Here is a 113111-nt window from a genome sequence, read left to right as displayed (position 1 = left end):
GCCGCTCGGCCCGGCCCCGGACCCGAAGCTGTACGTCACCTACGACGGCTCGATGGGCAAGGGCAAGCCGGGCACCGGCGCCGGCGCGCACGCCCAGGGGCTGGCCAACGTGGTCAACAAGGTCAAGGGAGCGCTCGACTGAGCACCACCGGGAAATCCAAGGAGCCGGGTCGCCACGGAGGCGACCCGGCTCCTTTGTCTCCGGAAGAACCGCGACTACCGGCGTACGGACTTGGGGGACAGAGCCAGGCCCAGCCCGATCATGCCGAGGCCGAGAACGAGGTGCAGCCAGTCGTCGGCGGTGTTGACCGGCACGAAGTTGGCCGAGCTGTCGTCGCCCACGACCAGGCCGTACAGAAACAGCACGAGGTAGATCGCGCCGCCGGCGATGAGGTACATCCGGGCGCCGGAGACCGTCTTGGCCAGCGCGAAGGCCGCCAGCCCGAAGAGCAGGTGGACGATGTTGTGCAGGATCGACACCTGGAAGATGCCGAGCAGCCTGGCCTCCGAGTGGTGCCCGGCGAAGGCCATGGTGTCGTAGTCGCTGGTGATGCCCGGGATGAAGCCCAGGATGCCGACGAGCACGAAGACCGCGCCGACGGCGAGCGCGGCGGTCTGGATGCGGGTCCGCGTCCGGGCCGCGGCCGCGGGAGAAGTACTGGACATGGTTTTTACTCCTTGTCTCAAAGGGAACGCCCGGATGCCCGTGACCGAGCGCGCACAAACGCTGTTTAGACGACGCTCTGGCCGGTATTCCCCTTCGATGCGAATCAGCGGAAAAGCTCTCCTCACGGCCGGCGCGGCTGCCGCCGGTGCCGTGACGGCAACCAGGATCGCGGCGGCCCGCCGCAGCAGTACGCAGGCGGCCGGACGCCGCCACGTCATCACCGTCAACCGGGCGTTCGACGAGGCCGGCACCGGTCGCCTGCCCGCGCCGCTCGCCGAGCTCGGCGAGGCCGTGGAGATCCGGCGGCAACCGGCGCCGGGCGGCCGGGGCACCGAGATCTCGGCCCGGGCCCGGTCCGGCAAGGTGTCCGACGGCGACATCCGGCGGGCGCTGCGCGAGGCCCGCTCGGAACTCGAGGTCGGCTACGTGCTGCTGCCCGGCGGCCCCACCACCGAGCCCACCCCGCTCAACAAGCCGCTGCGGGAAGCCACCGCCCACGGCCGTGAAGGAGGTCTGCTGTGAAGGCACTGCAGTGGCAGGGGGTCAACAAGCTCGCGGTCGGTGACGTGCCCGACCCGCAGCTGCGCAATCCCGGCGACATCATCGTCAAGGTCCGGCGCACCGTCACCTGCGGCTCGGACCTGCACTTGCTCGGCGGCTACATCCCGTTCATGGAGAAGGGTGACGTGCTGGGCCACGAGTTCCTCGGCGAGGTGGTCGAGGTGGGCCCGGAGGTCCGCCGCCACCGGGTCGGTGACCGGGTCGTCGTGTCGTCGTTCATCTCCTGCGGCAAGTGCTGGTTCTGCGAGCAGGAGCTCTACTCGCTGTGCGACAACGGCAACACCAACCCGGCGATCACCGAGACGCTGTGGGGTCAGGCGCCGGGCGGCTGCTTCGGCTACTCGCACGCGATGGGCGGCAACCCCGGCAGTCACGCCGAGTACATCCGGGTGCCGTTCGCCGACGTCGGCGCGTTCCCGGTGCCCGGCGAGGTGAGCGACGAACGGGCCCTGTTCGCCTCGGACGCCGCCGCCACCGGCTGGATGGGCGCCGACCTGGGCGGCGTCAAGCCCGGTGACGTCGTGGCGGTATGGGGGGCCGGCGGCGTCGGGCAGATGGCGGCGCGCGCCGCGATGCTGCTCGGGGCGGAACGGGTCATCGTCATCGACCGCCTCGACAACCGGCTGCAGCAGGTCGAGAAGTACATCGGCGCGGAGACGCTCAACTTCGAGCGGACCGATGTGGCCCTGGAACTGCGCGAGCGCAGCGGTGGCCGGGGACCCGACGTCTGCATCGAGGCGGTCGGGATGGAGGCCGCCGGCAAGGGCCCGCAGTACGCGTACGACCAGCTCAAGCAGCAGTTGCGGCTGCAGAGCGACCGGCCGGTGGCGGTCCGCGAGGCGGTGCACGCCTGCCGCAAGGGCGGCTCGGTCTTCGTGCTCGGGGTCTACGCCGGATTCGTCGACAAGTTCCCGCTGGGCGCGCTGATGAACAAGGGCGTGACGATGCGCGGGGCGCAGATGCACGGTCAGCGCTACATCCCGATGCTGCTGGACCGGATGGCCCGCGGTGAGCTGGTCACCGAGCACCTGGCCACGCATGTCATGCCGCTGGCCGAGGCGCCGGAGGGCTACCGCATCTTCAAGGAGAAGGAGGACAACTGCGTACGGGCCGTCTTCGTGCCCTAGGTGTATCAATCGGGACCTCCCGATGCTCTGTCTCACTGCAACCACCGGTGCGACACCACGGGAGGAACCGGTATGCAGCACAATCCGAGCCGGCTGTCCGCGCGCGGGCCCGTCGACCCGCGCCACGGCTTTCCGCGCTGGTACAAGGACGCGGCCGGGGTGCGCCTGGAGCCGGCGTTCGATCCGCTCGATCCGCGTACCCCGGCCTTGGGCGACCTGCCCGATCCGGCCGCGCCGGTCAGCTTCCCGCGCAACTTCCCGGACGAGGCGTTCTACTTCCTGGCCGGGGCGGAGCTGCCGATCGGCGGCTCCGCCCGGCCCGGCCGGGCCCGGGTCGTGCTGGCCCTGGAGGCCGCCTTCGCCGGCACCGGCGCCGTCGCCGACGACCAGCAGCAGGTCTTCGCCCGGGTCCGGGTGCGCCTCGACGGCGGCATCCCCGGCGCGGCCTACACCTTCACCCACCCGTACGGGCAGACGGACCCGCTGGTGGCCGACGAGAACGGCCGGGTGTCCGTCACCGACGACGTCGGCGCCGCACCGCTGCTGTTCGACACCGCCGTGACCGACGGCGAGGTGGCACCGTTCCTGCGCTGGAGCGCGGACGCGCCCGGCGGCTACCTCGGCGACGGCGGGGTGGAGCACACCATCACCGGCAGCCCGCTGGGCTTCGACTTCTTCCGCGTCGAGGGCCCCGGCGCCGGTGACGTGGCCGGAGCCACCCCCGACCCGGCCGACCCCGGCAACCTCGACAAGGTCTTCACGGACCTGTTCACCCTGCAGGGCCGGATCTCCACCGTGGCCGGCGCCGAGGCCACCCGCGCGGTGTATTCGCGCAGCTCCGGCCGCCTGGTGCTGGACGTCTTCGCGACCAGCGAGCCGGGCCAGACCCTGCACGCGGCCGGCGCGACCATGACCGGCTCGGGCACCGGCTACCACGTCCGCGCCGCCGCCACCGCGGTGCCGGCCACCGTGGACGTCGTCAACACCAGCGACGTCCCGCCGACCGTCACCACCATCGCGGTGACCGACGCCGTGACCGTGACCGTCGCCGACTACGACCTCGCCCGGCAGCGGCTCAGCGTCGAGGCGGCCTCGTCCGACCTGGACGACCCGCCGGTGCTGACCGTGGCCGGGTTCGGCCCGCTCACCGCCGGCAAGCAGGAGTTCGCCGCGGTCGACGTGCCGCCCACCACCATCACCGTGGCCTCCTCGCACGGCGGCAGCGACACCCGGCACGTGCTGGTCGCCGGGCCCGCCGCGGACCCCGACCCGCTCACCGCCGCGGCGGGACCCGACCGGCTGGCGACGGCGGCCGAGGCGGTGACGCTCGACGCGGGGGCCAGTACCGGCGCCGAGCTCGCGTACCGCTGGGAGCAGATCGCCGGGACGCCCGTCACGCTGACCGGGGCCGACCAGGTCCGGGCGACCTTCGTGGCGCCCGCCGCCGGGGCGCTGGAGTTCCGGCTGACCGTGCAGTCGGCGGCCGGCAGCGCCACCGACACCGTGTCGGTGCAGGTCAGCCCGGCCGTGCCGGGCACCGACACGGTCACCGTCGACCGCGCGGAGTTCCGCACCGACTCGGGACGCTGGCGCATCGAGGGCACCGCCACCGGCCCGCTGCCGGACCGCGTCACGGTGGCCCTGGACGGCCTGGAGATCGGGAGCGCGCCGGTCGACACCACCTTCGCCTGGGACGTACGCCGCACGGTGATCCCCGGAGAGACCGGTCTGACCCCGGGGCCGGGGGCACGCGTGGACGTCACGACCAGCCGGGGCGGCGCCGGGTCGAGCCCCGTCACGATCCGGGACTGAGGGGACAGCGACCATGGGCTACTCGATCACCGGCGTCTTCACCGAGGCCTGCGACTGCACCCTGATCTGTCCCTGTTGGCTCGACGACGCGCCCGACGAGGACCACTGCACCGGCCTGTTCGCCTGGCAGCTCGACGGCACCGCCACCATCGGCGGCACCGCGGTCGGCGGCCTGCGCGTGGTCAGCGTGTCGACGCACTCCGGCGGCCGGCGCGCCGGGGCCACCACCACCGCGGTCTTCGTCGACGAGGCCGCCGACGACGAGCAGTTCGCCCTGCTCGCCGCCGCCTTCAGCGGCGAGCTGGACGGGCCGCTGGCCGAGCTGGCCTCGGTCAGCGGGGCGGTGCTGCAGCGCAGCCGGGCCCGCATCGAGGTCAGCGCCGACCGCACCGGCTGGCACATCTTCGTCGGCCGGCCGGCCCAGGCGCCCGTGGCCGGCGCCGGGCTGGTGGAGGTGACCGGCAACCCGGCCGTGTTCGGCGGCGAGGACGAGCCGCTGACCCTGACCCACACCGCGCTGGACACCGAGCTCAGCGTGGCCGGCCCCGGCCAGGTGGTCGCGCACCGCACGGACCAGCTCGCCGTCCGCGTGCCGGCGCTGCCCGGCGCCTACCTGGACGTACGCGGCCGCTCGGCCATGCGCGGCCGGTTCCGCTACGTCAACGCCGCCGCGACCGCGGTGGTGCCCCGGTGACTTTTCCGCAGCAGCAGGCCCTTCGGGGGAGGGTCCTGCTCTGGGGCGGCGTCACCGTCATCGCCGTGGCCGCCTGGCTGGCGATGACGGTGACGCACCGCTCCGGGCATCAGCACACCACCACCGCCGCCGGCCCGGCGCTGACCGGCTGGCTCGTCATGGTGGTCGCGATGATGCTGCCGACCACGCTGCCGCTGCTGGAGCTCATGCGCCGGCTGCTGGCCGCGCGCGGTGCCGCGCCGGCGGTCGTGGCGCTGGTCGCCGCCGCGTACGTGGCCGTCTGGACCGGCACGGGAGCGGTCCTGGTCACGGCCCAGGTGGCGGCCGGCGCCTGGCTGGAACGCCGGTCCTGGGTCCTGGACCACCCGCGGGCCCTGCTCGGCGCGGCGCTGGTGCTCGCCGGCGCTTACCAGTTCAGCGCGGTCAAGGACCGGTGCCTGACGGCCTGCCGGAGCCCCCGCGGCGTCGCCATGCTGCGCTGGCGCGGCGTCCACCCGGCCTGGGCCGAGGCCGCCGACATCGCGGTGCGCTACGCGGTGTCGTGCGTGGGCTGCTGCTGGGCGCTGATGGCGGTCGGCCTGGTCGCCGGGGCCGGCTCGCTGATCGCGATGGCGCTGCTCACCGCGCTGACGGCGGCCGAGCGCCTGACCCGCCACGGTGCCGTGCTGGTCCGCCCGGCCGGTGCCGCGGCGCTCATCGCCGGCTGCTCCCTGCTGCTCGGCGTGGACACGATCTTCACCGCCTGACCCCTCCGGAGATCCCGATGCCAGACCTGACCTACGACGTCGTCGCCCTGCAGTTCCCGATCGTGTACACCGACGACGGCGACCACGATCCCGACGGACTGCTCTACACGCTGCGGGCGTACGTGCCGCTGCTCGACTGGGCCCGGGCCCGCTGGGACGACGACGACCGGTTCCTGCCCCGTACCCACGAACGCATCCAGCATCTGCAGCTCATCGTGGACGGCCTGGACCGCTACGAGCGTATGCGCGAGCGGCTCGGCCCGGGCGACCCGCTGATGGCCTACGGGACGGACCCCGCCGACCTGATCGGCGAGCGTGACGACAGCGGGCTGGACCCGCGGCGGCACACGATCACCCAGAACCTGCGGGCGACCGTCGACGAGCTGGTCCGGGCGCTCACTCTGGTCACCGACGGCACTGTCAGGGCGCTCGCCGCGGACGCGGCCACCCGGGCCCAGTGGGCGGCGGGCTTCGCGGCCGGGCTCGCGGCGGCCCGGACCGCGTTCGAGGAGCGGCTGGCCAAGCTCGAGGCGGACGACCACGTCGCCCTGCGGCACCTCGCCCGGGAGAGCGGCCTCGGCCTGGACCGGGTACGCCGGCTGCTGCTGAACGACCACCGCACCGACGTGCGCGGCCTCGGCGAGCACACCCCGGCCTACAACCGGTTCAACCCGCTGCGCCCGGTGCCGGTGGTGCGTCCCCTGGTGCTGCGGGCCGCCCTCGGCGCGCGCGTCGACGTGCGTTTCGAGAACCAGATCCGCGGCCGCCGGGTCGGCCTGCACCTGCAGGGCGACGGTGCCGGCTCGGTGCGCACGGACGACGGCGCGGCGGTGGGCCGCAACGAGCCCACCACGGTACGGCCGGGACAGCGCCGCACCTACCACTGGCACGCCGCCCGCGAGGGGGTCTGGGTCGTCAACGACCTCGGCGACGTCCGCGGGACCCAGCGCGGCACCAACGCCCACGGGCTGTTCGGCGCCTTCGTCGTCGAGCCGGCCGGCGCCACCTGGCACGACCCCGAGACCGGTGAGCTGCTGACCGGCACGGCGTTCGCCGACGGCCCGTACGCGGACGTGATCGTGCCCGGCGACCAGCCGGCGGCGAACTTCGTCGACTTCCACCTCGACGGGGTGCCGCACAGCCACCGCGAGTTCACCGTCTTCATGCACGACGAGCCCGAGGTGCACAGCGGCCAGCTGCTGATCGGCGAGCACAGCGTCATGCCGCTGTCCTACCGGGCCGAGCCGATGCCCCAGCGCCTGCCGCACCGGATGCGCCGCTACGCGGAGGCGACCGCCGCCCGGCCCCTGCCGCCGCCCGGCCAGATCGACTTCGCCGCCGTCGCGATCGAGGTCGACGACGAGCTCAGCGAGATCTTCCACATCGGCCGCGACCACGAGGGCCGCTTCCTCGAACGCGTGGCCGGCGAGGAACAGCACCACAGCTCCTGGCTGTTCGGGGATCCGGTGACGCCGATCTTCCGCGCCTACCGGGGCGACCCGGCCCGGGTCCGCCTGGTGCACGCCGGCGTCAAGGAGACCCACGTCTTCCACCTGCACGTGCATCAGTGGCGCGCGGTCCCGCAGGACACCGCGCACCCCTCGGTGTTCCGCGCGGGGGAGCCGCGCGGCTCGCAGCTGATCGACTCGATCACGATCGGCCCGCAGACCGCCGTCACCATCGACCCGCTGTACGGCTCCGGCAGCCGGCAGCGCGCGCCCGGCGACATCATCTGGCACTGCCACCTGTACCCGCACTTCCACCACGGGATGTGGGGCCTGTGGCGCAGCTTCGACCGGCTGGTCGACGGGTCGGTCAGCGCGTACCCGGACGGCACGCCCGTGCATCCGCTGCGGCCGTTGCCGGGACGCGACCCGGAGCCGCGTACCGACCAGCAGCCCGGTTTCCCGTGGTTCGTCGACGCCACGTTCCCGCAGAAGGCGCCGCCGCCGCCCGCGGTGACGCGGGAGTTCCTCGGTGGCCGCCGCCGGCTGCTGGGCCTGCCGCCGCACTCGGCGAAGGAGCTGGCCGCGTTCGCGCCCGGTGTCGTCGCCGACCCACGGCCCGGCGCGCTCTTCGTGGATCTGGACGGCGACGCCCGCGCCTGGAACGACGCCGCCGGACTGCCCGCGCCCCGGACCGTCAGCTACGAGATCCGCGTCCGCACCGGCGAGGTGCCCTACAACTCCCGTGGCTGGCGCGACCCGCGGGGACATCACTACCGGATCACCAAGGTCACGGTGACCGACCCGGCGGTCGGCGACGGCGCACCGGTGGAGTTCGCGCCGCCGGCGGAGCGGATCGAGCCGTTCTTCCCCCGGGCCAACCACGGTGACATCGTCGAGCTGCGCATGGTCAACCAGCTCGGCACGATCGGTCCGGACGGCTTCGACCTGCCGATGCTGCCGGTCGAGTGCGGCCTGCACGTGCACCTGGTCAAGTTCGACGTGCTGGCGGCCGACGGCTCGTCCACCGGCTTCAACTATCTGTCCGGGGCCAGCTGCCCCGAGGTGGTCGCCGGTGCGCCGGCCGAGCCCGGGGACCCGCCGGCCAACGTCAGCTTCCACCGCTGGGTGGTCGACGAGGAGTTCGGGCCGTGCTTCTTCCACGACCACCTGCTGGCCAACTACCGGCAGAAGCACGGGCTGTTCGCCGCGCTCATCGCCGAGCCGCCCGGGTCTCGGTGGCTGCTGCCCGACCAGGAGACGGTGGCGTGGTCCGGGCCGCAGGCGGTGGTGCTGCCGCCGGTGGACAGCGGGCTGCCGCCGTACCGGGAGGCCTGCCTGGCGATCGGGGACTTCGTGCCGCTGGTCGACGCGGACGGCCGGCCCTTGAACCCGCCGCACGAGCTGAGCGGCGACGACGACCCCGGCGCGATGGCGGTCAACTACCGCTGCGCGCCGTTGACCTTCCGCGGCGACGACCCCTCGCAGTGGTTCAGCAGCAGCGGTGAGCCGGGCGACCCGGACACCGAGATCATCCTGACGTACCCGGGGGAGCGGCTGCGGATCCGGCTCATCCAGGGCTCGCACGAGGAGCAGCACAGCTTCGTCACGCACGGGCTGCGCTGGCGCCGGGAGTGGCACAACGACCGGTCGGTGCTGGTCGACCAGCAGACCATCGGCATCTCCGAGACCTTCACCCTGGACATCGACCCGGCCGACGCCGGCGGCTACTCCTACGGCGACCACCTGTGGCACTTCGCCGCCATGGACGACCTGTGGCTGGGCTGCTGGGGCCTGGTCCGGGCGCTGACCCCGAGCGCCGGCAACCTCGAAACCCTGCCGCCACTGCCCGGCACCATCGCGGACAACACTCTGCCACCCCGGCCCGCGGTGGCCTGGGGAGCCGGTGGGGACCGGGTCCGCGAGTTCGTCGTCACCGCCCGCCGCCACGAGCACGAGTACGACGGCCGTCGGCTGACCGACCCGTGGGGCCTGATCTTCGCCACCGCCGCGGGCTGGCGCGACGAACCGGTCGAGGAGGGCTCCGAGCGGATGCGCCGCCGTGCCGTCGGAGTGGACCGGACCGGTGAGCCGCTGGTGCTGCGCGCCCGCTCCGGCGAATGGGTGCGCGTCATGCTGATCAACGAGCTGCTGCCGGACCCGGACGACCCGGTGCTGCCGCCGTTCGGAGTGGAGCCGGCCCCGCCGCGGTTGCCGCTGGAACGCCTGGACGACCTGGGCCACCCCAGCGAACGCACGGTCTCGCCCCGGGTGTCGCTGCACCCCGGCCTCGTGCGCTACGACGTGGTCAGCGACGACGGCGCCAACGTGGGCACCAACCACGACGGCACGGTCGGCCCGCTGCCCGCCCACGACCCCGGCCACGGCGGACACACCGGGACCGGTCAGGTGATCTTCCGGGATCCGGCGTCGCACGGGCACGAGGAGACGAACTGGCGCGAATACTGGTGGTACGTCGACGAGCACCTCGCACCGCCGTCGTACACCGACGGGCCGGGGCAGGTCTGCGGCCTGCAGGACATGGCCGACGTGCGCAACCACCGCCACCACGGCCTGATCGGCGCGCTGGTGGTCGAGCCGGACGACGTCACCCCGGCCGACCCGGTCACCGGCCGGGAACGCTGGACCGGGCCGCAGGTGGTGCTGCGCGACGAGCACGGCCGGGTGGTCGCCAACGAGCAGGTGCTGCTGGTCCAGGACGGGCTGCGGCACTTCGTCGCGGGCAACCCGGACCTGCCGGTGCGCGACGTGGTCCCGGGCGACGATCCCGAGGACGCGGGTCAGAAGGGCATCAACTACGGCTCGGCCCTGGCCCATCCCCGCGACGTGCTGACCCGCGACGACCCGCCGACGCCGCTCTGGGAGGCCGAAGTGGGCCAGGAGCTGTGGCTGCACGTGCTCGGCGCCGCCGACAAGCCGCGCAACCACAGCTTCACCGTGCACGGGATGGCCTGGCCGGTGGCACCGTGGCAGGACGACGGCCCGTGGGAGGGCTCGTTCTCCGGCCTGACCGCGGGGACGGCCCGCACGCTGCGGATGACCGCCCGGCATCGCGGCGATCACGCGTACCGGTCGGGGGCGTTCCGCTGGTCGGTGGAGAACGGCCTGTGGGGCATCATCCGGATCGGGTGAGTCCCAGCGCGGCTGCCCGGACCGGACCGGTCAGGGCAGCTGCCACCGCTGCCGGTCGGCGCCGGCGCAGCTCTCGATCCGCACGCCGGCTCCCGACCGGGAGCCCGAACCCGGATCGGTGAGACAGCCGCCGCCGGCCAGGTTGACCAGCGTCCGGTCCTGACCGGCCTGCCACTGCCCGGACCGGCGGCCGTCACACCCGGCCAGGCGCACGGTGCCGTCGCCGGCCGCCACCGCACATCGGCCGACGACCCGCAGGGTGCCGTCGGTGGCCACCGTCCACACCTGGGCGGCGGTCTCGTTGCAGGTGAAGACCTGGATGTGGTTGCCGTCGACGGCGATGGCGCCGTTGAGGTCGAGGCAGAGCCCGCCGAGGCCGTGGATCCGGCCGACCCGGTCCGCCGGGGGCGGCGCGAGCCGGTCGGTGGGCGGGCTGGTCGTCGTGGCGGCCCGGGACGGCGTCGTCCGGGTGGTGGCGGCGGAAGCCGGCGCCGAGGAGGCCGTGGGACTGCTCGAGCTGCGGCTGCGGGTCGGCGCGGTGGTCCGGGAGGTCACAGCCGGCGGCGGATCCGCGGTGGCCGGCGTCGGCTCCGGGACCGCGATGCTGGGCAGCGGGACGTCGACCGGCAGGGCGGTCCTGGGGCCCGGCTCGGGCAGCAACGCCCACACCAGACCGGCCACCCCGGCCACCACCAGCACCACGACCAGGGAGAGCACCAGCAACGGGCGGTGGCGCCACGCTCTCCGTGCCGGGGGAGCGGGCGCCAGCTCCGGCGGGGAAGCTTCGGGCGCCGGTGGCGGGACGGGGTCGGCCGCAGTCTCCGCCGCAGTCTCCGCCGCGGCCTCCGGCCAGGTCTGACCGGAGGCGTGCGGCGGCGTGCCGCCCGGCTCGTCCCGCAGGTACGGACGCACCAGCAGCGGATCGGCCTCGTCGTCCCGGTCGGTCATCGTGTCCCGTCGTCTCCGCCACCAAAGATCGACCTGCACCGTACCTCGATCGGTCACGACCGGCTCCCCGGCCGTCCGGCTGCCCGGTCTGGCCACCCGCCTGGCTGCCCGGCCGCGCCCGCGCGCCCGGCCTGCGCTGCGGTCAGCGCTTCCAGAAGGCCTTGCGCTCCGGTGGCGGTGCGAAGCCGTCCAGCGTCTCGCGGGCCAGCGCCCACTTCTCCGGCAGCCCGCCGCCGGCCTTGAGCCGGTCCACGAGGTCCCGCAGCGCCTTGAGCTCCGCGTCGTCGCGGCCCTCCAGCAGAGCGCCCAGCCGGCTGGCCAGGTCGGCCAGCAGATCGCGGCGTTCCAGCGCCGACCGTCCCTCGGCCTCGCGCAGCCGGGTCGCCTCGATCGCCACGATCGCCTTCAGGTCGGCCACGGTCAGCGGGGAGCTGCCCGGAGCCGCCATTTTGCCGCTGCGGCCCGCCGTCTGGAGCACGGCCGGCAGCTGGGCGAACGGCTTGGGCCCCGACCGCATCGACGAGGCCCGCGCCGGCGCGAAACCGCTGGCCCGGGGCGCGGCGGCCGGTGGCGGGACCGGCGCCGACATCGACGTCAGCATGATGCCCCCGGCCGCCGGGGCGTCGAACATGTCCCAGCCCGACGGCGACTCCACCGGCTGGGTCACCCGGCGGACCTCGCCGTTCTCGGTCACCACCCGGCTGTCCACCGCCACGTACGCGGTGAACCGGCAGAGCACCCCGTACCGCAGCGAGGTGGCCACGATGGCCTGTTCCAGCTCGTGTCGTCCGGTGAGGTACCGGTCCTCCAGCTCCCGCAGCCGGGCCCGGGCCCACTGCGCCGTGACCGCCGGCTCGGCGCTGTCGCGGACCGGGATCTGCCGCACGAACTCCTCGTCGTCGCGGGTCCGGCCGCGCACCGTCAGCGCGCCGCCGGCCGTGCCGGTGTAGCGGCCGAAGACCACCAGCGGCACTCCGGGGAACACCGTCTGCGCCGGCGCCGGCTCGATGCTGAACCCCTCCGCGGTGACGGTCACGTCGGTGAGCACGGGCGCGGCGATGCGCCGGTGGATCTGCGCCATCGCCTCGTCCAGGCGGTCCTCGCTCTCCACCAGCTCGCAGCGGCCCGCGCCGAGTGCGGCGAGCCGGCCGAGGAAGCCCACGTTGACGGCCCGGTCGATGCCCACGGTGTGCACCCGGGTGGCGCCGATCAGGCCGGTGAGCTCGGCCAGGATCTGGTCCTCGTTGCCCACCTGGCCGTCGGTGACCAGCACGAGCACCCGCTCACGGGAGCCCGAGTCGGCGAGCAGGCTCAGCCCCTCCCGCAGCGGGACGAGCAGCTCGGTGCCGCCGCGGGCGTCGGCGCGCGACAGGTGCTCGACCGCGCGGAACCTGTTGCGGTCGGTCGCCTCGGCCAGGCCCGTGCCCAGCGTGTCCGGGCGGTCCACCTGGTGGTCGAAGGTCAGCACGGCGAACCGGTCCGCGGTGGTGAGGGTGTCGACCACGCGGGCGGCGGCGCGGCGGGCGGCGACCATCTTCCAGCCGCCCATGCTGCCCGAGCGGTCCAGCAGCAGCACCACGTCCTTGGGCCGGGCGGCGGTGGCCGCGTCGTCCGGCGGCACCAGCACCACCTGGTACGTACCCTCGGGGCCGTCCGCCGTCGGGTCGGGGACGCACACCGCCCCGGAGCCGTCACCCGCGTACGGCAGCCGCAGGATGAGATCGCGGTCCGCGCGCTCACCGGGCGCGATCTCCACCCGGCCGCCCTCGCTCGTCACCGTGTGCAGGCTGGAGCGGACCTCGCCCAGTCCCAGCCCGGCCGGATCGATGTCGACGCCGATGCGGAGCCGCAGCGGGTTCGGGAAGCCGGGCAGCAGCACCGGGGGAGTGATCCGGGAGGCGTCCGGCACCGCGTCGGTGTCCTGCGCCTGTCCGGAGCCGACCGCGGGCCCGGGCAGCGGCGCCCCGGGCACGTAGCGCGGCGCCACCACCAGCGGGAACCGGAACGTCGCGGCGCCGTCCTCCCAGGGCAGCGGCCCGGCCAGCGTCAACGCGATGGTGACCCGCTCGCCGGGGAGGATGTTGCCGACCCGCATAGTGAACACGTCGGGGCGTTCCTCCTCGGCGATGGAGGCGCGCTGACCGGCCGCGATCGCCTGGTCGTACTTCTGCCGGGCCTGGGCCCGCTCCTGCAGCTCGGCCTCGACCGTGCGGCCGTCGGCGGTCATCGTCATGCCGGTCACGGCGGCGCGGTCCGGCAGCGGGAAGATGTACGTCGCCTCGAGCGGGGTGTCGTGGGCGTTGACGTACTCGGCGGTCACCGTGGTGCGCGCGACCAGACCGCTGATCGCGGCCTGCACGTCCAGCCGGTCCAGCGGCAGGTTGCCGCGGTCGGTGTGCAGGGCGCCGAGACCGGCGTCGGGCAGGATGCGGACGCGGCCGAGCTCCGCCGGATCCATCGGCGTGACGGACATGGTCATGACGGGCTCCCGTCGTCGAGGGTGTCGCCGGCGAGCAGGCCACGGGCGGCCAGCAGGTCCAGCAGGGGTCGGGCGGCGGTGGCGATGGCGGCGTAGTCGGCGGCGTCCGGGCGTACCGGAAGCACCAGGATCGCGCCCCCGCCCAGCGCGACGCCACCCACCGGGCGTGCCGCCGCGGGCGGTGGGGCCGGAGCGGTCGCCGGGGCCGCCGCCGGCGCGGAGGCCCAGAAGCGGGGCCGGACCGGGCCGTCCGCCACCGCGGGCTCGTCGGCGCCGGCCAGCAGGCTTTCCGGTACGCGGGCCGCAACCGCCAGCTGGGCGTCACTGGCCCCGGCCAGCTCGGCCTGGATCGCCGCGAGTGAGTGCCCCTGGGCCTGACGCCGCTTGACCGCGACGAGCTGCAGCAGGTGCCGCGGCCCGTACAGAGCGGTGCGCCCGCGCATCCCGGCGGGCCGGTCCACCAGCCCGGTGGTCGTGTACCACCGGATGGCCCGCCGGTCGGGCACGTCGCGCACCCGGCCGTTGGGCGCACCGGGGTACTCGGCCGCCAGCGCCTGGCGTACCCGCTCCACCAACTCGTCCATCGTCCACACGCCCACCACCATGACACTGTCATATGACAGTGTCAATGTCACGAGTTCGCGATTTCCTTGATCCGGGGCCGGGCCTGCCGATGCGGGACACATGCCCGACGATGTGAAGATGGATCCGGCATCCCGCGACGAGGTCTTCGCCGGCCTGCTCAGGCACCAACCGGACGCCTTCGTCGGCGCCGTCTCCCCGATGGGCCTGTGCGTGCCGCTGCCCGCCGGCCTGGACGTCGGCGGCCTGCGCCCGATCGTGGGTGCCCAGTCGGCGCTGGCCCTGGTCGTGCCCGAAGACCAGATGATCGCGGTCGACGCCTGGCAGCGCGCGCTCGGCCAGGGGGTCGCGAGCTGCCTGGTCCACCCGGTCGCCGCGCCGGCCGAGGTGGTCCGGCTGCACCTGCTCGACCTGACGCACCGCCACGGCGTCTTCCTCATCTTCCTCACCGGACTGGCCAGTCACCCGGAGGGTCAGTCGCTGGAACACGAGCCGATCCGGCCCCGCCTGGTGACCGTGCACAAGGACCAGGTCGCATTGATCACCTCGGCCGACCCGGAGATCGCGCTGGTCCTCGGCTGGACGGCCGACGAGCTGACCGGCACCCGCGCCCTGGACCTCGTGCACCCCGACGATCATCAGCGCGCCATCGCGAGCTGGATGGACATGCTGGGCAGCCCGCAGGGCGAGGCGCGCCGGGTCCGGCTGCGGCACGTGCACCGCGACGGGCACCCGATCTGGTTCGAGATCACCAACATCAACCTGCTGGCCGACCCCGCCCAGCCGCGGGTGGTCGCGGAGATGCTCGACATCTCCGACGAGATGGCCGCGCAGGAGGCGCTGCGGGCGGGCGAGAAGCTGATGCGCCGGCTCACCGAGACCATCCCGATGGGCGTCGTGCAGATCGACGCCGCCCGGCGCATCGTCTACCAGAACGAGCGGGCCGCCCGGGCCATCGGCGCGGCCCGCGGCGATGTGCTCGGCGACGACCACCTGAACCCGATCCTGCCCGGGGACCGGCCGGACGTCGACGCCGCGATAGCCGCGGTGCTGGACACCGGGGCCGACATCGACGTCGAGTACGGCCACCACGACGGGCGCGGTCTGCGCCGGGTGCGGGCCAACCTGCGGTCGTTGACCGCCGAGAGCGGCGTGGTCACCGGGGCCATCATCTGCCTCACCGACGTGACCGAGGACGTCCAGCTGCGCGACGAGCTCAAGCAGCGGGCGAGCTTCGACGCCCTCACCGGCTGCCATAACCGGGCCGCCACGCTGAGCGCCCTCGGCGCGGCGCTGGCCGGGCCCGGCCGGACCCGCGGCACCGCCGTGATCTTCATTGACCTCAACGACTTCAAGCAGGTCAACGACCGGTACGGGCACGCGGCCGGCGACCAGCTGCTGACCCACGTGGCGAACCGGCTGCGCGGCGCGGTCCGCGACGGTGACGTGGTCGGGCGGTTCGGCGGCGACGAGTTCGTGGTGATCTGCGCCGACGTGGCGAGCGCCGGTCGGGCCTGCCGGATCGGTGAGTCGCTGCTGTCCGCGCTGGCCGGGGGCGGCCTGGAGGTGGCCGGTGAGCACCTGCTGCCCCAGGCCAGCATCGGCGTGGCCTGGGGAGACTCCGCCACCTGCGCACCGGACGCGCTCATCGCCCGGGCCGACACGGCGATGTACGCGGCCAAGAAGACCCGTACCGGCCGCCTGGCTCTCGCCCTGGCCCAGTGATGAGCCTCAGGAGCAGCGGCACAGCCCCAGTTCGGTGACCGGCGCCTCGCAGGACGGGCAGATTCCCGGTCCGGTCGGCCGGGGCGCGGGCAGCGACTGTCCCGGCAGGAAGTGCCGGGGAGCGTTCGCCGCCTTGATCCGCCGCAGCGCCCCGGCCACGTCGTCCTGACTCACCTGCCAGTCGGCCGCCCGGAGCCACCGGACGATCCCCGGCAGGTCGGCGCCACTGTCGCGCAGTTCCGTGACCGCTTCCCGGAATTGCGGCCAGGCGCCGTGCGGAGTGCGTGCCGTTCGCCGCGGTGATGCCCCTTCCGCCCGCGGTGCGGCGAATTTCCGGCGCGCCGTACATTCGATTCCGGCCAGGGCCACCCGCACATCCTCGCGGGTGACCAGGGCCCATCGGCCTCCCCGGCAGCGGAATTGCTGATAAAGCCCGCCCACGTCGATCCGCGGCCGGTCCTCGCGCATTTCCTCGACCGCTGCGATGATCGCCGGCAGCGCCGGGCGGCCGCGTTCGGGGCCGCGCTGGCCTGGTGCTCGATTGATCGACGAGGTGGCTCCCGGCCGCGCGTCCGGCGCCGCACCGGCGCCGGACAGCCACTTTCCCGCGTTACCGGCCCGCCGTTCCTGCCGCGGCACGGACCATTCCGCGCTCCGGTCGTTCCGCTGCTTCGCGCCCGTCGATTCCATGGCAACCCCCGGTCGTTTGACGTTGCCATGATCGTAAGTTTGCGGATATCGCCGACCCCGATAACCGAACAGTTCGCGTCGCCTGACCGAATGGCCGGTCTCAGCAGCAGATGACGAATTCGGCGCTGGGATCGTGCGGCACGGCGGGCCATCCCGCGATGACGAACGCGGCCCGTTCCCAGGTGCGCTCGGCCTCCACGAAGGGGTTCTCCTCCGCCATCCAGGCGGCGAAGTCCTCCGGGGTCATCTCGCCCGCCGCGACCCGCTCGGCGTTGCGCCGGTCGACGTCGTGCTGTTCGGCCTCGACCCAGACCACGGCGTCCAGCAGCGGGGCCAGCTCCCGGCGGCCCGCGCCGACGCCTTCCACGATCAGCAGCGTGCAGCCCGCGGGCACCTCGACCGCCCCGGGCCGGCCGGCCACGTCCCACTGCGGCGGCCGGTACGAGACCGCCTCGCCGGCCCGGACCGGAGCCAGCACGCCCTCGCCGAGCAGTGTGGTCCAGTCCAGCACCGAGTGCCGCCACGCGATGTCGTCGGTGTGCACCACGGCGGCACCGTCCCACATCTCCGCCAGCCGCCGCGCGAAAGTGGACTTCCCGGCGGAGCCCCGCCCGTCCACGGCGAGGACCGGCGGCCTCCCGGCGGGCTCACCCACCGCCCTGCGTACCCGTGTGCGTACCTCGTCCGCCGTCGCGACCCGCCAGCTTCTCATGGCTCTCTGATTGCCCAGCGCACCTGCGTTGACACCGGCCGTGGCGGCGCGATAGCAAGAACCCGCGCGCCTTGTTCGGGCAGGATGACCAGGACGGGGTGCTCATGCGACGACGGGCGATGACGGTTGCGGCGGGAGCCGGATTGGCGGGTGCTCTGATGGGCGGGCCGGCCCGGGCGGACGGTGGGCGCGGGCTCGCGCTCGACCTGATCAGCCTGTCCCACGTCAACGATCCGGCAACCACCAATGTCTATCCCGGCGACCCGGCCTTCGAGCTGGAGACCATCGCCACCATCGAGCAGGACGGCTTCTACCTGCAGTTCGTCCGCGAGGGGGAGCACACCGGCACGCACTGGGGCGCCCCCGGGCACTTCAACGCCGGCGCCGCCCTGGCCGACGACCTCGACATGGCCGACCTCTTCCGGCCCGCCGTCAAGATCGACGTGCGGCGGCAGTGCGCCCGCGACGCCGACTTCGCCCTGTCGGTCAAGGACCTGAGGGCCTGGGAGCGCCGGCACGGCCGGATCCCGCCGGAGTCCATCGTGATCCTCTGGACCGGCTGGGAGACGCGCTGGGGCACCGACGCCTTCTCCAACTTCGACGCCGACGGGGTCATGCACCAGCCCGGCTTCAGCCTCGAGGCGGTGCAGTGGCTGGTCGACACCGGCCGGCTGGGGCACCGGGGCGGTACGGGCACCGACACCTTCAGCCCCGACCCCGGCGCCGACACCACGTACGCCGTCTCCCTGCTGGTCTACCAGCGGCACCGGATCAGCCTGGAGATCCTCGCCAACCTGGCCGCCCTGCCCGCCACCGGCGCGTACGTGCTGTGCGGCGGGCAGATCAACAAGGCCGGCTCGGGCTCGACGGCCCTGATCTACGGGGTGCTGCCACCGCCCGGCTGAAGGACCCCGTTGACCGTCAGGGCGTAGCGCGCGTACTGGGTGACCTGCTCGGTCGGCTCGTCGAAGGCCACGATCGCGACCACCTTGGGGTAGTCGCGCAGCGCGGCGTACCCGGCCACGCTGACCTGCCGGGCCCGCCGGCCCTTCTCGTCCAGCCCGACCAGCTTCACGTGCCAGCCGTGCACGGCGGCCGGCACGATTTGGGTGGGTGAGCGCCAGCCGGTCAGCGTGCTGCCGTCGCTGACCGTGACCGCGCCCACGGTCACGTCGTCGATCAGCCAGCCGCCCTCGTTGACCGAGGCGTCACTGACGTAGCGGAAACCGAGCAGCACGCGTTTGCCGGCGTACGCCTTCAGGTCGTAGATCTGCGGCTCGAAGACGCCGGACTTGCCGCTCAGCGCCGGCCCGGACGGCGCGTCGACCGTGTGGTCCCCGGCGATCGCCGTGTACGTCTTCCCGCCGTCGGTCGACACCGTCACGTAGCCGTAGTCGTAACCCAGTTCGGTCGTGTACTTGGCGCGCAGCCGCAGCGTCGGGTCGGCGGCCGGCACCGTGACCGGGATGACGGCGGCCACGTCCAGGCTGCTGGCGTTGCCGGAGAACAGCGCGCCGTCCTGCACCGTCCACTGCAACGGCTTCGGCGGGAGTGTCCGGGTGCCCTTGAACGTCACCGAGGTCAGGTCCGCCCCGCGCAGGAACTTGCCGGAGGCGGCGCGCAGCCGGACGTAGTCGGCCCCGTTCGGTGCGGCGCCCGGGTAGTCGAAGGACGCCGGGTTGGCCAGGTTGACGGTCGCGCGCACGCTCGGCGAGGTCACCTTGTGTTTCGGCACCCCGGCCATCACCCCGTCGGCGGTGTCGCCGACGATCTTGTCGACCAGGTTCATCGTCTGGAAGTCGTGCAGCACCGCGGAGAGCTTGACGCGGGGCCCCAGCGCCGCGGCCACCCCGGCCAGGCCCTGGTGCTCGCGGTCGCGGTGCAGCCGTTCCAGCACCTCGGGACCGAAGCGGTCGCGCAGGTAGAGCATGAACTGGTACGCGATGCCGTAGTCGGCCAGCACCTCGGCGGGCGCGCCCTCGTTCCAGAGGTTCAGCGAGTTCTGCGCGCCGCCGCAGTCGCGCGGATTGGTGTTGTAGCGGGTGCGGACCAGCCCGAAGCCCTGGAAGCAGGCCAGGTGGCTGTCGTGGCCGGGGTGGTACACGGTGGCGTTGCCGTCGGCGTACCCGACCAGGGTCTGCGCGTAGTCGGACAGGCCCTCGTTGACCCAGACGTCCTCGAACGGATCGGTGTACGACTGCAGCAGGTGCTGCCACTCGTGGGCGAACGTGCCCTCGTACATCCGGGGCCGGGCCGGGCGGCTGGTGCACAGGTCGCCGGTGGCCTCGTCCGGTGGCGCGGCTCCGGAGCGGTGCTGCCAGTCGTACGCGTCGATCGTCATGACGTTGCGGTCGACCAGCTCGTTGATCTGGGAGGAGAAGAACCCGGCGATGTAGGTCGGCACGTCGGGGAACTCGTAGTAGTTGTCGTCGCGCACGTTGTCGACGAGCGTGACGGTCCTGTCCCCGGCGCCGGTGTAGTCCCCGCCGCTGAGCATCGCCTTGGTGCCGTCGCGCTCGCGGGGGACGCTGAACGCCGCCGTCTCCTTCGGGTAGATCGTCTCCTCGAACTCCCGGACCAGGGCGCCCAGCTGCTGGTCCGTCACCACGGTGGAGGAGGCGGGCCGGCAGTCCCCGGCCGGGAAGGCGACGTCCTTGGCCACCCACACCTCGATGTGCGCACCGACCGCCCGCAGCGTGTAGTCCTTGCGGTAGAGGCTGCCCTTGACGTCGTCCAGGGCCAGCCATTCGCGGACCGTGCCCACCGGCGGCGTGGGCCCGGCGGCGACGGCGGCCTTGCGCCCGGTCACGCCGCGCATCGGCAGCCCGGAGACGTCGAGGTGCTTGCGGGTGAGTTCCCGCACGTCGGAGGCCGGTGGTACCACCGGGGCGGATGGTGCCGGCGGCGCCGCCGAGGCGGACGAGGCCATCGGCAGCAGCGGCAGGATCAGCAGGGCGACCGCGGCGAAACGGAGGCGGGCCATGGAACTCCCTTCGGCGCCGCGCCGGTGAGGCGCGCACAGAAGGCGACGCTACCTGGCGTACCGGGCGAAAAGGGGCAAGACGCGGGCTACTCGAAGAGGGAATGCTTGCGGCCGCCGTCGGCCCGGCGCCGCGCCCGCCGCCGCAGCTGCACCACCACCAGGTCGACCAGGGCGACCAGGGCCCAGACGGCCAGCAGCCAGCCCGGCACCGTCCAGCCCCGGCTCCACAGCACGACCGCCAGCACCGTGCACACCACGAATCCGAACGCGGCCAGCACCAGCCGCAGGTTCAACGGGCTGTACGGCTCGCCGACGGTGCCCCGCCGGCCGGGCGGCTGGGGACCGATCGGCATGGACCGACCCTAGCCGCCCGGACCGGCGAGGCATACCTCAGGACACCTCGCGGCGCAGCATCCGGACAGTGCCCGCCACCAGCGGCAACGCCACCCAGACCAGGGCCGAGACCCCGAAGCGGGCCCACTGGTCGCCGGTCATCCCCGGCTCGCTCAGCGGCAGCGAGGTCACGTTGAGGTCGAGCCAGCCGGCCGCCGAGTTGAGCCACTTGACCATCTCACCGAGCACCGACCAGAGCGTCGGGATGGCGAAGTACAGCACGATGGCCAGTGGCGAGTTCATCAGCAGGGCGCCGAACGCCGAGCCCATCAGCACGTACACCACCTGCATGACCACCAGCTGACCGGCCAGGGCGGCCTCGATGTGCCAGCTGCCGTCGCCGCCCGTACCGGCGGCGATCAGGTTGCCCACGGCCGCCAGCGCGGCCGTCGCAGCGGTGACCGCGATCGCGATCAGCACCGCGGCGATCAGCTTCGCCACCAGCACCCGGCCCCGCGCCGGGGTCAGCGTGAAGGTGGTCAGCGCCGTGCGCTGTGACCACTCGCTGGTCATCGACAGGATGCCCAGCACCGGCAGCAGCACGGCCGCCGGGACCAGGCCGAAGGCCAGCATGCCGTCGAAGACCTGCTCGTCGGCCGGGGCGGCGAAGATCACGAGCGCGACCGCGCCGGCCGCGGCCAGCCCGATCACGATCAACAACCACAGGCCCGACCGGGTGTCGGCCAATTTGCGCAGCTCGACCAGCGTGAGCCGGGCCATCGGGATGCCGGTACGGCGTCCGGCGGAACCAGCAGCATCACCGGGCGCCGAGGTCGGCGCTGTCTGCACGGCGGTCATCGGACGGCCTCCTTCACCGAGTCACCGGCGGTCAGGGTCAGGAACATCTGCTCGAGCCCGCCGCTGCCGGCCGGGCGCAACTCCAGCAGGACGAGCCCGGCGTCGGCCGCCGCCCGCCCGATGGTCTCCGCATCGGCCTGCACGACGACGCCCCCGTCGGTCGCCGCCGTGCCGGCATGCCCGATGCGCCGCAGCACCGTCTCCAGTGCTGCCATGTCCAGCGCCCGCACGACCGTGCCGGACGCGGCCAGCAGCTCGGCCTTGTCGCCCTGGGCCACGATCCGCCCGGCGCCGATGACGACCAGCTTGTCTGCGACCGCCTCCACCTCGCGCAGCAGGTGCGAGGAGAGCAGCACGGTGCCGCCCGCGTCGGCGAAGTTCCGCAGCAGCCCGCGCATCCAGTAGATGCCCTCGGGGTCGAGGCCGTTGGCCGGCTCGTCGAGGATCAGGATGCCGGGATCGCCGAGCATCGCGTACGCGAGCCCGAGCCGCTGCCGCATGCCCAGCGAGTACGCCTTCACCCGCCGCTTGGCGGCCGTGCTGTTCAGGCCGACCCGCTCCAGGCTCTCGTCGACCCTCCGCTTGTCGACGCCCATGGTCAGCGCGGCCAGCGTCAGCACCTCCCGCCCGGTGCGCCCGGCGTGCTGGGCGGACGCGTCCAGCAGCACCCCGATCCGCCGCCCGGGATTGCCCAGGCGCCGGTACGGCTGCCCGTCGATGGTGGCGGTGCCCGCGGTGGGCGGCGTCAGCCCGCAGATCATCCGCATCGTGGTGGACTTGCCCGCGCCGTTCGGGCCGAGGAAGCCGGTCACCGTGCCGGGTTCGCAGGTGAACGACACGTCGTCGACGGCCGGGTGGCTCCCGTACCGCTTGCTCAGATGTTCGACCGTGATCATGGCTCTCAGCGTGCCGCCGCGGGCCACCCGGCCGCGTCGGTCTCCGGTCGGTGCCCGCGAACCTTGGTCTAGTCCCGGCTACGACTTTGGTCGGTACATCCCGCAGGAGTAGCCCGGCCATCGATGGGTATGCGCGTTGGACACAGGGCAGGCGGGAGCGCACGATGGCGATCAAGGAACCGTCGGACATCGCCCACACCGCGGTGGCGGCCGGCGTGAAGAAGGCCGATCTGCGGTGGGACAAGACGCTGATCGGGTCGTTCCTGGCCGGCGCGTACATCGCCTTCGGCGGGCTGGTCGCCATCGCCGTGTCGTCCGGGCTGGACCCGGAGATCTGGGGGAGCCTGCCCACCCTGTTCACCGGCGCGGCGTTCACCCTCGGCCTGGTCCTGGTGCTGATCGCCGGCTCCCACCTGCTCACCGGCAACATGCTGCTGATCCCGATCAGCGCCATGCAGGGCCGGCTCACCTGGGGCGACATCGCGCGCAACCTCACCCTGGTGCTGATCGGCAACGTCATCGGCGCCGTGTTCGTCGCGTACTTCCTGGCCGTGCAGACCGGCGTCATCGGCCAGCTCGGCAGTGACGCGGGCACCTCCGGCGCGATGACCTACGAACGGCTCGCCGGGATCGCCGAGGCCAAGGGCCTGCACGAGAGCAACTGGCAGATCTTCCTGCGCGCGGTCGGGTGCAACTGGCTGGTCTGCCTCGCGGTCTGGGTCTCGCTGGCCGCCGACAACGTCTCGGGCAAGATCCTGGCGATCTTCTTCCCGATCATGGCGTTCGTGGCGATGGGTTTCGACCACGTGGTGGCCAACATGTTCTTCCTGCCGGCCGCGATCTTCGCCGGGGTGCCGGGCCTCGGCTGGGACGACACCCTGCGCAACTGGCTGCTGGCGTTCCTGGGCAACCTGGTCGGCGCCGTGGTGTTCGTCGCCACCTCGTACTGGTACATGTACCTGCGCGACGAGCCCTCGGAGGAGAAACCCCGCGAGGCGACCTGAGCCCGGCAGGGTTCGACTTTGGTCGGTATCGGCCGGTGCCCGCCCACCCGTAGCATGACGGCCGTGGGGGAGCTGACGGTGTCACCGGCCGGCCGCAGGACGCCGGAGTACCGGTGGCTGCAGCCGGCCGAATTGTGGGAGACCGCCGAGCGCCCGGGCGCGCGCCGCTCGACCCGCGACTGGGTCGTGGATTCGCTCTGTTTCCTCGTCGCCCTGGCCTGGACCCTGGTGGCGGGCCTCGATCTGCTCCAGCCGGAGCCCGACATCGTGCCGCAGTGGACCGACACCCCGGTCTGGCTGGCCTGGGCGGATCTTCTCGCCGGCGCGGCCCTCACCACTGCGCTGTGGTGGCGCCGCCGGTTCCCGGTGCAGCTCGCCGTGCTCGCGACGGTGAGCGGGACCTTCTCCATCGCGGGCGCCATCGCCGGCATGATCATCATCTTCACGCTGGCGGTGCACCGCCGGTTCGGGGTGACAGCGGTGATCGCCGTCGCTTCGCTGGCGGGAAACGCGGTCTTCGCCCAGCTGCGCCCGGAGGAGGGCGTCAGCTTCGCCGAGTCGCTCGCCTGGAGCACGGTGTTCCTGGCCATCACGCTGCTGTGGGGGATGGTCGTCCGTTCCCGCCGGCAGCTGGTGATGTCGTTGCGGGACCGCGCCGAGCGGGCCGAGTCCGAGCAGCAGCTGCGGGTCAGCCAGGCCCGCGCGATGGAACGCACCCGCATCGCCCGGGAGATGCACGACGTGCTCGCCCACCGGATCTCGCTGCTGAGCCTGCACGCCGGCGCGCTGGAGATCCACCCGAGCGCCGCTCCGGCCGAGGTCGCGGGGGCCGCCGGGGTGATCCGGGCCAGCGCCCACCAGGCTCTGCAGGACCTGCGCGAGGTCATCGGCGTGCTGCGCGAGCCGGCCTCCGACGACACCCCCGAACGCCCCCAGCCCACTCTGGGAGAGCTGCCCGCGCTCGCCGACGAGTCCCGGGCGGCCGGTGTCCGGGTACGCCTCGAACTGCAGGTCGACGACGCGGCCACGGTGCCGGCCGGGACCGGGCGGGCGGCGTACCGGATCGTGCAGGAGGGTCTCACCAACGCCCGCAAGCACGCGCCCGGCACGACCGTACGGGTCTGTGTGGCCGGCACGCCCGGCACCGGCCTGACCATCGACATCCGCAACCCGGCGCCGGTCGGCGCGCGGCCGGCCGTGACGATCCCGGGCACCGGGACCGGCCTGGTCGGGCTGGCCGAGCGGGCCACCCTGGCCGGCGGCCGGCTCACCTCCGGGCGCGGCGCCGACGGCGAGTTCAGCCTGACCGCGTGGCTGCCGTGGGGCCAGCCGGGAGTGGCGCAGTGACCGCACCGCTGCGCGTGCTGATCGTCGACGACGACGCCCTGGTCCGGGCCGGGCTGACGATGATCCTGTCCGGGGCCGACGACATCACCGTCGTGGGCGAGGCCGCCGACGGCAGCGAGGTCCCGGCGGCGGTGGCCACCCACCGCCCCGACGTCGTGCTGATGGACATCCGCATGCCCCGGGTCGACGGCCTGGCCGCGACCGAGTCGCTGCGCCGGCGCCCGAGCGCCCCGGAGGTCATCGTGCTGACCACCTTCGACGCCGACGAGTTCGTGCTGCGGGCCCTGCGGGCCGGCGCCAGCGGCTTCCTGCTCAAGGACACCCCGCCGGTGGAGATCCTGCACGCGGTACGCCGGGTGGCGCACGGCGAGGCGATGCTGTCACCGGCGGTGACCCGCCGGCTGATCGCCCACGTGGCGGCGCCGGAGGTCAACGGCGGACGGCAGCAGGCCCTGACCGCCCTCGAACAGTTGAGCGAGCGCGAACGCGAGGTCGCCCTGCTGCTCGGCCGGGGCCGCGCCAACGCCGAGATCGCCACCGAACTGTTCATGAGCGTCGCGACGGTGAAGGCGCACGTCTCCCGCCTGCTGGTCAAGCTCAACCTGAACAACCGGGTCCAGATCGCCCTGCTCGTGCACGACGCCGGCCTGGTCTGACCGCGGTCCGGCCGGCTGCCGGCCCGGACCGGACCCGGTCCGGACCGATGCCGGCTGGTGCGAGCCGGGCTGACCGCGGCCCGGGTCCGGCCCCGGGGCGACCGGCCGGGATGAGAGCATGCCGGGATGACCAGGGAGACGAGCGACGACGACGTCGTGCTCAGCGCGGGCCACATCACGGCGGCGGTCGGCGACCTGGGCTGGCGGTACGTCCTGGGCACCCTGCGCGCCTCGATCCGGCTCGGCCCGCTGTGGCAGGTCGCCGAGGTCGCCACCGAGCTGATCCGGGCCTGCGGCACCGCCGCTGACGGGTGCCTGCGCCTCGATCTGCGTCCCGGCCGGCTGGAACTGGTCCTGCATCCGCCCGACCCGGCCGGGCTGACCGGGCGGGAACTCACCCACGCCCGCACGATAGCCACCGCCGCGGCGGAGATGGGCCTGCCGCTGGAGCCGGACGCCGACGGCCGGCGGTCGGTGCAGGCCCTGGAGATCGCCATCGACGCGCTGGACATCGCGGAGATCCGGCCGTTCTGGAAAGCCGTGCTCGGTTACGCCGACGAGCCGGGCGGCGGCGGCCCGGGCGACCCGATCGTGGACCCGCTCGCCCAGGGCCCGGCGATCTGGTTCCAGCAGCTGAGCGGCCCGCGAGCCCAGCGCAACCGGCTGCACCTGGACGTCTCGGTGCCGCACGACGAGGCGCCGCAGCGGATCCGGGCCGCCCTCGGCGCGGGCGGCACTCTGCTGTCCGAGACCCGGGCGCCGTCCTTCTGGATCCTGGCCGACTGCGAGGACAACGAAGCCTGCGTCACGACCTGGCAGGGCCGCGACTGACGGCCCGGACGGGATCCGCCGCGATCGGCCGCGGGGCGACGGCCGCCGCCGCGACGAGCTGGGAGACCGTCGCGAAGCGGAAGCCCCGCTCGCGCAGCCCGTCGATCATGGCCCCGAGCCGGCGCAGGGCCACCAGCCGCCGGTCCGCGCCGACGTCGTGGGCCAGCACGATGTCGCCCGGGCGGACCGCGTCGACGATCGCGCGGACCTGGGCGTCCGGGTCGGCGGCGAAGGCCCGTTCGCGCATCTGCTGCGACCACAGCACGATGTCGTAGCCCAGCGAGTCGGCCGCCAGCAGCGTCGAGCCGCCCAGGTGCCCGTACGGCGGCCGCATCAGGCCCGGCGCCCGGCCGGTGACCTCGTGGATCACCTCGTGGGTCCGGGTCAGCTCGTCGGTGACCCCGGCCAGGTCGAGGGTGGCCAGGTCGTCGTGCGACCAGGAGTGGTTGCCGACCTCGTGCGCGCCCAGCCGCCCCCGGACCAGCCCGGCGTGCTCGCGCAGGTGCCGCCCGACCATGAAGAACGTGGCGGGCACCCCGGCCGCCTCCAGCGTGTCCAGCACCATCGGCGTCCACCGCGGCCCCGGGCCGTCGTCGAAGGTGAACGCCACCAGCGGTTCGCTGGTCTCGGCGTAGTACCGCACGGTCACGTCAGCGTGCCGGGCCGCGGCCGGGGTGTCCGCGGCCGCCGCGTAGCCGCCACCGAGCGGGGGCCGGTCCCAGCCGCACCAGCGCGGTAACCCGCTCGCGCCCAGCGCGCCCGCCCCGGCGCCGGCGAGGGCCAGCAGCCCGCCGCGCAGCACGGCGCGGCGGCTGGGCCGCATGATCCGAACACTCGCTGCCATGATCGTTCTCCCCGTGTCCGCGCCGCGGTGCGCGGCACCCAGGGAGCGTCGCGGGCGGCGTCAGCCACGGGTATCCGGCGCCGGCCGGAGATCCACTCCGGCCGGCTCCACCCTTCGGCCGAGGCGCTGCTCTGCTACCGGGCGGGGGAGAGCGGCCACAACGGCTCCTCGGCCGCCGCCTCGGTGTCCCGCAGGACCCGCAGCACGTTGCGCCCGGTCAGCTTCTCCAGGTCCCCCTGGCTCCAGCCCCGCCCGGCCAGCTCGGCCAGCAGCCGCGGGTACCCCGTCACGTCCTCGAGCCCGACCGGCAGCCGGTCGCATCCGTCGTAGTCCCCGCCCAGCCCCACGTGATCCACCCCGGCCACCGCCCGCACGTGCTCCACGTGGTCGGCCACCTGCGCGATCGTCGCCTCCGGCCGGGGATGGGCGGCCAGCCAGGCCCGGAACGGCTTCGGCGGCGGAACGTCACCACCGGGCAGGGCTGTGCCGAACGATCCGCCACCGGCCGTCGGGACCGGCCCGGCCTCGGGGCCCGATCGGGGAGCGCCGGGCCGGGGAGCGCTGGGCCAGGGAGCCTTCCCGGCCGGCAGCCCGAGCCGTTCCCACTCCGCGTCGGCCGCGGCGCTCCAGGCCGCGACCTGCTCCGAGACGAAGACCGGTACGAACGCGACCATGCACACGCCGCCGTTGTCCCGCAGCTTGACCAGGACATCGTCGGCGACGTTGCGCCGGTGGCCGGTGACGGCCCGGGCCGACGAGTGGCTGAAGATCACCGGGGCGGTGGCCACCTCCAGCGCCGCGTGCATGGTGGTGGCGGCGACGTGGGAGAGGTCCACCAGGACGCCGATGCGCTGCATCTCCGCCACGATGGCCCGGCCGTCGTCGTCCAGCCCGCCGACCCCCGGAACGTCTGCGGCCGAGTCCGCCCACGACGTGTTGTGGTTGTGGGTCAGCGTCACGTAGCGCACCCCGAGGCGCGCGAAGGCCCGCAGCACGCCGAGCGAGGTGGCCAGGCTGTGCCCGCCCTCGATGCCGATCAGTGAGGCGATCCGGCCCCCGCGCTGAGCCGCCTCCACGTCGGCGGCCGAGTACGCGATGGCCAGGTCCCGCGGGTACGCGGCAACGAGCCGGTACACCGCGTCGATCTGCTCCATGGTCGCCGCCACCGCCTCGGGTTCACTGAGATCCGAGGGCACGTACACGGACCAGAACTGGCCGCCGACCCCGCCGGCGCGCAGCCGGGCGATGTCGGTGTGGAACTCGGGCCGGCCCGCGGCCAGGCCGTCGACGCGGTAGCCGGCGCGCTCACGCAGCGCCATCGGCAGGTCGTTGTGCCCGTCGATGACGGGGGCGGCTTGCAGGGCGAGATCAACGACGGACACCGGCGCTCCTCAGGCTCGTGGGCCGCGGCCGGCGGGGCTGGCGCCGGCCCGGTCCGAACGGACGATGATCACCTGCCGGAGCATAGGTCGGCCCGGGGCGGATTGCGCGGGGGCCGGTCCGCGGAATCCTCAAGTCCCGCCGTTCGGCTCGTTCGCAACCGGCCGGCACCCGCACGGGCACGGTGCGCGCACCGAACGCCCCGGAATCTTTGCTGCATGCCCGGCCGAGACGCGGTCGGACACATGCGGGGGAGATCCGAATTGCGTCGCAAGAAGCTGCAGAAGTCCGTGACCGCCCTGGCCGCTCTGGTGGCCGGTGCCGGCACCGCGCTGGTCGCCACGGCGCCCGCGGCGGCCGCCGCCGCTCCGGAGCTGAAGCTCACCGCCGGTGACGACACGTACGTGTCCAGCGGCCGCAAGGACGCCACCTTCGGCGCCGAGGACAAGCTGTCGATCGGCCGCCTCGACGGCGACGCCAAGATCGCCTTCCTGAAGTTCCTGGTCCCGGCCGGTACCCAGGTCACCGGGGCCCGGCTGCGGCTGATCACCGTCGGCGACGTCACCGGCAAGGTCTCGGTGAGCCGGGTCGCCGGTAACGCGTGGACCGAGCAGACGCTCACGTCCGGCAACGCCCCCGCGCTCGGTGCGGTCGTCGCGTCCGTCACCCCGGCCGCCGGCGCGGAGGAGCTGTCCTTCGACCTCGGCGCCGCGGTCACCGGCCCGGGCACCTACTCCTTCGCCGTCCGGTCGTCGGCGTCCAACGCGGTCACCCGGCTGCGCTCCGCCGAGGGTAAGTGGGGCGGCCCGGTGCTGACGGTGACCACCGCGGGCGGGCAGTCGGCCCCCGCCGTGCCGCCGGCCACGCCGATCGAGGACGAGGACATGCCGCCGCCGGCCGCCGAGCCCACGACCCCCGCCCCGGCCCAGCCCGCCCCCAGCCAGCCCGTCCCCACCCAGAGCGCCCCCACCCAGCCGGAGCCGACCCAGCCCGCCCCCACCCAGACCACCCCCACGCAGCCCGCCCCGGTCGACCCGCCCAAGGGTGACTGCGTCACCGGTGCCAAGCTCGTGCCGAGCTGCGGCGTGCTGTGGGGTGCCGCCGCCGGTGGCTTCACCGACGCGCCGCGCGACCAGGCGCTCAAGGACTGGGAGAAGCTCAGCGGCCGCACCGCGAGCATCTTCCACGCGTACCACAAGGGTGACGAGCCGTTCCCGACCAAGTCCGAGATGGCCATGGCCCGCGACGCCGCCAAGCCGCGCGTGCTGCTGCTGAACTGGAAGATCGCGTACGGCTCGAGCTGGGCCAAGGTCGCCAAGGGTGAGCAGGACGCCCGTATCGACCGGTTCGCCGCCCGGATCAAGACCAGCTTCCCGGAGAAGTTCTTCCTCGTGCTCAACCACGAGCCGGAGAACGACGTCGTGGCCAAGGCCGGCTCGGGCTGGGAGGCCAAGGACTTCGCCGCCATGTACCGCCACACGATCCTGCGCCTGCGGGCCAAGGGCGTCACCAACGCGATCAACGTCATGGCATACATGGGCAACGAGAAGTGGATGGCCCAGTCGTGGTGGAAGGACCTCTACCCGGGTGACGACGTCGTCGACTGGATGGGCCTGGACTCGTACGTGAGCGCCGAGAAGGGCTACTACCACTTCGGCATGTTCGGTGACCTGCTCGACCGCAAGCCCGCCAACGGTGGCCTCGGCTGGTACGACTGGGCCACCACCAAGCACGCGAGCAAGCCGATCATGGTTGCCGAGTGGGGCGTCTACCACCGCGTCGGCAAGGTCACCGACAAGGCCGCCGGTTTCCGCAGTGTGCTGCCCGAGCTCAAGAAGCGCCCGGGTATCAAGGCGATCGTCTACTTCGACACCAAGCGCGACGACCAGGGCGACCGGGACATCAGCATCGACAGCACCAAGACGGCCCTGAGCGCGTTCCGTACGCTGGCCGCGGACAAGATCTTCGACGTGAAGCTGCGCTGAGCGTCGTCCACTGTGCTCACGAGCCGCCCGGCGGGCCTGCCGGGCGGCTCGTGCCGTGTTCAGCTCCCGGCGACGGCCATCGTGCCCTTGCCGCTGCGCTTCGCCTCGTACATCGCCGCGTCGGCCGCGCGCAGCAGCGTGCGGGCCCGACCGCCGGGGCCGGTGGCGACACCGACGCTGGCCCGCACGACCAGCACGTGCCCCTCGACGGTGACCGGCTCGGTGAGCGTGGCGACGATCCGGCGCGCGGTGGCCGCGGCCTCGGCCGGCGTCGTGCCGGTCAGGATCACGGCGAACTCGTCGCCACCCAGGCGGGCCACCGTGTCGCTGCCGGCGCGCACGCAACCGTGCAGCCGTTCGGCCGTGGTGACCAGCACCCGGTCGCCCACGTGGTGCCCGAGCGTGTCGTTGATGATTTTGAAGTCGTCGAGGTCGACGGCCAGCACCCCGGTGAGCGCCCCGGCGTCGGCGACCCCGGCCGCGTCGGCGATCCGGCGGTGGAACAGGGTGCGGTTGGCCAGGCCGGTCAGCGCGTCGTGGGTGGCCTCGAAGTGCAGCTGCTCCTGGAAGGCACGGGCGTCGGTGATGTCGCGGGCGTTGGAGATGAGCCCGCGCACGCTCGGGTCGTCGTGGCGGTCGGTGGCCACCACGTCGAGCCAGCGCCAGGAGCCGTCCTTGTGCCGTACCCGGCCCTGCCAGGAACCGCCCGCCGCGGCCGCCGGCACGTCCTCGGGATGCAGCAGGTCGCGCAGCCCCGAGCCGAGCAGTTCCTCGGGCGCGTACCCCAGCATCCGCGTCACGGCCGGGCTGGTGAACGTCATCCGGCCCTGCCGGTCGGTGATGACCGTCAGGTCGGAGGAGTGCTCGATCAGCGAACGGAACCGGCTCTCCTGCTCGCCGAGCCGGCGCAGCAGCACCGCGTTGTCGACGAACGAGGTGATCTGCCGGCCCAGCACCACCAGCGTGACCAGCAGCGAGCCCAGGACCAGCCCCCAGCTGCGGACCGACAGCCCGTCCTGGGCCAGGCTGAGCAGTCCGGCGGCATAGGTGGCCAGCGCCGCCGCGTACGGCAGCAGGCTGAACGGCCGCCGCCGCGAGCGCTGCGGGGCGGTGGCGGCGAGCCCCATCTCCACCGCCTGGGCCCGCGGGCAGGCCGCCATGATCACGCAGGGGACGAAGCTCGACAGCATGAACACCGCCGGGTTCGCGCTCGCGGCGAGCCCGTCGACGCCGACGCCGAGCGCGGTCAGCGCCACGCCGACCAGGGCGATGCCGGCCGCGACCGGACGGAACGGGGCCTCGCCGCCGAGGATCAGCTTGGTGATGCCGAAGAACAGGATCAGCATGAGGGCCGCGAGCACGCCGTTGAGCAGCACCAGGCTCAGGGCGGCGCCGACCACCGCGCTGAGCATGAACGACCAGATGAAACCGGCGGCGGCGGTCATCACGGTGGCCGCGTCCAGCCAGAAGACCAGGCGCTGGCGGCCGGTGGCCCGGATCGGGTGGGTCAGCATCGCCCACAGCGGCACCGAGACCCCGGCGACGATGAACACCAGGTGCACGTTGCCGCTGACCAGTCCGGACACCGTCAGGTCGCGCGCCGACTGCACGGCCTGCACGAGGTCGCCGACGGTGAACAGGGCCGCGGCGATCGTCATCGCCCGCCAGAACCGGCGCGTGGTGGCCGACGCGGCGGGGTGCCGCCAGACCCGCCACGAGCCGGCGGCCAGCACGACGTCCAGGGCCACCTGGATCGGCCAGTAACCGGCGATCAGGACGGGCAGCCCGGCCAGGGGCCAGGCGTACCAGGCGACGCCGAGCAGAGCGACGGCCAGCAGCGCCTGCATGCCGCGGTCCCGCAGCAGTGCCATCGGCACCCGCGGGGCCGTCCGTCTGCCCGTACGCGGAACCATCGCCCTGCCTCCAGCCTGTCGCTCCCGGACGGGAGTCGCAGCCTGTCCATCGTTCGGCGGGACCCGGACTTGAGACATCACGGCCGCGCCCGGCTGTGATCACCGACGCCGCCCACCGTCAGGGGCGCGGAGTCCGCGGCACCGAACTTCTCAGGTGGCCGCCCACCCGCCCGATCTCGACGGCGATGTCACCTCGCCAGGGGGTGGCCGCGGGCGGGGGGAGGAGTCTGATGATCGTCAGGCACCGGGCTCCCGCCACCGTCATGACCGGCCTCAGCGTCGCCGTGTTCGCCGCCTGGCTGGCGACCGGACTCGGCGGCGAGGCCGTCACCCGGGCCGTCTCCGACATCGGCACCGTCCTGATGACCCTGGCGGCCGGCGTGGCCTGCCTGGTCCGCGCCTCGCGCCGCCGCGGCCGGATGGGTGTGGCCTGGACCGGGATCGGCCTGGGCACGCTCGCGTACTGCTCCGGCGAGGTCTGCTGGACCTTCACCGAGGTGGTCCAGGGCCGGGCAGTGCCGTTCCCCGGGCTGCCGGACCTCGGTTACCTCGCGATGGTCCCGCTGGTCGCCGCGGGCCTGCTGGCCGTACCGGTGGGCCGGCAGCCGGTGGCGCACCGGATCCGTAGCATCGTCGACGGGCTGATGATCGCCGTCTCGCTGGTGCTGGTGAGCTGGATCGTGGTGCTGGAGCCGCTGCTCGCCGCCGACCCGGGCAGCCGGCTCGGCCGCGCGGTGCTGCTCGGCTATCCCATCGGCGACGTCGTGCTCGTCACCGTGGCTCTCTACGTGCTGGCCCTGCTGCGCCGCGGCGGCCGGGACACCGGAACGCTGCTGCTCATCGTGGCGGCGACGGCGACCCTGGGCGTCACCGACAGCGTGTACCTCTACGTCTTCCTGCACGACGACTACCGCTCCGGCGGCCTGCTCGACACCGGCTGGTTCGCCGGCTTCGCGCTGATCCTGCTGGCTGCCCTGCGTCCCGGCACCGGCCCGGACCAGCATGATCCGGACGCGGAGCCGGCGGACCGGCAGCCGTTCGCGGTGCTGCTGCCGTACGCGGCCGTGCTCAGCGCCCTGGCCTGCAGCGTCGTGTACTACGCCGTCTCCGGGGAGGCGGACCCGTTCTTCGCCGGCTGCCGCACCCTGCTCATCGTGCTGATCATCGCCCGCCAGCTGCTGACGCTGCTGGAGAACCGGCACCTGACCCGGCACCTGGAGGCCCGGGTCGCCCGGCGCTCCGCCGAACTGCAGGCCAGCGAGCTGCGCTTCCGCGCGCTCGTGATGCAGAGCTCCGAATCGGTCGCGGTCATCGACGCCGACTCCACCATCCGGTTCCAGAGCGAGTCGGTCGAGCGGGTCTTCGGCTATCCGGCCCGGGTGCTGCTCGGCCTGCGGCTGCTCGACGTGGCCGGGCGCCGCGCCGCACCCGGCCTCGCCGCCGCCCTGGAGTCGGTCCGCGACCGCCCGCTGGGCGTCGTGGTGGTCGAGGTCCCCTTGCGGCACGCCGACGGCCGGATCCGGCTCGCCGAGATGACGATCACCAACCTGGTGCACGACCCCTCGGTCCGCGGTTACGTGCTCAACACCCGCGACATCCACGACGCCACCGAGCTGCAGGAGCAGCTGGTGCACGAGGCGTACCACGACGCGCTGACCGGGCTGGCCAGCCGGGCGCTGTTCCGCGAGCGGGCTCTGGAGGCCCTGGCCCGGGACCCCGGCGCCGACGGTGTCGCGGTCCTGCTGCTCGACCTGGACGGCTTCAAGGAGATCAACGACAGTCTCGGGCACGCCGCCGGCGACGCCCTGCTCGTCGAGATCGCCGCCCGGCTGCGCACCACCGTCCGCGAGGGCGACACCGTGGCGCGCTTCGGCGGTGACGAGTTCGGCATCGTCATCGCGTCGGGCACCGCGTGCGCCGACGCCGAGGCCGTGGCGGCCCGGATCGCGGCCGTGCTGGAGGTGCCGGTCCGCGCCGGGGAACGGGAGCTGCGGGTGTCCGCCAGCATCGGCCTGGCCTGCGGCGCCGACGCCGGAGACATCGACCAGCTGGTACGCAACGCCGACCTGGCGATGTACCGGGCCAAGAAGGCGGGCGGGGGCGCGCTGGCCGCGTACGACCCGCAGATGCTGGCCGGCCTGGTCCAGCGGCTCGAGCTCGAGGCCGACCTGCGCCTCGCCCTGGAACGCGACGAACTGGCCCTGCACTACCAGCCCACCGTCGACCTGCGGACCGGCGAGATCGTCGGCTTCGAGGCGCTGGTCCGCTGGCACCACCCGACCCGGGGCATGGTGTCCCCGCTGGACTTCATCGGGATCGCCGAGGCGACCGGGCTGATCGTGCCGCTCGGCCGCTGGGTGCTCACCGAAGCGTGCCGGCAGGCGGTGGCCTGGGGCGCGGGCAGCACCCGGCGGCTCAAGATGGCCGTCAACGTGTCGGTGCGCCAGTTCGAGCACGGCGACCTGTCCGCGATGGTCGCCGAGGTGCTGGCCGCCACCGGCATGCCGGTGGACCAGCTGTGCCTGGAGATGACCGAGAGCGTGCTGCTCACCGACACCGACGAGAACCTCACCCAGCTGCAGCGGCTCAAGGCGCTGGGCGTCACCCTGGCCATGGACGATTTCGGTACGGGGTACTCCTCGCTGGCGTACCTGGGCCGCTTCCCGATGGACGTCCTCAAGATCGACCGGTCCTTCGTGGACCGCCTCGGCGGGGACCACGAGGACGAGGCGCTGGTCCGCACGATCGTGCAGCTGGGCCGCAGCCTCGGCATGAGCACCGTCGCGGAGGGCATCGAGGACGCCGGCCAGCTGCAGATCCTCCGCGAGCTCGGGTGCGACCTGGCCCAGGGCTTCTTCCTGTCCCGCCCGCTGCCCGCGGCGGAGGCGGGCCGGGTGCTCGCCGAGGGCTCGGTGCGGGCGCTGGCCGTCCCGGCCTGAGCCCGGGGAACGGTGTTGCCCGCGGCCGGTGGTCGGCCGACCATCGACGGCATGGATGAACTGGTCGGGCACTACACCGCCGGGGACGAGGACATCCGGCTGAGCCTCGACCGCAACCTGGTCGAATGGGTCCGGACCGGCGAGCTGCTGGAGCGCTGGCTACCGGCGGCGCCGGCCACGGTGCTCGACGTCGGCGGCGGCCCGGGCCGGCAGGCCCGCCATCTGCTCGACCGCGGGTACGACGTCACCCTCTACGACCCTGTTCCCAAACACGTGGCCCAGGCGCGGGAGCGTGGCGTGCCGGCGTACGCCGGTGACGCCCGGCGGCTGCCCGCGGGTGACGCGACGGCCGACGCCGTCCTGATGCTGGGCCCGCTGTACCACCTGATCGAGGCGGACGACCGCGCCCGGGCCCTCGCGGAGGCGTCGCGGGTCCTGCGGCCCGGCGGCGTCGTGGTCGCCGCGGGACTGTCCCGCTGGGGGCGGATCCTCGTCCGTGCGGCGGCCGAGGAGCTGGGTGACCCGGCGCGCCACCGGCACACCATGGCGACGCTGCGGCACGGGCACGTCGAGGGCGGCGACAGCTGGGACGAGGTGGCGTACCTGCACGACCCCGGGGAACTGGCGGCCGAGCTCACGACCGCCCGGCTGCACGACGTGGAGGTCGTCGGGGTCGAGGGGCCGGCCGGTGCCTGGGCCCGCCGTGATCCGGCCCTGAACGCCCACGCGCTGGAGCTCGCCCGGGCCGCCGAGACGGCCCTGGCCGGCGCGTCGATCCACCTGCTGGCCCGCGGCACCAAGGGCTGAGCCCGGCCGCGGTCACCGGATCTGGCCCCGGCCCACCAGGGCCCAGCAGAGGCAACCGAACGCGGCCGTGGTGGCCAGCACGCGGATCAGGTTCCAGGTCGTCCAGCGGGCCGTGTCGAAGCGGGCCCGGACCGCGGCCAGGTCGGTGATCCGGTCCGGGTCGCCCGCCGCCTTGAGCGCGTCGTTGAGCGGTACGTGGACCACCACGGTGATGACCGCCACCAGGACGTTGAGGACGAGCGCCGCGAGCAGCCACGGCAACAGGCGCCGATCGGTGTTGAGCCCGAGGGCCACGCCCGTGCCCAGCACCGCCCCGGCGAAGCCGGTCATGAACCAGGGATTGATGATCGCCCGGTCCACGGCCTGGAACGCGCCGACGAACGTGCGGTCGTCGGTACTGCCCAGCCCCGGCATGAAGGTGTGCTGGTACAGGCCGTAGACGCCCGCCATCAGCCCGGTCGTCATGGTCGCCGCCAGGATTGCCGCCACCCTCAGTGCGTACATGTGATCAGTCAATCGGTGCGGCCCCGCGCGGGCTACCCCCGGGACTCCACACTCCATACGCGAGCGTCCAGGCGTTCCCGGTGCAGGGCGAGCTGCAACGCCAGCCGCGCGTCCGGATCGTCCAGCAATTCGCCGAACAGCCGCCGGATCTTGCGCATCCTGTACCGCACCGTCTGCGGGTGCGCCGGTAACGCGGCCGCCGCGGCGAGCACCTGCCCCTGAGCCCGCAGCCACGCCAGCAGAGTGGCCGCCAGCACCTCGCGCTCCGCCGTGGCCAGCGGCTGCAGCGGCGCCAGCCACCGCTGCCCGAGCCGGTCACCGAGCCCCGGCTCCCACGCGGTGACCAGCGTGACCAGATGCTCGTCGCAGGGCAGCAGCCCGTCCGCCGGCAACACCCCCTGCTGCTGCAGTTGCAGGGCCCGCCGCGACAACCGGTACGACAGCCGGGCCGCACCCAGCGGCACCGCCGGTCCCAGCGCCGCCCGCTGCCCCGCGAGCGCGGCCGTCAGATGCGCGAGCCGGCCGGGTGTCGCCGGCTCCGGCAGGATCAGCCGGGTGGCGTCGGCGATGACCGTGGCGATCGTGCCGCTGCCGGCCCGCCGGGCCAGCTGCTCGCCGTCGGTGCCCTCCACGCTGACCACCGCCACCGAGGCGGGCACCCGCCAGCGGGCCGCGTCGGCGGCGGCCGCGATCGCCGCGCCGCCGGGCGGGTCCGGCTGTACGAGCAGCGTGATCAGCCGCCGCCGGGTGGTGTCCCAGTCGCGGGCGTGTTGGCGCTGCTCGTCGAGGTAACCCTCGGCCGCGGCCCCGGCCAGCGCGTCGATGAAGCCGAACAGGGCCGAGGCCAGCACGTACAGCACGGCCGGGGGCAGCTCCAGCTCCACCAGGAACGCCCAGATGGCGCGCCCGCCCAGGGTGAGGATTGAGCGCAGCGCGTCGACGTCGTGGCCCTCGCGGAACTCGGTGCGGCCCAGCCCGACGAACACCTCCCGGGGGCCCGCGAGCTCCCGGGCCGGCTCGGCCACCGCCCCGGCGAACGCGTCCACCGCCGTCTCGACCCCCAGCGTGAGCCCGCGCCCCTGGCCGCCGGTCAGCGACCGGCCCTGCCCGCTCATCGCCGCCCGCATCGTGCCCAGCACCCGGTCGCGCAACGCGGCCCGCTCGGCCCGCAACCGCTCACCGACCCCGGCCGGCAACTCCGCGACGCGCGGCTCGATGTCGGCGAAGGTGTCCGGCACGATTTGTCACCCCGGTGATAAAGCATGGGCGGAAATCCGCCTCGGTGGACCACCATCTTGGCATGGCGGTGCCTAGCGTGAGGGCATGGACGCAGATGTGATCGTGGTCGGGGCCGGACTGGCCGGGTTGGCGGCGACGGCGGAGCTCGCCGACGCGGGGCGCCGGGTGCTGCTGCTCGACCAGGAGCCCGAGCAGAGCCTGGGCGGCCAGGCGTTCTGGTCGTTCGGGGGCCTGTTCCTGGTGGACTCGCCGGAGCAGCGGCGGATGGGCGTGCGCGACTCCGTCGACCTGGCCTGGCAGGACTGGCTGGGCAGCGCGGCGTTCGACCGCGAGGAGGACCACTGGCCGCGGCAGTGGGCCCGGGCTTACGTCGACTTCGCCGCCGGCGAGAAGCGGGCCTGGCTGCGCGCCATGGGTCACCGGCTGTTTCCGGTGGTCGGCTGGGCCGAGCGTGGTGGCGGCAGCGCCGAGGGGCACGGCAACTCGGTGCCGCGCTTCCACATCACCTGGGGGACCGGGCCGGGCCTGGTCGAGCCGTTCGAGCGCCGGGTGCGCGCGGCGGCCGAGCGGGGCCTGGTGCGCTTCGGCTTCCGGCACCGGGTGGACGGCCTGGTCAAGACCGGTGGGGTGGTCACCGGGGTGCAGGGGCGCACGCTGGCGGCCAGCGGGGTGCGGCGGGGCGGGTCCAGCTCGCGGGAGGAGACCGGCGATTTCGCGTACGCGGCGCAGGCGGTGATCGTCACCTCGGGCGGCATCGGCGGCGACCACGACCTGGTCCGCAAGGCCTGGCCGGCCCGGCTCGGCGCCCCGCCCGAGCGGATGGTCGCGGGCGTCCCGGCGCATGTGGACGGCCGGATGCTGGGCATCACCGAGGCGGCGGGCGGGCGCATCGTCAATCCCGACCGGATGTGGCACTACGTCGAGGGCCTGCGCAACTGGGACCCGATCTGGCCGCAGCACGGCATCCGCATCCTGCCCGGCCCGTCGTCGCTGTGGCTGGACGCGACCGGCCGCCGGCTGCCCGCGCCGCTCTTCCCCGGCTTCGACACCCTGGGCACCCTCAAGCACCTGATGGCCACCGGCTACGACTACAGCTGGTTCGTGCTGACCCAGAAGATCATCGAGAAGGAGTTCGCGCTGTCGGGCTCGGAGCAGAACCCCGACCTGACGGACAAGAGCATCCGGCAGGTGCTGGGCCGGGCCCGGGCCGGGGCGACCCCGCCGGTGGAGGCGTTCAAGAAGCACGGCGCCGACTTCGTCGTGGCGCCGACGCTGGACGAACTGGTCGCGGGCATGAACAAGCTGGCCGCGGAGAGCGACGGCCCGGCTCTGGAGCTGGCGGCGGTACGCCGCACGATCGAGTCCCGCGACCGCGAGCTGACCAACCCGTTCAGCAAGGACGCGCAGGTCACGGCCATCCACGGGGCCCGGCGCTACCGCGGCGACCGGCTGATCCGGGTGGCCACGCCGCACCGGCTGCTGGACCCGGCGGCGGGCCCGCTGATCGCCGTCCGGCTCAACATCCTGACCCGCAAGACCCTCGGCGGCCTGCACACCGACCTCTCCGCCCGGGTCCTGCAGGCGGACGGTGCACCCCTGCCCGGCGTGTACGCGGCCGGCGAGGTGGCGGGCTTCGGCGGCGGCGGCATGCACGGCTACAACTCCCTGGAAGGAACCTTCCTGGGCGGTTGCCTGTTCTCCGGCCGCACCGCCGGCCGAGCCGCAGCCGCGGCGACCGCCTGACCCCTCCGATCGCCGGCCGGCGGCGCGCCCGTCAGCGCGCCGCCGGGAGCCGCCGGACCGGTTGCGCCGGTGGTGCGGTTGTCAGCCCCGTTCGCCGTACCGTTGCGGTCTTCAGCAGTGACCCGGAGCGATGCCGCGCAGCACCCGCTCGCTGATCTCGCCCAGCTGGCGCAGCTGGGCCGGGGTGAGGGTGTCGACGACCAGCCGGCGCACGTCGGCCACGTGCGCCGGCGCGATCTCGACGATCTTGGCATAGCCCTCGTCGGTGAGGATCGCGTTGGTGTAGCGGCCGTCGGCCGGGTCCAGCTCGCGGCGCACCCAGCCGCGCCGCTCCAGCCGCTTGATCAGGTGCGACAGCCGCGACAGCGAGCCCTGGGCGAAGTCCGCCAGGGCGCTGATCCGCATGCTGCGCCCGGGGGCCTCGGACAGCCCGGCCATGACGCCGTACTCGAACTGGGTGATGCCGGCCCGGCGCTGCATCTCGCCGTCGAGCGTGGCCGGCAGGACCACCAGCAGCGCGGCGAATCTCTTCCAGGCCTGCAGCTGCTGCTCGTCGAGCCAGTTCACCTCGTCGCCCACCCGGCGATCGTACCTGAACGTTCACGTCACTTTCGGTTGACCGTTCAAGTCGCAGGGCCTACGGTCCACTAGAACGTTCAACTCTCGAAGGGCTCTCCGATGAACATCGCGCTGTGGATCGTCGCCGGTCTGCTGGCTGCCGCCTTCCTCGCCTCCGGCCTCATGAAGATGCTGCGGCCCACGGAGGACCTCAAGAAGGCCGGTATGGCCTGGGTCGACCTCTTCTCGCCCGGCGCGGTCAAGGCCATCGGCGCCGTCGAGGCGCTCGCCGCGATCGGGCTGATCCTGCCCGCCGTGCTGGACATCGCGCCGATCCTCGTGCCGCTCGCCGCGCTCGGCCTGGTGCTGGTCATGATCGGCGCGGCCATCACCCACGCCCGGATGAACGACTACAAGGGCATGCCGCCCAGCATCGTGCTGATGCTGCTGGCGGCCTTCGTCGCCTGGGGCCGATTCGGACCGTACGCGTTCTGAACGGATCCAGTTCGCGGCGAGCCGCTTCGATCCGTGCCACGATGAACGCGATAGTTCTGGTCCAGGCGGGAGTCAAAGGCAATGAGCGAACACGTTTCCGGCAGCGCCGAATGGCAGGCAGTGCAGGGGCACGCCGAGAAGTTCTCGGGTGTGCACCTGCGCGAACTGTTCGACAGTGATCCCCGGCGCGGCGAACGGCTCACCGCCCAGGTGGCGGACCTCTACGTGGACTACAGCAAGAACCTGGTCACCGACGAGGTCCTGGCCGCGCTGGTCGCCCTGGCCGAGCGGGCCGGGCTGCGCGAGCGCACCGCGGCCATGTTCGCCGGCGAGCACATCAACGTCACCGAGGACCGCGCCGTGCTGCACACCGCGCTGCGGCTGCCCCGGGACGCCACCCTGGTCGTCGACGGCCAGGACGTCGTCCACGACGTGCACGAGGTGCTGGACCGGATGGGCGCCTTCACCGACCGGGTCCGTTCCGGCGAGTGGACCGGCGCCACCGGCCAGCGGATCAAGACGATCGTCAACATCGGCATCGGCGGGTCCGACCTCGGGCCGGTCATGGCCTACGAGGCCCTGAAGGCGTACGCGGACGCGGGCCTGGAGTGCCGCTTCATCTCCAACATCGACCCGACCGACCTGTACGCCAAGACCCACGACCTGGACCCGGCGACCACCCTGTTCGTGGTCGTGTCCAAGACGTTCGGCACGCAGGAGACGCTGACCAACGCCACCGAGGCGCGCAACTGGCTGCTGGCCGGCCTGGGCGGCGACCAGGGCGCGGTGGCCGAGCACTTCGTGGCGGTCAGCACCAACGCCCAGCGGGTGGCCGACTTCGGCATCGACACCGAGAACATGTTCGGCTTCTGGGACTGGGTGGGCGGGCGCTACTCGCTGCCCTCGGCGGTCGGCCTGTCGGTGATGCTGGCCATCGGCAAGGAGCGCTTCGCCGAGCTGCTGGCCGGCTACCACGCCGTCGACGAGCACTTCCGCACCGCGCCGCTGGAGCGCAACGTGCCGGCCCTGCTCGGGCTGCTGAACGTCTGGTACGACACGTTCCTGGGGGCCCAGTCGCACGCGGTGCTGCCGTACTCGCAGTACCTGCACCGCTTCCCGGCGTACCTGCAGCAGCTGACCATGGAGAGCAACGGCAAGCACGTCCGGCTGGACGGCTCCGCCGTGGACTTCCAGACCGGCGAGGTCTTCTGGGGTGAGCCCGGCACGAACGGCCAGCACGCCTTCTACCAGCTGATCCACCAGGGCACCAAGCTGATCCCGGCCGACTTCATCGGCTTCGCCGTGCCCAACCACGACACCGGCGAGATGCACGACCTGTTCATGTCGAACTTCTTCGCCCAGACCAGCGCGCTGGCGTTCGGCCGCACCGCCGAGCAGATCGAGGCCGAGGGCGTGGCGGCGGAGATCGTCGCGCACAAGGTGATGCCGGGCAACCACCCGACCACCACCATCCTGGCCGAGAAGCTGACCCCGTCGGTGCTGGGCCAGCTCATCGCGCTCTACGAGCACATCACGTTCACCCAGGGCACCATCTGGCAGATCAACTCGTTCGACCAGTGGGGCGTGGAGCTCGGCAAGGTCATGGCCAACCAGCTCGCGCCGCTGCTGACCGCGGCCGAGGCCCCGGGCGCCGACAACGACTCGTCGACCGACACGCTCATCGCCCGGTACCGCAGCCAGCGCGGACGCTGACCGCTCAGGGCGCCCTTCTGTCGGAGGGGCGCCCTAAGCTGCGTCTGTGGATCTGACGACGACGCAGGCGCTGGCCCTGCGCATGCGCAGTTTGCTGCTCACGCCGCCGCACCCGGTCCAGGACGTCGCCGGGGTGGTCGAGTGGTTCGGTGCGATGCAGGCGCAGGACGTGGCGAGCGGCCTGTGGTCGCTCGGCGTGCGCCTGCCCGGCCGGACCGTCGGCGATGTCACCGCGGCCCTGGAGCGCCGGGAGGCGATCCGCACCTGGCCGATGCGCGGCACCGTGCACCTGGTCCCGCCGGCCGACGCCCGCTGGATGCTGGAGCTGATGGGCACCCGCGTACTGGCCGGGGCGGCCAAGCGCCGCGAGACCATCGGCCTGTCCGAGGCGACGGCCGAGAAGGCCGTCGAGGTCCTGGCCACCGCCCTGCAGGGCAGACGGCTGACCCGCGCCGAGTGCCTGGCGGCCCTCGCCGACGCGGGCATCGAGCTGGGGCCGCAGATGGGCTACCACATCCTCTGGTACGCGAGCCAGAAAGCCGTCACCTGCATCGCCCCGCACCTCGGCAAGGAGCAGACGTTCGTGCTGCTCGACGAGTGGGCCCCCGAGCCGCACCGGCCCGAGCGCACCGAGGCGCTGGGCATCATGGCGCTGCGCTACTTCCGCAGCCACGGCCCGGCGACCAGGGCCGACTTCGCCCGCTGGACCGGCCTGACCATGACCGACGCCAAGGCGGGCATCGCGGCGGCCGGCGACCGGCTCACTACGGTCCGGGTCGCCGGCACCGAGATGGTCGTCGACCCCGCCCTGCTGGAGACCACCCCGGCCGAGGTGGCCGGCGACTGGGCGGCGCTGCCCGGCTTCGACGAGTACGTCCTGGGCTACAAGGACCGCTCGCTGATGATGACCGACGAGCAGTTCGCCGCGGTGGTCCCGGGCGGCAACGGCGTCTTCCGCTCCACCCTGGTCCGCGGCGGCCGGGTGGCCGGCACCTGGACCCGTACGCTCGGCAAGAAGGCGGTGACCGTGGACATCCAGCCGCTCACCGACCTCGGCCCGGCCGAGCGCGCCCGGGCCGAGGAGGCCCTCCAGCCGTATGCGGCCTTCGTCGGCCTGCCCGCACAGATCCGCTGGTCCTAGAGCAGCTCCCGGACGATCTCCAGCACACTGTCCGCGCAGCCCCACGACAGGCTCACCCCGGCGCCGCTGTGGCCGTAGTTGTGCACTACGTGCCGCCCGCCGAGGTTCACGTGCTCCAGCCGGATCTCCGGTCGCTGCGGCCGGATGCCGGTACGGTGCCCGAGCACCGGCGCGGCGGCGATGGCGGGCACGATCCCGGCGCACCGGGCGATGATCCCGGCCGCGACCTCCGCGTCCGGCTCGGGATCGCTCTGTCCTTTGTCGGCGTTGCCGCCCAGCAGCAGCACGTCACCCTGGGGGAGCAGGTAGGTCATCTCCTCCAGTTCCTCGGTGTGCTCGGCGAAGAACTCGTCCACCCCGGGATTGCGGACCGCCACGAGCTGGCCGCGGATCGGTTCCACCTCGGGGTCGGGCACCAACTCGCGAGCCCCGACCCCGCTGCAGTTGACCACCACCGGCGCGAGATCCCCGTCGAGGGAGGACACGTGCCCGAGCTCGAGCGTGCCGCCCGCCGCCACCAAGCGTCGCTCCAGATAGGCCAGGTAGGGCGGCATGTCGATGATCGGCGCGGTGTAGCGCCAGCCGCTGGCGAAGCCGTCCGGCAGCTCGGCGGCCGCACACTCGCGGAAGCCGGGCAGGTCGTGCGCCCAGGCCGGGGACGGGATCCGCCGGCGTGAGGCCTCCACCCCGGGCACCAGCCGCACCTCCGGCCGGCCGGCGCGGACCATGGCGCGGAAGACGTCGTAGCTGCGGGTGCTCCAGCTCAGCACCAGCGGATGGTTGGCGTAGATGGGATCCCAGATCGCGCCGGCCGCGGCGGAGGTGGTCTGCTCCGGCCGGCGCAGGGCGCGTACGTGGACGCGTATTCCCGCCTCGGCGAGCCGGACGGCCGTGGTCAGGCCCGATACACCGGCGCCGATGGTCAGGACATCGGGTCGGGCAGAGGTCATCGCCCGACGCTAACCGGGTGCCGGCGGTTCTCCCGGAGAGGGACGTAAATATACGGCGGTTGCGGACAATGGCGTGTGAAGGTTGTCCGGTCCGCCCGCGAGGTGCTAGCGAACTCCACTGGCTGTTCGACTCCGGATACTGTGCGTGTTGCATTCCGCGATCGGATGCGGTGCAATCGACAGGCTGGCGACACGCGTGGCACGGGGCCGCGCCGCTGGGGAGTCATCGGTCACCGCTGACCCTTGCGCGCCGTCCCATGTCTCCCCGGTGCATCGCACGCCGTGCATGGGGGAGCCGATGCTGATCGCTGGCGAGGTGCACACCGGACTGCTCCGCGCCGCCGATCCGGCGACCGTCGAGCAGGCCCGCCGTCTGGTGGACCTGGTGGTTGGGGAGCCGGTGCTGGTGTCGCGCCGCCCGATCGCGTACGTGCGTTCACCGGAGATACCCGTCGGCGTCGACTGTGGACTCGGTTCGGCCGCGGACACCCGCCGGGTGCGCGGTGTCGGCACCGCCCTGCAACGGGCCGCCATCACCGGCGGCCATGTCGTGCAGGGTTCCGCGGTGGCCACGCTGCTGCGCGGCGGCGGCAGCGCCCGGCAGCCGTGGTCGCACTACCTGACCCGTCCCGGGGTCATCGAGACACTCGGCCGTACCCGCTGGGACGAGGTGGCCGCCGCGCTCGCCGGTCCCGATCGCCCGGGTGACGCCCTCGACCTGGGCGCGATGGCCGGCCGGGTCGCCGACCGGGTGCAGCGCTCGGCCCCGCGCGACGGCACCGTGCGGTTACGGGCGCCGCGGACCCGGCTGCGCTGGACCGCCCGCGTCGGCCCGGCGACCGGGCCCCGGATCCGCTACTCGGTCCGGTCCGACGATCTGCGGATGCTGGAGCTGTCGGTGCCGGACGACCAGCCGCCGCCGGTCCAGGAGCTGGCCGCGCTGGCCGAGGACGTCGCCCTGCACGACTGGCTGCTCAGCACGCTGCTGGAGATCGTCGGCAAGAGTGCCCTCGGTGTCATCGAACGCCGCGCCGCCCTGGAACGCCTGCTGCCGGCCATCGACTACCTGCTGCACCTGTGGATGCCCGCCGCCCGCGGCGAGGAGCTCTCGGCCGCCGTCTGGGCGGCTCTGGACCGGCGGCCGGGCTTCAGCCGCCAGTGGGACACCCTCGTGCACCGCATCCGCGACCAGCTCTCGGTCGGCGCGGTCACGGCGCTGGCCGCGGCGGGCCCGCGGTGACGGCCCTGGTCGGGCAGTCGTCCGAGCATTCGAGCGTCACCCGCAAGGCGCTGCTCACCGTCGGCCTGGGCGGGGCGACGTTCCTGATCACCAACGCCCTGAACCAGCCGCAGCACGTGCAGATCACGCTCTCCATCCTGATCGGTGGCATCGCGCTGATCCTGCGGTTCCTCGTCGACTTCGAGAACCGGCTCGCGGCGGTGGAGAAGCTGGAGAAGGACGGCATGGCGGAGATGCGGGCGATGGTGGGCTCCGCCTTCTCCGAGATCAGCGAGGCCACCGAGCTGTTCGGCCTGATCGAGGCATCCGCGCTGCAGACCGACCTGGTCACCCAGCTGGTGCGCAACTCGACGCAGATCTCGCCGTCCTCGCCGCCGATCGTCTACCACTTCGTGCAGAACAAGATCAAGGAGACGTCGGACTTCCTCAAGCAGCTCGCCGAGGGCGGCACGGTCACCTACTACGGCGAGGACCGCGACTGGCTGCTCGGCCTGACCCGCAACGCCACGGTCAGCATCGACGCGATCAGCATGGCGGCCGTCGACCACGACCTGTGGCAGAGCGAGATCGGCCAGCGCTACCTCGACGCCCAGCGCCGCGCCGCGGGCAACGGCAAGCGGGTCCGGCGCATCTTCGTGCTCGACTCGCCCGCGATGGCCGACGACCCGGCGATCCGGCGCGCCTGCGAGGAGCAGCGCGAGATGCACATCGACGTCCGGCTGCTCGACCGTGCGATGGTGCCGCCGCCGCTGCGGGTCCAGGTCCGCGACCTGATCGTCTTCGACGACACCCTGGCGTACGAGACGAACCCGACCACGACCGCCGACCCCAGGCATGCCCAGATCGCCGAGACCCGCCTGGTGCTGACCGAGTCGCGGGTCAAGGAGTGCGCGCAGCTCTTCCGCGAGCTGTGGGACGTCTCGCGGGGCCCCGGCGGGGAACCGCCGGCCTACCCGAACGCGTAGCGGATCCGGTCCACGACCTCGCCGGGCAGGTCGATCCCCTCGCCGGCGGCCCGTTCGCGCACCTCCCGGGCCACGGCGGCGTCCACCGCGACCTGGCTCAAAATCGTGCGCACGGCCAGCTCGACCGGCAGGAACCGCGACGCCAGCGCGGAGAACGTGCGGTACGCCCGGAACGGCGCCGCCCGGGGGTTGAGCTGCACGACGGCCGGCATCTGCTCCCACTCGGCCGGCACCTCGGCCGCGCTCATCCGCCGCGGGTCACCCACCGGCTCGCCGAGGTGACGGATCAGCCCGAGCCGCTGCAGCTGCCAGACGGCCGCCAGGAACGGGCACGACCAGTACGGCTGCTCCGCCGGCCCGCTCCACAGCTCGACGTCGACGAAGATGGAGTGGTTCTGCACCGCGCTCTGCCGAGGCGGCTGCCACTCGCGGGGAGCCGCCATCGCGGACGCGGGTCCCGCGCCGCCGCGTTCGCCGTTGCTGAGCCAGCCGCTGACCGCGGTCGGCGGCCGGCTGCCGTTGTCACCCTCGGGCGGCTCGGCCACCAGGTGCTGGCGTACGAGCGTCGCCACGTCGACGCCGTCGGTGGTGGCGCAACCCGACTCGCGGGCCACGTAGTCGATCTTGACGCCCGCCGTCTCCGCCGCCGCGACCAGGTCGCCGATCACCGCCCGCGGCGTACCGAACCGGGTGAAGTAGTCGTCGATCAGGAAACAGGTGCTCACCCGGGGCGACCGCTGCTCCAGCTCGTCGGCGCAGGCGCGCCGGGCGGCGTCGGCCCACGGCCGGACGGCGTCGAACTGGGCCGCCAGTCGCGCCGGGCCGGCCGCGAAGTCGTCCACGTAGAGGTGACCCAGCTCGATGGACAGATGGGCGAGCGGGACCTTGCGCACCACCGGCGTGGCGCTCTGCTCGATGAAGACGCCGTCGTAGGCGGTCACAGCCCGATCCACGCGGAGTCGTCCACGACCTTCTTCGCCAGCTCGTCGAACGCGTCGACGGTGCGCTGGTTGGCGGTGCGGTGCAGCCACACGTCGTCGTTGGACAGCAGTTGCTCCTGCCACTGCAGCACCGGATCGAGCGGGATCTCACCCAGGACCGTGGTCCGCCCGACCTTGTGCCGGCTCGCCAGCTCCTGCAGCCGCCCGTTGCAGACGTCCAGCCAGGCCAGCTGCTCGGGGCGCAGGCCGGCCTGATCGGGCGAGGCGAGGTCCACCACGGCCGTCCGGACGAACCGGATCGCGTCCTTGAGCGCCGCGGGATCGTGCCCGTGCTGGACGCCGGACTCCAGGATGCCCTGGTTGCCGTGCACCAGGCCGCTGGCCGCGATGATGTGCTGCCGGGTCCAGCGGTGGAACACCAGCCAGCGCGCCTTGACGCCGGGCAGGGCCGCGGTCGCGGCGAGCACGATCTCGGTGGCGTACGACCGTCCCGCGCTGAGGTCGACGATGACCAGGTCGAACTCCTCGTCGGCGCGGACCAGCAGGTCGATGCAGCGGCCCACGATGCCGGGGTGGGCCTGGAACTCGCCGCGGCCGCGGTCGCCGGGGAACAGCGTCAGCCGCCCCGCCCCGGCGGGCCGGCCGCGCAGCACGTCGCGTTCCGACTCGGTCCAGATGTCGATCCGCCGGGGCGCGGCGACGCCGTCCACCAGATAGCTGTGCAGGCCCTCCTCCGGCACCCCGGCGAACGCGCCGGGCAGGTCGAAGATCGCGCCGGAGGTCGGGGAGCCGAAGTCGAAGTCGAGGTAGCAGCAGTCACCACCCTGCAGGGCGTGCCGGTACGCCACGTTGCTGCTGGTGACCGTCCGCCCGGTCCCGCCCTTGTCGGAGGTCGCGAAGACGAGCATGGTCAGCTGCGCCCGATGTTGGCCCGGCGGGCAGCGGACAGGTGGTCGAGCCGGCGCAGGACCTCCTGGGTCACCGCGACCGCGACCCCGGGACGCTCGCGGCGTACCGTCCTGGCGCGTTCCAGCTCCACGCCGATCTGTTTGAGCTCCTCGCGCAGCGACTGTCCACTGTAGGTGGATCCGTTGAGCCGCTCGCGGTCGTACAGGTGGTCGGCCTCGTTGAGCAGCTCGGCCGCCAGCTGGGCCAGCACCTCGCTGCGCAGCGGCGGCTCGTTGATCACCCGGGCGGCGGTGACCAGGCAGTCGACGACCCGCTTGGTGTAGTACCAGGAGGCCTCGGTCATCTTCACGTTCAGCTGGGGGAAGGCGCCGGCCGGCTGGTCCCACAGGCCATGCGGGGGACCGTCGGCGATGAGCCGCTCCTGCAGGTGCTTCCACAGCTCCCCGGACAGGTCCAGCAGACGGCTGCGGGACGTGCCGTCCGACAGCAGGCTCGCCAGATTGAGGGTGCGCTTGAGCAGCAGCGGCGAGATGTCCGCGACCGTCCAGGCCAGCCGGGGTCCGCCTACGCTCTCGCTGCCTTCCAGTACGAAGCGCAGGCCGGGGTGGTGCACGTCCAGCGCCGGCTCGCGTTCCGACGACCGGCGGGTGATGCGGCTGCGGTTGGCCAGCTCGTCCAGGACGCCCGCCACCCGGGTGAGGTCGGCGTTGGTGGCGCGCACGGCGACCATGTTCTGCACCACCATGCCGCTGACCAGCAGGCTGAAGTAGTCGAACTCGACCCCGTCGGTGGTGCGCCAGGGCAGGTCCTCCAGCGGCCACCGGGCGGATCCGAAGGTGGCGACCGTGGCCCAGTACGACCGGGTCAGCTCGAAGCGCAGCTGCAACGCCTGGGCCAGCTTGAGCTGGCCCTCGTCGAGCAGGCCGAGCAGCCGGGTGCGTTCCGAGGACAGCGCCTGGATGGCGTCCAGCGCCACGGTGGTGAAGTAGAGGTACGGGGCGTTCTGCGCCACGCCGGCCCGTTGCACACCGACCTCGGAGGTGGTCTCGATCTGCGGGGCGTCGGTGACCAGGCCCCAGCTCCAGCCGCATTCGAACAGCCTGTTCGGCAGGTCCAGCTCGCTGCCCTCGGCGGCACCGGAACCGATGGTGACGTCGTCGCGGAGCCGGGCGTTGATCTCCCGCAGGGCTTCCCGCAGCTCCTCCACGACCTGCAGGGTCGGGCGGCGCTCCTGGTTGACCGTGCGGAGCAGCTCGCGGCCGTACGGCTCGTCGGCCGAGAAGACGTTGACCGAGAAGCTGCGCAGCAGGCCCACCATCGCCGCGGTGAGGCGCTGGCTGGCCCGCGTCTCCAGCTCGATCACCTGCTCGATCAGCCGGGGCCGGGTGACGATCTGCCGGAAGATCTGGGTGAAGCCGAGGATCGCGAGCATCAGCGTCACCGAGATGGAGAACGAGTCCACCACGTCGAGCTCGCGCTGCTCGATCTTGATCTCCTCGCCCTCGAACTCCGGGCGGAAGTAGGAGCCGCCGGAGAAGCTGGGCGTGCCGTCGGGCGCGGTGTAGCGCTTGATGTAGGAGGTGAGGGCCTCCATCAGCCGCTGCGGCACCTGGATGTCGTCACCGAGCGCGTCCAGCGCGTCGAGCACGTCGCGGTTGGCGGCGTCGGGGTTGTCCAGCCGGAAGAGGGGGATCTCGGTGGCCGGTGCCATCAGGCAGAGTAGCTGCTCGGCGTCGCTGATGGAATTCGTGCCGTCCCGGCCGCCGAAACGCCAGCCACCGTCCGCATAGGAGAGCCGGGCGATCGCCCGCCAGATGTCGAGCAACTGTTGACGTGGCTGGATCTGCATCGGTGTGCCGTCACCTACCCGTCCGTGGGTCTGGTTACGCCTTCTTGAAGCCGGTGGCCACCATCATTCCGCAGTATCCGTCACGCAGGCTCTTGCTTTCCACTGTCTGGATGGTGACACCGCCGGCGACCGGGGCCAGCGCCGCCCGGACGTCGTCCTCGTCCACCGAGCACGCCGGGAAGCTGCTGCTGCCGACCCGGTAGCCGGAGGAGTTGCGCATGAAGGCGGCCGCGAACGGGGCCTTCGGTTTCAGGGAGTTGACGAACGAGCGGGTCGCGCGGACGAACTCGCTCTCGCGGTTGGTGATCGACTCCGCGACGAAGAACATCGTGCCGAGGTCGTAGCGGCCCGGCGGGAGGCTGAAGATGTTGCCCTTGGTCACCCGGGCGCGCCGGCCGAGCAGATCGAACGGGTTCTTGATCGGGCGGTAGGCCTCGCGTCCGACGTTCATGTGGGACCAGAACTGCCACCACGACGGGTGCGGCTGGAGGATCTCGGCCTCGAGCCACTGCCGGTTGGAGAACGCCCGCTCGCACAAGGTCAGCTCGGCGGCGAAGGGCAGCATCATCAGGGCCGGGTAGAGATTGGCGCCGGCGCCCACGTCGATCGCCTGAGGTCGCAGCCGGCGCAGCTCGTTGTCCTGGAAGAAGCGGGCGACGATGTCGATGATCTTCTCGTCGTCGGCGCGCAGCGAGCTGTAGTTGTGCTCGAAGTACGCGGTGGAGTCGAACGCATCCCACGGGAAGTCGGCATTGACCGAAGGCTCGGCATCGACCGGCGGCGGCGCGATGTCGATCGCCGAGTCGAAACGCGGGTCCGGGTCGGGCACGGAACTTCCTCCGGCGATGGTAGCGGTCGCGGTCGTGGAAGCTGGCCCCAGAAAGGCGACTTACTCCACTCTAGTGCTTCGGTACACCCCACGTTCTGCGGTGCAACTTACGACATAGGTACGTCCGTCGTCACTCGCCGCGCAGCACAGGTTTCTTACATTCTGGCGTACCACCCCATTGGGCGTCGCCCACTCGGGCGAACTGCTCCCGCGAGCAGGCAGCGAACCAGAATCCGGTGCTGTCGTCAATGGAGATCCACCCCGCCGCTGCCTTCTGTTAACAACCCTTGATATTTAAGTTCATCACCGTGAAGATGGGGAGACCGGGCAGGGCATCGATGCGTCAGGAGCGGCCATGAGTAGACGTCGTACCCTCTTCGCGCTGGCAGCGGCGGCTGCCATGACGATGGCCACGGCGGTGGGCCTCGCGCCGAGCGGCATGGTGGCGGTGACCGGCGCCCCGGTGCCGGCGGCCGCGGTGGCCTGCACCGCGCCCGGCTGGGCGGAGGGCAACACCTACCCCGCCGGCGCCCAGGCGACCTACTCCGGCAAGCTCTACTCGGCCCTGGTGACGCACACCGCGCACGCCGGAGCCGGCTGGAACCCGGCCGCCACGCCGTCCCTCTGGCGTGACCTCGGCTCCTGCACCGGCGGCACCCCCACCACCCCGCCGCCGACCACCCCGCCTCCCACGACCCCGCCCCCGACGACCCCGCCGCCCACCACTCCGCCGCCCACGACCACTCCGCCGCCCGGCAGCTCCACCTGCGCGGTGAAGTCCCGCCCGGCCGGCAAGGTGCTCGTCGGCTACTGGGAGAACTGGGACGGCGCGAGCAACGGCGTGCACCCCGGCCTGGGCTGGATTCCGATCAACGACAGCCGGCTCGGCCAGCACGGCTACAACGTCATCAACGCGGCGTTCCCGGTGATCCGCTCCGACGGCACGGTGCTGTGGGAGAACGGCATGGACGTCGGGGTGAAGGTCTCCACCCCGGCCGAGATGTGCGCGGCCAAGGCGGCCGGTGCGACCCTGCTGATGTCGATCGGCGGCGCGGCGGCCGGCATCGATCTCAGCTCCAGCGTGGTGGCCGACCGCTTCGTGGCGACGATCGTGCCGATCCTCCAGCGATACAACTTCGACGGCATCGACATCGACATCGAGACCGGCCTGACCGGCAGCGGCAGCATCACCACCCTGTCGGCCTCGCAGGCCAACCTGATCCGCATCATCGACGGCGTGCTGGCGCGGATGCCGGCCACCTTCGGGCTGACCATGGCGCCGGAGACCGCGTACGTCACCGGCGGCAGCGTCACGTACGGCTCGATCTGGGGCTCGTACCTGCCGATCATCAAGAAGTACGCGGACAACGGCCGGCTCTGGTGGCTGAACATGCAGTACTACAACGGCAGCATGTACGGCTGCGCCGGTGACTCGTACGGCGCCGGCACGGTGCAGGGCTTCGTCGCCCAGACCACCTGCCTCAACAATGGCCTGGTCATCCAGGGCACGACGATCCGGGTCCCGTACGACAAGCAGGTCCCCGGCCTGCCGGCACAGGTCGGAGCGGGCGGCGGCTACATGACGCCGGCGCTGGTGACGCAATCCTGGAACAGCTTCAACGGCAGCCTCAAGGGCCTGATGACCTGGTCGGCCAACTGGGACGGCTCGAAGGGCTGGACCTTCGGCGACAACGTCAAGCGCCTGCAGGGCCGCTGAGGACGGCTGCGATCGCCCCGCCCGCAAGCCACCAGCTGGTAGTCGACCGCTCGGACGGGGATGCGGCGACCGGAACTGCGGCCACGGTGACGGTGCGGGCGGGCGTCCGGCGGTTCCGCACGGTGTGATCGAGACCCCACTTCCGCCGGGTTCTTTGAATCTGAAATAGTTGACGAGTCAAAGGCGTTGTGCGGGGCAGTGCGGGACGTCAGGTTCCGCCCCGGAGCTCAGGAGCGGTCATGCAGTTCGGGATCTTCACCGTCGGCGATGTCACGCCGGACCCCACGACCGGGCGGCAGCCGACCGAGCACGAGCGGATCAAGGCCATCGTCGCCATCGCGCAGAAGGCCGAGGAGGTCGGGCTCGACGTCTTCGCTCTGGGTGAGCACCACAACGAGCCGTTCGTGCCGTCGTCGCCCACCACGCTGCTCGGCCACGTCGCCGCGCGGACCGAGCGGTTGCTGCTGTCCACGTCCACGACGCTGATCACGACCAACGACCCGGTCAAGATCGCCGAGGACTACGCGATGTTGCAGCACCTGGCCGACGGCCGGGTCGACCTGATGATGGGCCGCGGCAACACCGGCCCGGTCTACCCGTGGTTCGGCAAGGACATCCGCGCCGGCATCCCCCTGGCCATCGAGAACTACGCCCTGCTGCACCGGCTCTGGCGCGAGCACACCGTCGACTGGAAGGGCAAGTTCCGGACCCCGCTGCAGTCGTTCACCTCGACCCCGCGCCCGCTCGACGGCGTCCCGCCGTTCGTCTGGCACGGCTCGATCCGCAGCCCCGAGATCGCCGAGCAGGCCGCCTTCTACGGCGACGGCTTCTTCGCCAACCACATCTTCTGGCCCAAGGAGCACACCCAGCGGATGGTCGGCCTCTACCGCCAGCGCTACGCCCACTACGGCCACGGCTCCGAGGACCAGGCCATCGTCGGCCTCGGCGGCCAGGTCTTCATGCGCAGGAACAGCCAGGACGCGGTCAAGGAGTTCCGGCCGTACTTCGACAACGCCCCGGTCTACGGCCACGGACCGAGCCTGGAGGACTTCACCCGGGAGACGCCGCTGACCGTCGGCAGTCCCCAGCAGGTCATCGACCGCACCCTGGGCTTCCGCGACTACGTCGGCGACTACCAGCGCCAGCTGTTCCTGCTGGACCACGCCGGCCTGCCGCTGAAGACCGTGCTGGAGCAGCTCGACCTGCTGGGCGAGGAGGTCGTACCGGTGCTGCGCAAGGAGTTCGCGGCGCTCAAGCCGGCCCACGTGCCGGACGCGCCCACCCACCCCTCGCTGGTCGAGGCGGCGAAGGCCCAGGACAGGGAGAAGGTGCAGGCATGAAGCAGCGCAATCTCGTCGTCGTCTCGGCGGGACTGAGCCAGCCGTCGTCCACCCGCCTGCTCGCGGACCGGCTGTCCGCGGCGGCGGTGGACGCCGCCGCCGGCCTCGGCGTCGGGCTCACGGTCCAGGTCATCGAGCTGCGCGACCTGGCCCACGACCTGATGAACCACCTGCTCACCGGCTTCCCGCCGGCGCCGCTGAAGCGGGCCCTGGACGCGGTGGAGAGCGCCGACGCGATGATCGCCGTCACCCCGATCTTCAACGCGTCCTACAGCGGCCTGTTCAAGTCGTTCTTCGACGTGCTGGGCCAGGACGCGGTGGCCGACAAGCCGGTGCTGATCGCGGCGACCGGCGGCTCGGCCCGGCACTCGCTGGCCCTCGACCACGCGGTCCGGCCGATGTTCGTCTACCTGCGGGCCGTCCCGGTCCCCACGGCGGTCTTCGCGGCGTCCGAGGACTGGGGCGGCGACGAGAGCGAGGGCCAGCTGCGCGGCCGGATCGGCCGGGCGGCCGGCGAGCTCGCCCGCGAGGTCGAGCGCCGCGATCCGGCGACGGTCCAGGACCCCTTCGCCCTCACCACGTCGTTCGAGGAGCTGCTGGCCGGCGGCTGAGGCCGGGTCAGAGCACGATCAAGATCTGGATGTCGTAGGTCCGTGCGGGGTACGGACCGTCGCTCCCGCCGAATGCCGGGTCCGTGCGTGGCCGATCCGTGCTGCGCACGGACCCCGGCGTACCGGAACCCGGGATGGTTGCGGTGCGGGCGGGGTAGAACTACCGGAACCGAACAGGGGGCGTCATGGCGGAGATCGTGCTCATCCGGCACGGGCAGACCGAGTGGAGTGCGGTGGGCAAGCACACCTCGTACACGGATCTGGATCTGACCGGAGCGGGGGAGCAGCAGGCCCGCGTGGCCGGTGAGCGTCTGGCCGGTCGCCGCTTCGCGGCAGTGATCTCCAGCCCGCGCAAGCGTGCCCTGCGCACCGCCGAGCTGGCGGGCCTGGCGGTCACCGAGACCACCGAGGATCTCGCCGAATGGAACTACGGCGAGTACGAGGGGATCACCAGCGCCACGATCCACGAGACCAGGCCGGCGTGGTCGCTGTGGACCGACGGCGCCCCCGGCGGCGAGTCCCCGGCCGAGGTCGGCGAACGCCTGGACCGGGTGCTCGCCCGGGCCCGCACGTTCCTGGACGCCGGCGACGTGGCGCTGATCGCCCACGGCCACTCGCTGCGGGTGGCGGGCGCCCGCTGGATCGGCCTGCCGGCCAGCGGCGGTGGCCTGCTCAAGCTGGGCACGGCGACCCTGTCGACACTGGGCTTCGAGCACGGCAACCAGGTCATCGACACCTGGAACGCCTCCTGAGCGACCGCCTCAGTAGAGCAGCTCGCCACCAGCGCCGGTCCCGTCGAATTCCTCAGCCTCCATCGCCGCGCCCGTCGCGATCACGTCCGCGCCGAGGCCCGACAGTGTGACCCGGGCCGCCTGCCGGTCGGCCCGGGGGATCTGCGTGCGGAGCGTCTCCTCGGCCTCGGCCCGGTAGATCTCCGCGCGGGCGAGCAGCTCGGCGCCGGCCAGCACCACGTGCGGCCGGTCCCGGTCGCCGCCTGACCGGATGCGGAACGTTCGTGGCCGGGCACTAGATCATGCGGCGCCGTACCCGCCACACCACCACAGCGATCAGGGCCGCCGCGACGGCGATGAACAGGGCCGCCTCGATGAGCTGGAAGGTCCAGAACCGGTCGGCCGGGTGGTAGACCCCGAACTGCTGGATGCCCCGCGCGTGCAGGAACTGGTTGAGGTTGGCGCCGGCCCGGTCGGCCGCGTCCTCCAGCTCGTAGTACTCGGTAGAGCTCAGCCTGCGGCCGGTGGCGTCCGCGTAGCCGTGTTCGATCATCCAGTCGGCGAAGCCGGTCACGGGCCGGTGTCCCGCCTGGTCCTTCGAGCCGCCGACGGGGACCGGCTCCATGGTGGTGAGCGGCGTGGCGTACGCGGGACGGGCCCCCAGCGCCACCGCCATCCGGGTGGCGAGGAACGCCCCGAACGCGACGCCGAACGCGGGCAGGCTGCGCCGCAGGATCGCCCCCGCGGCGGTGGCGACGGCGAACGCGAACAGCGCGTACGCCACCGGGACAAGTCCCTCCAGGTCGAAGGCGTCGTACTGGAACCGCCCTTCCCACGCGTCGAACGGCTGACGGAACCAGGTGAGCACCGCGGTGAACATCACGGTGAGCGTGACCGTGACGCCGGCCAGTGCCGCGAGCTTGGCCGCCAGCCAACGCATCCGCGGCACGGCCTGCGTCCAGGCGAGCTGCCAGGTGCCCTCCTCCAGTTCGCGCGCGAGCAGCGGCGCACCGAGGAACGCACCGATGACGACGGGGACCAGATAGAAGGCCGCCAGGAGGTTCTCGACGAACCCGTACCCGTCGTCGAGCCGGCGGAAGGAGGCCGCGCAGTCCTCGCTGGTGCCGGCCTCTCCCGCACACCGGGCCGGACCGCCGGGGAACAGGTCGTGGGCCTGCATCCCGAGCACGAGCAGGGCGACGCCGAACAGGCCGACCAGCAGACCCAGGACGCAGACCTCGGTGCGGTGCTGACGCCAGATCAACCACGTCACGAAGCCACCCCCGACGACGCCGCGGCGCTCGGCTCGGACGGCCGGCGCAGGTACGCCAGCACCAGGTCCTCCAGCGCGACCGGCTGGGCCTGCCACCCCGGCGCGGCCGGGAGCGCGCCGTCGCGTACCAGCAGGGTCGTGTGCCGGTCGCTGTGGACGGCCTCCACGACGGCGCCGGCCCGGTCGAGGTCGGTGGCCGTGCGCGGGCCGACGAGCAGCCGGTGCTCGGTGAGAAGGGTGTCGATGTCACCGGTGAGCGTGACCCGGCCGTCGTTGAGCACGACCAGGTGGTCGCAGACGCGTTCCAGCTCGTGCACGACGTGGGAGGAGAACAGGACGGTCACCCCGTCCTCGGCCACGGCGCCCATGAGGACCTGCAGGAACTCGCGCCGGGCGAGCGGGTCGAGGCTGGCCACCGGCTCGTCGAGGACGAGCAGGTCCGGCCGCTTGGCCAGGGCCAGGGCCAACGCGACCTGGGCCTGCTGCCCGCCGGAGAGCGCACCGGCCCGGCGGCCGAGCGGGATGCCCAGCTTCGCCAGCCGGCGCTCGGCCAGTCCCTGGTCGAACCGCAGGTTGCAGGCCCGGCCGAAGCGGAGCATCTCGGCGACGGTGAAACGCTTGTACAGCGGGTGGTCCTGGGCCAGGAACCCGATCCGGGACAGGGTCTGCGGGGTGCTGGCGGTGACGTCGTGGCCGAGGACCTCCACCGTGCCGGTGCTCGGGGCCAGCAACCCGACGACCAGGCGCAGCAGCGTGGTCTTGCCCGCGCCGTTCGGCCCGACCAGGGCGATCACGCCGCCCGCGGGCAGGGCGAGGGTGCAGTCGCGCAGCGCCCAGCCCTTGCGGTACCGCTTACCCACACCGTCGGTGCGCAGCGCGAACCCGGTCGCTGTCACGCCACTTCCTCGTTCCGCGTCTGCTGGTGGACGGAAGTGATGAGCGCGTCGACCGCCTGCTCGTCGAGGCCGGCCGCGTAGGCGCGGCGCAACCAGGTCGCCAGGCCGCGGCGCAGCGACGTGTACGTCGATGCCGACATCGCGGCCGACTGCTGGTCATCGACGAACGTGCCCTGGCCGGGCCGGCCGGTGACCAGATTCTCCTGCTCCATCTGCCGGTACGCCTTGGCGACGGTGTTCGGATTGATCGCCAGGTCCTCGACCACCTCGCGGATGAGCGGGAGGCGGTCACCGGGTTGGAGAAAGCCCAGCAGCACCGCCTGCCGGACCTGCTGGACGAGTTGCAGGTACGGCGGCACGCCGGAGTGGGTGTCGAGCCGGAAGACGAACACGGTTAGCCCCTCACTGCTTTACTAGGAAGATAGTAAAGCAGTGAGCCGCCGGTCAAGACGATGAACCTGCGGTTCAGGTGAACCGCAGGTTCACGGCAGCGCGACGGTGGCCCGGATGTCGCCGAGACCCCGGGCGATCAGCAGCTCGCCGCCCGGGCCGACCTGGCCCCACGCTCCCGCCGCAGTGTCCCAGCGGCGCCACATCCGGGCGTCCGGCGCGATCGTCACCCGGATGGAGCCACCCGCCGGCACGTCGACGCCCTGCCAGCCCACCAGGCGCACCGGCTCGTCGGGACCGGCCGGCTGGAAGTAGACCTGCACGACCTCGCGGCTGTCGCGCGCCCCCGTGTTGGTCACCGTCACGGTCACTGCCGGGGCGTCGCCGGAGATCAGCCGGGCGTCCGCGTACTCCCAGGTGCTGTAGCCCAGGCCGTGGCCCAGCCAGAACGCCGGGGCGGCCGGGGCCCGGCCCGCGAAGTGGCCGCGGTAGCCGATGAACCGGCCCTCGGCGTACTCCAGCTTGCCGTCGACGGGGGTGACCGACCACGCGGGTGACGTGCCGTCGGCGGCCGGGAAGCTGGTGACGAGCCGGCCCGCCGGCTCGATGTCGCCGAGCAGCGCCGCCGCGACCGCGTGGCCGCCCTCCTGGCCGGGCAGGCCCGCCCAGAGCACGGCGTCGACCCGCGACAGCCACGGCATGATCACCGGCGTGGCCGCGTTGACCACCACGACGGTACGGCGGGCCGCGCCGGCCACCGCCTCGATCAGGGCGTCCTGCGCACCCGGCAGCTGTAGGGTGCTCTTGTCGACCGCCTCGGTCTCCTGCTCCTCGGTGAGGCCGACCACGACCACCGCCACGTCGGCCGCGGCGGCCGCCCGGACCGCGTCGTCGATCACGTCGACGGTCTCCCGGGAGGCCTGGTGGCCGATGAGCCCGAACAGCCCGGCCCCGGCGAACTGGTCGCCGTTGAGCAGAGTGACGGTCGCCTCCAGCAGCTCGCCCGCGCCGACGTCGTACAGCTGGGTGTGCAGTGGTGGGGTGAGCACCTCTTCGCCGAAGCCCTTGCCGGAGACGCGCAGCTGCGGACGCGACTCGGTGTCGCCGACCCGGATCCACCAGTCACCGACGCCGAGCACGCCGAGCTCGACCCGGCCGGGCCGGGTGATCCGGCCGTGCAGGACCGCGGTGGCGACGGTGCCGGTGAAGTCGTCGTCCATGCCGACCATGGTGGTGGCGCCGGCCGCGTGCCGTTGCTCGAGCTCGTTGCCGTCCGCGTCGAGCAGGGTGACCCGGATGCCGGGCTCGCCGGTGACCGGGTCGACCAGGAAGCCGCCGCGGGCCGGCACCGGCCTGGTGCGGACCTCGACGCCGTCGACCACGGTGATCCGGTCGCCGAGCCGGGTGCTCAGGCCCTCGGCCACGGTTACCTGGTACGGCGGATTAACCTGGGCCGAACCACCACCCATGTCGATGGTCTCCACGGCGTGCCGGCCGATCAACGCCACGGTCTGCGCCGGCTCCAGCGGCAGCACGGCGTTGTCGTTGCTGAGCACGGTCATGCCGCGCGCGGCGAGCCGGGTCAGCTGCTCCTTGCGGGTCGCGCTGTCCGGTGCGGGCAGGCCGGCCGGGTAGTCACGCGGGGTGCCCAGGGCGCCGACGCGCTCGGCGAGCAGCAGCAGCCGGCTCAGGTGGTCGTCGATCACCGCTTCGTCGACCTCGCCGGCGCGTACGGCGGCCACCAGCGCGTCGCCCCACGGGCCGCGCGGGCCGGGCATCACCAGGTCGAGGCCGCCGTTGGCGGCCGGGCCGGCGCTGCGGGTGGCGAACCAGTCGGACATGATCAGGCCGCGGTAGCCCCACTCGCCCTTGACGATCTCGTTGTTGACGTGGGTCTGCTCGGTGGCGGCCAGGCCGTTGACGTCGTTGTAGGCGGCCATCATCGACCAGGCGTCCGCGTCGGCGACGGCGATCTCGAACGGCAGCAGGTACAGCTCGCGCAGCGTCGCCTCGTCGACGACACTGTCCACTGTGTTGCGGTCGGTCTCGCTCTCGTTGGCCACCAGGTGCTTGAGGGTGGCGCCGACGCCGAGCGCCTGCATGCCGCGCACGTACGCGGCCGCCAGCCGGCCGGTCAGCAGCGGATCCTCGGAGTACGCCTCGAAGAGCCGGCCGCCCAGCGGGGTACGGTGCAGGTTGATGGTCGGGCCGAGCACGACGTGGATCTGCTGGGCGAGCGCCTCCTCGGCGAGCAGCCGCCCGGTCTCCTCCAGCGCGTTCTCGTCCCAGGAGGAGGCCAGCAGGGTGGCGTTCGGGAAGAGGGCGACGACCCGGCCGCCGCTGAACTTCAGCCCGCGTACCCCGGTGGGGCCGTCGGACAGCCGCACCTCGCCGAGACCGATCGCGGGCTCGGCGGCCAGCGTGAACGAGGTGGCGCCGGTGAGCAGCGCGACCTTGGCCGGCAGATCCAGGGTCTCGAGGAGCGCGGCGTGCTCGGACACGGGTGCTGTCGTCATGGAAGCCTCTTCGCCAGGGGGAGCTGACACGTGTAACTTGCTCGTGTCAGTAACGTAAACGGCAGCGGCCGCGCACGGCAAGAGGTGTCCGTTATGACAGACAGCACGACGCGCCGGGTGACCAGCGCCGACGTCGCGAAGCGGGCCGGGGTCTCCCGGGCCACCGTCAGCTACGTGCTCAACGACACCCCGCACCAGACCATCTCGGCGGGCACCCGCAGCCGGGTGATCGAGGCGGCGACCAGCCTGGGTTACGCACCGTCCGCGGCCGCCCGCGCGCTGCGCACCGGCCGTTCCGACGTCGTGCTGTGCCTGCTGCCGGACTGGCCGATCGGGCCCGAGGTCGGCACGCTGCTCGGCAACCTCTCCACCGAGCTGGCCCGCAGCGGCCTGACGTTCGTGGCGCACCCGGGCAGCCAGGCCGACCGCCCGATCGCGGACCTGTGGAAGGCGATCACCCCGGCCGCGGTGCTGGCGTTCACCGACTTCACCCCGGCCGAGATCAACGCCATGCGCGCGGCCGGGGTGGCACTGGTCGTGGGCCTGCTCGGCCGCAGCGACTCGCCGCGCCGGGAGCTGGAGGTGCCGCAGCAGCGCGTGGGCCGCCTCCAGGCCGAGCACCTGATCGCGGCCGGGCACACCGTGATCGGGTACGCGTACCCCGACGACGACCGGGTGCGCATCTTCGCCGAGCCCCGCCTGGAGGGCACCAGAACCGCCTGCGCCGCCGGGGGAGTGGCCGAGCCGTCGGTACGCATCGTGCCCCTGGACGCCGACGCGGCGGCACCGGCCGTGAAAGCCTGGCACGACGAGGGCGTGACGGCGGTGTGCGCCTACAACGACGACGTCGCGATGGCGGTGCTGGCCGGGATGCGCCGGGTGGGCCTGCGCGCCCCGGCGGACCTGGCGGTCATCGGCGTCGACGACATCCCGGCGGCGCGGCTGGCCGTACCCGCGCTGACGACGGTGACCACCGACCAGGCGGCGGTGGCCGCCCACCTGGCCACGACGGTGCTGGCGGCGATCAACGGCCGGCCGGTCGCGCCGGGCGAGCTGAGCGGGATCGTCCAGGTCGTCCGGCGCGAGTCCGCCTGAGCCGGCCGCGTCCCGGCCGGCCACCCCGCAGGTTCAGAGGATGAGGCTCAGCACCAGGGCCAGAGCGAAGCCGATCGTGCCGAGCAGCGTCTCCATCACCGTCCAGGTCTTGAGGGTGGTCTTCTCGTCCATGCCGAAGAACCTGCTGACCAGCCAGAAGCCGGAGTCGTTGACGTGCGAGAGCACGGTGGCCCCGCCGGCGATGGCGATGACGATCAGGGCCAAATCGGGCGCGGACAGGCCGTTGGTGGCCTCGACGACCGGCGCGATGAGGCCGGCGGTGGTGGTCAGGGCGACAGTGGCCGAGCCCTGGGCGACGCGCAGCAGGACGGAGATGACGAACGCGGCGACGATCACCGGCAGCCCGGTGTCCTCCAGCACGCCGGCCAGTGCTTCGCCGATCCCGCTGGCCCGCAGCACCCCACCGAACATCCCGCCGGCGCCGGTGATGAGGATGACCGCACACACCGGTCCGAGGGCGCTGTTGACGACCGATTCGACCTTCTGCGCCGACGCCCCGCGGTGCCGTCCGAGCACCCACATGGCGACCAGCACGGTGATCAGGAGCGCGACCGGTGTGGAGCCGATGACCTTGGCCACGCCGACGATCGTGGAGTCCTCGTCGATGGTCCCGGCAGTCGCCAGGGTGCTGAGCCCGGTGTTGAAGAAGATGAGCAGGAGGGGGAGCAGCAGCAGTGCGATGACCGTCGCGAAGGACGGCGGGTTGACGCGGTGCCCGGCTTCGGCTTCACCGCCGGGGCCGCCCGACGGAGCGGCCACGCCGGGGGCAGTGCCGGCCACAGCCGCGCCGCCCGTGCCCGGTTGCCCGTCTGCCGCCTCGACATCGGCGTCCGGGGCGGTGCCGGCCGGCACCGACCGCACCGGCTCGTCCCCGCCGAAGACCTCGGGTACCGGCAGGTTGTAGCGCCGTCCGGCCCAGGTGCCGAACAGATAGCCGCCGAGAACCCACGTGGGCAGGCCGATCAGCAGACCGAACACCAGGGTGAGACCGATGTCGGCCCCGATGAGCTCGGCCGCCGCCACCGGGCCCGGATGCGGCGGGACGAACGCGTGCATGACCGCGAAGGCACCGGCCACCGGTAGGCCGTACAGCAGGATCGATCCGCCGAGTCGCAGAGCGATGGTGAACACGATCGGCAGGAACACGACGAAGCCGGCGTCGAAGAAGATCGGGAAGCCGAACAGCAGTGCGGCCACGCCCAGGGCCAGCGGGGCGCGTTTCTCGCCGAAGCGGCGTACCAGGCTGTCGGCCAGCACCTGCGCGCCGCCGCTGAAGTCGAGCAGCCGGCCCAGCATCGCGCCCAGGCCGACGAGCAGGGCGACGCTGGCCAGGGTCGAGCCGAAGCCGGAAGTCAGCGTGGTGACGATGTCGCCGAGCGGCACCCGGGCGGCCAGGGCGGTGAGCAGGCTGACCAGGATGAGGGCGACGAACGCGTGCAGCTTCAGCTTGATGATGAGGAACAGCAGCAGCAGGACGGCGGCCGCCGCGATGAGCAGGAGCGGGCCCGCCGAGTACGCCGGTTCGACGGCCTCGGCAGCGATGACGTGCACTTTCATGAAGCCCTCCTCGATGAAGCCGAGCTGCGCTGAGGTCCGGCGCAGGGGAGTCGATCTCAGGAGCCTTACACGAAACGGCCTCGGCGGCGCGCCGAGCGGCCGAGCTGCCCCGGTTCCGTCCAGCGCGCGTTCGACGACACCTCACCCTTGCAGGTCACGCCGCTGGTAGCCGACGGCACCTCCCACCGTCATGATGGCGGCGAGCCCGGCCATCACGAGCGTGGCGGTCCAGTCGGCGCCGGTGAGCGGGACCGGTGCCAGGTGGGCGAACGGTGAGAGCCGGCCGGCCCACGCCGGCGCGCCGATGCTCTCGACGAACACCAGCAGCAGGAACCCGCCGGTGGCGGGCAGGGAACCGGCGACCGCGACGGCCCGCGGAACCCAGCCGGTGGCCAGGGTGGCCAGGCCGAGGCTGAGCATCACGATCGGAAGCGTGTTCCAGGCCCCGCCAGGGCGGTGGGCAGCCCCAGGTCACCTCCGGTCGCGGTGATGCCCGCCCAGACCGCCGTCCCGGCCACCGTGACCAGGGCCAGAGCGCCGCCGGTGGTGGCGGCGAGCTCGGCGGTGAGCAGACGCAGCCGGCTGACCGGCTGAGCGGACAACAGCGTCAGATGCCGGTTGGTCTCCGCGGCGACGTAGGCCGACATACGAACCGCGGTGAAAGCGCCCACCGGAAGAGCGAGCAGCGCGAACAGCGTCGCGATGAACCCTTCGACCGCGCCCAGACCGGTGAACCCGGCCCGGGCCGCCTCGTCGGCCAGTGCGGGATTGCCGGCCAGAAAGCCGGTGACCGACACCGTGGTGAACCCGATGAGCAGGTAGTAGGCGCCGACGCCGAGGGCCCAGCCGGTCAGTGGCCGTAGCAGGCGCCGCAGCGCGAACGTTTCCACAGTGCTGAGCAACCGCAGCCGTGGCCGGCGTCCGGAGGCGACCGCGATCAGGCCGCCCTGGACGTCACGGTGGCCGGCAGCGGCGAGCACGGCGGCGATCAGCAGGACGGTCACGGTGAGCAGGGTCAGCAGCGGCAGCACGCGGTTCCGCGCGTACGGCTCACTCAGGGCGAGCAGCCCGAACGGTGACAGCCAGCGCAGCCATCCCAGTTCGGTCAGGCCGTCGCCGATCATGCGGGCGAGCAGGCCGGTGCCGAGGACCGCCACGGCAGCACCGGTCGCGCCGGCCCGGGCCGGGAAGACCTGCGCCGCGAGCCCGGCAACGGCGACGAAGAACAAGCCCACGGCGCCGATCCCCGCGCCGTGCACCGCGGCACCGGCGGGATCGGTGCCGGCGAGCACCAGCACGGTCGTCACCGCGGCTCCGGCGGCGACCGGAACGCTCATGACGACGGCGAGATGGCGGGCGACCACCGCGCGCAGCGGCACCCGGCCGGCCAGCAGCACGTCCCATCGGCCGGCATCCTCCTCACCGCGGGTGATCCGGGTGGTGGCCAGGATCGCCCAGGCGGCGAGCAGGACGGTGACGACGGTGCCGACCCGCCATACCGTGAACCCGCCGGCCTGGTCGAGCGCCACCGGCTCACCGAACAGTGTGCGGATGGCGGGGTTGGCGGCGAGCCCGGCGATGCTCCGGGCGGCGGCGGGATCGGCCATGACGCTGGTGTAGGTGGCTGCGACCAGCGCGGGCATGGCCGCGGCGAGGCCCAGCACGAGGAGGCCGCCCCGACGGGTCTGGCGCACCGCGAGCTGGGTGACGGCCCGGCCGGCCGGCTTCATCGGGTGGCCTCGGCCGAGCCGTAGTAGTCGAGGAAGATCTCTTCGAGGGTCGGTTCGCGGATCACCAGCGCGGTGACGTCCGCGGCAGCCAGTGCCCGCAACGCCGGTGCGGGTGTCCCGGTGAGGGAGAACCGCAGCCGGTCCGCTCCGAGCTGCTCGACCGGGCCGACGCCGGGAAGCGTGTCGAGACCCGCCGGTGGCGCGCCGGTATAGGACACAGTCACCTCGGCGCGACGCAGCCCCCGAAGCTTGCGCATCGCGGCGATCTCGATGAGCCGGCCGGCCCGCAGGATCCCGACGCGGTCGCACACCGCCTCGACCTCGGACAGCTGGTGGGAGCTGAGGAACACCGTCTGACCGCGGTCGCGCGCCTGCCCGACGGCGGTGCGGAACTCGCGTTCCATCAGCGGGTCGAGGCCGCTGGTCGGCTCGTCGAGCACCAGCAACGGCGCACGGGTGGCGAAGGCCGCGACCAGGGCCACCTTCTGCCGGTTGCCGGTCGAATAGGTGCGGGCCGGCCTGGAGGTGTCGAGCGCGAACCGTTCCACGAGCTCGTCGCGGTAGGCCGGGTCGATGCCGGGGCCGGTGCGGGCCTGCAGATGCAGGATCTCCGCGCCGGTCAGGGTGGGCCACAGGGCCACATCGGCAGGCACGTACGCCAGCAGCCGGTGCGTCCGGGCGACGTCGGACGCGTCGCTGCCGAACACCCGGGCGCGTCCCGCTGACGGACGGGCCAGGCCCAGCAGCATGCGGATCGTCGTCGACTTCCCCGCGCCGTTGGGCCCGAGGAAACCGAAGACCTCACCGGCCGGTACTTCCAGCGACAGGCTGTCCACAGCCGTGAAACGGCCGTACCGCTTGGTCAGGTCGACGGTGTGCAGCGCACGATCGTTCATCACGGGGTCCTTGCCAGCCGACGCGGATATGACCGCCGACCAGGCTTCCCGGCACACCGGCAATGACCGTACTCCCCGTCCTCGCCGGCCGGGAAGCCCGGCCGGTGCCGGAGCCCGGCCTACCTCCCCGCCGGGGCTGCCACGCCGGCGGCCTCGGCGAAGGCGGCCGCGACCCGCTGCCGGTCACCACCGCCGGCCAGGACGGCGAGCAGCAGGATCCGGGCCTTGGCCGGATCGAGGAAGCCGGCCGGGATGAGCGCCCGCCCGATCAGGTCCCGCTCCGACCCGGGGTAGCTGTAGGTGCCGGTCAGCACCGGCCCGGCCAGCGTCCGCGAGGCCAGCACGACCGGCATCCGGTCCGCCAGCTCGGCCAGCGGCTCGGCCCACCAGTGCGGCAGATGCCCGGCCCCGAGGGCCGCGACCACCAGCCCGTCCGCGGCGAGATCCCGGTCCGGTGCGTCGGCGCCTAGGGCCGCGACGACCAGCGGTACGCGGGGCAGCAGGTCCCCCGCCGGCCGGGGCAGCACCACCCGGTGCCCGCCCGCGCCGACGAACCGGGCCCGGCCCTCGACGACCTGTCCCACCGGCCCACCGGTCGCCGACACGAAGGCCGCCACGCTGGTCGTGTGCGTCTTGCGAACCCGCGCCGCCGTGTGGATGTCGTCCGCGAACGCCACCAGCACACCCCGCCCGCGCGCTCCCGGGTCGGCCGCGACCGTCAGGGCCGCCAGCAGATTCGCCGGACCGTCCGCCCCGGCCACCAGTGCCGGACGCATCGACCCGGTCACCACCACCGGCTCGGGCCGGTCGTGCAGCAGATCGAGCAGGTACGCGCACTCCTCGAGCGTGTCGGTGCCCTGGGTGACCACCACGCCGTCCGCCCCGCCGGCCAGCAGGTCGTTGATCAGCCGGGACAGCGCCACGATGTCCGCCGGGCGCAGGGAGGCGCTGGGCACGTTCGCCACGTCGACGAGCGCCAGGTCGAGGCCCAGCGCGGCCGCACCCGGCACCGCCGAGACCAGATCGCCGGCGCTGAGAGCCGGCGCGGCCCCGCCACCGGGCGTCGCCGTCATCGCGATGGTCCCGCCCAGCCCGCACACCACGATCGTCGTCACGGCCGCCACCCTACGCACTGACAACAGACGCACAGGCTGGGCACATGGCCAGCCCAGCCGGGCAGCGTTGGGTGGGTGGTAGCACGCGAAGAGCGAGACCTGGGGGTCATCGAGATGCTGGTGCAGCTGAACCGGAACGAGAGCAACCGTACGTTAACTCCGAACTCCACCGCGGTGCCGGTGGCCGACCTGAACTCGCTGCGGCGCAGTCCCGTCGTCGCCGTGCTCGGGCAGCGAGGGCGGGTCGCCGCCTTGCGCGCCCACCTGCCGGCCGGGTGGGTGCTGCGCTACCCGCGTGATCTCGACGGCGTGCGGGCCGGCGAGATCGTGCTGTTCAGCGGGGCCACCGAGGCCGACGTGCTGGCCGCCCGGGCGTTGCTGCCGAGCCGTACCCGGGTCGTCGCCCTGGTCGACGAGGACGCCCCGGCTGAGCTCGTCGCCGCCGTGCTGACCGCCGGCGCGGACGTGTGCGTCCGTGGCGGGCTGGCGGCCATCCTGGCCAGTCACCTCGTCGCCTGCCGCCGCCGGCAGCTCGCCGAGCGGTGGAGCGACCTGCGGGACTCCCTGCCGACCTAGCGGGCCGGCGCCGCCGCGGACCCGGCCGGCGGCACCGGTCGACCTCGGCTTCATGCGCTGGCTCACCGTGCAGGTCCCCGGCCGCCCGGAACGCCAGGTCCTGCCGGAGACGCCGGGCGGCCCGGCGATGTCCGAAGAGACCGCGCAGCAGGTCCGCGAGCTGCTGAGCAAGAGGGCGGTATCGACTGCGGCCTGCGCGATCCCTTCGGCAACGCGACCCGGTTCACCCAGCCGCTGTCCTGAACGACCGGCGCACGGCCTCCGGTACCACGACCGAGGTGAGCGCGGACGCGGCGGTCGCGCTCAGCGCCGAGGCCGGCGCCGGGTCGAAGGGTGAGCCCTCCGGCCGGCACACGGTGCCCGCGGCCGGCACCCGGCTGGTCAGCAGGTACCGGGTCACCTTGGTGTCCACGCAGGTGTTGCCGGCGATGAAGTAGGCGGCGTGCCCCCAGCCGGCGTAGGACAGCAGCCGGGAGTTCGGCAGCAGCCGGGCCGCCGCGACGGCGCCCTGGTAGCGGGTCGCGGGGTCGAAGTAGTTGCCGACGACCAGCACGGGTGCCGCGGTGCGGGCCGTCCACGGGCCGAGGTGCCGGTCCTGTCCGGCGGTGCGCGGCCAGGAGCGGCAGGCGCTCCAGGCCCAGTTCCAGATCCGGCCGAAGTAGCCGTACCGCTGCTCGGCGCGGTCCGCGGACCGTTGCCAGTCCACCAGCGACCGCGGGTTGACGGTGTCGGAGCACGTCACGCCGGGGGAGCCCTCGACGTCGTTCGGATACTCCTCCTGCGGCCGGGCCGCCAGCCCGAGCCCGGCGCGGACGGTGGCCAGCCGCTGCCCGAGGACGGCCGGCGTCAGCTGCTCGTGCACGGCGTCGAGGAAGAACGCCAGGTCGGGCCAGATCTGCGGGCTGTACAGGGCACCCAGCGTGGTGGCGATCAGGTCGTTGTAGGTGAACGGGTAGCTCTCGCCGGAGAACGGGTCGACGATGGTCGCCGGGTCCCCGCGCAGGCGGTGCGCCAGCTGGGCGTACCGCCGGCTCGCGTCGCCGGAGAAGGCGCAGTCCGGACCGGCCGCGTCGCACAGCCGGAAGAACTCGCCGAGGGTCCGGCGGGCGCCGTCGGCGCTGGCGATCCGGGTGCCGACCGGGACGCTCCGGGCGTCGCGCCCGTGCCCGGTGGCCCACGCCACCGGGTCGACCACGGCGTCGATGACCAGGGCCCGGACCCGCGACGGGAACAGGTTGGCGTAGTTCTGCCCGAGCAGCGAGCCGTACGAGTAGCCGAGGTAGCTCAGCTTCCGGTCACCGAGCAGCTCGCGCAGCAGATCCATGTCCCGCGCGGCGTCGGCGCTGGACATGTGGTCGAGAATGGCGCCGCCGTGCCGGGCGCAGGCGGCGGCCAGCTGGTCGTCCGACACCCGCTGCTGCCGTTCCTCGGCCGGGGTCTCGGGGTACGGGAACGGCGGCAGCACCGCGATCGCCTGCTCGTAGGTGTCGAAGCAGCGCAGTGGTGTGCTGCGGTAGATGCCGCGCGGATCGAAGCCGACGATGTCGAAGCGGGCCTGGATCTCGGCCGGCAGGCTGCGCGCCGCGGCCCGGGCGAAGTCGACCCCGGAACCGCCGGGACCACCGGGGTTGAGCAGCAACGAGCCGATGCGCCGCCCGGGACCGGCGGCGGGCAGCCGCACCAGCGAGACGGCGATCTGCACGCCGCGCGGACGGTCGTAGTCGAGCGGGGCCGGGACGGTGGCGCACTCGAAACCGTCCCCGCACGCCGCCCAGGCCACCCGGGAAACGGGGGCGGCGGCACGGGCCGGTGACAGCGGAACGGTGACGAGTGCGGCGGTGACGGTGGCTACGGCGGCGACAGCGATCCCGCGGCGCCATTGCTTCGGATGGGTCATGAGCACTCCCGTGACGGGTCCAGTGACTGACTACCTTCGCGAGCTCCGCCGCCGAGGATAGTCGTCGCTGTCTATGTGTCCGCGGTCCCGCGCCGCCGGTCCGGTCAGCTCAGGGCGGGCGGGACCGGCTCGCTGTCGGTCCACTCGGCCTTGAGCATCGAGGTCGCCGTCTCCGGCGTGCCGTCCGTGGCCTGGGAGCCGAAACCCAGGAACGTGTAGTCCCGCGGGTTCAGGATGATCCAGTCGTCGGCGAGGTAGCTGATCCCGATGCCCTGCCGGCCCGTGGCGTCCTCGCGGATGCCCACGTTGCGGACCCCGGGAACCCGGGACAACACCGTGAAGGCGGCCGCGCGCAGCTCCGGTGTGGCCGGCGCGAACGTCAGCAGCTCCGTCATCATGACGTACACCCCGAGATCGCCGGGGTCCCGGCCGTTCCTCCGCAGGTCGTCCAAAGCCGCCGCCCGGAGGGCGTCCGGTTCGGCCGGTAGCCGGGCGAGCTCGAACGGGTCGTAGAGGTTGAACACCTCGATGCGGAAGCCGGACTCGACGCGTTGCAGCCGGCCGGCCTCGGGCCTGGTGGACAAGGTGACGTACCGGGCGCCGGTCGGCGGGTCCACGAACGTCTCGAACTCCGTGGGTGATCCGGCGCGCTCCCACGCGGCCCGGTCCGTCGCCGACCACGGATAGGCGCCGAGGTTCTGCGACCCCAGCCAGGTCCCGTCCTCCGGGTTCCTCGGCTGCCAGACATCGGCGACGTGCCGCCGGCCGACGTCGAAGGTTTCGCCGCCCGCCCGGCCACGGACACCCGCGCCGCTCTTGCGGACGATCTGGACCCGCCAGTACCGGCCGGTGCCGGCCGGCTTCGCCGCTGCCTGGTGGGCCGCGGCCAGCAGCAGCTCGGGGGCCGTGGCCGTCGGGCCGGGCCGGGTGCCCTCGGGCGCGATCGCGGCGATGCTCCCAGCGGCGATGCCCACGGCGACCGCGGCCGCGACCGCGACCCCGGCGAACCGGCGCCAGGTCGTGCGCGACGGACGGGCCGCCCGGCTGCCGGCGATCTCGTCGGTGAGCCGTCTGCGGGCGTCGGTCGTGGCCCCGGTGGACGGCGGCGGCTCGGACAGCAGGGCACGGATCATCTCGTCCATCAGGATTCCCCTCTGTCGCCGAGCGCCTTCCGGACGCTCCGGCGGGCGCGGTTGAGCCGGGATCCGACGGTTCCGGGCGGCACGCCGAGCGCCGCCGAGATCTCGGCGTAGTTGAGCCCGGCCACGGCGACGAGGAGCAACACGTCGCGGTCGCGGGTGGGTAGAGCGGCCAGTGCCCGGGCCAGGACCGGGCGCATGAGGGCGGCCGCGGCCCGGTCGACCGCGGCGTCGCCGGCGTCCGGTGGCGTGTCGACCGGCAGTTTGGCCAGTGCACGGTAGCGGCGTTCCTCGTCGCGGTGCTGCCGGCGGATCAGATTGGTGGCTATGCCGAACAGCCAGGCGCGGACGCTGCCGCCGGCCCGGGTCCGGAAGCGGCCGCGGGTGCGGAAGGCGACGAGGAACGTCTCGGCGGCCACGTCGTCGGCCGGCTCGCCGCCGAGGCGGCTCGCCGCGTACCGCCGGATCGCGGCGTGGTGGCGGTCGAACAGCACGGCGAACCGGTCGGGCTCGGCGTGCGACGCGAACAGGGCATCCGCGTCGGCGTCGGCCGTGTCGGCGAGCGCGGTCACGTGCGTCTCATGAGGCGGGCCTCCGGGGCTCCGGTCGGTCGGGGTCGGGTATTGATGCCCGAACCCCTCCAGAGCCTTCACGGCCCGGTGCTACTGCGGCGCCGGTCGGACGGTCAGGATCTGCTCGGCCCGGCCGACCGGCCCGTCCAGGTCGTGCAGCGTCGTCGTGGTCAGGCCGTGGCCACGCGGGCCGAACACCACCGACGTGTCCAGCCCGGTCCAGCGGCCGCGCGGCTGCCGGTGCAGGTGGATGGTCAGGTCCAGGTTCGGGAAGAGCCATTCCTCGGGCGACTCGCGGATCGCGATCCCGTTGGCGGTGTCCACCAGGGCCAGGAAGCCGGCCAGCTCGCTGACCGGCTCGCCGGCCAGCAGATCCAGCCCGGTGGAGATCCAGGCGGTCGTGCGGCCCGGCCGCACCGGGCCGATCGGGCGTACGTCCAGCGTGGTGATGAACTCACCCGGCCACGCGTCGGACATCGCCCACCTCGGCACCGACTCCGGGCCGGGCAGCGCCGCGGCCTGGCCACCGGCCGCCCCGGCCGTGTCCAGCTCGGCCAGGCGCCACACCCGGGCCCGTACGGCGGGACGGCCCCGGGCGACCACGACCGCTTCGAGGAGTTCGATGGTGCGTCCCGGCCGTACCGTCTCAATGTGGATCTCGAAGTCCTCCAGCTTGAGCACGCCGAGGATGTCCATGCTGACCCGGGCGACCACCAGGCCGTCGGCGCCGCGGGCGGCCGTGAACTGCTCGACCGCGTGCACGATCAGGCCGGTCATCGGGCTGATGTGCTGCTCGTCGACGGCCCAGGCGCCGCCGGTCGCGGCGGTGGGCCGGAACCGTCCGGGGCCGGTCCGCTCGAAGTAGCTGATCATTGCCCGACCCTACGGGTCGTCCCGGCCGTGGATCCCGGTGCCCGGGTACCCGGGGCACCGCCCGCGGGTCTTCGTTGTGTCCGGAAACACGGCTCGCCGGCGCAACCGTCTGACCAGGACCGCGGCGACGGAGAGTGACCCGGGCTACAGAGATCCGGTGGTCGCCGTCACTTCTGGAGTGAAGGTTTTACCTGGTCGGTTTGTTGCGGAAGCCCACAGTCGGGATGGTTGTTGCAGGAAGCGACGACGCTTTCGTCGTCACTCATCGTGAGGAGAAGGATCATGCCTTTTACCACCCAGCTGCGCGACGTCCGCGTGAACCTGGCGAACCGTCGCACCGAGCGGATCGCCCGGCGGCGGCTCAGCGCCGAGCTCGCGGCGTTCCAGACCCCGGCCGAGCGCGCCGAGCTCGACTTCATCCTCGGCCGGCACACGCAGGAGGAGACGCGGGAGATCCGCGAGATCCTCAACCAGCAGGACTACGAGCGGCAGCGGGCCGGCAGCGGCATCGGCGGTTATCGCGGCTGACGCCCGGCCCGGCACGTGCACGGCCGAATGGGAACGGCTCAGACCCGAGAACGGCCCCGGCAGTGTCGCCGGGGCCGTTCTCGCTGGGTCACTCCTGCCCGGAGCGGTCCTCGCGGGCGCGCAGGCTGCCCGCGTGGGCGATCGTGTCCGGGTCCTTGCGCACCTTGAGGATGCTGGCCACGGTCGTGATGACCAGCACCGCGACGATGACGCCGAGCGAGACCGGGGTGCTGACCTCCGGCACCGCCGTGCTGATGTCCTTGTGCGCCCAGTGCAGCACCAGCTTGACGCCGATGAAGGCCAGGATGATCGACAGCCCGGTGGACAGGTAGACCAGCCGGTCCAGCAGGCCCTTCACCAGGAAGAACAGCGCCCGCAGGCCGAGCAGGGCGAACGCGTTCGCGGCGAAGACGATGAACGCCTCCTCCGTGACGCCGAAGACCGCGGGGATCGAGTCGAGCGCGAACAGCAGGTCGGCGCTGCCGATCGCGATCAGCGTGATGAACAGCGGGGTGGCGGTCCGCTTGCCGTCGATGCGGGTGAACAGCTTGCCGCCGACGAAGTCCTTGCTGACCGGGAAGAGCCGCTTGGCCCCGCGGACCACGGCGTTGTCGGGGTCGGGGTCCTCGTCGCGGTGCCGGAACAGCTGCACCGCCGTGAAGATCAGGATCAGGCCGAAGATCAGGAACATGAACGAGAACAGCGACAGCAGCGTCGCGCCCAGCGCGATGAAGATGACCCGCAGCACCAGCGCGATGATGATGCCGAAGGTCAGCACCTCCTGCTGGTACTTCTCCGGGACCGCGAAGGTGCCCATGATGATCACGAAGACGAAGAGGTTGTCGACCGACAGGCTCTTCTCGACGATGTAACCGGCGAAGTACTCCGTGCCGTAGTCCCAGCCGGCGATCGCGGCGAAGACGAAACCGAACGCGATCGCGATCGCGATGTAGAAGACCGACCAGGCGGTGGCCTCACGGAAACCGACGGCGTGCGGGCGCAGCACACCGAGGGCCAGGTCGAGGGCGAGCAGGGCGACGATGACCGCGATGGTCAGCGTCCAGCCGAGCGCGGTGACCTCCAGCATGGGGAAGGAACCTCCGGGCATGAGTCAGCGTGGGCGGTTGGCGGAATGTACCCACAAGGTTCCCTGGTCAGGCTGGGAAAATCCTGAATTCGCCTGGTCGGGGGCTCAGGCGACCTGGAACGAGCGCTTGGACAGGCCCATCCAGTAGCCCTCGATGCGCTGCTCCGGGCTCTGCTCCGGGTCCGCCGCGGCGCCCAGGGTGAGGAACATCGGCGCGAAGTGCTCGATCGTGGGGTGCGCGTACGGCATCCCGGGCGCCCGCTCCCGGAAGTCGGCCAGCTCGTCGATCGCCCCGCGGGCCAGCGTCTCGGCCGTCCAGGCGTCGAAGTCCCGCGACCAGCCCGGCGCCGCCGCCTCCGGCCGGAAGTCGCGCAGGAACGGCAGTCCGTGGGTGGTGAAGCCGGAGCCGACGATGAGCACACCCTCCTCGCGCAGCGGGGCCAGCCGGCGGCCGATCTCCAGCAGCCGGTCGGGCTCGAGGGTGGGCAGCGACATCTGCAGCACCGGGATGTCGGCGTCCGGGTACATGACCGTGAGCGGCACGTACGCCCCGTGGTCGAGCCCGCGGCCCGTACGGGTGACCCGTTCGCGGTCGGGCATCAGCTTCTCGATGCGCGTGGCGAGCTCGGGCGCGCCGGGCGCGCGGTACTGCACCTCGTAGTAGTGGCGGGGGAAGCCGCCGAAGTCGTAGACCAGCGGCACCGTCTCGGTGGCGCCGAGCATCAGGGGCGCCGACTCCCAGTGCGCGGAGGCCATCAGGATCGCCTTGGGCCGGGGCAGGTCCCGGGCGAGTTCCCGGAGCTGGCCGACCCAGGTGGGATCGTCGACCAGCGGCGGGGCGCCGTGGCTGAGGAACAGGGCGGGCATGGCGCTCATGGCGGCCTCCGAGACTTGACGCTTCAACTAACGAGCTCCACGATACGGCCCCTTAGTTGAGTCGTCAACTAAATGTGAGGCGACTGCGCCAGCCGTCCAGGATCCGTTGCGGCTCGGCGCCCAGCACGTCGGCGAGCAGCATCGCGTACACGTCCCGGAAGTCGACGGTGTAGCGCAGGTCGCCGTCGTCGAGGTCGGTCAGGCTGGGCGCCTCGCCGTAGAGGCCGCCCTGGATGCCGGCGCCGAGCAGCAGGACGTCGGAAGCGGTGCCGTGGTCCGTGCCGTCCGAGGCGTTGGCCCTGACCCGGCGGCCGAACTCCGAGTAGACCGCGACCACCACGTCCCGCCCGGCCTCGGTGCCGGCCATCCGCTGCACGAACGCGGCCAGCGGCCGGTCCAGCCTGGTCAGCAGCGCCTCCTGCGCGGTCTTCTCGTCGGCGTGCAGGTCGAAGCCGCCGAGTGAGACCGAGTAGACGCGGGTCGCCGCACCGGCCTCGACGCAGCGGGCGACCAGCGCGAGCTGCTGGTCCAGCGGCGGTGCCTGGCCGCCGGTCGCGGTCGCCTGGCCCGCGGCGTCGTCGTCCTCCCCCGCCTCGGCCGCGACGTCGGTCATCAGCCCCTGCACCCGGACCAGGTCGGCGAAGCAGGCCGCGGCCCGCGCCTGCGCCGGCGACTCACCGGCGGCGGCGGTGCCGAAACCGTCGAGGACGGGCTTCGTCACGCCCTTCGGCAGGGTCAGCGCCCCGCCGGGCACGGTCGCTCCCGCACTGGTGGCGCCGGCCAGCAGCGGCGGCAGGACCGGCTCGAACGAGATCGCCAGGCGCGGGTCGCCGCCGGCCGTGTCCAGCCACCGGCCCAGCCAGCCGGTGGTGCCGGGGCGCTGCGGGGCGGCCGTCTGCCAGATGTCCATGGAACGGAAGTGGCTGCGGTCGGGCTTCGGATAGCCGACGCCGCGCACGACGGCGAGGCGCTGCTCGCCGTACAGGGTGTGCAGTCCCTTCAATCCCGGGTTGAGCCCGACGCCGTCCTCGAGCGCGAGCACCTGCCCCGGTTCGTAGGCGAGGCCGGGCCGGGCCGCGGCATAGGCCGGATCCGCGTACGGGATGACGGTGTTCAGCCCGTCGTTGCCGCCGTAGAGCGTGACGAGCACCAGGATCCGGCCGGGCTCGCGGTCCCCGGCGGTGGCGAGGATGTCGCGCAGGGCGTACGCGGAGCCGCCGGCCGCGAGCGCACCCGCCGCGACGACGCCGCTGGCGGTCAGGAATCGGCGCCGGGTGATCATGTCCATGGTTTCGCCTTCAGTCCTTTCAGGGGTGGTGGAGGGGCGGTCGGACGGGTTTCCCTTCAGTGGACGGCGTATTCGGGGCTGGCCAGGCCGAGGGCGAGCAGCCGCCGTGGCTCGCCGGCCGCGGCCCGCAGCACGGCCGCGGTCCGGTCGGTCCAGCCGTCGACGACCAGCAGCCGGGCCAGGGCCTCGACCCGGTCGTCCCGGCCCGCCTCGGCCAGCTCCTCGACCGCGCCGCCGGCCAGGGCGGTCAGCGTCTGGCCGTGCTGGAGCCGGAACCGGGCCGACGAGGTCGTCAGCCAGGCCGCGCCGACCGGCCAGCCACCCACGCTCGGCGGCCGGAACGGCACCTGCCCGAGCGCGCGCAACCCGGCGAGGATCTGCTGCTGTTTGTTCTCCGGCAGCTCGGTCACGTCGACGCGCAGCTGCCGGACCGCGCCCACCATCCACTCGACCGGCTGCTTGACGAGCCGGCCGGCGGTCGCCGCGAAGGCGGGATCGGTCGCGAGCGCGCGCAGCATCGCGCTGGTGCCGGTGCGGCTCGCCGCGATCAGCCGGGCGGCGGTGTCCGGCCCCGGTGCCGCACCCGAGCCGTAGCGCACCCAGAGGCGCTGGGCCAGGAAGGGCGCGTGGGCCGGATGCCGGACCAGCAGGTCGGCGTAGGAGTCGACGTCGAAGCGGCCGGTGCTGCCCAGCAGCGTGACGGGTGCGTCGTCGTGACGGCGGGGGAGCAGCTCGGCGGTGCCGGCCGCCCGGTCGACCTGCCAGCCGGTGAGCACCCGCGCGCCGGCCTTCACGTCGGCCTCGCCGTAGCTGCCGACGCCGAGGGTGAACAGCTCCATCAGCTCCCGGGCGAGGTTCTCGTTCGGGGCCCGGCGGGTGTTCCTCTGCCCGTCGAGCCAGAGGATCAGCGCCGGATCGCGCAGCATCGCCCGGACCAGTGGCCCGGTCGGTCCGCCGCCGTAGCGCCGGAGCGTCTGCTGCTGGGCGAGCATCAGCGGGGCCGAGCGGACCTTCTGGGCCGACGTCGCCCAGTGGCCGTGCCAGAAGAAGGTGAGCTTCTCGGCCGCCCCCGGCTCCGCAGCCATCCGGGCCAGCCACCAGCGGGTCGCCGTGGTCAGCTGCGCGCGGGCCGCCTGGCGTGCCTTCTGCTTCTCCTCGCGGCTCGCGCCCTTGGGCGGCGGGCCGCCCGGTTCCAGGCCGGGCAGGTCGGCAGTGCGGCCGATCGGCTCGAGCACCTTGTCCAGGGTGGCGCCGATCCCCGCGCGTGCGGCCGCGTCGACCTCGGCGGCCGTCGGTCCGAAGGTGAGCCTGCGCAGGAGATGGGACGCCGTGGCGCGGTCGGTCATGGCGGTGACGCTAGGCCGGGCGGGTAAGCGTTCGGTAAGGGTGGCGTTCGGTGCGCGTTCGAGGCGCCCAGCACATGAAGACGATGTTAACTTTCTCGATCTCATGGCGGACATAACCGCAGCTCAGCACCATCCTGCACGATGCATTGAGGATCCGGCCACTCTGGACATTGCGCGTCGCCCGGGGCGCTGGCAAGCTACGCGGTGTTGCTTGGACGCCGCTGACCGTAACCGGCCGTGGCGCCGCTGTCATGCCTCGGTCAGCATGCCCTCACCGCCCGTCATCATGGCCCGCGGTCGCTCGGCCGTGTCCGCGTACGGGGGAAAGGAGACCGCCGAGTGGCGACCACCCAGCTGCCGCTCGCCGACGACCTGTATCTGGCCGCCCACGACGCCGGTCGTGGCCGTTGCCTGCTGACCCCCGCCACCCTCGGCCTCGGCCTGGCCGCCGGCCTGCTCGGCGAGCTGGTCTTCTGGCGCCGCCTGGAGCTGTACGACGACCAGGTCACCGTGCTCGACGAACGCCCCACCCCGGAACCGGCCACCGCCGCCGTCCTCCAGCAGTTGCTGCTCGAGAGCCACCACCGCCGGATCCGCGACTGGATCGCCTTCCTGGCCACCGGCGTGGCGACCGAGCTGGTCGAGCGCCGCCTGGCCCGCGCCGGCCTGGTGCGCCGGGTGGAGAAGCGCGGCCTGCTCGGCACCAAGGTCCGTTTCGTGCCGACCGACCCCGCGACCGCCGCCTGGCCCGGCACCCGGATCCGCATCGCCGCCACCCGCGGTGAGCTGCTGGACGGCCCCGATCTCGTGCTCGCCGGGCTGGTGCTGGCCACCGGCCTCGATCAGCACGTGCTCGTCACGCTCGAAGCCCGCGAGCGCGATCACCTGTTCGACCAGCTGCGCCGGCGGATGCCGGCCACGCTGCAGCATCTCGTCGGCCACGCAGAGGCCGCCGTCGGCGACGCCGTGATGGCCCGTCGCGCCTGACACCCCCTCCGTCCCGTTGGGAGATCCCCCGTGTCCCGCACCTCCACCCCCGCCAGACCGAGCCAGCTCTCGACCGCCCTGGCCCGCGACCGCCTCGGCGTCGCCGCCGTGGTGTTCTTCGTGATGTCGGCCGCCGCGCCGCTGACCGTCGTGGCCGGCGTCGTGCCCACCGGCCTCGCGGTCACCGGCCTCACCGCCATCTCGATCGCGTTCCTCGCCGTCGCGCTCGTGCTCGCCGTCTTCGCGGTCGGCTACGTCGCGATGGCGCGGCACATTGCCAACGCCGGCGCCTTCTACGCCTACATCGCCCGGGGCATCGGCCGCCCCTTCGGGGTCGGCGCGGCGTGGGTCGCGCTGCTGGCCTACAACAGCTTCCAGATCGCCTCGTACGGCGGCTTCGGCGCGATCGCCGCCCCGCTGTTCGCCGACTGGTTCGGTGTCGAGCTGCCGTGGTGGGGCATCTCGCTGGTGGCCTGGGCGCTGGTCGCCGTCCTGGGCGTGCGCGACGTCGCGGTCAACGGCAAGGTGTTGGCCACTCTGCTCATCGCCGAGATCGTGCTCGTCGTGATCTTCAGCGTCGCCGACATGCTCACCCCCGACTTCGCGGCGTCGTCCGCCCCGCTCAACCCGGGCAGCCTGGTCGGCGCGGGCGCCGGGGCGTTGCTGGTCATGGCGGTCACCGGCTTCGTCGGCTTCGAGCAGTCCGTGGTGTTCAGCGAGGAGTCCCGCGACCCGCGCCGCACCGTGCCCCGGGCCACGTACATCGCGGTGGCGCTGATCGCCGTGCTGTACGCCTTCTCGGCCTGGGCGATGATCTCCGCCGCCGGCCCCGACCCGGTCGCCCGGGCCGGCGCCGAGGGCCCGGAGCTGTTCTTCAACCTCGCGTCGGACCGGCTCGGCGGCACCGCCCTGCACCTGGGCCACGCGCTGTTCCTGACCTCGCTGATCGCCGCGATGATCTCGTTCCACAACATCATCGCCCGCTACACCTTCTCCCTGGGCCGCGAGGGCGTGCTGCCCCGGGCGTTCGGCCGGACCGTGCCGGCCACCGGCGCGCCGAAGAACGGCTCGCTGGCCCAGTCCGCCCTCGGCCTGACCGCGATCCTGGTGTACGCGCTGGCCGGCTGGGACCCGCTGGTGCAGCTGTTCTTCTGGGGCGGCACCACCGGCGGCATCGGCGTGCTGCTGCTGATCACGGTCACCTCGGCCGCGGTGATCGGCTACTTCGCCCGCAACCCGGAGGGCGAGGACGCCTGGCACCGGATCGTCGCGCCGGTGCTGGGCACGGTGCTGCTGCTCGTGATGACGTACCTGGCCCTGACCAACATCGCCGTGCTGTTCGGCGTCGCGCCCGGTTCCACGCCGACCTGGGCCGTCCCGCTGGCGTACGCGGTGCTGACCCTGGCCGGCGTGCTCTGGGCGCTGATCCTGCGCCGCAGCCGGCCGCAGGTCTACCGCGGCATCGGCATGGGCGCGCGCAGCGCCGGCCACTCCTTCCGCGACGCCACATCGGAGGCCCACCAGTGAGTCACGTCATCCGCCCCGCCACCGAGGCCGAACTGCCGGCCGTCGGCGCCCTGATCGCGCAGTCCTTCGACGACCTGGAGCAGAACCGGTCCCTGGTCCCGGATCCGCAGTCCCGGCTGCGGGTGATGAGCGGCTTCTTCACCCTGCTCACCGAGCACGCGCCGCTGTGCGGCAAGGTCGACGTGATCGACGCTCCGGCCGGCGGCCTGGCCGCGGCCGCGGTGTGGTTCGACCGTACGCACGAGATGCCGGAGATCCCGCACTACGACGAACGCCTGGCCGCGCTGGCGGGGGAGTGGCTGCCGCACTTCCACGCCCTGGACGAGCTGTTCGACAAGCACCACCCGGTGGAACCGCACTGGCACCTGGCGTTCCTGGCGGTGCACCCGGACCACCAGAGCCGGGGCCTGGGCGGTGCGCTGATGGACAGCACCCACCAGGACCTGGGCGGCACGGCCGCGTACCTGGAGGCGACCAACGAGGACAACATCCGCCTCTACCGCCGGTACGGCTACACCGACATGATGCCGTTCGACATCCGGATGCCGGACGACACCCCCTTCTACCGGATGTGGCGGGCCTGAGTCCCCCGATCGTGGCGGCGCTGTCCCTCGGCGTTCCGGGCAGCGCCGCCCCGGCACCTATGCTGCTGCGGTGCTTTCCGACGCCGAGGTGGCCGCGCTCCATGACCTGCTGAACCCGTGGGACCCGGAGCACCACCCGGCCGACGCGTTCCATCACCGGCTGGTCATGGCGGCCGGCGCCGTGCTCGACGTGGGCTGCGGCACCGGAGCGATGCTGCACCGGGCCCGCGACGCCGGGCACCGCGGGGTGCTGGCCGGGATCGACCCGAATCCGGCTTACCTGGCCCGGGCCCGGCGCCGCGACGCCATCGAGTGGGTGCTCGGCACGGCGGCCGCGACGCCGTGGGAGCAGGAGTTCGAGCTGGCCGTCATGACCGGGCACGCCTTCCAGTGCCTGGTCGAGGACGGCGAGATCCGGGCCGGTCTGGCCGGGGTACGGGCCGCGCTGCGCGAGGGCGGCCGGTTCGCGTTCGAGACCCGGCATCCGCAGGCGCACGCCTGGGAGAGCTGGATCCCCGAGCGGGCGAGGGAGGTGGTGGACGCCGCCGGCCGGGTCCTGCGGGTGAGTCACGAGGTCGAGTCGGTCGTGGACGGCGTCGTCACCTTCACCGAGACGGTCACCGACGCCTCCGGTGCCGCCGTGCACTACGAGCGTCAGGTGCTGCGCTTCCTGGGCCCGGAGGTGCTCAACAGGCTGCTGCGCGAGGCCGGCTTCCGGCTCGACGAGCAGTACGGCGACTGGCACGGCGGCCCGCTGACCCCGGGCAGCCGGGAGATCGTGACCGTCGCCCGCCGCGGTTAGGATCTGCCCGTGCCTGCCGACCCTGTTACCGCGTCCGATGTCCGTGCAGCTGTGTACCTGGCGGCCGATGCGCTGACCACGGTGGTCGACCGGGACTGGCGGGTGCCGGCCGGTGATCTGGAGTGGGACTGCTGGGAGACGGTCGAGCACATCGCCGACGACCTGTTCGCGTACGCGTCGCAGCTCGGCCCGCGCCGCCCTTCGGTGACGGACCCGGTCCCGATCGGCTGGGAGTACCGCCGCCCGGGCGGACCGGCGCTCACCATCTATGCCGTGCCGGAGGAGGGCGGGCAGGCCGGCCTGTTACAGGTGCTCGAATCCTGCGGCGCGTTGCTGGCCGCGATGGTCGAGGTCACCCCGCCCACCGTCCGCTCGCAGCACACCTACGGCGCCTCGGACCCGGAGGGTTTCGCGGCCATGGGCGTGGTCGAGACCCTGGTGCACATGCGTGACGTCGCCGCGGGGCTGGAGCTGCCGTGGGAGCCGCCGCAGGAGCTGTGCGCCCGCGCCCTGGACCGGCTGTTCCCGGATGTTCCGGCCGAGGGCGACAGCTGGCAGGCGCTGCTGTGGGCCACCGGCCGGATCGCCCTGCCCGGCCGTGACCGCCGGGCCTCCTGGCGCTGGGACGGCACGCCGCGCTGAGAAACTCGATTCTGTTCGGTCATCCTCGCCACCGAGCGAGATTGCGGCGGGAGCTCACCGAGGTCGGATGGTCGGCTCCGAGCACACGGAGATATTCGGCCCGCATTCGCCGCAGCAGGTACGCCGGGATCTGTTCCCCTGCGGGCCAATGGCGCAGGCGGCGATCGAGGGTCGACTGGTCTTTGTCCGAAGACGGGCCCCCCAGCCTGATGAGCAACGCCGCGAGATCTGCCCTCGCCTCCGACTGCTCGCCGTTGCGGATGCGCCAGTACGCGATCTGCTGGTGAGTGGCGAAAGTGTCGGGATGCTCTTCACCAAGGACTCTTCGTCGATGGGCGAGGAGTTCCGAGAGAACCACGAGCGCACGCTGTGGTGCGCCTCGCTCGCCCAGCCAGTAGGCGAGGTGAGCCCGTCCGTTCAGCGTGTGCGGGTGGTCGTCTCCCAACACCCTGGATCGCTGGGCGTCCAACGCCTGGAACGTGCGGGCAGCACCGTCCGGGTCTCCGCCTACTCCCAGCCAATGCCCGACGTTGCCCAGAGTGGTGAGACTGTCGGGATGTTCGGAGCCGAGCAATCTCGACCGGTCCGCGTGCAGCCTTCGGAACGCCTGCTCCGCTCCCGCGGCATCGCCGGCCACTCCTCGCCAGTACGCCATGTTGCCGAACGTCAGAAGGGTCTCGGGATGGTCGCGCCCTAGTAACCGGGAGCGGCGCTCGTGCAACAGGCCGAAGGCTTTCGCCGCACCACCGGCGTCTCCGGACGCCCCCCGCCATCTCGCCAGGCTGTGGTGTACCGCGAGTGTGTCGGGGTGGTCGTCGCCGAGGACGCGGGAACAGTCGGAGGCCAGCGAGGTCAATGCGGTGACGGCAGCCGCGTGCCGTCTAGCGGTGCCGAGCCAGCCGGCCAGGCTGTGGTGTATCGCGAGTGTGTCGGGGTGGTCGTCGCCAAGGATGCGGGAACTGTCGGAGGCCAGCGAGGTCAATGCGGTGACGGCCGCGGTGGGTTCTCCTGCGGTGCCGAGCCAGCCTGCGAGACTGTGGCGTACTGCGAGGGTGCGGGGATGGTTGACGCCGTGCACCGCTGTCATGCCAGTCAGCAAGCTCCGCAGGTTTGCCAGGCAACCAGCGTAGTCTCCCGTCGCGCCGCGCCACTGCGCCAGCTCACTTCTGATGTCGAGGGCCTCGGGGTGCTCCTCGCCGAGTACACGGGTGGCGTGACTGTAGGCGGCCGTGAAGTGGGCAACGGCCTGCGCCGGTGACCCGCTCTCACCGAGGCTGCGTCCGAGGCGTCGTATCAAGGGGTGTGGCCCGTCCCGCCACAGTGCCGGGGTGTTGTGTCGAAGGAGCGCCACGGCGTTTGCCCGTAGGACCTGGGACACGCTCATGTCGGTTTCCGGTTCGGGCCAGATCTCCACGAGTGCGTCGGCGTTCGTGGCGACGAGTGAGTCCCGTTCATCATCGGTCAACGACTCACGTACGGCTCTCTGCACCAGAGCGTGGATTCGGAGACTCTGACCCCCTGGACCGTCCGACATACTGATCAGGCTCCACCGCTGCAGGTTGTACAACGCGTCCCTGATGTCGTCGGACTCGACCTCGCCTCGCGGACCACGGGCCGCATCCGAGCGATCCAGGGCGGCCAGGAGCCCTGCGTGAACGCTGAGGGTGAGAAGCAAGCCGTGGGGAATGCCGTTGGGTTCCAGGAAAGCGATGAGGTGGATGAGGGGTTTCGCCAGTCCCGGAGGATCCAGGGCGTCGGCGTCCCTGATCGTCAGGGACCACGTCGCGGCGAGCGTCTGGCTGTGATCATCCGGGAGAGCCCCGCGCTCCGGCAGCACCTGGCTCAGCCTGCGGCGCTGGTCACCGAGCCGCCTGATGTACTGGCGGCACGTCAGTCCCTTGTTCAGCATGAAGGCCGATGCCTGAGCGAGTGCCAGCGGCAGATGACCGAGGTCGTCGGCCAGGTCCGCCGCGCCGTCGAGTTGCGCGGGCGGCAACTGACTGCGCAGGTACCGGTCGCTCTCCTCCGGCGTGAACACACCGACCTCCAGGAAATGGCGGCCGCTTCCGCGTAAGGCGGCCTCCCTCCGGCGGGTGGTCACGATCGTGGACCCCGATGAGGTCAGCGGCGGCCACAAATTGTTCATATGCCCCGGCTCACGCAGATCGTCGATGACCAGGAGCCATCGTCGGTCGGTGTTCGCCAGCCAGGTCAGCAGCCGCTGTGCGGCGGTGTCCGCGGCATCCGCCGTAGCCACGCCGAGGTCGTGGGCGGTTTGCGCGTACGCGGCAATGATGGCGTCGCGGCTGGTCCCGTTCACCCAGACGATGAGGTCGGTCTCGCCGCTTCGCCGGGCTCGATGGCTGACGGCGGCGGCCAGCTGCGTTTTTCCCACACCGCCGAGACCGACCAGAACCGTGATGCCGTTCGTCAGCTGCGGGGTCTCCGGCGAGCGACCGTGCCTGGCCTGGAACGAGGCGGCGATCGGCGGCAGCGAACCGATCTGGAGCGGGAAGACGTCCTCCGCCGACGACGCGCGGGCCAGGAAGATGTTCGTCTGGAAGTTTCCGGCCCCGACCTGCACTCCCCGAGCGCCGGGCAGGGCCACCGGGACTGGCGGACCCTGATCGTCACTGTGGCGCTCCACGGCGTCGTCGCTCACCGCAGGGCCATCTCGAACAGACTGATGCTGAGCCTCGAAGGGGAGCCGAGGAGCTGAAAACCGGGGGACAACGCCACCGCGACGTCACGTCTGTGCACGAAACCCGTTCGTTCGTAGTAGGTCCGGAGCGCGGTGTTCTCGGCGGCGCAGTCCAAGCGGAGCAGTGCCCGGCCATGGCTCAGCGTGAGGTCGGCCGCACGTTCCAGCAGAACCCGGCCATGACCTCGCCTTGGACGGCGCACAGCCAGCCGGTGGACGTAGCCTGCTGCGCTCGTGTCGCCCGGCCACAGCGGATCGGCCCATCGCACCGTCATCGTGCCTGCCGGTCGACCGTCCTCCATCAGAATCCACGTGTTGCCCGCTCTGAGGTCGGCCTCCACCGCGGTCTCCGGAAATGACCTGGGCCATTGCCGGATCCGGAGACCCCAGAGCCGTTCTGCCGCGGTGTTCAGGATCATCAGGACTGCGGATGTGTCGCTCGGCGACGCGACGCGGATCCCGTTCCTGAAAACCTGTCCCTCATTCTCCCCGGACCGCATGACCGATGCCTGCGCTGACCGTCATTCGAATCTGTTGTGCTGCGTATTGCCGTCACCGATCTGTATGCCCTGAGCCCGGGCGGCGTCCACCTGTGGGCGGACCGCGGTCGGCGCGGTATCGCTGCTCGGCGTACGCGTCGAAGGGGATCTTGCACTCTCGCTCAGCCATGCCCAGACGGAGAATCCGCACCCCGCTACGCCGGCCAGCGCACCGACAGTGCTGGCCACCTGATCGGCCTTTTCCAGGCCCGCGGCGATAAAGATCGCACTGAGCGCAATAAGGATCACTCCGGTGGCGAACAGAGCGACGCGACGCATTCTCATCGTTGTATCGTGCCCCAGCTTCGCCGAAGCGGGCCAGAGCTATTGGACGTGCACGCCACCATATGAGTGCCGATCTAGGCGGCGACGACCCCGCCGATGCCGCTGCGCCCGTCCGGGGCGCCCACCAGCTCGACGGACACGCCCGGGCGGACCCGCTCACCGCACACGGCGGCGATCGCGTCGGTGACCCCGGCGATCAGCCGGGCCACGATCTCCGGCGTGTCCGGCCGGTGGAAGGCGCCCTCCTTGATGCCGAACGTGACGCTGGGCGCGGGACCAGCCGCCGGTCTGCCGCCGATGCCCCAACGACCGGCCGGCACGCCGATCAGCCGCACCTCGACGATGTCCCGGGCCCACTCGCCGTAGACCGCCACGACGGCTTCGGTCAGAGCCTCGATCAGGGGCGTCTCCCGTCCGGCGAGCTCGCTCTCCAGCACGTGGACAGTCAGATGCGGCATACCGCCTCCGGTCGGATAGATTTGATGACAAACAATCTTTGATAGCAAAGGTATTGGGGAGGCGCGGGGGTGTCAACACCTCATCCGGCGGACGAGGCGGTCCGCGAACTGATGCTGGTGATGCCGCGGCTGGTCGGCCGGGTGAAACGCATCCCCGTGCCGGAGCAGCTGCGCTCGTTCGACCTCGCGCCCCGTCACCTGTCGCTGCTGTCGCTGCTCCTGCTGGACGGGCCGCAGACCGTGTCCGAGCTGGCCGCGCACCTCAGCGTCGCGCCGACGACCGTCAGCCTGATCGTGGGCGATTTGAGCCGCAAGGGCGTGCTGGTGCGGCGCGAGGACGACGCGGACCGGCGCCGGCGCATCGTCGACATCAGCCCGGCGAGCCGGCCGGCGATCTCGCAGTGGCTCTCGCCCGGCGCCCAGGCGTGGCGTCAGGCCCTCGCGCCGCTGACCCCCGCGCACCGCCGGGTCGTCGTCGACACGCTGCTCGCCTACGAGGCTGCCGTCGCCGGCGCGTCGGACACCGGAGAGCTCAGCCCGCCGACAGATTGAGCTCGAAGCTGTAGCGGCTGGCCCGGTAGACGTGCGAGCCGTACTCCAGGGCGCGGCCGCCGGCGTCCCAGGCCGTCCGGGTCATCGTCAGCAGCGAGGCCCCGCGCTTCTCCTGCAGGGTGCGTGCCTCGGCCGCGTTCGCCGAGCGGGCGCCGATCACCTGCGTCGCGATGCGCGGCACGAAGCCCGCCCGGCGCAGCAGCTCGTAGAGCCCGTACGCGGCCAGATCCGCCGCCTCCAGCCGGATCAGATCCACCGGGATCGCGTTGTGCATCAGCGCGAGGGGCTCGCCGCCGGCGTAGCGCAGCCGTTCGATCCAGGTCACCTCGGCGCCGGGGGCCACCTCCAGGGCCTCGGCCACCTCGGCCGGCGCCGCGATCACGCGCAGGTCGAGCACCTCGGTGCGGGGCTTACGGTCGGCGCTGACCAGGTCGTCGTACAGGCTGGACAGCTCGACCGGGCGGCGCACCTTGGGGTGCACGACCTGGGTACCGACGCCGCGTTTACGCACGAGCATGCCGCGTTCCACCAGATACTGGATCGCGCGGCGGGTGGTCGGACGCGAGACGCCGAGGCGTTCGGCCAGGTCGACCTCGTTCTCGATGCGGGCGCCGACGCCGATCTCGCCCTGCTCGATGAGCTCCTGCAGGCGGCTGGCGACCTGAAAGTAGAGGGGTACGGGGCTGGTCCGGTCGACCTCGACCGGGCGCACCGGACTACGGGCTGGGGAGGGATCGGATGCCATGGAACCCCCTTCGTTTTTCAGTTTGTCATAACAAAGTATTGACGTGGAAGCCCCCACGTTATTACATCGAAACGAGCCGACGCACCGGCCCCGAAGACATTTCACCGCGCCGTAACCAGCACGGCACACCAGGCGCCGCAGCGCGCCCGACTCTCCCCGCACGGCCCATCCGTCATTCCCAGGGGGACGCATGTCCGCAGACGAGGTACTGACCATGGGACGGATCGGCGTCGACCTGTATCCCGAGCAGATCGGCGTCTCGCTGCGCGAGGTCCGCACCTTCGCCAAGTTCCTCGGTGGCAGCCCCACCAACGTCGCCGTCGCCGCCGCCCGCTACGGCCGGCGCAGCGCGGTGATCAGCCGGACCGGCGCCGACCCGTTCGGCGAGTTCATCCACGACGCGTTGCGCGGCTTCGGCGTCGACGACCGCTTCGTCGCACCGGTGGCGGCGCTGCCCACCCCGGTCACCTTCTGCGAGATCTTCCCGCCGGACGACTTCCCGCTGTACTTCTACCGTTTCCCGAAGGCACCCGACCTGGAGATAGCGGAGTCCGAACTGGACCTGGCGGCGATCCGGGCGGCCGGCATCTTCTGGGTCACCGGCACCGGCCTGTGCCAGTCGCCGTCGCGGGAGGCCACCCTGGCCGCGCTGCGGGCCCGCAACAAGTCGGGCATCACGGTCCTCGACCTCGACTACCGGCCGATGTTCTGGGAGTCCCGCGAGCAGGCCCGCGAGTGGATCAGCCAGGCGTTGCCGTACGTGACCGTCGCGGTCGGCAACCTCGACGAGTGCGAGACCGCGGTGGGCGTCCGTGAGCCGCACGCCGCCGCGCAGGCCCTGCACGACGCGGGTGTCGAGCTCGCCGTGGTCAAGCAGGGACCGCTCGGCGTGCTGGCCTCCGACGGCAAGGAACAGGTGCAGGTGCCGCCGGTGCCGATCGAGGTGGTCAACGGCCTCGGCGCCGGTGACGCCTTCGGCGGCGCGCTGTGCCACGGGCTGCTCTCCGGCTGGGACCTGGAGACCACGATGCGCTTCTGCAACGCCGCCGGGGCCATCGTCACCACCCGTCTGGCCTGCGCCGAAGCCATGCCGACCGAGTCCGAGGTCCGCCAGCTGATCGAGGAGGCCGGCCGTGCTTGACGTCCACGAGATCGTCGCCGCCCGGGCCGACCGCCCGGACGCGATCGCCGTCGCCGCGGCCGCCCGCCGCCGGCCCGCCGGCTGGCGCGGTGAGCACGGCCGCATGATGATCATCGCCGCCGACCATCCGGCCCGCGGCGCGCTCCGGGCCGGTCCCGACCCGCTGGCCATGGGCAACCGCGCCGACCTGCTGCGGCGAATCTGCACCGCGCTGGAACGCCCGGGCGTCAACGGCGTACTGGGCACCCCGGACATCCTGGAGGACCTGCTGCTGCTCGGCGCGCTCGACGACAAGGTCGTCATCGGCTCGATGAACCGCGGCGGGCTGGCCGGCACCAGCTTCGAGATCGACGACCGGTTCACCGCGTACGACGGCGACAGTCTCGCCGCGGCCGGGTTCTCCGGTGGCAAGATGCTGCTGCGCATCGACCCGGACGACGCCGGCACCGTGAGCACGCTGGAGAGCTGCGGGAAGGCCGTCGGCGACCTGGCCGCGCACAAGCTGATGGCGATGGTCGAGCCGTTCATCTCGCACCGGGCCGACGGCCGGGTGCGCAACGAGCTCAGCGCCGAGGCGATGATCCGGGCGATGACGGTCGCCGCGGGACTCGGGCCCACTTCGGCGTACACCTGGTTGAAGGTCCCGGTCGTGGCCGACATGGAACGCGTCATGGCGGCGACCACGCTGCCGGCCCTGATCCTCGGTGGCGAGGTCTCCGACGACGCCGAGGCCGCCTACGCGCGGTGGAGCAAGGCGCTGGCCCAGCCGACCGTGCAGGGCCTGGTGATCGGGCGCAGCCTGCTCTATCCACCCGGCGGGGACGTCGCGGGCGCGGTCGACCGGGCGGTGGGCCTGCTATGACACTGCTGCGCCGCGGCGACGCCCAGAGCAAGCCGTTCGAGACCGTCGTGACCCCGCAGAGCGCCGGCTGGGGCTTCAGCGGCCTGCGGATCGTCGAGCTGGCCGTCGGCGCCCGGGTCAGCTTCACCACCGGCGACGAGGAGATGATCGTGCTGCCGCTGGTCGGCGGCTGCGACGTGACCTGCGACGACGAGCGGGTCACCCTGACCGGGCGGCGTTCGGTGTTCTCCCGGGTCACCGACTTCGCGTACCTGCCGCGTGACGCGGCGGTCACCGTCCGGGCGGCGACCGGCGGCCGTTTCGCCCTGCCCGCGGCCCGCGCGGACCGGCGGCTGCCGTTCCGCTACGGGCCGGCCGAGGACGTCCCGGTCGAGCTGCGCGGGGCCGGGCAGGCCAGCCGGCAGGTCAACAACTTCTGTACGCCGGACTCGTTCGACGCCGACCGGCTGATCGCGGTGGAGGTGCTCACCCCGGGCGGCAACTGGTCGTCGTACCCGCCGCACAAGCACGACGCGCCGGGGGAGAGCGAGACCGCGCTGGAGGAGATCTACTACTTCGAGGTGGCCGGTTCGCCGTCGGGCGCTGCCGGGGCCGGCTATCAGCGCGTGTACGGCCACCCGGACCGCCCGATCGACATCTGCGCCGAGGTGCGCAGCGGGGATGTCGTGCTGATTCCGTACGGCTGGCACGGCCCGTCGATGGCCGCGCCCGGTTACGACCTCTACTACCTCAACGTCATGGCCGGTCCGGGGGAGCGCAAGTGGCTCTTCTCCGACGACCCGGCCCACGCCTGGGTCCGGGGCACCTGGACCGGGCAGGCGATGGACCCCCGGCTGCCCCTGACGTCCGCAACCGAGAGGAGGCGCCCGTGAGACTCACCGTCGCCCAGGCCGTCGTCACGTTCCTGGCCAACCAGTGGACCGAGCGGGACGGCGCCGAGCAGCGCGCGATCGCTGGCTGTTTCGGCATCTTCGGCCACGGCAACGTCGCCGGGGTCGGTCAGGCCCTGCTCCAGGCGCAGCGCACGGGCTCGGCCGCCCTGCCGTACCACCTGGCCCGCAACGAGCAGGCCATGGTGCACGCCGCGGTCGGCTACGCCCGGATGAAGAACCGGCTGTCGGCACTGGCCTGCACGGCCTCGATCGGGCCCGGCTCGACCAACATGCTGACCGGCGCGGCGCTGGCCACGGTCAACCGGATCCCGGTGCTGCTGCTGCCCAGCGATGTCTTCGCGACCCGGGTCGCCGCGCCGGTGCTGCAGGAGCTGGAGGATCCGCGCTCCTACGACGTGTCCGTCAACGACGCGTTCCGGCCGCTGTCGCGGTTCTTCGACCGCGTGTGGCGTCCTGAGCAACTTGCGTCGGCGCTGCTGGGGGCGATGCGGGTGCTCACCGACCCGGTGGAGACCGGCGCGGTGACGATCTGCCTGCCCCAGGACGTGCAGGCCGAGGCGTACGACTTCCCGGACGCCCTGTTCGCCAAGCGCGTGTGGCACGTGGCCCGGCCGGTGCCGGAGCCGGCCGCGATCGAGCGGGCCGCCGAGGTGATCCGGTCCGCCCGCCGTCCGCTGATCGTCGCCGGCGGCGGGGTGATCTACTCGGAGGCCTCCGCCGCGCTGGACGCCTTCGCCCGCGCCACCGGCATCCCGGTCGCCGACACCCAGGCCGGCAAGGGCGCACTGAGCTGGGACCACCCGAACTCGGTGGGCGGAGTCGGCTCCACCGGCACCCCGGTCGCCAACCGGCTCGCCCGGGAAGCCGACGTGATCATCGGCATCGGAACCCGCTACAGCGACTTCACGACCGCCTCCCGCTCCGCCTTCGCCGACCCGGACGTCCGGTTCGTCAACCTGAACGTGGCGCCCTTCGACGCGGCCAAGCAATCCGCGGTCTCCGTCGTGGCCGATGCCCGGGCCGCCCTGGAGGCACTGACCGCCGCCCTCCCCGGCTACCGCTGCGACGTGTCGTACGCGGACGACGTCGCGGCGTGGCAGCGGGAGGTCGATCACGCGTACCACCTCGGCCACGGACCGCTGCCGGCCCAGAGCGAGGTCATCGGCGCGGTCAACGACGCCTGCGGCCAACGTGACGTGGTCGTGCAGGCGGCCGGCAGCATGCCCGGTGACCTGCAACTGCTGTGGCGCGCCCGGGACCCGAAGCAGTACCACGTCGAGTACGGCTACTCCTGCATGGGCTTCGAGATCGCCGGCGCGCTCGGCATCAAGATGGCCGACCCCTCCCGCGAGGTGTACGCGCTGGTCGGCGACGGATCGTACCTGATGATGGCGCAGGAGATCGTCACCGCCGTGGCCGACGGCATCAAGCTGATCGTCGTCCTGGTCCAGAACCACGGGTTCGCCTCGATCGGCGCGCTGTCGGAGTCGCTCGGCTCGCAGCGTTTCGGCACCAGTTACCGCTACCGCGGCGCGGACGACGACTACGACGGCGACCGGCTGCCGGTCGACCTGGCGGCCAACGCCGAGAGCCTCGGCGCGCACGTCATCCGGTGCCGCGGCATCGCCGAGCTCACCGAGGGCCTCAAGCGGGCCCGCGAGGCCGACCGGCTCACCGTCGTGCACATCGAGACCGACCCGCTGTCCCCGGTGCCGTCCAGCGAGAGCTGGTGGGACGTGCCCGTCTCGGAGGTCTCGGCGCTGGACAGCACCCGGTCGGCCCGGACCGCCTACGAAACGGCCAAGCGCGGCCAGCGGCAGTATCTCTAGAGAGGGCAGTGCCTTGACCACCATCGAACATTGGATCGGCGGCAGCTTCACCAGTGGTGCCGCCACCCGCCGCGCCCCGGTCTACAACCCGGCGACCGGCGCTCAGCAGCACGAGGTGGTGCTGGCCGAGAGCGCCGACGTGGACGCGGCCGTGGCGGCGGCGCGTACGGCCTTCGAGTCCTGGAGCCAGGCGTCGCTGAGCGCCCGTACGAAGATCATGTTCGACTTCCGCGAGCTGGTCAACGCCAACGTCAAGCCGCTCGCCGAGCTGGTGTCCGACGAGCACGGCAAGGTCCTCAGCGACGCGGCCGGCGAGGTCCAGCGCGGCCTGGAGGTCATCGAGTTCGCCTGCGGCATCCCGCAGCTGCTCAAGGGTGAGTACTCCGACCAGGCGTCGACCGGCGTGGACGTGTTCAGCTTCCGTGAGCCGCTCGGGGTCTGCGCCGGCATCACCCCGTTCAACTTCCCGGTGATGGTCCCGATGTGGATGTACCCGGTCGCCATCGCCTGCGGCAACACGTTCGTGCTCAAACCCAGCGAGCGTGACCCGTCGGCGTCCAACTACATCGCCGACCTGTGGCGCCAGGCCGGTCTGCCCGACGGCGTCTTCAACGTCGTGCACGGCGACAAGGCCGCCGTCGACGCGCTGCTGCAGCATCCCGACGTCGCCGCGGTCTCCTTCGTCGGCTCCACGCCGATCGCCCGCTACATCCACCGGCAGGCGTCCGCGACCGGCAAGCGGGTGCAGGCCCTCGGCGGCGCCAAGAACCACGCCGTCATCCTGCCCGACGCCGACCTCGAGTTCGCCGCCAACCACCTGGCCGCGGCGGCGTTCGGCTCGGCCGGCGAGCGGTGCATGGCGATCTCCGCGGCGGTCGCCGTCGGCGCCGCCGGTGACCCGCTGGCCGACATCCTGACCCGCAAGGCGAGCGAGGTGGTGGTCGGCTCCGGCCGCGACCCGAAGAGCGAGATGGGCCCGGTGGTCACGGCCGCGGCCCGCGACCGGATCGAGGGCCTGATCGGTACGGGCGAACAGCAGGGCGCCAAGCTGCTCGCCGACGGCCGCGGGCTCAAGGTGCCGGGCTTCTCCGACGGCTTCTTCGTCGGCCCCACGGTCATCGACCAGGTGCGGACCTCGATGGACGTCTACACCGAGGAGATCTTCGGGCCGGTGCTGTCGGTGGTGCGCTCGGACACCGTCGAGGCGGCGATCGACCTGATCAACGCGAACCCGTACGGCAACGGCACCGCCATCTTCACCAGCAGCGGTGAGGCCGCACGGCGCTTCCAGCGCGGGGTACGGGTCGGGATGATCGGCATCAACGTTCCCATCCCGGTGCCGATGGCCTACTACTCCTTCGGCGGCTGGAAGGACTCTCTCTTCGGCGACAAGCACATCCACGGTCCGGAGGGCGTCTCGTTCTACACCCGCGGCAAGGTCGTGACCTCCCGGTGGCCGCACGTCGAGGCCGCGCACGGCGCCAGCATGCACTTCCCGACGGCGAGCTGAGGCAGCGATGAGACGACTCCGGCTGGGCAGCTGTCCCGACTCCTGGGGCGTGTGGTTCGCCGACGACCCGCGGCAGACCCCCTGGCAGCGCTTCCTCGACGAGCTGGCCGGGGCCGGCTACCGGTGGCTGGAGCTGGGCCCGTACGGCTATCTGCCCACCGACCCGGCCCAGCTGCGCGACGAGCTCGCTCGCCGGGACCTGACCTGTGCCGGCGGCACGGTCGCCGGCGTCGGCGGCCCGCACAAGGATTTCGCGGCCGTGCTGGCCGAGACCCGCAAGGTCGCCGAGCTGATCACGGCCCTCGGCGCCGAGAACCTGATCTTCGTCCCGGTGCCCGGCTACCGCGACGACGTGACCGGGGTCTACCACGAGCCGGCCGAGCTGAGCCCGGAACGCTGGCGGGCACTGATCGACAACAGCAACACCCTCGGCAAGGTCCTCGCCGAGGAGTACGGCCTCACCATGCAGTTCCATCCGCACGCCGACTACCACGTGGAGACCCAGGCGCAGACCGAGCGCTTCCTGTCCGACACCGATCCGCGCTACGTCTCGCTGTGCCTGGACACCGGCCACCTCGCCTACCGGCGGGCGGACATCCCGGCCGTCATCCGCAAGTACCCCGAGCGGATCGGCTACGTGCACATCAAACAGATGGACCCGGCGATCGCCGAGCGGGCCGAGCGCGAGGACCTGGCCTTCGGGCAGGCCGTCGCGCTGGGCGCGAGCGTCGAGCCGCCGGCGGGCCGGCCGGACGTGCCGTCCGTGCTGGAGGCCCTCAACGAGTTGGACGCCGACCTGTTCGTCGTCGTCGAGCAGGACATGTACCCGGTCGACTTCGACCTGCCCCTGCCGATCGCCACCCGTACCCGTGCCTATCTGAATTCCGTCGGTCTGTGACGACCGCTCCCCTTGTGAAGGAAGGAACCTCATGACGCTGAGTCGCATCCGAGGTGCACGCCTGGTCGCCGTGGCGGCGGTGCTGGCCCTCGGGCTCACCGCCTGCAGCGATGGCGGCAGGCAGGAGACCACCGACAACTCCGGCGGCGGTGGCAACGCCCCCGGCAGTTCCGGCTACACGATCGCGATGATCACCCACGAGACGCCGGGTGACACCTTCTGGGACAAGATCAAGTCCGGCGCCCAGCAGGCCGCCAAGGACGAGGGCGTGACCCTCAAGTACTCCAACGACCCGGACGCGTCCAAACAGGCCGTGCTGATCCAGAACGCGGTCGATTCCAAGGTGAACGGCATCGCCACCACCCTGGTGACCCCGGACGCCCTGGCCGGCTCGGTGAAGGCGGCCACCGACGCGAAGATCCCCGTGGTCGGCCTCAACGCCGGAATCGACCAGTACCAGAAGCTCGGCGCCCTGATGTACTTCGGCTCCGACGAGACCGTGGCCGGCACCAGCGCGGGCGAGCGCATCGCCGCCGCCGGGGCCAAGCACCCGTTGTGCGTCATCCACCAGGCCGGCTCCGTCTCGCTGGAGGCCCGCTGCGCCGGCGCCAAAAGTGCGGCGCCGGGCACGGAGAACATCCAGGTGAACGGCGCCGACGACTCGTCGGTGACGTCCACGCTGCAGGCCAAGCTGGCCCAGGACAAGTCGATCGACTACATCATCACCCTGGGCGCGCCGATCGCCCTGGACGCGCTGAAGGCCAAGGACGCCGCCGGCAGCTCGGCGAAGGTGGTCACCTTCGACCTCAACGCCGAAATCGCCCAGCAGGTCCAGGACGGCAAGGTCGAGTTCTCCATCGATCAGCAGCCGTACGTCCAGGGGTACCTGGCCGTCTCCTCGCTCTACCTCTACCTGAAGAACGGCAACGACATCGGTGGCGGCAAGCCGGTGCTCACCGGGCCGTCCTTCGTCGACAAGACGAACATCGACAAGATCCTGCCGTTCACCAAGACCAACACCCGGTAGTCGCTCGCCGGGGGAGGTCGCGGGTCGCGACCCGGCCTCTCCCGGCACAGGTAGTCATCGGAGCACAACCATGACCCATGTCCAGACGTCCCCTCCGTCCACCGCACCACCGTCCGATTCGGCCAACCGGGTCACCCTCGGGCTGTCCAACCGCATCCTCGCCCGTCCCGAGGTCGGTGCCCTGGTGGCGGCGATCCTCATCTTCGTCTTCTTCCTGGTGTCCGCCCCCGCCTTCCGCTCGGGTGAGTCGTTCTTCACCGTGCTCTACCAGTCCTCCACGATCGGTATCGTCGCGGTGGGCGTCGGCCTGCTCATGATCGGCGGCGAGTTCGACCTCTCCGCCGGTGTCATCACCACCACGGCCGGCCTGGTCAACTCGATGGTGTGCTGGTACTTCGGGATGAACCTGTGGGTCGGTGCGATCCTCTCCCTGGTCTTCTGCCTGTTCATCGGCTTCGTCAACGGCTTCCTGGTGATGAAGACCGGTATCCCCAGCTTCCTCATCACGCTGGGCACGTTCTTCGTGCTCCAGGGGGCCAACCTCGGCGTGACCAAGCTGGTCACCGGCTCGGTGTCCAGTGCCGACATCAGTCAGATCGACGGCTTCGCCTCGCTGCAGAAGATCTTCTCGTCCAGCTTCAAGATCGGCCCGGTCACCGTGTGGATCACGGTCATCTGGTGGATCCTGTTCGTCGCGCTCGCGGCCTGGATCCTGCAGCGCACCCGCACCGGTAACTGGATCTACGCCGTCGGCGGCAACCCGGACAGCGCCCGCGCGGTCGGCGTACCGGTGATCCGCACCAAGATCGGCCTGTTCATGACCGTGTCGTTCCTGGGCTGGTTCATCGGCATGCACACGCTGTACCGCTTCAACACGCTGCAGGCCGGCAACGGCGTGGGCAACGAGTTCCTCTACATCATCGCCGCGGTCGTCGGCGGCACGCTGCTCACCGGCGGCTACGGCAACGCGATCGGTGTCGCGATCGGCGCCTTCATCTTCGGCATGACCAGCCTGGGCATCGTCTACGCCGGCTGGGACCCGAACTGGTTCAAGGCCTTCCTCGGCGTGATGCTCCTGCTCGCCGTACTGGTCAACCTGTACGTCAAGCGGATGTCGACCGCACGGAAGGTGGGATGAGAAATGACTGACACCTTGGCCGATCACGCCGACGCGGGGCTGCGCAGGGGTGAGCCGCTCATCGAGATGACCGGCATCGGCAAGAGCTACGGCGCGATCCGGGCCCTGCGCGGCATCAACCTGCGGGTCAACGCGGGCGAGGTCACCTGCGTGCTCGGCGACAACGGCGCCGGCAAGTCCACCCTGATCAAGATCATGTCGGGGCTGCACCCGCACAACGAGGGCAGCCTCAAGGTCGACGGCAAGGAGCTGACCTTCGCGTCCCCGCGGGAGGCCCTGGACCACGGGATCGCCACCGTGTACCAGGACCTGGCCGTGGTCTCGCTGATGGAGGTCTGGCGCAACTTCTTCCTCGGCTCCGAGCTGACCGCCGGCAGGTTCCCGCTGGCCGGCATGAAGATCAAGGACATGAAGCGGATCGCCGACGAGGAGCTCCGCAAGATGGGCATCGTCGTCAAGGACATCAACCAGCCGATCGGCACGCTCTCCGGCGGCCAGCGCCAGTGTGTGGCGATCGCCCGCGCGGTGTACTTCGGCGCCCGGGTGCTGATCCTGGACGAGCCGACGGCGGCGCTGGGCGTCAAGCAGTCCGGCGTGGTCCTCAAGTACACGGCGGCGGCCCGCGACGCCGGCCTCGGCGTCGTGTTCATCACCCACAACCCGCACCACGCCTACCTGGTCGGCGACCACTTCATCATCCTCAAGCTCGGTGGCACGGCCCTGGACAAGAACCGCTCCGAGGTGGGCCTGGACGAGCTGACCACCCAGATGGCCGGCGGCGACGAACTGACCGAGCTGTCGCACGAGCTCGGCCGATGAGCAGCATGTTGCGGGTCGGTGTCATCGGCACCGGAATGATCGGCCGGGACCACATCCGGCGGATGACCACGGTGCTGGCCGGTGTGACGGTCACCGCCGTCACCGACGTCGACGTGGACACGGCCAAGAAGGTCGTCGAGGGCCTGCCGGGCGCCACGCTGCACGCCACGGGCGAGGAGCTGATCGCCGACCCGGCGGTCGACGCGGTCGTCGTCTGCTCGTGGGGACCCACCCACGAGCAGTACGTGCTCGCGTCGATCGCCGCGGGTAAGCCGGTCTTCTGCGAGAAGCCGCTGGCCACCACCCAGGAGGCTTGCCTGCGGATCGTGCAGGCCGAGGTGGCGGCCGGCCGCCGGCTGGTGCAGGTCGGCTACATGCGCCGGTACGACGCGGCGTACCGGGCCCTCAAGCAGGTGGTCGACAGCGGTGCGATCGGCGCGCCGCTGATGATGCACTGCGCGCACCGCAACGCGGACGTGCCCGCCTTCTACGAGAAGGAGAGCGCCATCACCGACACCGCGGTGCACGAGATCGACATGGTCCGCTGGATGTTCGGCGAGGAGATCACCGCGGCCCGGGTGCTGATCCCGCGGCGGAGCCGCAACGGCGGCCCCTTGCAGGACCCGCTCTTCCTGATCCTGGAGATGGCGGGCGGCGCGCTGGTCGACGTGGAGATCTCGGTGAACATCCGGTACGGCTACGACATCCGCGGCGAGGTCGTGGGTGAGGACGGTACGGCGGCGCTGGGCGAGCTGAGCCCGGTGACGGTCCGGACGTCCCGGCAGGTGTCCACGCCGGTGCCGGCCGACTGGCGCGAGCGGTTCCTGCGCGCGTACGACGGGGAGATCCAGGAGTGGATCGACTCGCTGGCCGGCGGCGGCACCCCGGTGGGCCCGAACGCGTGGGACGGCTACGCGGCTGCGGTGGTGTCGGACGCGGGCGTGGCGGCCCTGCGCAGCGGGGACCGCGTACCGGTGGTGCTGGCTGCTCGTCCGGACCTCTACGCCGCCGAGGCGGTGCTGTCGTGAAGATCGCGCTGGATCCGTACATGTTGCGCGGGGTTCCGTTGCTGGAGTTGCCGCGGACGGTGGCGGGCCTGGGTTACCACCACATCGAGCTGTCACCGCGCGACGACTTCCTGCCGTTCTTCCTGCACCCGCGGGCTCGTCGGCCGACGTGGCCGCGTTCAAGCGCGAGCTGGCCGCGGCCGAGGTCTCCGTGGCGTCGGTGCTGCCGCTGTACAAGTGGTCGGGGCCGGACGAGGACGAGCGCCAGGCCGCGGTGCGGTACTGGAAGCGGGCCATCGAGATCACGGTCGACCTCGGCGTGGACGTGATGAACTCGGAGTTCAACGGCCGCCCGGAGGCCGCCGCGGCGAGCGAGGCCCAGTTCTGGCGCTCCGGACGCTGGCCGAGGTGGGCTTCGACGGGATCGCCACGGTCTGTGTCTTCGCCTGGGAGGAACGCGCGGCCGACAGCGGCCGGTTCAACCTGGAGCAGGTGAACCAGTACCTGGCCAAGTACAGCCGCTGAGCGGAGGTCACCCGAGCGGGATGCCGGTGATCCGCAGCCGGTCGGGCACGTCGAGGGTGACGGTGCCCGTGCCGGCGGGCGGGGCCGGGAACCAGAGGGCGAGGACCTGTTCGCTGCCCGGCGGAATGGCCTTGTTGAGGATCCGGTCGCAGAGGCAGCGATGGGCGCCGGGGGAGGACTCGTAGTCGAGCCCGTAGGCGGCGGTGTCCCCGGCGAGCAGGCGGACACCGGCGGTGCCGTACCGGGCGTACGGGTCGAACTCGTCGCGGACCGTGAAGACGCCCTGGCCGAGGAAGTCCAGGATGGTGGCCTTGCTGTCGCCGACGTTGCGGGCGGTGAGACTGAGCAGCAGGTACGGCCCCCGTACGGTGGCCGGCCCCGGCACGAACCGGATGGTGCCCCGGTTGAGCGGCATGGCGACCTCGACCCCGTCGGGAGCCCGGCCCTGCTCGCCGGTGGTCTTGGGTAGCACGGCCTTCGCGGGTGCCGCGGCGGCCTGTCCGCGGGCCCGGTAGGTGATGGCCACCCGCCGGTTCAGCGCCCGATGGGCGTCGGAATCGTTGGGCACGGCCGGCCTGCTCTCACCCTCGGCGGCGACGGTCTTGGGCCATTGCCGGTCGGGCAGCGCCTCCCGGAGCGCCTTGGCCACGGCCTGCGCCCGCCGCTGCGACAGGTCCTGGTTGTGCGCGGTGGTGCCGGTGCTGTCGGTGTGGCCGGTGACCGTGAGCGGGCCGGGCCCGGCCGCCTTCAGGTCAGCGACCGCGGCGGTTATGGACTTGCCGGCGCCGGGAGTGAGCTCGGCACTGTCCAGCCGGAAGAGCACGTCGGTGTCCAGGCTGATGTCGACCCGGTCGGCGCTCCGCCGCGTCCGCAGGGCGACGTCGAGCCGCTCGGTGTAGGACTCCAGGGCGGCGGTGAACGCGGGGGCGGCTGTTGCCGGGTCGAGGGGCTCCTGCACCTGGCCGGCCCTGGTCTGCTCGGCGGGCGGCGCGGGCACGACCCCGTCGGTGACGGGAACGTCGGTGAACACGCCGGCGTAGGGCAGCATCACCGACAGCCGCTGGACGTCGGTGGGAACGCCGCGGAAGACGGCCTGCAGGGGACGGGTCTCACCGACCTCGAATCGGGTGAGCCCGGTGCAGACGCAGCCGCTGCCGTCGAGCCCTTCGGAGACGAGAAAGACCCGCCGCCCGGTCTCATCGACGAGCCTGCCGGCGTCGAAGGAGTTGGTCAGGAGAGTGGAGAAGTGCCGGCTGACGATGCTGGCACTGTTGCCGGCGGACCGTTCGAGCCGGGTCTGCACGGTGAGCACCACGGAGTCGCCGGACCGGATCAGCGGCCCGACACTCATCTGCAGAATGTCGCCGGCGGCGTCGACGGTCCGCACCTGGGCGCCGGGCTGGATGGTCGCGCTCCCTGACGCGGACGGACTGACCGGCGGCGGCGAGCTCTCCGGCGGAGCCGCCTCGTCACTGCAGGCCCCGGCGACAGCAACGATCATGCCGGCGGCGAGCAGGGCGAGTGAGCGCCGCACGTGACCTCCCGGCGACCGGCAGTAAGGTGACCCCGCCCAGCCTAGTCGGCGTGGCTGACCGCCCGGTTCTCCGGAAGCGCCTCCTTGACCTCGTAGCGCAGAAAGGCCGCGCCGTTGTCGAACATGGTGGCCTCGACCGGCTTCAGGTCACCGCTGACCGCGCTGACCGCGCTGCGCTTTGCGGGGGGCCGATATCGCATGCTGCAGCTGGCCGCACCTCCCGCCGGGCAGCGGGCGGCACCCGGGCACCCTCAGCTCGTCTTCGATCAGTGGAAGGCCGCAGCGCGGGAACCCACGACATCTCGGTCTGTTCTCCACCCCCTGACATCATCCGCGCGCCGACCCGAGCCGCCTCCGCGGCCGGAAAGGCTCACGCCGCCGAGCACCCCACGAGCGAAACAACCACTCAACCGCCGCCGACGACCCCGGTGCGCCCTCAACCGCGTCTCAACCGCCTACTCAGACGCCCGCGCGGGCAGCCGCATCCAAAAGGTTCTCCGCCGCCAGGCGCAACCCCTCAACCTGGCCGAACTCCTGATCTTCGTGCTCGATGTTGACCGCCATGTCCGCGTCCACCGCACTCAACGCCCGCAGGAACGGCACCCAGAACTCCTCCACGTGCTCATCGACGTGCCCTGCACGCCGGTGGTCGGGCCGCAGAAGAGCTCGGCGAGGTCGACGAGGTGGCTGCCGATGTCGGCGAGCACGCCGGAACCCGGGGCCACCCAGGTAGCGCCAGCTCATCGGGCGCTGCGGATCGAAGCCGAAGTCGGTGAAGTAGGTGCCGACGAGGTGCCGCACCCGGCCCAGGCCGCCCGCGCGGACCTGCTCGAGGATGGCGGTGATCGCGGGGGAGCGGCGGAAGATGAGGCCGACCGCCGCCACCCGGTCGGTGGCCGCGGCGGCGTCGACCATGGCCTGCGCGTCCTCGAGGCTGGGGCGAGCGGCTTCTCGCAGAGGACGTGTTTGCCGGCGGCCAGCGCGGCCTCGACGATCTCGCGGTGCAGGTTGTTGGCGACCGCGACGGTGACCGCGTCGATGTCGGGCGCCTCGATCACGGCCCGCCAGTCGGTCTCGGTGCGGGCGAAGCCGTAGCGTGCGGCCGCATCGGCGGCGAAGGGCTCGTGGGCGTCGGCGATGGCGACCAGGCGTGGCGCGGGCCGCCCGGGGGCGAAGACGGTGCCGGCGTTGCGGTAGGCGTTCGTGTGGGCGCGGCCGACCACGCCGGCGCCGATGACGGCGACGCCGGGGGAGGAGTGGGTCATGGGGACCTCCGGCTGAGGGGAGCGGAGAGCGGGTCCGAGGTTTAAAGCGCTTTAACCGCGCCGGGCTCGCCGACGAGATCCGCATCATCGCGGGCGACCCCACCGAGGAGGACGGCATCCGCGCCGGGCGCCTGCTCGCCGCGGGCGCCGACCGGCCGACGGCCGTCATGGCCTCCAACGACCGCTGCGCCGTCGGGGTCATGGATGCGTTCGTCCGCGCCGGCATCGAGGTGCCCGGGCAGATCTCGATCGTGGGGTACGACGACAGCACGCTCGCGCATCTCGTCCACATCGACCTGACCACGGTGAACCAGGACGCGGCGGCCCAGGCCCGTCATGCTGTGCTGGCTGCGGTCCAGCGCCTCGACGAGGGCCGCAAGCAGCGCCTCGAGGTGGTCCTGAACCCCCGCCTGGTGGTCCGGGGCAGCACCGGGCCCCCGCCCCGGCCGGAGCAATAGTGCCGATCAGCCTCGCCGCTGATCGACGATGCGGCGCATCTTGCCCACCGAGCGTTCCACACCGTCCGGCTCGATCACGTCGACCGCCACGCTGACGCCGATGGTGTTCTTGACCAGGGTGGCCAGCTGCCGCCCGGCCAGCTCGGCCGCCGCCGGCTCGACGCCGTGCCGGCGTTCCACCTTCACCGTCATCGTGTCGAGGCGCCCGTCCCGGCTCAGCAGGCACTGGAAGTGCGGTGCCAGTTCGGGCGTGCGCAGGATCAGCTCCTCGATCTGGGTCGGGAAGAGGTTCACCCCGCGCAGGATGATCATGTCGTCCGTACGGCCGGTGATCTTCTCGATGCGGCGCATCGGGCGGGCCGTGCCCGGCAGCAGCCGGGTGAGGTCGCGGGTGCGGTAGCGCACGACCGGCATGGCCTCCTTGCTCAGCGAGGTGAGGACCAGCTCGCCCTGCTCGCCGTCCGGCAGCACCTCGCCGGTCTGCGGGTCGATGATCTCCGGGTAGAAGTGGTCCTCCCAGACGTGCAGCCCGTCCTTGGTCTCGACGCACTCGGTCGCCACGCCGGGCCCCATCACCTCGGACAGGCCGTAGATGTCCAGCGCGTGGATGTCGAGCTGCTCCTCGATCTCGCGCCGCAGGTCCTGCGTCCACGGCTCGGCGCCGAAGATGCCGACGGCCAGCGACGTGGCCCGCGGGTCGATACCCTGCCGGTGCATCTCGTCCACGATGGCCAGCATGTAGCTGGGTGTGACCATGATGACGTCCGGCTTGAAGTCGTTGATGAGCATCACCTGGCGCTCGGTCATGCCGCCGGACACCGGGATGACCGTGCAGCCCAGCTCCTCCGCGCCGTAATGAGCGCCCAGCCCGCCGGTGAACAGGCCGTACCCGTAGGCGACGTGGACCCGGTCGCCGCGGCGGCCGCCGGAGGCGCGGATGGACCGCGCCATCAGCTCGGACCAGGTGCGGATGTCCTGCCGGGTGTAGCCGACGACCGTCGGGCGCCCCGTCGTGCCCGACGAGGCGTGCAGGCGGGAGATCTGCTCGCGGGGGACGGCGAACATGTCGAACGGGTAGTTCGCGCGCAGCACCGCCTTGTCGGTGAACGGGAACCTGGCCAGGTCCGTCAGCTCGCGCAGGTCGTCGGGGTGGACCTCGGCCACGTCGAACATCTTGCGGTACTGCGGCACGTTGTCGTACTCGTGGCGCAGCGACCATTGCAGGCGCCGCAGCTGCAGCGCCCGCAGCTCGTCGACGGACGCCCGCTCGACCGGGTCGAGATCCTCGGGGCGGGGGGTACGGTCCTGCATGTCGTCTCCTCTTCGAACCTCACAGCCTCGTGCGCAGGCCGTCGAAGGCGATCGTGGTGACGGTGTCGGCCAGCTCCGCCGCGCCGCCGCGGCGCGGGCTGTACCACTCGATCAATGAGTTGACCATGCCGAAGAGCAGCCGGGCGGCGGTGGCGGCGTCCACGTCCGGGCGCATGGACCCCTCGGCCTGGGCCTGCTTGACCAGCTCGGTCACCTTGGCGTCGAAGATCCGGCGGCGCAGCAGGGCCTGCTGCTCCACAGCCGTGTTCCCGCGTACGCGCAGCAGCAGCGTCACGTACTCCAGCCGCTCCGCGAGGACGAGCACGCTGCGCCGGATGAGGAACTCCAGCCGGTCGAGCGCGGGCGCCTCCAGCCCTTCGACCTCGTCCATCGCCTCGTGCAGACCGTCCAGGGCCTGGTCGACGGCGATCCGCAGCAGCTCCTGCTTGCCGGTGACGTGGTGGTACAGGCTCGACTTGGTGATGCCCAGCCGTTTGGCCACGTCGTCCATGCTGGTGGCCTCGTAGCCGCGCTCGTTGAACAGCCGGACGGCCGCCGCCAGCACCGCGCCGAGGTCGTGGCCGGGCCGTCCCCGCTTGGGCCGGTTGCGTTCCTCGAGGTAGTCGACGATGCGTTCGGCGCGCGCCAGCTCGCTCGCGCCGGCCTCGGTCCCGTCGGTCATGCGGGCCGGCCCGGGCTGATCACTCGGCTGCGACCGCGGAACTCGGCGATCACGTCCCCATCGCGCGTCACCGTGACATCGTAGACACCGCTGCGGCCGCTGGACGCGCGCTCGACGGCCCGGGCCTCGAGCTCGTCGCCCTCCGCGGTGGGGCGCAGGAAGGTGATGTCGGCGCCGGCCGCGACGGTGACCGGGCCGGCGGTGTTGCAGGCCAGGGCGAAGGCCGTGTCGGCCAGCAGGAACAGGTAGCCGCCGTGGGTCATGCCGTGGCCGTTGACCATCTCGGCGGTCACGCGCATCCGCGCGACCGCGCTGCCCGCGCCCGCGGAGATCAGCTCGATGCCGAGCGCCCTGGAGGCCCGGTCGCGGTCGAACATGTCGTGCGCCGCCGTACGCCCTCCGTCCGCCCGTGCCATGTTCCCCTCCGTTTCCGGCCCGCTCTTGATTACCGACCGAACGGACGGTAAATATGGATACAGCCAACCGCACAGGAGCGCCGATGACAACCCCCGCCGAGTTCTACGAGAAGCACCGCCAGCTGCTCGACAAGGCGATCGAGGCGGCCGCGACGCGCGACTACTGGTCTGCGTACCCCGAATCGCCCAGCAAGTCCGTCTACGGTGAGGACGCCGCGCCGGCCGGTGAGCGTGCGTTCCGGGCCCTGCTCGGCACGGAGTTCCCGGTCGAGGTGCCCGGTGCGAGTGGCACCGTGGCGACCGAGCGCTCGCCGTACGGGATCGCTCTGGACATCCGCTATCCCAAGGGTGACCCGGCCGAGCTGATCGCCGCCGCCCGCGCCGCCACCCCAGGCTGGCGTGCCGCCGGGCCGCAGGGCCGCGCCGGGGTGGCCGCCGAGATCCTGCACCGGATCAACGCCCGCATCTTCGAGATCGCCCACGCCGTGCAGCACACCACCGGCCAGGCGTTCGTCATGGCGTTCCAGGCCGGCGGGGCGCACGCCCAGGACCGGGGGCTCGAGGCCGTCGCCGTCGCGCTCGCCGCGTCGACCAGCATCCCCGCCACCACGACGTGGGCCAAGCCGCAGCGTGGCGGCGACCCGCTGCGCATGGTCAAGACCAGCACGGTCGTCGGCCGCGGCGTCGCCCTGCTGATCGGCTGCAACACCTTCCCCACCTGGAACGGCTACCCGGGCCTGTTCGCCAGCCTGGTCACCGGCAATCCCGTCATCGTCAAGCCGCACCCGGGCGCCGTGCTGCCGCTCGCCATCACCGTGCAGATCGCCCGCGAGGTGCTCGACGAGGCGGGGCAGGACCCCAACCTGGTCACCCTGGCGGTCGAGGAGCGCGGCGACGGCGTCGCCGCCACCCTGGCCACCCACCCCGACGTCCGGATCGTGGACTTCACCGGCTCCAGCGAGTTCGGCAACTGGCTGGAGGCCAACGCCCGGCAGGCCGCGGTCTACACCGAGAAGGCCGGGCTCAACACGGTCATCGTCGACTCCACCGACGACTACAAGGGCCTGCTGCGCAACCTGGCGTTCTCCCTGTCGCTCTACAGCGGCCAGATGTGCACCACCCCGCAGAATCTGCTGGTGCCCTCGACCGGCATCGAGACCGACGCCGGCCACCGCAGCGTGGAGGAGTTCGGCGCCGACCTGTCCGCCGCTCTCGACAAGCTGCTCGGCGACCCGAAGCGCGCCGCGGGCACGCTGGGCGCGATCGTCAACGACGGCGTGCTGGCCCGGCTCACCGAGGCCGGCAACGCCCCCACCGTGATCCACCCGTCCACCGCCGTGGCCGACGAGCAGTTCCCGGACGCGACCATCCGGACCCCCGTGGTGCTGCGGCTCGACGCCGCGGACGAGAAGGCCTACACCCGCGAGTGGTTCGGGCCGGTGTCGTTCGTCATCGCCACCGAGTCGACCCGGCACAGCCTGGCGGTGTTCACCGAGACGGTCCAGCACCACGGCGCGCTCACCGCCTCGGTGTATGCGACCTCTCCCGAGGTGCTGGCCGCCGCCCGTGAGGCCGCGCTCGACGCCCGTGTGCACCTGTCGGAGAACCTCACCGGCGGCGTCTTCGTCAACCAGACCGCCGCGTTCAGCGACCTGCACGGCACGGCGGCGAACCCGGCCGCGACCGCCTCGCTGAGCGACGCCCACTTCGTCACCGGCCGCTTCTTCACGCTGCAGTCGCGGCACCACGTCACCGAGGAGAGCAATGCCTGAGGCGTTCCTGGTCGGCGGAGTCCGCACCCCGCAGGGCAAGTACGGCGGTGCCCTGTCCGGCGTGCGCCCCGACGACCTCGCCGCCCTGGTCGTCCGGGAGGCGGTCAGCCGCGGCGGAGTGCCCGGGGAAGCCATCGACGAGGTGATCCTCGGTGCGGCCAACCAGGCCGGTGAGGACAACCGCAACGTCGCCCGGATGGCCGCCCTGCTGGCGGGCCTGCCTGACACCGTGCCCGGGTACACGGTCAACCGGCTGTGTGCCAGCGGCCTGACCGCGATCATCTCCGCGGCTCAGGCGGTCCGCAGCGGCGAGGCCGAGCTGATCGTGGCCGGCGGCGTGGAGTCGATGACCCGGGCCCCGTGGGTGATGGCCAAGCCCGGCACGCCGTGGGCCCGTCCCGGCGAGATCGTGGACTCCTCGCTCGGCTGGCGCTTCACCAACCCCCGCTTCACCGCGCACGACAAGGACGCGGGCAGCGGCCCCGAGGACCGCCGGGTCACCCTGGCCATGGGGGAGACGGCGGAGGAGGTCGCGGCCCTCGACGGCATCAGCCGCGCCGACAGCGACGCCTTCGCGCTGCGCAGCCACGAGCGGGCCATTGCCGCGATCGACGCGGGCCGTTTCGCCGCCGAGATCACGCCGGTGCCGCTCAAGGACGGCGAGATGACCGTCGACGAGATCCCGCGCCGCGGCAGCAGTCTGGAACGTCTCGGCGCTCTGCGGCCCGTGTTCCGCGCCGGTGGGGTGGTGACAGCGGGATCGTCCTCGCCGCTCTCGGACGGCGCCGCGGCCGTGGTGGTGGCCAGTGCCGAGGCCGTGCAGCGGTACGGCCTGACCCCGCGCGCCCGCATCGTCACCTCGGCCAGCGCGGGCGTACCGCCCCAGATCATGGGTCTCGGCCCGGTGCCCGCCACGGAGAAGGCCCTGGCCCGGGCCGGCTGGGGCGTCGGTGACGTCGACGCGGTCGAGCTCAACGAGGCCTTCGCCGTGCAGTCGCTGGCGGTCCTGCGCCGGCTCAAGCTGGACGAGGACCGGGTCAACGCCGACGGCGGCGCGATCGCCCTCGGGCACCCGCTGGGCTGCTCCGGCGCCCGGCTCACCGTCACCCTGCTGGGCCGGATGGAACGCGAGGACGCCCGCCGCGGCCTGGCCACGCTGTGCGTCGGGGTCGGCCAGGGCGTCGCCATGCTGGTGGAGCGCGTCTGATGCCGGACCTCACCGCGGCCGTCCCGCCTCCCGCCACCGTCAAGGTCGAGGAGTCGGACGACCGCGTGGTCGTGACGCTGCACCGGCCGCAGGCCCGCAACGCCATCAACGCGGCCATGGTCCGCGAGCTGCACGACGTGTGCGCCGGTCTGGAGGAGCGGCCGCGGTTGCTGCTGCTCACCGGCGACGGTGGCACCTTCGCCGCCGGCGCCGACATCACCGAGCTGCGCGACCGCGGCCGTGAGCAGGCTCTGCAGGGCATCAACAGCCGGCTGTTCGACCGGATCGCCCGCTTGCCCCTGCCCACGGTGGCTGCGGTCGACGGCTGGGCGCTCGGCGGTGGCGCCGAGCTGGCCTACGCCTGCGATGTCCGCCTGGCCTCGCCGACGGCGACCTTCGGCAACCCCGAGCCGGGCCTGGGCATCCTGGCCGCGGCCGGAGCCTGCTGGCGCCTGCGCGAGCTGGTCGGCGCCTCGGTGGCCAAGCAGGTGCTGCTGGCCGGCCGGCGCCTCGACGCCGAGGACGCCCACCGGCTGGGCCTGGTGGCCGAGATCGTGCCGGCGGAGGAGCTGCTGAACCGGGCGCACGCCCTGCTCGACCGGATGGCCCGTTCGGGTTCGCTCGCGCTGCGGCTGACGAAACTCGTCACCGACTCCCCGGGCGGCCACCCGGTCGTGGACGACCTGGCCCAGGCGATCCTCTTCGAATCAGCGGACAAGCGCGCCCGGATGGACGCTTTTCTGTCGGGGGAACGCCGATGACCGCCGTTCTGGTGCTCGGGCTCCGGTCCGGCGCATCTTCAGCCGGGGGAGCGGCAACAACTCTCCGATGCGCCTCAGCCGCACGGCGGCCACCGTCTCACCTTCCGGGTGCCGGGGCGGCGATGGATGCCGTTGGGCCTGCCTTCGGCCCAGGGCCGGATGCCGTTCAAGACGGAGAACAACGATGACTGCCGCCACGCCGCCGCCGGTGGGCTCAGGCGTGCCGAAGGCTGTCGCCGTGATCGGTGGTGGCCGGATGGGCGCGGGCATCGCGCAGGTCTTCGCCACGGCCGGTGCCTCCGTGACCGTCGTCGAGGCCGACCGGGCCGCCGGCGCGGCCACCCGGGAACGTCTCGGTGCCACGCTGCGCCGGGCCGCCGACCGGGGCAAGCTGGCTGAGGATCCCGGCCTCGTCCTCGACCGGATCACCGTCACCGACGACCTCGCCACGCTGCCCGCGGAAGCGGACCTGGTTGTCGAGGCCGTGCCCGAGGACGCCCGGATCAAGATCGAGGTTCTCGCCGCCGCCGAGCAGGCCGTCGCCGAGCACACCGTGCTCGCGACCAACACGAGCTCCCTCTCCATCGCCGGGATCGCCGAGGGCCTGCGCCGGCCCGCGCGCTTCGTCGGCATGCACTTCTTCAACCCGGTGCCGGCCAGCGAGCTCGTCGAGATCGTCGTCGGGCCGCAGACCGCCGACACCGTTCGCGACGCCGCCTGGTCCTGGACGGCCGGGCTGGGCAAGACCCCGATCGTCGTCCGTGACTCGCCGGGCTTCGCCACCAGCCGCCTCGGTGTGCTGCTCGGCCTGGAGGCCATCCGGATGCTGGAGGAAGGCGTCGCGGACGCCGCGTCGATCGACCGGGCCATGGAGCTCGGCTACCGGCACCCGATGGGACCGCTGCGCTCGACCGACCTCGTCGGCCTGGACGTCCGGCTCGCCATCGCGGAGCACCTGCACCGGGAGCTGGGCGAGCGGTTCGAGCCGCCCCGGCTGCTGCGGGACAAAGTGACCCGCGGCGAGCTGGGCCGCAAGACCGGACAGGGCTTCCACACCTGGGAGGAGACCCGATGACGGACACGTCGGTCACGGAGACCAACGAGAAGTCGTTCACCGAGACCATCGCCAAGGACCAGCGCATCGAGCCGCGCGACTGGATGCCGGACGGCTACCGCAGGACGATGATCCGGCAGATCGCCCAGCACGCGCACTCCGAGATCATCGGGATGCAGCCGGAGGGTGAATGGATCACCCGGGCGCCCTCGCTGCGCCGCAAGGCGATCCTGCTGGCCAAGGTGCAGGACGAGGCCGGGCACGGGCTCTACCTCTACTCGGCGGCCGAGACCCTGGGCGCCGACCGCGGGGACCTCACGCGGCGGCTCATCGAGGGCCGGCAGAAGTACTCGTCGATCTTCAACTACCCGACGCTGTCGTTCGCCGACGTCGGCGTCATCGGCTGGCTCGTCGACGGTGCCGCGATCTGCAACCAGGTGCCGCTGTGCCGCAGCTCGTACGGGCCGTACGGGCGCGCGATGATCCGCATCTGCAAGGAGGAGTCCTTCCACCAGCGACAGGGCTACGAGCTGCTGATGACGATGATGCGCGGTACCCCGGCGCAGCGCGAGATGGTGCAGGACGCGGTCAACCGCTGGTGGTGGCCGTCGCTGATGATGTTCGGCCCGCCCGACGACCAGTCGCCGAACTCGGCCCAGTCCATGGCCTGGAAGATCAAGCGGCACAGCAACGACGAGCTGCGGCAGCGGTTCGTCGACATGAGCGTGCCGCAGGCCGAGGCCCTCGGCGTCACCCTGCCCGACCCGGAGCTGCGCTGGAACGAGGAACGCGGACACTGGGACTTCGGGCCGATCGACTGGTCCGAGCTCAAGCGGGTCATCTCCGGCGACGGGCCCTGCAACGCCCTGCGTATCGAGAACAGGCGTCGCGCCGACGAGGAGGGCGCCTGGGTCCGCGAGGCCGCCGCCGCGCACGCCCGGCGTCGTCAGGAGGCAGCGGCATGACCGAGGAGATCAAGCACGAGTGGCCGCTGTTCGAGGTGTTCGTACGGGCCAAGCGCGGCCTCAACCATGTGCACGTCGGCTCGCTGCGGGCCGCCGACCACCAGATGGCCCTGCACCACGCCCGTGACCTGTACACGCGGCGCAACGAGGGCGTGAGCATCTGGGTGGTGCGGTCGGACGACGTGGCCGCGTCCAGCCCGGACGAGAAGGAGGCCTTCTTCTCGCCGAGCGGCGACAAGGTCTACCGGCATCCGACGTACTACTCGATCCCCGACTCCGTACCACACATCTGAGGCGATGCCATGTCCTTCGACGCCGCCTACGAGGCGCTCACCGACCACGACGACGATGCGCGGTGGGCTTACGGCACCGGGTTCGCCGACCCGCTCGCCGGTGTGGACACCGCCGTTCCGCAGGACGTGGACCGGGGGGATCTGAGCGCGTACTGCGTGGCGCTCGGCGACGACGCGCTGATCATGTCGCACCGGCTGCAGCAGTGGGTGACCCGCGCGCCCGAGCTCGAGGACGAGCTGGCGCTGGCCAACATCGCCCTGGACCTGCTCGGCCAGGCCCGGCTGCTGCTGACCCGGGCCGCCGAGGTGGAGGACGCGGGGCGCGACGAGGACGCTCTCGCTTACCTGCGGGACGCCACCGGCTTCCGCAACGTGCGGCTCGTCGAACGGGCGGATGCCGACTTCGCGCACCTGGTGGCCCGGCTGCTGGTGTTCTCGGCGTGGCGGCTGGCGCTGCTGGACAGGCTGACCACTTCGACCGACCCGGTGCTGGCGGCGATCGCGGCGAAGGGCGTCAAGGAGGTGACCTACCACCGTGACTACGCAGCGCAGTGGGTGGTCCGCCTCGGCGACGGTACGGATCTCTCCCACGACCGCATGCAGGCCGCCGTCGACGCGGTGACGCCGCTGGTCGGCGAGCTGTTCGTGCCGGACCGGGTCGAGCTGCGCCTGGCCCCGGCCGCCGTGGCGGTGGACCCGTCGACGGTACGGTCCGAATTCGACGCGGTGTGGGCGCAGGTCCTTCAGGCCGCGACGCTCCAGCCCCTGGCCGCCGTGGCCGAGGAGAGCGCACCCGGCGGCACCGGACGCGATGGCGTGCACACTCCCGCGCTGACCGAGATCCTCGCCGAGTTGCAGGGCGTGGCGCGGTCCCTGCCCGGGAGCGTGTGGTGACCGCGGCTGCCGTGGCCGCCCGGGTCACCGATCCCGAGCTGCCCATGCTCACCCTCGCCGACCTGGGCATCCTGCGAGGCGTCGACGAGTCCGGTGACCGGGTCGTCGTGACGATCACCCCGACGTACTCGGGCTGCCCGGCGATGCAGACCATCCAGGACGACCTCACCGAGGCTCTCCGCCGGGCCGGCTACGCCCAGGTCGAGGTGCGGACCGTCCTCACGCCCGCCTGGACCACGGACTGGATCACTGCGGCCGGGCGCCTCAAGCTCGCCGCTGCCGGGATCTCTCCACCGGGCGCGGCGCCTCGCCGGGCGTCGGGCCCGGTCCCGCTCACCCTGGTGCCGAGCCGCCGCGCCATCGCCTGTCCGCAGTGCGGTAACCCCGACACCGAGGAGATCGCCGCGTTCAGCGCCACCGCGTGCCGTTCCCTGCACCGCTGCCCGGTCTGCCGCGAGCCGTTCGAGCACGTGAAGGAGATCTGACGTGGTGGTCCGCGAGTTCCACCCGCTGCGCGTCGCGGCCGTCGAGCGGCTCTGCGACGACGCGGTAGCCGTCACCTTCGACGTGCCCGACGACCTGGCCGACCGGTACGCCTTCCGGCCCGGGCAGTCGCTGACGGTCCGGCATATCGGCGACGGGGCCGACGAGCGCCGTACCTATTCGATCTGCGCACCGGCCGGCGCGCGGCCGCGGATCGGCGTACGCGAGGTCCCCGGCGGCCTGGTGTCGTCCTGGCTGGTGCACGACGTGCGGGCCGGCGACGAGGTCGAGGTCGCGCCGCCGACGGGCTCGTTCACCCCCGACCTCACGACCGGTGGCCGGCACGTGCTGATCGCCGCCGGCTCCGGCATCACCCCGGTGCTGTCGATCGCGGCGTCGCTGCTGCAGCACCCGGAAGCCCACGTCAGCATCCTGTACGGCAACCGGCGCGCGGACACCGTCATGTTCGCCGAGGAACTCGCGGACCTGAAGGACGCCCACCCGGCCCGCCTCGAACTGGTGCACCTGCTGTCACGTGAACCGCGCGAGGTGGACCTGCTCACCGGCCGGCTCGACGCGGACAAGCTCCGCACGCTGCTGCCGCTGCTGATCGACGTCGACGCGGTGGACCACTGGTGGCTGTGCGGGCCGTTCGGCATGGTCACCGCGGCGACCGAGGTGCTCGGCGAGCACGGGGTCGAGCCGGCGCGGGTGCACCGAGAACTGTTCTGGGTGGACGAGGCGCCGCCGGAGCCGGTCCGGGAGGAGCGCCGGCTCGAGGGGCCGAGCAGCGAGGTGACCGTGGTGCTCGACGGGCGGTCGACCACGGTCACCGTGCCGGAGGGGGAGACGGTCCTCGAGGGTGCGCAGCGGTCGCGGCCGGATCTGCCGTTCGCCTGCAAGGGCGGGGTGTGCGGGACGTGCCGGGCGCGGGTGGTCGAGGGTGATGTGGTGATGCGGCGCAACTTCGCGCTGGAGGCGGCCGAGGTGGCGGCGGGATTCGTCCTGACCTGCCAGTCGACGCCGACCTCGGCGAAGGTCATCGTCGACTTCGACGACTGAGACCAGCGGAGTCGGCTTCCACGACTGTACGGCCGTGTCTCGTCGTGCTGTTGTCCATTGTGGTTTCAGCGAAGCGGTGGGTGCCTTCCCGGTGGGAATGGTCAATCTGCGGGCGAAGGGCACGTCGAACGTGCCGGCGGTACTGATCCGGGCCTGCCTGTCGATAAATGGACGGACTCTCACCTTTGGGGTGAGCCTTAGAACTCCTAACGCGATCTCT

Annotated in this window: 106 protein-coding genes and 2 pseudogenes (1 of these 108 running past the window's edge); 57 read left to right on the top strand and 51 right to left on the bottom strand. The window is 72.4% G+C overall.

Features of this window, described 5'->3' with window-relative positions; genetic code table 11:
* Positions 1-142 carry the end of a manganese catalase gene (locus tag Aau02nite_RS37140; protein ID WP_212993309.1) on the top strand. Its footprint begins 773 nt before the window's first position, so 142 of the gene's 915 nt are visible here — the last part of the coding sequence; its start codon lies off the left edge, out of view; its stop codon occupies positions 140-142.
* Positions 143-216: 74 nt separating this feature from the next.
* Here the strand turns inward: Aau02nite_RS37140 and Aau02nite_RS37135 are convergent, their stop codons facing one another.
* Positions 217-666, bottom strand: coding sequence for a DUF4383 domain-containing protein (locus Aau02nite_RS37135; protein ID WP_212993308.1), 450 nt, complete (start codon positions 664-666; stop codon positions 217-219).
* Between the two features lie 97 nt (positions 667-763).
* On the opposite strand from Aau02nite_RS37135, the gene Aau02nite_RS37130 reads away from it, so the two are divergent.
* The 6 genes from Aau02nite_RS37130 to Aau02nite_RS47565 all read left to right on the top strand — a co-directional run bounded on the left by Aau02nite_RS37130 (position 764) and on the right by Aau02nite_RS47565 (position 10205).
* Positions 764-1189 carry a hypothetical protein gene (locus tag Aau02nite_RS37130; RefSeq protein WP_212993307.1) on the top strand — a complete coding sequence of 142 codons (426 nt, stop codon included), beginning with the start codon at positions 764-766 and terminating at the stop codon, positions 1187-1189.
* Entirely contained in the window at positions 1186-2355 is a 1170-nt protein-coding gene (locus tag Aau02nite_RS37125) for a zinc-dependent alcohol dehydrogenase (RefSeq protein WP_212993306.1), read from the top strand. The genes Aau02nite_RS37130 and Aau02nite_RS37125 overlap by 4 nt, the downstream gene beginning before the upstream one ends.
* Positions 2356-2427: 72 nt before the next feature.
* The gene (locus tag Aau02nite_RS37120; protein ID WP_212993305.1) at positions 2428-4167 is read left to right on the top strand and encodes a PKD domain-containing protein; all 1740 of its coding nucleotides are present in this window, start codon (positions 2428-2430) and stop codon (positions 4165-4167) included.
* Positions 4168-4180: 13 nt separating this feature from the next.
* Positions 4181-4861, top strand: a complete 681-nt coding sequence (locus tag Aau02nite_RS37115) for a DUF1326 domain-containing protein (protein WP_212993304.1) — start codon at positions 4181-4183, stop codon at positions 4859-4861.
* A complete protein-coding gene (locus tag Aau02nite_RS37110) occupies positions 4858-5607 on the top strand; it encodes a DUF2182 domain-containing protein (protein ID WP_212993303.1) in 750 nt (249 codons plus the stop codon). The genes Aau02nite_RS37115 and Aau02nite_RS37110 overlap by 4 nt, the downstream gene beginning before the upstream one ends.
* A 17-nt stretch (positions 5608-5624) precedes the next feature.
* Positions 5625-10205 carry a multicopper oxidase domain-containing protein gene (locus Aau02nite_RS47565; protein ID WP_212993302.1) on the top strand — a complete coding sequence of 1527 codons (4581 nt, stop codon included), beginning with the start codon at positions 5625-5627 and terminating at the stop codon, positions 10203-10205.
* Positions 10206-10235: 30 nt separating this feature from the next.
* Here the strand turns inward: Aau02nite_RS47565 and Aau02nite_RS37100 are convergent, their stop codons facing one another.
* The 3 genes from Aau02nite_RS37100 to Aau02nite_RS37090 form a co-directional block, all read right to left on the bottom strand.
* Positions 10236-11210 carry a ricin-type beta-trefoil lectin domain protein gene (locus Aau02nite_RS37100; RefSeq protein WP_212993301.1) on the bottom strand — a complete coding sequence of 325 codons (975 nt, stop codon included), beginning with the start codon at positions 11208-11210 and terminating at the stop codon, positions 10236-10238.
* 85 nt (positions 11211-11295) lie between these two features.
* Positions 11296-13632, bottom strand: coding sequence for a VIT domain-containing protein (locus tag Aau02nite_RS37095; RefSeq protein WP_212993300.1), 2337 nt, complete (start codon positions 13630-13632; stop codon positions 11296-11298).
* Positions 13629-14237: a MerR family transcriptional regulator gene (locus Aau02nite_RS37090; protein ID WP_246595721.1), complete on the bottom strand. Its 609-nt coding sequence runs from the start codon at positions 14235-14237 to the stop codon at positions 13629-13631. Before Aau02nite_RS37090 ends, Aau02nite_RS37095 begins: the two co-directional genes overlap by 4 nt.
* A gap of 97 nt (positions 14238-14334) precedes the next feature.
* Between Aau02nite_RS37090 and Aau02nite_RS37085 the strand changes: the two genes are divergently transcribed.
* Complete coding sequence (locus Aau02nite_RS37085) at positions 14335-15939, top strand: sensor domain-containing diguanylate cyclase (protein ID WP_212993299.1); 1605 nt, start codon at positions 14335-14337, stop codon at positions 15937-15939.
* A gap of 6 nt (positions 15940-15945) precedes the next feature.
* Here Aau02nite_RS37085 and Aau02nite_RS37080 read toward each other — a convergent pair whose 3' ends face one another.
* Both Aau02nite_RS37080 and Aau02nite_RS37075 read right to left on the bottom strand, forming a co-directional pair.
* On the bottom strand, positions 15946-16629 hold the full coding sequence (locus Aau02nite_RS37080; RefSeq protein ID WP_212993298.1) for a hypothetical protein: 684 nt from the start codon (positions 16627-16629) through the stop codon (positions 15946-15948).
* A gap of 100 nt (positions 16630-16729) precedes the next feature.
* Positions 16730-17341 carry a uridine kinase family protein gene (locus Aau02nite_RS37075; protein ID WP_212993297.1) on the bottom strand — a complete coding sequence of 204 codons (612 nt, stop codon included), beginning with the start codon at positions 17339-17341 and terminating at the stop codon, positions 16730-16732.
* 143 nt (positions 17342-17484) lie between these two features.
* Here Aau02nite_RS37075 and Aau02nite_RS37070 point away from each other — a divergent pair, with 143 nt between their 5' ends.
* Positions 17485-18246, top strand: a complete 762-nt coding sequence (locus Aau02nite_RS37070; RefSeq protein WP_246595720.1) for a cyclase family protein — start codon at positions 17485-17487, stop codon at positions 18244-18246.
* Here Aau02nite_RS37070 and Aau02nite_RS37065 read toward each other — a convergent pair.
* The 4 genes from Aau02nite_RS37065 to Aau02nite_RS37050 form a co-directional block, all read right to left on the bottom strand.
* The gene (locus tag Aau02nite_RS37065; RefSeq protein WP_246595719.1) at positions 18219-20324 is read right to left on the bottom strand and encodes a M6 family metallopeptidase; all 2106 of its coding nucleotides are present in this window, start codon (positions 20322-20324) and stop codon (positions 18219-18221) included. The genes Aau02nite_RS37070 and Aau02nite_RS37065 overlap by 28 nt on opposite strands.
* 86 nt (positions 20325-20410) lie before the next feature.
* The gene (locus tag Aau02nite_RS37060) at positions 20411-20677 is read right to left on the bottom strand and encodes a hypothetical protein (RefSeq protein ID WP_212993295.1); all 267 of its coding nucleotides are present in this window, start codon (positions 20675-20677) and stop codon (positions 20411-20413) included.
* Positions 20678-20714: 37 nt separating this feature from the next.
* Positions 20715-21515 carry an ABC transporter permease gene (locus Aau02nite_RS37055; protein WP_246595718.1) on the bottom strand — a complete coding sequence of 267 codons (801 nt, stop codon included), beginning with the start codon at positions 21513-21515 and terminating at the stop codon, positions 20715-20717.
* The gene (locus tag Aau02nite_RS37050) at positions 21512-22411 is read right to left on the bottom strand and encodes an ABC transporter ATP-binding protein (RefSeq protein ID WP_212993294.1); all 900 of its coding nucleotides are present in this window, start codon (positions 22409-22411) and stop codon (positions 21512-21514) included. The genes Aau02nite_RS37055 and Aau02nite_RS37050 overlap by 4 nt, the downstream gene beginning before the upstream one ends.
* Before the next feature lie 164 nt (positions 22412-22575).
* Here Aau02nite_RS37050 and Aau02nite_RS37045 point away from each other — a divergent pair, with 164 nt between their 5' ends.
* From Aau02nite_RS37045 to Aau02nite_RS37030, 4 genes are all read left to right on the top strand, one after another.
* On the top strand, positions 22576-23415 hold the full coding sequence (locus tag Aau02nite_RS37045) for a formate/nitrite transporter family protein (RefSeq protein ID WP_212993293.1): 840 nt from the start codon (positions 22576-22578) through the stop codon (positions 23413-23415).
* Between the two features lie 63 nt (positions 23416-23478).
* Entirely contained in the window at positions 23479-24762 is a 1284-nt protein-coding gene (locus Aau02nite_RS37040; RefSeq protein ID WP_438841210.1) for a sensor histidine kinase, read from the top strand.
* Positions 24759-25418 (top strand): response regulator, encoded by a 660-nt coding sequence (locus Aau02nite_RS37035; protein WP_212993291.1) that lies wholly within the window; start codon positions 24759-24761, stop codon positions 25416-25418. The genes Aau02nite_RS37040 and Aau02nite_RS37035 overlap by 4 nt, the downstream gene beginning before the upstream one ends.
* Before the next feature lie 126 nt (positions 25419-25544).
* The gene (locus Aau02nite_RS37030; RefSeq protein WP_212993290.1) at positions 25545-26249 is read left to right on the top strand and encodes a VOC family protein; all 705 of its coding nucleotides are present in this window, start codon (positions 25545-25547) and stop codon (positions 26247-26249) included.
* Here Aau02nite_RS37030 and Aau02nite_RS37025 read toward each other — a convergent pair.
* Both Aau02nite_RS37025 and Aau02nite_RS37020 read right to left on the bottom strand, forming a co-directional pair.
* Positions 26224-27093 (bottom strand): polysaccharide deacetylase family protein, encoded by an 870-nt coding sequence (locus tag Aau02nite_RS37025; RefSeq protein ID WP_212993289.1) that lies wholly within the window; start codon positions 27091-27093, stop codon positions 26224-26226. The genes Aau02nite_RS37030 and Aau02nite_RS37025 overlap by 26 nt on opposite strands.
* 134 nt (positions 27094-27227) lie before the next feature.
* Positions 27228-28475 carry a dipeptidase gene (locus tag Aau02nite_RS37020; RefSeq protein ID WP_246595717.1) on the bottom strand — a complete coding sequence of 416 codons (1248 nt, stop codon included), beginning with the start codon at positions 28473-28475 and terminating at the stop codon, positions 27228-27230.
* A gap of 261 nt (positions 28476-28736) precedes the next feature.
* On the opposite strand from Aau02nite_RS37020, the gene Aau02nite_RS47560 reads away from it, so the two are divergent.
* Positions 28737-30458, top strand: coding sequence for a CBM96 family carbohydrate-binding protein (locus Aau02nite_RS47560; protein WP_281421129.1), 1722 nt, complete (start codon positions 28737-28739; stop codon positions 30456-30458).
* A gap of 59 nt (positions 30459-30517) precedes the next feature.
* On the opposite strand, the gene Aau02nite_RS47555 is transcribed toward Aau02nite_RS47560, so the two are convergent.
* Positions 30518-32329, bottom strand: a complete 1812-nt coding sequence (locus Aau02nite_RS47555; protein ID WP_281421139.1) for a diguanylate cyclase domain-containing protein — start codon at positions 32327-32329, stop codon at positions 30518-30520.
* Between the two features lie 272 nt (positions 32330-32601).
* On the opposite strand from Aau02nite_RS47555, the gene Aau02nite_RS37005 reads away from it, so the two are divergent.
* Both Aau02nite_RS37005 and Aau02nite_RS37000 read left to right on the top strand, forming a co-directional pair.
* Entirely contained in the window at positions 32602-35310 is a 2709-nt protein-coding gene (locus Aau02nite_RS37005) for a GGDEF domain-containing phosphodiesterase (protein ID WP_212993286.1), read from the top strand.
* A 51-nt stretch (positions 35311-35361) separates the two neighbouring features.
* Positions 35362-36117, top strand: coding sequence for a class I SAM-dependent methyltransferase (locus tag Aau02nite_RS37000; RefSeq protein ID WP_212993285.1), 756 nt, complete (start codon positions 35362-35364; stop codon positions 36115-36117).
* Between the two features lie 12 nt (positions 36118-36129).
* On the opposite strand, the gene Aau02nite_RS36995 is transcribed toward Aau02nite_RS37000, so the two are convergent.
* Both Aau02nite_RS36995 and Aau02nite_RS36990 read right to left on the bottom strand, forming a co-directional pair.
* Positions 36130-36621, bottom strand: a complete 492-nt coding sequence (locus Aau02nite_RS36995) for an anthrone oxygenase family protein (protein ID WP_246595715.1) — start codon at positions 36619-36621, stop codon at positions 36130-36132.
* A 32-nt stretch (positions 36622-36653) separates the two neighbouring features.
* A complete protein-coding gene (locus Aau02nite_RS36990; RefSeq protein WP_212993284.1) occupies positions 36654-37859 on the bottom strand; it encodes a PucR-like N-terminal domain-containing protein in 1206 nt (401 codons plus the stop codon).
* Positions 37860-37944: 85 nt separating this feature from the next.
* Between Aau02nite_RS36990 and Aau02nite_RS36985 the strand changes: the two genes are divergently transcribed.
* A complete protein-coding gene (locus tag Aau02nite_RS36985; protein WP_212993283.1) occupies positions 37945-39603 on the top strand; it encodes an FAD-binding dehydrogenase in 1659 nt (552 codons plus the stop codon).
* A gap of 111 nt (positions 39604-39714) precedes the next feature.
* Here Aau02nite_RS36985 and Aau02nite_RS36980 read toward each other — a convergent pair whose 3' ends face one another.
* Positions 39715-40182, bottom strand: a complete 468-nt coding sequence (locus tag Aau02nite_RS36980; RefSeq protein WP_212993282.1) for a MarR family winged helix-turn-helix transcriptional regulator — start codon at positions 40180-40182, stop codon at positions 39715-39717.
* Positions 40183-40281: 99 nt separating this feature from the next.
* Between Aau02nite_RS36980 and Aau02nite_RS36975 the strand changes: the two genes are divergently transcribed.
* The 3 genes from Aau02nite_RS36975 to Aau02nite_RS36965 all read left to right on the top strand — a co-directional run bounded on the left by Aau02nite_RS36975 (position 40282) and on the right by Aau02nite_RS36965 (position 43510).
* Positions 40282-40656 (top strand): DoxX family protein, encoded by a 375-nt coding sequence (locus Aau02nite_RS36975; RefSeq protein WP_212993281.1) that lies wholly within the window; start codon positions 40282-40284, stop codon positions 40654-40656.
* Positions 40657-40737: 81 nt separating this feature from the next.
* A complete protein-coding gene (gene pgi, locus Aau02nite_RS36970; RefSeq protein WP_212993280.1) occupies positions 40738-42369 on the top strand; it encodes a glucose-6-phosphate isomerase in 1632 nt (543 codons plus the stop codon).
* 46 nt (positions 42370-42415) lie between these two features.
* Positions 42416-43510: a winged helix DNA-binding domain-containing protein gene (locus tag Aau02nite_RS36965; protein WP_438841209.1), complete on the top strand. Its 1095-nt coding sequence runs from the start codon at positions 42416-42418 to the stop codon at positions 43508-43510.
* On the opposite strand, the gene Aau02nite_RS36960 is transcribed toward Aau02nite_RS36965, so the two are convergent.
* Entirely contained in the window at positions 43507-44460 is a 954-nt protein-coding gene (locus Aau02nite_RS36960) for an FAD-dependent oxidoreductase (RefSeq protein WP_212993279.1), read from the bottom strand. The two genes, Aau02nite_RS36965 and Aau02nite_RS36960, sit on opposite strands and share 4 nt — an antisense overlap.
* A gap of 298 nt (positions 44461-44758) precedes the next feature.
* Here Aau02nite_RS36960 and Aau02nite_RS36955 point away from each other — a divergent pair, with 298 nt between their 5' ends.
* Positions 44759-45700 carry an SCO2521 family protein gene (locus Aau02nite_RS36955; protein WP_212993278.1) on the top strand — a complete coding sequence of 314 codons (942 nt, stop codon included), beginning with the start codon at positions 44759-44761 and terminating at the stop codon, positions 45698-45700.
* Positions 45697-46665, top strand: a complete 969-nt coding sequence (locus tag Aau02nite_RS36950; RefSeq protein ID WP_212993277.1) for a DUF6879 family protein — start codon at positions 45697-45699, stop codon at positions 46663-46665. The genes Aau02nite_RS36955 and Aau02nite_RS36950 overlap by 4 nt, the downstream gene beginning before the upstream one ends.
* Here the strand turns inward: Aau02nite_RS36950 and Aau02nite_RS36945 are convergent.
* From Aau02nite_RS36945 to Aau02nite_RS36930, 4 genes are read right to left on the bottom strand one after another with little or no spacing between them, the layout of a single operon-like run.
* A complete protein-coding gene (locus Aau02nite_RS36945) occupies positions 46650-47606 on the bottom strand; it encodes an SCO2522 family protein (RefSeq protein WP_212993276.1) in 957 nt (318 codons plus the stop codon). The two genes, Aau02nite_RS36950 and Aau02nite_RS36945, sit on opposite strands and share 16 nt — an antisense overlap.
* The gene (locus Aau02nite_RS36940) at positions 47603-48514 is read right to left on the bottom strand and encodes an SCO2523 family variant P-loop protein (protein ID WP_212993275.1); all 912 of its coding nucleotides are present in this window, start codon (positions 48512-48514) and stop codon (positions 47603-47605) included. Before Aau02nite_RS36940 ends, Aau02nite_RS36945 begins: the two co-directional genes overlap by 4 nt.
* A gap of 2 nt (positions 48515-48516) precedes the next feature.
* Entirely contained in the window at positions 48517-50364 is a 1848-nt protein-coding gene (locus Aau02nite_RS36935) for an SCO2524 family protein (protein ID WP_212993274.1), read from the bottom strand.
* Between the two features lie 34 nt (positions 50365-50398).
* On the bottom strand, positions 50399-51193 hold the full coding sequence (locus tag Aau02nite_RS36930; protein ID WP_212993273.1) for an SCO2525 family SAM-dependent methyltransferase: 795 nt from the start codon (positions 51191-51193) through the stop codon (positions 50399-50401).
* Positions 51194-51548: 355 nt separating this feature from the next.
* On the opposite strand from Aau02nite_RS36930, the gene Aau02nite_RS36925 reads away from it, so the two are divergent.
* From Aau02nite_RS36925 to Aau02nite_RS36910, 4 genes are all read left to right on the top strand, one after another.
* Complete coding sequence (locus Aau02nite_RS36925; RefSeq protein ID WP_212993272.1) at positions 51549-52910, top strand: carbohydrate-binding protein; 1362 nt, start codon at positions 51549-51551, stop codon at positions 52908-52910.
* Positions 52911-53149: 239 nt separating this feature from the next.
* Positions 53150-54250 carry an LLM class flavin-dependent oxidoreductase gene (locus tag Aau02nite_RS36920; protein WP_212993271.1) on the top strand — a complete coding sequence of 367 codons (1101 nt, stop codon included), beginning with the start codon at positions 53150-53152 and terminating at the stop codon, positions 54248-54250.
* Positions 54247-54861 (top strand): FMN reductase, encoded by a 615-nt coding sequence (locus Aau02nite_RS36915; RefSeq protein WP_212993270.1) that lies wholly within the window; start codon positions 54247-54249, stop codon positions 54859-54861. The genes Aau02nite_RS36920 and Aau02nite_RS36915 overlap by 4 nt, the downstream gene beginning before the upstream one ends.
* Positions 54862-55046: 185 nt before the next feature.
* Complete coding sequence (locus Aau02nite_RS36910; RefSeq protein ID WP_212993269.1) at positions 55047-55613, top strand: histidine phosphatase family protein; 567 nt, start codon at positions 55047-55049, stop codon at positions 55611-55613.
* 9 nt (positions 55614-55622) lie between these two features.
* Here the strand turns inward: Aau02nite_RS36910 and Aau02nite_RS36905 are convergent, their stop codons facing one another.
* The 5 genes from Aau02nite_RS36905 to Aau02nite_RS36885 all read right to left on the bottom strand — a co-directional run bounded on the left by Aau02nite_RS36905 (position 55623) and on the right by Aau02nite_RS36885 (position 60667).
* Entirely contained in the window at positions 55623-55832 is a 210-nt protein-coding gene (locus tag Aau02nite_RS36905) for a hypothetical protein (protein ID WP_212993268.1), read from the bottom strand.
* 55 nt (positions 55833-55887) lie between these two features.
* Positions 55888-56865: an ABC-2 membrane transporter-related protein gene (locus Aau02nite_RS36900; RefSeq protein ID WP_212993267.1), complete on the bottom strand. Its 978-nt coding sequence runs from the start codon at positions 56863-56865 to the stop codon at positions 55888-55890.
* A complete protein-coding gene (locus Aau02nite_RS36895) occupies positions 56862-57761 on the bottom strand; it encodes an ABC transporter ATP-binding protein (protein ID WP_212993266.1) in 900 nt (299 codons plus the stop codon). The genes Aau02nite_RS36900 and Aau02nite_RS36895 overlap by 4 nt, the downstream gene beginning before the upstream one ends.
* Positions 57758-58153 carry a GntR family transcriptional regulator gene (locus tag Aau02nite_RS36890; protein ID WP_212993265.1) on the bottom strand — a complete coding sequence of 132 codons (396 nt, stop codon included), beginning with the start codon at positions 58151-58153 and terminating at the stop codon, positions 57758-57760. The genes Aau02nite_RS36895 and Aau02nite_RS36890 overlap by 4 nt, the downstream gene beginning before the upstream one ends.
* Positions 58154-58243: 90 nt before the next feature.
* The gene (locus Aau02nite_RS36885) at positions 58244-60667 is read right to left on the bottom strand and encodes a glycoside hydrolase family 3 protein (protein ID WP_212993264.1); all 2424 of its coding nucleotides are present in this window, start codon (positions 60665-60667) and stop codon (positions 58244-58246) included.
* A gap of 93 nt (positions 60668-60760) precedes the next feature.
* Between Aau02nite_RS36885 and Aau02nite_RS36880 the strand changes: the two genes are divergently transcribed.
* On the top strand, positions 60761-61762 hold the full coding sequence (locus Aau02nite_RS36880; protein WP_212993263.1) for a LacI family DNA-binding transcriptional regulator: 1002 nt from the start codon (positions 60761-60763) through the stop codon (positions 61760-61762).
* Positions 61763-61795: 33 nt separating this feature from the next.
* On the opposite strand, the gene Aau02nite_RS36875 is transcribed toward Aau02nite_RS36880, so the two are convergent.
* The 5 genes from Aau02nite_RS36875 to Aau02nite_RS36855 all read right to left on the bottom strand — a co-directional run bounded on the left by Aau02nite_RS36875 (position 61796) and on the right by Aau02nite_RS36855 (position 67081).
* Positions 61796-63340, bottom strand: a complete 1545-nt coding sequence (locus Aau02nite_RS36875) for a GntP family permease (protein ID WP_212993262.1) — start codon at positions 63338-63340, stop codon at positions 61796-61798.
* Positions 63341-63481: 141 nt separating this feature from the next.
* Entirely contained in the window at positions 63482-63760 is a 279-nt protein-coding gene (locus Aau02nite_RS36870; protein WP_498368221.1) for an efflux permease Rv1217c-related protein, read from the bottom strand.
* On the bottom strand, positions 63760-65070 hold the full coding sequence (locus Aau02nite_RS36865) for an efflux permease Rv1217c-related protein (protein WP_212993260.1): 1311 nt from the start codon (positions 65068-65070) through the stop codon (positions 63760-63762). The genes Aau02nite_RS36870 and Aau02nite_RS36865 overlap by 1 nt, the downstream gene beginning before the upstream one ends.
* A complete protein-coding gene (locus Aau02nite_RS36860) occupies positions 65067-65966 on the bottom strand; it encodes an ABC transporter ATP-binding protein (protein ID WP_212993259.1) in 900 nt (299 codons plus the stop codon). The genes Aau02nite_RS36865 and Aau02nite_RS36860 overlap by 4 nt, the downstream gene beginning before the upstream one ends.
* A gap of 119 nt (positions 65967-66085) precedes the next feature.
* On the bottom strand, positions 66086-67081 hold the full coding sequence (locus Aau02nite_RS36855) for an asparaginase (protein WP_281421127.1): 996 nt from the start codon (positions 67079-67081) through the stop codon (positions 66086-66088).
* A gap of 75 nt (positions 67082-67156) precedes the next feature.
* On the opposite strand from Aau02nite_RS36855, the gene Aau02nite_RS36850 reads away from it, so the two are divergent.
* The gene (locus Aau02nite_RS36850; protein ID WP_246595714.1) at positions 67157-67657 is read left to right on the top strand and encodes a hypothetical protein; all 501 of its coding nucleotides are present in this window, start codon (positions 67157-67159) and stop codon (positions 67655-67657) included.
* 223 nt (positions 67658-67880) lie between these two features.
* Here Aau02nite_RS36850 and Aau02nite_RS36845 read toward each other — a convergent pair whose 3' ends face one another.
* From Aau02nite_RS36845 to Aau02nite_RS36830, 4 genes are all read right to left on the bottom strand, one after another.
* On the bottom strand, positions 67881-69554 hold the full coding sequence (locus Aau02nite_RS36845) for an alpha/beta hydrolase (protein WP_212993258.1): 1674 nt from the start codon (positions 69552-69554) through the stop codon (positions 67881-67883).
* A 104-nt stretch (positions 69555-69658) separates the two neighbouring features.
* Positions 69659-70696 carry a CU044_5270 family protein gene (locus Aau02nite_RS36840; protein WP_212993257.1) on the bottom strand — a complete coding sequence of 346 codons (1038 nt, stop codon included), beginning with the start codon at positions 70694-70696 and terminating at the stop codon, positions 69659-69661.
* Positions 70696-71265 carry an RNA polymerase sigma factor gene (locus Aau02nite_RS36835; protein WP_212993256.1) on the bottom strand — a complete coding sequence of 190 codons (570 nt, stop codon included), beginning with the start codon at positions 71263-71265 and terminating at the stop codon, positions 70696-70698. Before Aau02nite_RS36835 ends, Aau02nite_RS36840 begins: the two co-directional genes overlap by 1 nt.
* Positions 71266-71355: 90 nt before the next feature.
* Entirely contained in the window at positions 71356-72138 is a 783-nt protein-coding gene (locus Aau02nite_RS36830; protein WP_212993255.1) for a thioesterase family protein, read from the bottom strand.
* Between the two features lie 282 nt (positions 72139-72420).
* Here Aau02nite_RS36830 and Aau02nite_RS36825 point away from each other — a divergent pair, with 282 nt between their 5' ends.
* Entirely contained in the window at positions 72421-72666 is a 246-nt protein-coding gene (locus Aau02nite_RS36825; RefSeq protein ID WP_212993254.1) for a hypothetical protein, read from the top strand.
* Between the two features lie 88 nt (positions 72667-72754).
* On the opposite strand, the gene Aau02nite_RS36820 is transcribed toward Aau02nite_RS36825, so the two are convergent.
* The 4 genes from Aau02nite_RS36820 to Aau02nite_RS36805 form a co-directional block, all read right to left on the bottom strand.
* On the bottom strand, positions 72755-73753 hold the full coding sequence (locus tag Aau02nite_RS36820) for a TerC/Alx family metal homeostasis membrane protein (RefSeq protein ID WP_212993253.1): 999 nt from the start codon (positions 73751-73753) through the stop codon (positions 72755-72757).
* A 105-nt stretch (positions 73754-73858) separates the two neighbouring features.
* Positions 73859-74629, bottom strand: a complete 771-nt coding sequence (locus Aau02nite_RS36815; RefSeq protein ID WP_246595713.1) for a dioxygenase family protein — start codon at positions 74627-74629, stop codon at positions 73859-73861.
* A gap of 64 nt (positions 74630-74693) precedes the next feature.
* The gene (locus Aau02nite_RS36810; RefSeq protein WP_212993252.1) at positions 74694-75917 is read right to left on the bottom strand and encodes a DUF1501 domain-containing protein; all 1224 of its coding nucleotides are present in this window, start codon (positions 75915-75917) and stop codon (positions 74694-74696) included.
* A gap of 56 nt (positions 75918-75973) precedes the next feature.
* Positions 75974-77263 carry a DUF1800 domain-containing protein gene (locus tag Aau02nite_RS36805; RefSeq protein WP_212993251.1) on the bottom strand — a complete coding sequence of 430 codons (1290 nt, stop codon included), beginning with the start codon at positions 77261-77263 and terminating at the stop codon, positions 75974-75976.
* Positions 77264-77602: 339 nt separating this feature from the next.
* Here Aau02nite_RS36805 and Aau02nite_RS36800 point away from each other — a divergent pair, with 339 nt between their 5' ends.
* The 5 genes from Aau02nite_RS36800 (at position 77603) to Aau02nite_RS36780 (ending at position 81805) form a co-directional block, all read left to right on the top strand.
* Positions 77603-78250 (top strand): GOLPH3/VPS74 family protein, encoded by a 648-nt coding sequence (locus tag Aau02nite_RS36800; protein ID WP_212993250.1) that lies wholly within the window; start codon positions 77603-77605, stop codon positions 78248-78250.
* A 30-nt stretch (positions 78251-78280) separates the two neighbouring features.
* Positions 78281-79777, top strand: coding sequence for an APC family permease (locus Aau02nite_RS36795; protein WP_212993249.1), 1497 nt, complete (start codon positions 78281-78283; stop codon positions 79775-79777).
* Complete coding sequence (locus tag Aau02nite_RS36790) at positions 79774-80361, top strand: GNAT family N-acetyltransferase (protein ID WP_212993248.1); 588 nt, start codon at positions 79774-79776, stop codon at positions 80359-80361. The genes Aau02nite_RS36795 and Aau02nite_RS36790 overlap by 4 nt, the downstream gene beginning before the upstream one ends.
* A gap of 70 nt (positions 80362-80431) precedes the next feature.
* The gene (locus Aau02nite_RS36785; protein WP_212993247.1) at positions 80432-81163 is read left to right on the top strand and encodes a class I SAM-dependent DNA methyltransferase; all 732 of its coding nucleotides are present in this window, start codon (positions 80432-80434) and stop codon (positions 81161-81163) included.
* 9 nt (positions 81164-81172) lie between these two features.
* Positions 81173-81805: a hypothetical protein gene (locus Aau02nite_RS36780; RefSeq protein WP_212993246.1), complete on the top strand. Its 633-nt coding sequence runs from the start codon at positions 81173-81175 to the stop codon at positions 81803-81805.
* A 19-nt stretch (positions 81806-81824) separates the two neighbouring features.
* Here Aau02nite_RS36780 and Aau02nite_RS36775 read toward each other — a convergent pair whose 3' ends face one another.
* From Aau02nite_RS36775 to Aau02nite_RS36760, 4 genes are all read right to left on the bottom strand, one after another.
* A complete protein-coding gene (locus Aau02nite_RS36775; RefSeq protein WP_212993245.1) occupies positions 81825-84467 on the bottom strand; it encodes a tetratricopeptide repeat protein in 2643 nt (880 codons plus the stop codon).
* Entirely contained in the window at positions 84464-84925 is a 462-nt protein-coding gene (locus Aau02nite_RS36770) for a GNAT family N-acetyltransferase (protein WP_212993244.1), read from the bottom strand. The genes Aau02nite_RS36775 and Aau02nite_RS36770 overlap by 4 nt, the downstream gene beginning before the upstream one ends.
* A 102-nt stretch (positions 84926-85027) precedes the next feature.
* Entirely contained in the window at positions 85028-85330 is a 303-nt protein-coding gene (locus Aau02nite_RS36765; RefSeq protein WP_212993243.1) for an RIP homotypic interaction motif-containing protein, read from the bottom strand.
* 74 nt (positions 85331-85404) lie between these two features.
* Positions 85405-85788: a tautomerase family protein gene (locus tag Aau02nite_RS36760; RefSeq protein WP_212993242.1), complete on the bottom strand. Its 384-nt coding sequence runs from the start codon at positions 85786-85788 to the stop codon at positions 85405-85407.
* A 69-nt stretch (positions 85789-85857) separates the two neighbouring features.
* Between Aau02nite_RS36760 and Aau02nite_RS36755 the strand changes: the two genes are divergently transcribed.
* Positions 85858-86340, top strand: coding sequence for a MarR family transcriptional regulator (locus tag Aau02nite_RS36755; protein ID WP_246595712.1), 483 nt, complete (start codon positions 85858-85860; stop codon positions 86338-86340).
* On the opposite strand, the gene Aau02nite_RS36750 is transcribed toward Aau02nite_RS36755, so the two are convergent.
* On the bottom strand, positions 86321-87085 hold the full coding sequence (locus Aau02nite_RS36750) for a GntR family transcriptional regulator (protein ID WP_212993241.1): 765 nt from the start codon (positions 87083-87085) through the stop codon (positions 86321-86323). The two genes, Aau02nite_RS36755 and Aau02nite_RS36750, sit on opposite strands and share 20 nt — an antisense overlap.
* A gap of 190 nt (positions 87086-87275) precedes the next feature.
* Between Aau02nite_RS36750 and iolC the strand changes: the two genes are divergently transcribed.
* The 11 genes and pseudogenes from iolC to Aau02nite_RS47955 form a co-directional block, all read left to right on the top strand.
* Positions 87276-88226 carry a 5-dehydro-2-deoxygluconokinase gene (gene iolC / locus Aau02nite_RS36745; protein ID WP_212993240.1) on the top strand — a complete coding sequence of 317 codons (951 nt, stop codon included), beginning with the start codon at positions 87276-87278 and terminating at the stop codon, positions 88224-88226.
* Positions 88219-89088, top strand: coding sequence for a Cgl0159 family (beta/alpha)8-fold protein (locus Aau02nite_RS36740; RefSeq protein WP_212993239.1), 870 nt, complete (start codon positions 88219-88221; stop codon positions 89086-89088). The genes iolC and Aau02nite_RS36740 overlap by 8 nt, the downstream gene beginning before the upstream one ends.
* A complete protein-coding gene (gene iolB / locus Aau02nite_RS36735) occupies positions 89085-89960 on the top strand; it encodes a 5-deoxy-glucuronate isomerase (RefSeq protein ID WP_212993238.1) in 876 nt (291 codons plus the stop codon). The genes Aau02nite_RS36740 and iolB overlap by 4 nt, the downstream gene beginning before the upstream one ends.
* Positions 89957-91810, top strand: a complete 1854-nt coding sequence (gene iolD / locus Aau02nite_RS36730) for a 3D-(3,5/4)-trihydroxycyclohexane-1,2-dione acylhydrolase (decyclizing) (protein ID WP_212993237.1) — start codon at positions 89957-89959, stop codon at positions 91808-91810. The genes iolB and iolD overlap by 4 nt, the downstream gene beginning before the upstream one ends.
* A 13-nt stretch (positions 91811-91823) precedes the next feature.
* Complete coding sequence (locus Aau02nite_RS36725) at positions 91824-93320, top strand: CoA-acylating methylmalonate-semialdehyde dehydrogenase (protein WP_212993236.1); 1497 nt, start codon at positions 91824-91826, stop codon at positions 93318-93320.
* Positions 93321-93327: 7 nt separating this feature from the next.
* Positions 93328-94218, top strand: a complete 891-nt coding sequence (locus tag Aau02nite_RS36720) for a TIM barrel protein (protein WP_212993235.1) — start codon at positions 93328-93330, stop codon at positions 94216-94218.
* Positions 94219-94249: 31 nt separating this feature from the next.
* Complete coding sequence (locus Aau02nite_RS36715) at positions 94250-95245, top strand: sugar ABC transporter substrate-binding protein (RefSeq protein WP_212993234.1); 996 nt, start codon at positions 94250-94252, stop codon at positions 95243-95245.
* 70 nt (positions 95246-95315) lie between these two features.
* Positions 95316-96383 carry an ABC transporter permease gene (locus Aau02nite_RS36710; protein ID WP_212993233.1) on the top strand — a complete coding sequence of 356 codons (1068 nt, stop codon included), beginning with the start codon at positions 95316-95318 and terminating at the stop codon, positions 96381-96383.
* 3 nt (positions 96384-96386) lie between these two features.
* Positions 96387-97202, top strand: a complete 816-nt coding sequence (locus Aau02nite_RS36705) for an ATP-binding cassette domain-containing protein (protein WP_212993232.1) — start codon at positions 96387-96389, stop codon at positions 97200-97202.
* Positions 97199-98230, top strand: coding sequence for a Gfo/Idh/MocA family oxidoreductase (locus Aau02nite_RS36700; protein ID WP_246595711.1), 1032 nt, complete (start codon positions 97199-97201; stop codon positions 98228-98230). Before Aau02nite_RS36705 ends, Aau02nite_RS36700 begins: the two co-directional genes overlap by 4 nt.
* Positions 98231-98378: 148 nt before the next feature.
* Positions 98379-98504, top strand: a pseudogene (locus tag Aau02nite_RS47955) (sugar phosphate isomerase/epimerase); the annotation flags it as partial.
* Between the two features lie 237 nt (positions 98505-98741).
* Here Aau02nite_RS47955 and Aau02nite_RS36690 read toward each other — a convergent pair.
* The 4 genes from Aau02nite_RS36690 to Aau02nite_RS36675 form a co-directional block, all read right to left on the bottom strand.
* The gene (locus Aau02nite_RS36690; protein WP_212993231.1) at positions 98742-100268 is read right to left on the bottom strand and encodes an OmpA family protein; all 1527 of its coding nucleotides are present in this window, start codon (positions 100266-100268) and stop codon (positions 98742-98744) included.
* 41 nt (positions 100269-100309) lie between these two features.
* A complete protein-coding gene (locus Aau02nite_RS36685) occupies positions 100310-100468 on the bottom strand; it encodes a hypothetical protein (protein WP_212993230.1) in 159 nt (52 codons plus the stop codon).
* Between the two features lie 259 nt (positions 100469-100727).
* Positions 100728-100886, bottom strand: coding sequence for a hypothetical protein (locus Aau02nite_RS36680; protein WP_212993229.1), 159 nt, complete (start codon positions 100884-100886; stop codon positions 100728-100730).
* A gap of 122 nt (positions 100887-101008) precedes the next feature.
* Positions 101009-101533 (bottom strand): Gfo/Idh/MocA family protein, encoded by a 525-nt coding sequence (locus tag Aau02nite_RS36675; RefSeq protein WP_212993228.1) that lies wholly within the window; start codon positions 101531-101533, stop codon positions 101009-101011.
* Between the two features lie 41 nt (positions 101534-101574).
* Between Aau02nite_RS36675 and Aau02nite_RS36670 the strand changes: the two are divergent.
* A pseudogene (locus Aau02nite_RS36670) lies at positions 101575-101991 on the top strand (LacI family DNA-binding transcriptional regulator); the annotation flags it as partial.
* A gap of 6 nt (positions 101992-101997) precedes the next feature.
* Here the strand turns inward: Aau02nite_RS36670 and paaK are convergent.
* The 3 genes from paaK to paaI are packed head-to-tail and all read right to left on the bottom strand — an operon-like array spanning position 101998 to position 104400.
* Positions 101998-103302 carry a phenylacetate--CoA ligase PaaK gene (gene paaK / locus Aau02nite_RS36665; protein ID WP_212993227.1) on the bottom strand — a complete coding sequence of 435 codons (1305 nt, stop codon included), beginning with the start codon at positions 103300-103302 and terminating at the stop codon, positions 101998-102000.
* Positions 103303-103321: 19 nt separating this feature from the next.
* Positions 103322-103984, bottom strand: coding sequence for a TetR/AcrR family transcriptional regulator (locus Aau02nite_RS36660; RefSeq protein WP_212993226.1), 663 nt, complete (start codon positions 103982-103984; stop codon positions 103322-103324).
* Positions 103981-104400: a hydroxyphenylacetyl-CoA thioesterase PaaI gene (paaI, locus tag Aau02nite_RS36655; protein ID WP_246595710.1), complete on the bottom strand. Its 420-nt coding sequence runs from the start codon at positions 104398-104400 to the stop codon at positions 103981-103983. The genes Aau02nite_RS36660 and paaI overlap by 4 nt, the downstream gene beginning before the upstream one ends.
* Positions 104401-104483: 83 nt before the next feature.
* Here paaI and paaN point away from each other — a divergent pair, with 83 nt between their 5' ends.
* The 10 genes from paaN to Aau02nite_RS36605 form a co-directional block, all read left to right on the top strand.
* The gene (gene paaN / locus Aau02nite_RS36650) at positions 104484-106172 is read left to right on the top strand and encodes a phenylacetic acid degradation protein PaaN (RefSeq protein WP_212993225.1); all 1689 of its coding nucleotides are present in this window, start codon (positions 104484-104486) and stop codon (positions 106170-106172) included.
* Positions 106165-107379, top strand: a complete 1215-nt coding sequence (locus Aau02nite_RS36645; RefSeq protein WP_212993224.1) for a thiolase family protein — start codon at positions 106165-106167, stop codon at positions 107377-107379. Before paaN ends, Aau02nite_RS36645 begins: the two co-directional genes overlap by 8 nt.
* Positions 107379-108140: an enoyl-CoA hydratase/isomerase family protein gene (locus tag Aau02nite_RS36640; RefSeq protein WP_212993223.1), complete on the top strand. Its 762-nt coding sequence runs from the start codon at positions 107379-107381 to the stop codon at positions 108138-108140. Before Aau02nite_RS36645 ends, Aau02nite_RS36640 begins: the two co-directional genes overlap by 1 nt.
* A gap of 184 nt (positions 108141-108324) precedes the next feature.
* Entirely contained in the window at positions 108325-109215 is an 891-nt protein-coding gene (locus Aau02nite_RS36635) for a 3-hydroxyacyl-CoA dehydrogenase family protein (RefSeq protein ID WP_212993222.1), read from the top strand.
* The gene (gene paaA, locus Aau02nite_RS36630) at positions 109212-110159 is read left to right on the top strand and encodes a 1,2-phenylacetyl-CoA epoxidase subunit PaaA (protein ID WP_212993221.1); all 948 of its coding nucleotides are present in this window, start codon (positions 109212-109214) and stop codon (positions 110157-110159) included. Before Aau02nite_RS36635 ends, paaA begins: the two co-directional genes overlap by 4 nt.
* The gene (paaB, locus tag Aau02nite_RS36625) at positions 110156-110452 is read left to right on the top strand and encodes a 1,2-phenylacetyl-CoA epoxidase subunit PaaB (RefSeq protein WP_212993220.1); all 297 of its coding nucleotides are present in this window, start codon (positions 110156-110158) and stop codon (positions 110450-110452) included. Before paaA ends, paaB begins: the two co-directional genes overlap by 4 nt.
* Positions 110453-110461: 9 nt before the next feature.
* Entirely contained in the window at positions 110462-111346 is an 885-nt protein-coding gene (gene paaC, locus Aau02nite_RS36620) for a 1,2-phenylacetyl-CoA epoxidase subunit PaaC (protein WP_212993219.1), read from the top strand.
* The gene (gene paaD, locus Aau02nite_RS36615) at positions 111340-111831 is read left to right on the top strand and encodes a 1,2-phenylacetyl-CoA epoxidase subunit PaaD (protein ID WP_212993218.1); all 492 of its coding nucleotides are present in this window, start codon (positions 111340-111342) and stop codon (positions 111829-111831) included. Before paaC ends, paaD begins: the two co-directional genes overlap by 7 nt.
* A gap of 1 nt (position 111832) precedes the next feature.
* Positions 111833-112891 (top strand): 1,2-phenylacetyl-CoA epoxidase subunit PaaE, encoded by a 1059-nt coding sequence (paaE, locus tag Aau02nite_RS36610; protein WP_212993217.1) that lies wholly within the window; start codon positions 111833-111835, stop codon positions 112889-112891.
* A gap of 34 nt (positions 112892-112925) precedes the next feature.
* On the top strand, positions 112926-113111 hold a 186-nt coding region (locus Aau02nite_RS36605), incomplete at its 3' end, for a hypothetical protein (protein WP_212993216.1).

Origin of the sequence: Actinoplanes auranticolor, from assembly GCF_018332655.1 — a bacterium.
Taxonomy (GTDB): Bacteria; Actinomycetota; Actinomycetes; order Mycobacteriales; family Micromonosporaceae; genus Actinoplanes; species Actinoplanes auranticolor.
Note: the sequence above shows the minus strand (reverse complement) of the source record. Positions and strands in the feature narration are given on the sequence as shown.

Bases quoted from the DNA above. Each gene is read 5' to 3' on its own strand.
- Aau02nite_RS37135 (WP_212993308.1), bottom strand. From the start codon at position 666: ATGTCCAGTACTTCTCCCGCGGCCGCGGCCCGGACGCGGACCCGCATC.
- Aau02nite_RS37130 (WP_212993307.1), top strand. From the start codon at position 764: ATGCGAATCAGCGGAAAAGCTCTCCTCACGGCCGGCGCGGCTGCCGCC.
- Aau02nite_RS37120 (WP_212993305.1), top strand. From the start codon at position 2,428: ATGCAGCACAATCCGAGCCGGCTGTCCGCGCGCGGGCCCGTCGACCCG.
- Aau02nite_RS37115 (WP_212993304.1), top strand. From the start codon at position 4,181: ATGGGCTACTCGATCACCGGCGTCTTCACCGAGGCCTGCGACTGCACC.
- Aau02nite_RS47565 (WP_212993302.1), top strand. From the start codon at position 5,625: ATGCCAGACCTGACCTACGACGTCGTCGCCCTGCAGTTCCCGATCGTG.
- Aau02nite_RS37095 (WP_212993300.1), bottom strand. From the start codon at position 13,632: ATGACCATGTCCGTCACGCCGATGGATCCGGCGGAGCTCGGCCGCGTC.
- Aau02nite_RS37090 (WP_246595721.1), bottom strand. From the start codon at position 14,237: ATGGTGGTGGGCGTGTGGACGATGGACGAGTTGGTGGAGCGGGTACGC.
- Aau02nite_RS37085 (WP_212993299.1), top strand. From the start codon at position 14,335: ATGGATCCGGCATCCCGCGACGAGGTCTTCGCCGGCCTGCTCAGGCAC.
- Aau02nite_RS37080 (WP_212993298.1), bottom strand. From the start codon at position 16,629: ATGGAATCGACGGGCGCGAAGCAGCGGAACGACCGGAGCGCGGAATGG.
- Aau02nite_RS37075 (WP_212993297.1), bottom strand. From the start codon at position 17,341: ATGAGAAGCTGGCGGGTCGCGACGGCGGACGAGGTACGCACACGGGTA.
- Aau02nite_RS37065 (WP_246595719.1), bottom strand. From the start codon at position 20,324: ATGGCCCGCCTCCGTTTCGCCGCGGTCGCCCTGCTGATCCTGCCGCTG.
- Aau02nite_RS37060 (WP_212993295.1), bottom strand. From the start codon at position 20,677: ATGCCGATCGGTCCCCAGCCGCCCGGCCGGCGGGGCACCGTCGGCGAG.
- Aau02nite_RS37055 (WP_246595718.1), bottom strand. From the start codon at position 21,515: ATGACCGCCGTGCAGACAGCGCCGACCTCGGCGCCCGGTGATGCTGCT.
- Aau02nite_RS37050 (WP_212993294.1), bottom strand. From the start codon at position 22,411: ATGATCACGGTCGAACATCTGAGCAAGCGGTACGGGAGCCACCCGGCC.
- Aau02nite_RS37045 (WP_212993293.1), top strand. From the start codon at position 22,576: ATGGCGATCAAGGAACCGTCGGACATCGCCCACACCGCGGTGGCGGCC.
- Aau02nite_RS37030 (WP_212993290.1), top strand. From the start codon at position 25,545: ATGACCAGGGAGACGAGCGACGACGACGTCGTGCTCAGCGCGGGCCAC.
- Aau02nite_RS37025 (WP_212993289.1), bottom strand. From the start codon at position 27,093: ATGGCAGCGAGTGTTCGGATCATGCGGCCCAGCCGCCGCGCCGTGCTG.
- Aau02nite_RS47555 (WP_281421139.1), bottom strand. From the start codon at position 32,329: ATGGCACTGCTGCGGGACCGCGGCATGCAGGCGCTGCTGGCCGTCGCT.
- Aau02nite_RS37005 (WP_212993286.1), top strand. From the start codon at position 32,602: ATGATCGTCAGGCACCGGGCTCCCGCCACCGTCATGACCGGCCTCAGC.
- Aau02nite_RS37000 (WP_212993285.1), top strand. From the start codon at position 35,362: ATGGATGAACTGGTCGGGCACTACACCGCCGGGGACGAGGACATCCGG.
- Aau02nite_RS36995 (WP_246595715.1), bottom strand. From the start codon at position 36,621: ATGTACGCACTGAGGGTGGCGGCAATCCTGGCGGCGACCATGACGACC.
- Aau02nite_RS36985 (WP_212993283.1), top strand. From the start codon at position 37,945: ATGGACGCAGATGTGATCGTGGTCGGGGCCGGACTGGCCGGGTTGGCG.
- Aau02nite_RS36975 (WP_212993281.1), top strand. From the start codon at position 40,282: ATGAACATCGCGCTGTGGATCGTCGCCGGTCTGCTGGCTGCCGCCTTC.
- pgi (WP_212993280.1), top strand. From the start codon at position 40,738: ATGAGCGAACACGTTTCCGGCAGCGCCGAATGGCAGGCAGTGCAGGGG.
- Aau02nite_RS36960 (WP_212993279.1), bottom strand. From the start codon at position 44,460: ATGACCTCTGCCCGACCCGATGTCCTGACCATCGGCGCCGGTGTATCG.
- Aau02nite_RS36955 (WP_212993278.1), top strand. From the start codon at position 44,759: ATGCTGATCGCTGGCGAGGTGCACACCGGACTGCTCCGCGCCGCCGAT.
- Aau02nite_RS36940 (WP_212993275.1), bottom strand. From the start codon at position 48,514: ATGCTCGTCTTCGCGACCTCCGACAAGGGCGGGACCGGGCGGACGGTC.
- Aau02nite_RS36935 (WP_212993274.1), bottom strand. From the start codon at position 50,364: ATGCAGATCCAGCCACGTCAACAGTTGCTCGACATCTGGCGGGCGATC.
- Aau02nite_RS36925 (WP_212993272.1), top strand. From the start codon at position 51,549: ATGAGTAGACGTCGTACCCTCTTCGCGCTGGCAGCGGCGGCTGCCATG.
- Aau02nite_RS36920 (WP_212993271.1), top strand. From the start codon at position 53,150: ATGCAGTTCGGGATCTTCACCGTCGGCGATGTCACGCCGGACCCCACG.
- Aau02nite_RS36915 (WP_212993270.1), top strand. From the start codon at position 54,247: ATGAAGCAGCGCAATCTCGTCGTCGTCTCGGCGGGACTGAGCCAGCCG.
- Aau02nite_RS36910 (WP_212993269.1), top strand. From the start codon at position 55,047: ATGGCGGAGATCGTGCTCATCCGGCACGGGCAGACCGAGTGGAGTGCG.
- Aau02nite_RS36885 (WP_212993264.1), bottom strand. From the start codon at position 60,667: ATGACGACAGCACCCGTGTCCGAGCACGCCGCGCTCCTCGAGACCCTG.
- Aau02nite_RS36880 (WP_212993263.1), top strand. From the start codon at position 60,761: ATGACAGACAGCACGACGCGCCGGGTGACCAGCGCCGACGTCGCGAAG.
- Aau02nite_RS36875 (WP_212993262.1), bottom strand. From the start codon at position 63,340: ATGAAAGTGCACGTCATCGCTGCCGAGGCCGTCGAACCGGCGTACTCG.
- Aau02nite_RS36870 (WP_498368221.1), bottom strand. From the start codon at position 63,760: ATGCTCAGCCTCGGCCTGGCCACCCTGGCCACCGGCTGGGTTCCGCGG.
- Aau02nite_RS36865 (WP_212993260.1), bottom strand. From the start codon at position 65,070: ATGAAGCCGGCCGGCCGGGCCGTCACCCAGCTCGCGGTGCGCCAGACC.
- Aau02nite_RS36860 (WP_212993259.1), bottom strand. From the start codon at position 65,966: ATGAACGATCGTGCGCTGCACACCGTCGACCTGACCAAGCGGTACGGC.
- Aau02nite_RS36845 (WP_212993258.1), bottom strand. From the start codon at position 69,554: ATGACCCATCCGAAGCAATGGCGCCGCGGGATCGCTGTCGCCGCCGTA.
- Aau02nite_RS36840 (WP_212993257.1), bottom strand. From the start codon at position 70,696: ATGGACGAGATGATCCGTGCCCTGCTGTCCGAGCCGCCGCCGTCCACC.
- Aau02nite_RS36830 (WP_212993255.1), bottom strand. From the start codon at position 72,138: ATGATCAGCTACTTCGAGCGGACCGGCCCCGGACGGTTCCGGCCCACC.
- Aau02nite_RS36825 (WP_212993254.1), top strand. From the start codon at position 72,421: ATGCCTTTTACCACCCAGCTGCGCGACGTCCGCGTGAACCTGGCGAAC.
- Aau02nite_RS36820 (WP_212993253.1), bottom strand. From the start codon at position 73,753: ATGCTGGAGGTCACCGCGCTCGGCTGGACGCTGACCATCGCGGTCATC.
- Aau02nite_RS36815 (WP_246595713.1), bottom strand. From the start codon at position 74,629: ATGAGCGCCATGCCCGCCCTGTTCCTCAGCCACGGCGCCCCGCCGCTG.
- Aau02nite_RS36810 (WP_212993252.1), bottom strand. From the start codon at position 75,917: ATGGACATGATCACCCGGCGCCGATTCCTGACCGCCAGCGGCGTCGTC.
- Aau02nite_RS36805 (WP_212993251.1), bottom strand. From the start codon at position 77,263: ATGACCGACCGCGCCACGGCGTCCCATCTCCTGCGCAGGCTCACCTTC.
- Aau02nite_RS36770 (WP_212993244.1), bottom strand. From the start codon at position 84,925: ATGATCCTGAACACCGCGGCAGAACGGCTCTGGGGTCTCCGGATCCGG.
- Aau02nite_RS36765 (WP_212993243.1), bottom strand. From the start codon at position 85,330: ATGAGAATGCGTCGCGTCGCTCTGTTCGCCACCGGAGTGATCCTTATT.
- Aau02nite_RS36760 (WP_212993242.1), bottom strand. From the start codon at position 85,788: ATGCCGCATCTGACTGTCCACGTGCTGGAGAGCGAGCTCGCCGGACGG.
- Aau02nite_RS36750 (WP_212993241.1), bottom strand. From the start codon at position 87,085: ATGGCATCCGATCCCTCCCCAGCCCGTAGTCCGGTGCGCCCGGTCGAG.
- iolC (WP_212993240.1), top strand. From the start codon at position 87,276: ATGTCCGCAGACGAGGTACTGACCATGGGACGGATCGGCGTCGACCTG.
- iolB (WP_212993238.1), top strand. From the start codon at position 89,085: ATGACACTGCTGCGCCGCGGCGACGCCCAGAGCAAGCCGTTCGAGACC.
- Aau02nite_RS36720 (WP_212993235.1), top strand. From the start codon at position 93,328: ATGAGACGACTCCGGCTGGGCAGCTGTCCCGACTCCTGGGGCGTGTGG.
- Aau02nite_RS36715 (WP_212993234.1), top strand. From the start codon at position 94,250: ATGACGCTGAGTCGCATCCGAGGTGCACGCCTGGTCGCCGTGGCGGCG.
- Aau02nite_RS36710 (WP_212993233.1), top strand. From the start codon at position 95,316: ATGACCCATGTCCAGACGTCCCCTCCGTCCACCGCACCACCGTCCGAT.
- Aau02nite_RS36705 (WP_212993232.1), top strand. From the start codon at position 96,387: ATGACTGACACCTTGGCCGATCACGCCGACGCGGGGCTGCGCAGGGGT.
- Aau02nite_RS36700 (WP_246595711.1), top strand. From the start codon at position 97,199: ATGAGCAGCATGTTGCGGGTCGGTGTCATCGGCACCGGAATGATCGGC.
- Aau02nite_RS36685 (WP_212993230.1), bottom strand. From the start codon at position 100,468: ATGCGATATCGGCCCCCCGCAAAGCGCAGCGCGGTCAGCGCGGTCAGC.
- Aau02nite_RS36675 (WP_212993228.1), bottom strand. From the start codon at position 101,533: ATGACCCACTCCTCCCCCGGCGTCGCCGTCATCGGCGCCGGCGTGGTC.
- paaK (WP_212993227.1), bottom strand. From the start codon at position 103,302: ATGCAGGACCGTACCCCCCGCCCCGAGGATCTCGACCCGGTCGAGCGG.
- Aau02nite_RS36660 (WP_212993226.1), bottom strand. From the start codon at position 103,984: ATGACCGACGGGACCGAGGCCGGCGCGAGCGAGCTGGCGCGCGCCGAA.
- paaI (WP_246595710.1), bottom strand. From the start codon at position 104,400: ATGGCACGGGCGGACGGAGGGCGTACGGCGGCGCACGACATGTTCGAC.
- paaN (WP_212993225.1), top strand. From the start codon at position 104,484: ATGACAACCCCCGCCGAGTTCTACGAGAAGCACCGCCAGCTGCTCGAC.
- Aau02nite_RS36645 (WP_212993224.1), top strand. From the start codon at position 106,165: ATGCCTGAGGCGTTCCTGGTCGGCGGAGTCCGCACCCCGCAGGGCAAG.
- Aau02nite_RS36640 (WP_212993223.1), top strand. From the start codon at position 107,379: ATGCCGGACCTCACCGCGGCCGTCCCGCCTCCCGCCACCGTCAAGGTC.
- Aau02nite_RS36635 (WP_212993222.1), top strand. From the start codon at position 108,325: ATGACTGCCGCCACGCCGCCGCCGGTGGGCTCAGGCGTGCCGAAGGCT.
- paaA (WP_212993221.1), top strand. From the start codon at position 109,212: ATGACGGACACGTCGGTCACGGAGACCAACGAGAAGTCGTTCACCGAG.
- paaB (WP_212993220.1), top strand. From the start codon at position 110,156: ATGACCGAGGAGATCAAGCACGAGTGGCCGCTGTTCGAGGTGTTCGTA.
- paaC (WP_212993219.1), top strand. From the start codon at position 110,462: ATGTCCTTCGACGCCGCCTACGAGGCGCTCACCGACCACGACGACGAT.